This is a genomic window from Kutzneria sp. 744 (assembly GCF_000568255.1).
Classification (GTDB): Bacteria; Actinomycetota; Actinomycetes; order Mycobacteriales; family Pseudonocardiaceae; genus Kutzneria.
This window is the reverse complement of record NZ_KK037166.1, coordinates 1,819,617-1,934,959: the sequence shown is the minus strand read 5'-3', so window position 1 is coordinate 1,934,959 and position 115,343 is coordinate 1,819,617. Positions and strand designations below refer to the sequence as shown.

Annotated in this window: 106 protein-coding genes and 5 pseudogenes (1 of these 111 only partly in view); 56 read left to right on the top strand and 55 right to left on the bottom strand. The window is 69.9% G+C overall.

Translation table 11 applies throughout. The annotated features are described in order from the left end of the window. Positions 1-558 carry the 3' portion of a class I SAM-dependent methyltransferase gene (locus KUTG_RS08510; protein WP_043716182.1) on the top strand. It extends 243 nt beyond the left edge of the window, so only the last 558 of its 801 coding nucleotides appear in the window; its start codon lies beyond the left edge, outside the window; its stop codon occupies positions 556-558. Between the two features lie 11 nt (positions 559-569). Here KUTG_RS08510 and KUTG_RS08505 read toward each other — a convergent pair whose 3' ends face one another. Beyond that, positions 570-2,078 carry a sensor domain-containing diguanylate cyclase gene (locus KUTG_RS08505; RefSeq protein ID WP_052394219.1) on the bottom strand — a complete coding sequence of 503 codons (1,509 nt, stop codon included), beginning with the start codon at positions 2,076-2,078 and terminating at the stop codon, positions 570-572. A 2-nt stretch (positions 2,079-2,080) separates the two neighbouring features. Beyond that, entirely contained in the window at positions 2,081-3,283 is a 1,203-nt protein-coding gene (locus KUTG_RS08500) for an FIST signal transduction protein (RefSeq protein ID WP_043716180.1), read from the bottom strand. A 194-nt stretch (positions 3,284-3,477) separates the two neighbouring features. Here KUTG_RS08500 and KUTG_RS08495 point away from each other — a divergent pair, with 194 nt between their 5' ends. Both KUTG_RS08495 and htpG read left to right on the top strand, forming a co-directional pair. Next, positions 3,478-6,093, top strand: coding sequence for a GH92 family glycosyl hydrolase (locus KUTG_RS08495; RefSeq protein WP_084579055.1), 2,616 nt, complete (start codon positions 3,478-3,480; stop codon positions 6,091-6,093). Between the two features lie 79 nt (positions 6,094-6,172). Beyond that, on the top strand, positions 6,173-8,056 hold the full coding sequence (gene htpG / locus KUTG_RS08490; RefSeq protein WP_043716178.1) for a molecular chaperone HtpG: 1,884 nt from the start codon (positions 6,173-6,175) through the stop codon (positions 8,054-8,056). Positions 8,057-8,221: 165 nt separating this feature from the next. On the opposite strand, the gene KUTG_RS08485 is transcribed toward htpG, so the two are convergent. The 12 genes from KUTG_RS08485 to KUTG_RS08430 form a co-directional block, all read right to left on the bottom strand. Then, entirely contained in the window at positions 8,222-8,932 is a 711-nt protein-coding gene (locus KUTG_RS08485) for an NAD-dependent epimerase/dehydratase family protein (RefSeq protein WP_052394218.1), read from the bottom strand. Between the two features lie 4 nt (positions 8,933-8,936). Further along, on the bottom strand, positions 8,937-10,112 hold the full coding sequence (locus tag KUTG_RS08480; RefSeq protein WP_043716176.1) for a cytochrome P450: 1,176 nt from the start codon (positions 10,110-10,112) through the stop codon (positions 8,937-8,939). After that, positions 10,109-10,711 (bottom strand): TetR/AcrR family transcriptional regulator, encoded by a 603-nt coding sequence (locus KUTG_RS08475; protein WP_043716174.1) that lies wholly within the window; start codon positions 10,709-10,711, stop codon positions 10,109-10,111. The genes KUTG_RS08480 and KUTG_RS08475 overlap by 4 nt, the downstream gene beginning before the upstream one ends. A gap of 44 nt (positions 10,712-10,755) precedes the next feature. Continuing rightward, positions 10,756-11,268: a hypothetical protein gene (locus KUTG_RS08470; protein WP_043716172.1), complete on the bottom strand. Its 513-nt coding sequence runs from the start codon at positions 11,266-11,268 to the stop codon at positions 10,756-10,758. Positions 11,269-11,338: 70 nt separating this feature from the next. Then, complete coding sequence (locus KUTG_RS08465) at positions 11,339-12,754, bottom strand: NF041680 family putative transposase (RefSeq protein ID WP_043715290.1); 1,416 nt, start codon at positions 12,752-12,754, stop codon at positions 11,339-11,341. 111 nt (positions 12,755-12,865) lie between these two features. Continuing rightward, positions 12,866-13,867 (bottom strand): YdcF family protein, encoded by a 1,002-nt coding sequence (locus KUTG_RS08460; RefSeq protein WP_052394217.1) that lies wholly within the window; start codon positions 13,865-13,867, stop codon positions 12,866-12,868. Between the two features lie 36 nt (positions 13,868-13,903). Next, complete coding sequence (locus tag KUTG_RS08455; RefSeq protein WP_043716169.1) at positions 13,904-15,766, bottom strand: cellulase family glycosylhydrolase; 1,863 nt, start codon at positions 15,764-15,766, stop codon at positions 13,904-13,906. Between the two features lie 177 nt (positions 15,767-15,943). After that, positions 15,944-17,233, bottom strand: coding sequence for a MarR family transcriptional regulator (locus tag KUTG_RS08450; RefSeq protein ID WP_043716167.1), 1,290 nt, complete (start codon positions 17,231-17,233; stop codon positions 15,944-15,946). 302 nt (positions 17,234-17,535) lie between these two features. Continuing rightward, positions 17,536-19,107 (bottom strand): dipeptide ABC transporter ATP-binding protein, encoded by a 1,572-nt coding sequence (locus KUTG_RS08445; RefSeq protein WP_043716165.1) that lies wholly within the window; start codon positions 19,105-19,107, stop codon positions 17,536-17,538. A gap of 110 nt (positions 19,108-19,217) precedes the next feature. Next, on the bottom strand, positions 19,218-20,066 hold the full coding sequence (locus tag KUTG_RS08440) for an ABC transporter permease (protein ID WP_043716163.1): 849 nt from the start codon (positions 20,064-20,066) through the stop codon (positions 19,218-19,220). After that, positions 20,063-21,022 (bottom strand): ABC transporter permease, encoded by a 960-nt coding sequence (locus KUTG_RS08435; RefSeq protein ID WP_043716162.1) that lies wholly within the window; start codon positions 21,020-21,022, stop codon positions 20,063-20,065. The genes KUTG_RS08440 and KUTG_RS08435 overlap by 4 nt, the downstream gene beginning before the upstream one ends. 4 nt (positions 21,023-21,026) lie before the next feature. Then, positions 21,027-22,760: a peptide ABC transporter substrate-binding protein gene (locus tag KUTG_RS08430; protein WP_043716160.1), complete on the bottom strand. Its 1,734-nt coding sequence runs from the start codon at positions 22,758-22,760 to the stop codon at positions 21,027-21,029. A 959-nt stretch (positions 22,761-23,719) separates the two neighbouring features. On the opposite strand from KUTG_RS08430, the gene KUTG_RS63320 reads away from it, so the two are divergent. The 3 genes from KUTG_RS63320 to KUTG_RS08415 are packed head-to-tail and all read left to right on the top strand — an operon-like array spanning position 23,720 to position 26,308. Beyond that, the gene (locus KUTG_RS63320; protein WP_052394216.1) at positions 23,720-24,055 is read left to right on the top strand and encodes an ROK family protein; all 336 of its coding nucleotides are present in this window, start codon (positions 23,720-23,722) and stop codon (positions 24,053-24,055) included. Continuing rightward, positions 24,055-25,488, top strand: coding sequence for a M81 family metallopeptidase (locus tag KUTG_RS08420; protein WP_043716159.1), 1,434 nt, complete (start codon positions 24,055-24,057; stop codon positions 25,486-25,488). Before KUTG_RS63320 ends, KUTG_RS08420 begins: the two co-directional genes overlap by 1 nt. Before the next feature lie 40 nt (positions 25,489-25,528). Continuing rightward, on the top strand, positions 25,529-26,308 hold the full coding sequence (locus tag KUTG_RS08415; protein WP_043716156.1) for a DUF1684 domain-containing protein: 780 nt from the start codon (positions 25,529-25,531) through the stop codon (positions 26,306-26,308). Here the strand turns inward: KUTG_RS08415 and KUTG_RS08410 are convergent. The 3 genes from KUTG_RS08410 to KUTG_RS53115 form a co-directional block, all read right to left on the bottom strand. Further along, positions 26,293-26,721 (bottom strand): cupin domain-containing protein, encoded by a 429-nt coding sequence (locus KUTG_RS08410; protein ID WP_043716153.1) that lies wholly within the window; start codon positions 26,719-26,721, stop codon positions 26,293-26,295. The two genes, KUTG_RS08415 and KUTG_RS08410, sit on opposite strands and share 16 nt — an antisense overlap. A 20-nt stretch (positions 26,722-26,741) precedes the next feature. Then, a complete protein-coding gene (locus KUTG_RS08405) occupies positions 26,742-27,011 on the bottom strand; it encodes a hypothetical protein (protein WP_157494407.1) in 270 nt (89 codons plus the stop codon). 82 nt (positions 27,012-27,093) lie between these two features. Then, a complete protein-coding gene (locus tag KUTG_RS53115; protein ID WP_052394215.1) occupies positions 27,094-27,774 on the bottom strand; it encodes a TetR/AcrR family transcriptional regulator in 681 nt (226 codons plus the stop codon). 88 nt (positions 27,775-27,862) lie between these two features. On the opposite strand from KUTG_RS53115, the gene KUTG_RS08395 reads away from it, so the two are divergent. From KUTG_RS08395 to KUTG_RS08385, 3 genes and pseudogenes are all read left to right on the top strand, one after another. After that, a complete protein-coding gene (locus KUTG_RS08395) occupies positions 27,863-29,539 on the top strand; it encodes an MFS transporter (RefSeq protein ID WP_043716150.1) in 1,677 nt (558 codons plus the stop codon). A 12-nt stretch (positions 29,540-29,551) separates the two neighbouring features. After that, positions 29,552-30,418: an AAA family ATPase gene (locus KUTG_RS08390; RefSeq protein WP_043716148.1), complete on the top strand. Its 867-nt coding sequence runs from the start codon at positions 29,552-29,554 to the stop codon at positions 30,416-30,418. Further along, positions 30,415-31,767 (top strand): annotated as a pseudogene (locus tag KUTG_RS08385) (VWA domain-containing protein). The gene KUTG_RS08390 and the pseudogene KUTG_RS08385 overlap by 4 nt, the downstream one beginning before the upstream one ends. A 113-nt stretch (positions 31,768-31,880) precedes the next feature. Here the strand turns inward: KUTG_RS08385 and KUTG_RS08380 are convergent. Beyond that, positions 31,881-32,888 (bottom strand): PHP domain-containing protein, encoded by a 1,008-nt coding sequence (locus KUTG_RS08380; RefSeq protein WP_043716146.1) that lies wholly within the window; start codon positions 32,886-32,888, stop codon positions 31,881-31,883. A 20-nt stretch (positions 32,889-32,908) separates the two neighbouring features. Beyond that, complete coding sequence (locus tag KUTG_RS08375; RefSeq protein ID WP_043716145.1) at positions 32,909-33,301, bottom strand: PPOX class F420-dependent oxidoreductase; 393 nt, start codon at positions 33,299-33,301, stop codon at positions 32,909-32,911. 82 nt (positions 33,302-33,383) lie between these two features. Between KUTG_RS08375 and KUTG_RS60920 the strand changes: the two genes are divergently transcribed. The 8 genes from KUTG_RS60920 to KUTG_RS08340 all read left to right on the top strand — a co-directional run bounded on the left by KUTG_RS60920 (position 33,384) and on the right by KUTG_RS08340 (position 40,726). Beyond that, positions 33,384-33,986 (top strand): antibiotic biosynthesis monooxygenase, encoded by a 603-nt coding sequence (locus KUTG_RS60920; RefSeq protein WP_052394214.1) that lies wholly within the window; start codon positions 33,384-33,386, stop codon positions 33,984-33,986. A 605-nt stretch (positions 33,987-34,591) separates the two neighbouring features. Further along, the gene (locus KUTG_RS58165; protein ID WP_157494406.1) at positions 34,592-34,756 is read left to right on the top strand and encodes an alpha/beta hydrolase; all 165 of its coding nucleotides are present in this window, start codon (positions 34,592-34,594) and stop codon (positions 34,754-34,756) included. 1 nt (position 34,757) lies between these two features. Then, positions 34,758-35,354, top strand: a complete 597-nt coding sequence (locus KUTG_RS08365; protein WP_043716141.1) for a hypothetical protein — start codon at positions 34,758-34,760, stop codon at positions 35,352-35,354. 9 nt (positions 35,355-35,363) lie between these two features. Next, positions 35,364-36,641: an FAD-binding oxidoreductase gene (locus KUTG_RS08360; protein WP_052394213.1), complete on the top strand. Its 1,278-nt coding sequence runs from the start codon at positions 35,364-35,366 to the stop codon at positions 36,639-36,641. 10 nt (positions 36,642-36,651) lie between these two features. Beyond that, positions 36,652-38,046 carry an SMI1/KNR4 family protein gene (locus tag KUTG_RS08355; protein ID WP_043716138.1) on the top strand — a complete coding sequence of 465 codons (1,395 nt, stop codon included), beginning with the start codon at positions 36,652-36,654 and terminating at the stop codon, positions 38,044-38,046. A 416-nt stretch (positions 38,047-38,462) separates the two neighbouring features. Then, complete coding sequence (locus KUTG_RS08350; protein WP_043716135.1) at positions 38,463-39,188, top strand: tetratricopeptide repeat protein; 726 nt, start codon at positions 38,463-38,465, stop codon at positions 39,186-39,188. A gap of 9 nt (positions 39,189-39,197) precedes the next feature. Next, positions 39,198-39,611: an acyl-CoA thioesterase gene (locus KUTG_RS08345; protein WP_084579046.1), complete on the top strand. Its 414-nt coding sequence runs from the start codon at positions 39,198-39,200 to the stop codon at positions 39,609-39,611. Next, positions 39,608-40,726 carry a zinc-binding dehydrogenase gene (locus KUTG_RS08340; RefSeq protein ID WP_043716130.1) on the top strand — a complete coding sequence of 373 codons (1,119 nt, stop codon included), beginning with the start codon at positions 39,608-39,610 and terminating at the stop codon, positions 40,724-40,726. The genes KUTG_RS08345 and KUTG_RS08340 overlap by 4 nt, the downstream gene beginning before the upstream one ends. On the opposite strand, the gene KUTG_RS08335 is transcribed toward KUTG_RS08340, so the two are convergent. Beyond that, complete coding sequence (locus KUTG_RS08335; protein ID WP_043716128.1) at positions 40,704-41,249, bottom strand: TetR/AcrR family transcriptional regulator; 546 nt, start codon at positions 41,247-41,249, stop codon at positions 40,704-40,706. The two genes, KUTG_RS08340 and KUTG_RS08335, sit on opposite strands and share 23 nt — an antisense overlap. 84 nt (positions 41,250-41,333) lie before the next feature. Here KUTG_RS08335 and KUTG_RS08330 point away from each other — a divergent pair, with 84 nt between their 5' ends. Then, entirely contained in the window at positions 41,334-42,554 is a 1,221-nt protein-coding gene (locus KUTG_RS08330; RefSeq protein WP_232240712.1) for an MFS transporter, read from the top strand. On the opposite strand, the gene KUTG_RS08325 is transcribed toward KUTG_RS08330, so the two are convergent. The 4 genes from KUTG_RS08325 to KUTG_RS08310 form a co-directional block, all read right to left on the bottom strand. Beyond that, on the bottom strand, positions 42,490-42,861 hold the full coding sequence (locus KUTG_RS08325) for an MmcQ/YjbR family DNA-binding protein (RefSeq protein ID WP_043716126.1): 372 nt from the start codon (positions 42,859-42,861) through the stop codon (positions 42,490-42,492). The genes KUTG_RS08330 and KUTG_RS08325 overlap by 65 nt on opposite strands. A gap of 74 nt (positions 42,862-42,935) precedes the next feature. Continuing rightward, positions 42,936-43,430 (bottom strand): GNAT family N-acetyltransferase, encoded by a 495-nt coding sequence (locus KUTG_RS08320; RefSeq protein ID WP_052394212.1) that lies wholly within the window; start codon positions 43,428-43,430, stop codon positions 42,936-42,938. Between the two features lie 9 nt (positions 43,431-43,439). Beyond that, positions 43,440-43,667: a hypothetical protein gene (locus KUTG_RS08315; protein WP_198047067.1), complete on the bottom strand. Its 228-nt coding sequence runs from the start codon at positions 43,665-43,667 to the stop codon at positions 43,440-43,442. Positions 43,668-43,723: 56 nt separating this feature from the next. Further along, the gene (locus KUTG_RS08310; RefSeq protein WP_052394210.1) at positions 43,724-44,764 is read right to left on the bottom strand and encodes a C40 family peptidase; all 1,041 of its coding nucleotides are present in this window, start codon (positions 44,762-44,764) and stop codon (positions 43,724-43,726) included. Between the two features lie 128 nt (positions 44,765-44,892). On the opposite strand from KUTG_RS08310, the gene KUTG_RS08305 reads away from it, so the two are divergent. The 3 genes from KUTG_RS08305 to KUTG_RS08295 all read left to right on the top strand — a co-directional run bounded on the left by KUTG_RS08305 (position 44,893) and on the right by KUTG_RS08295 (position 49,920). Beyond that, complete coding sequence (locus tag KUTG_RS08305) at positions 44,893-45,660, top strand: serine hydrolase (RefSeq protein ID WP_043716122.1); 768 nt, start codon at positions 44,893-44,895, stop codon at positions 45,658-45,660. 72 nt (positions 45,661-45,732) lie between these two features. After that, positions 45,733-48,879 carry a glucodextranase DOMON-like domain-containing protein gene (locus tag KUTG_RS08300; protein WP_043716120.1) on the top strand — a complete coding sequence of 1,049 codons (3,147 nt, stop codon included), beginning with the start codon at positions 45,733-45,735 and terminating at the stop codon, positions 48,877-48,879. Positions 48,880-48,933: 54 nt separating this feature from the next. After that, positions 48,934-49,920 (top strand): S66 peptidase family protein, encoded by a 987-nt coding sequence (locus KUTG_RS08295; protein ID WP_198047066.1) that lies wholly within the window; start codon positions 48,934-48,936, stop codon positions 49,918-49,920. 96 nt (positions 49,921-50,016) lie between these two features. Here the strand turns inward: KUTG_RS08295 and KUTG_RS08290 are convergent, their stop codons facing one another. The 3 genes from KUTG_RS08290 to KUTG_RS08280 form a co-directional block, all read right to left on the bottom strand. Next, positions 50,017-50,319, bottom strand: coding sequence for a hypothetical protein (locus tag KUTG_RS08290; protein ID WP_052394209.1), 303 nt, complete (start codon positions 50,317-50,319; stop codon positions 50,017-50,019). 274 nt (positions 50,320-50,593) lie between these two features. After that, the gene (locus tag KUTG_RS53105; RefSeq protein WP_157494403.1) at positions 50,594-51,115 is read right to left on the bottom strand and encodes a PP2C family serine/threonine-protein phosphatase; all 522 of its coding nucleotides are present in this window, start codon (positions 51,113-51,115) and stop codon (positions 50,594-50,596) included. A 185-nt stretch (positions 51,116-51,300) separates the two neighbouring features. Then, a complete protein-coding gene (locus KUTG_RS08280; protein WP_043716118.1) occupies positions 51,301-52,038 on the bottom strand; it encodes a cobalt-precorrin-6A reductase in 738 nt (245 codons plus the stop codon). 22 nt (positions 52,039-52,060) lie between these two features. Here KUTG_RS08280 and KUTG_RS08275 point away from each other — a divergent pair, with 22 nt between their 5' ends. Further along, positions 52,061-52,837 carry a helical backbone metal receptor gene (locus KUTG_RS08275; protein ID WP_043716116.1) on the top strand — a complete coding sequence of 259 codons (777 nt, stop codon included), beginning with the start codon at positions 52,061-52,063 and terminating at the stop codon, positions 52,835-52,837. On the opposite strand, the gene KUTG_RS08270 is transcribed toward KUTG_RS08275, so the two are convergent. Next, entirely contained in the window at positions 52,820-53,416 is a 597-nt protein-coding gene (locus KUTG_RS08270) for a GNAT family N-acetyltransferase (RefSeq protein WP_084579044.1), read from the bottom strand. The two genes, KUTG_RS08275 and KUTG_RS08270, sit on opposite strands and share 18 nt — an antisense overlap. A gap of 8 nt (positions 53,417-53,424) precedes the next feature. Next, complete coding sequence (locus tag KUTG_RS08265) at positions 53,425-54,516, bottom strand: cobalt-precorrin-5B (C(1))-methyltransferase (protein WP_232240711.1); 1,092 nt, start codon at positions 54,514-54,516, stop codon at positions 53,425-53,427. A gap of 181 nt (positions 54,517-54,697) precedes the next feature. Here KUTG_RS08265 and KUTG_RS08260 point away from each other — a divergent pair, with 181 nt between their 5' ends. Continuing rightward, positions 54,698-55,435, top strand: a complete 738-nt coding sequence (locus KUTG_RS08260; protein WP_043716109.1) for a BAR domain-containing protein — start codon at positions 54,698-54,700, stop codon at positions 55,433-55,435. 76 nt (positions 55,436-55,511) lie between these two features. On the opposite strand, the gene KUTG_RS08255 is transcribed toward KUTG_RS08260, so the two are convergent. Then, positions 55,512-56,351, bottom strand: coding sequence for a helix-turn-helix domain-containing protein (locus KUTG_RS08255; protein ID WP_043716108.1), 840 nt, complete (start codon positions 56,349-56,351; stop codon positions 55,512-55,514). 156 nt (positions 56,352-56,507) lie between these two features. Here KUTG_RS08255 and KUTG_RS08250 point away from each other — a divergent pair. Further along, a pseudogene (locus KUTG_RS08250) lies at positions 56,508-57,028 on the top strand (hypothetical protein). Here KUTG_RS08250 and KUTG_RS08245 read toward each other — a convergent pair. The 5 genes from KUTG_RS08245 to KUTG_RS08225 all read right to left on the bottom strand — a co-directional run bounded on the left by KUTG_RS08245 (position 57,018) and on the right by KUTG_RS08225 (position 62,860). After that, entirely contained in the window at positions 57,018-58,046 is a 1,029-nt protein-coding gene (locus tag KUTG_RS08245; protein WP_043716106.1) for a zinc-dependent alcohol dehydrogenase family protein, read from the bottom strand. The pseudogene KUTG_RS08250 and the gene KUTG_RS08245 overlap by 11 nt on opposite strands. Positions 58,047-58,061: 15 nt before the next feature. Further along, positions 58,062-59,219: a GH12 family glycosyl hydrolase domain-containing protein gene (locus KUTG_RS63315; protein ID WP_084579042.1), complete on the bottom strand. Its 1,158-nt coding sequence runs from the start codon at positions 59,217-59,219 to the stop codon at positions 58,062-58,064. Positions 59,220-59,339: 120 nt separating this feature from the next. Then, a complete protein-coding gene (locus tag KUTG_RS08235) occupies positions 59,340-60,182 on the bottom strand; it encodes a hypothetical protein (RefSeq protein ID WP_043716103.1) in 843 nt (280 codons plus the stop codon). Beyond that, positions 60,125-61,234, bottom strand: a complete 1,110-nt coding sequence (locus tag KUTG_RS08230; protein WP_157494402.1) for a caspase family protein — start codon at positions 61,232-61,234, stop codon at positions 60,125-60,127. Before KUTG_RS08230 ends, KUTG_RS08235 begins: the two co-directional genes overlap by 58 nt. A 513-nt stretch (positions 61,235-61,747) precedes the next feature. Next, positions 61,748-62,860: a glycoside hydrolase family 88 protein gene (locus KUTG_RS08225; protein WP_198047065.1), complete on the bottom strand. Its 1,113-nt coding sequence runs from the start codon at positions 62,858-62,860 to the stop codon at positions 61,748-61,750. 139 nt (positions 62,861-62,999) lie between these two features. Here KUTG_RS08225 and KUTG_RS08220 point away from each other — a divergent pair, with 139 nt between their 5' ends. From KUTG_RS08220 to KUTG_RS08200, 6 genes and pseudogenes are all read left to right on the top strand, one after another. Beyond that, on the top strand, positions 63,000-63,569 hold the full coding sequence (locus KUTG_RS08220; RefSeq protein WP_063753495.1) for a (2Fe-2S)-binding protein: 570 nt from the start codon (positions 63,000-63,002) through the stop codon (positions 63,567-63,569). Continuing rightward, positions 63,569-64,523 (top strand): annotated as a pseudogene (locus tag KUTG_RS08215) (xanthine dehydrogenase family protein subunit M). The gene KUTG_RS08220 and the pseudogene KUTG_RS08215 overlap by 1 nt, the downstream one beginning before the upstream one ends. Next, positions 64,520-65,568, top strand: a pseudogene (locus KUTG_RS66045) (xanthine dehydrogenase family protein molybdopterin-binding subunit); the annotation flags it as partial. The pseudogenes KUTG_RS08215 and KUTG_RS66045, both read left to right, overlap by 4 nt. Continuing rightward, complete coding sequence (locus tag KUTG_RS66040; protein WP_369794626.1) at positions 65,569-66,675, top strand: xanthine dehydrogenase family protein molybdopterin-binding subunit; 1,107 nt, start codon at positions 65,569-65,571, stop codon at positions 66,673-66,675. It begins immediately after the preceding pseudogene. 69 nt (positions 66,676-66,744) lie between these two features. Further along, complete coding sequence (locus KUTG_RS08205; protein WP_043728688.1) at positions 66,745-67,377, top strand: nitroreductase family protein; 633 nt, start codon at positions 66,745-66,747, stop codon at positions 67,375-67,377. A 55-nt stretch (positions 67,378-67,432) separates the two neighbouring features. Further along, entirely contained in the window at positions 67,433-68,362 is a 930-nt protein-coding gene (locus KUTG_RS08200; RefSeq protein ID WP_043716098.1) for a DMT family transporter, read from the top strand. A 266-nt stretch (positions 68,363-68,628) separates the two neighbouring features. Here KUTG_RS08200 and KUTG_RS08195 read toward each other — a convergent pair whose 3' ends face one another. Beyond that, on the bottom strand, positions 68,629-70,068 hold the full coding sequence (locus tag KUTG_RS08195) for a flavin-containing monooxygenase (RefSeq protein ID WP_043716095.1): 1,440 nt from the start codon (positions 70,066-70,068) through the stop codon (positions 68,629-68,631). Positions 70,069-70,178: 110 nt separating this feature from the next. Between KUTG_RS08195 and KUTG_RS08190 the strand changes: the two genes are divergently transcribed. The 7 genes and pseudogenes from KUTG_RS08190 (at position 70,179) to KUTG_RS08160 (ending at position 75,756) form a co-directional block, all read left to right on the top strand. Beyond that, complete coding sequence (locus tag KUTG_RS08190) at positions 70,179-71,288, top strand: acyl-CoA dehydrogenase family protein (RefSeq protein WP_043716092.1); 1,110 nt, start codon at positions 70,179-70,181, stop codon at positions 71,286-71,288. Next, entirely contained in the window at positions 71,285-72,250 is a 966-nt protein-coding gene (locus KUTG_RS08185; RefSeq protein ID WP_043728687.1) for an LLM class F420-dependent oxidoreductase, read from the top strand. Before KUTG_RS08190 ends, KUTG_RS08185 begins: the two co-directional genes overlap by 4 nt. A gap of 58 nt (positions 72,251-72,308) precedes the next feature. Continuing rightward, positions 72,309-72,767, top strand: coding sequence for a winged helix-turn-helix transcriptional regulator (locus tag KUTG_RS08180; protein ID WP_043728686.1), 459 nt, complete (start codon positions 72,309-72,311; stop codon positions 72,765-72,767). A gap of 124 nt (positions 72,768-72,891) precedes the next feature. Beyond that, positions 72,892-73,215: a hypothetical protein gene (locus KUTG_RS08175; RefSeq protein WP_043716089.1), complete on the top strand. Its 324-nt coding sequence runs from the start codon at positions 72,892-72,894 to the stop codon at positions 73,213-73,215. A 37-nt stretch (positions 73,216-73,252) separates the two neighbouring features. Next, entirely contained in the window at positions 73,253-74,122 is an 870-nt protein-coding gene (locus KUTG_RS08170) for an MFS transporter (RefSeq protein ID WP_084581030.1), read from the top strand. Between the two features lie 157 nt (positions 74,123-74,279). Beyond that, positions 74,280-75,059 (top strand): annotated as a pseudogene (locus tag KUTG_RS08165) (MFS transporter); the annotation flags it as partial. A gap of 4 nt (positions 75,060-75,063) precedes the next feature. Next, positions 75,064-75,756, top strand: coding sequence for a YoaK family protein (locus KUTG_RS08160; RefSeq protein WP_043716086.1), 693 nt, complete (start codon positions 75,064-75,066; stop codon positions 75,754-75,756). Here KUTG_RS08160 and KUTG_RS08155 read toward each other — a convergent pair. Next, the gene (locus KUTG_RS08155; RefSeq protein WP_043716083.1) at positions 75,746-76,498 is read right to left on the bottom strand and encodes a VOC family protein; all 753 of its coding nucleotides are present in this window, start codon (positions 76,496-76,498) and stop codon (positions 75,746-75,748) included. The two genes, KUTG_RS08160 and KUTG_RS08155, sit on opposite strands and share 11 nt — an antisense overlap. Before the next feature lie 112 nt (positions 76,499-76,610). On the opposite strand from KUTG_RS08155, the gene KUTG_RS08150 reads away from it, so the two are divergent. From KUTG_RS08150 to KUTG_RS08135, 4 genes are all read left to right on the top strand, one after another. Further along, complete coding sequence (locus KUTG_RS08150) at positions 76,611-77,468, top strand: 1-aminocyclopropane-1-carboxylate deaminase/D-cysteine desulfhydrase (protein WP_043716080.1); 858 nt, start codon at positions 76,611-76,613, stop codon at positions 77,466-77,468. 32 nt (positions 77,469-77,500) lie between these two features. Further along, positions 77,501-77,770 carry an SAM-dependent methyltransferase gene (locus KUTG_RS08145; RefSeq protein WP_052394203.1) on the top strand — a complete coding sequence of 90 codons (270 nt, stop codon included), beginning with the start codon at positions 77,501-77,503 and terminating at the stop codon, positions 77,768-77,770. Positions 77,771-78,041: 271 nt separating this feature from the next. Further along, complete coding sequence (locus KUTG_RS08140; protein WP_157494401.1) at positions 78,042-78,317, top strand: hypothetical protein; 276 nt, start codon at positions 78,042-78,044, stop codon at positions 78,315-78,317. Positions 78,318-78,374: 57 nt separating this feature from the next. Beyond that, a complete protein-coding gene (locus tag KUTG_RS08135) occupies positions 78,375-78,620 on the top strand; it encodes a hypothetical protein (protein ID WP_198047064.1) in 246 nt (81 codons plus the stop codon). Positions 78,621-78,722: 102 nt separating this feature from the next. Here KUTG_RS08135 and KUTG_RS08130 read toward each other — a convergent pair whose 3' ends face one another. Further along, positions 78,723-79,661, bottom strand: coding sequence for a DNA polymerase domain-containing protein (locus tag KUTG_RS08130; protein WP_043716078.1), 939 nt, complete (start codon positions 79,659-79,661; stop codon positions 78,723-78,725). On the opposite strand from KUTG_RS08130, the gene trpM reads away from it, so the two are divergent. From trpM to trpA, 3 genes are read left to right on the top strand one after another with little or no spacing between them, the layout of a single operon-like run. Beyond that, the gene (gene trpM / locus KUTG_RS66035; RefSeq protein ID WP_157494400.1) at positions 79,556-79,879 is read left to right on the top strand and encodes a tryptophan biosynthesis modulator TrpM; all 324 of its coding nucleotides are present in this window, start codon (positions 79,556-79,558) and stop codon (positions 79,877-79,879) included. The genes KUTG_RS08130 and trpM overlap by 106 nt on opposite strands. A gap of 45 nt (positions 79,880-79,924) precedes the next feature. Further along, on the top strand, positions 79,925-81,130 hold the full coding sequence (trpB, locus tag KUTG_RS08125) for a tryptophan synthase subunit beta (protein WP_043716076.1): 1,206 nt from the start codon (positions 79,925-79,927) through the stop codon (positions 81,128-81,130). A gap of 5 nt (positions 81,131-81,135) precedes the next feature. Then, positions 81,136-81,912 (top strand): tryptophan synthase subunit alpha, encoded by a 777-nt coding sequence (gene trpA / locus KUTG_RS08120; RefSeq protein ID WP_052396549.1) that lies wholly within the window; start codon positions 81,136-81,138, stop codon positions 81,910-81,912. Here trpA and KUTG_RS08115 read toward each other — a convergent pair. Both KUTG_RS08115 and KUTG_RS08110 read right to left on the bottom strand, forming a co-directional pair. Beyond that, complete coding sequence (locus KUTG_RS08115; protein ID WP_043716072.1) at positions 81,895-82,491, bottom strand: cupredoxin domain-containing protein; 597 nt, start codon at positions 82,489-82,491, stop codon at positions 81,895-81,897. The genes trpA and KUTG_RS08115 overlap by 18 nt on opposite strands. Beyond that, a complete protein-coding gene (locus KUTG_RS08110; RefSeq protein WP_043716070.1) occupies positions 82,488-82,871 on the bottom strand; it encodes a hypothetical protein in 384 nt (127 codons plus the stop codon). The genes KUTG_RS08115 and KUTG_RS08110 overlap by 4 nt, the downstream gene beginning before the upstream one ends. A 232-nt stretch (positions 82,872-83,103) precedes the next feature. Here KUTG_RS08110 and KUTG_RS08105 point away from each other — a divergent pair, with 232 nt between their 5' ends. Further along, positions 83,104-84,309 carry an IS110 family RNA-guided transposase gene (locus tag KUTG_RS08105; protein ID WP_043716067.1) on the top strand — a complete coding sequence of 402 codons (1,206 nt, stop codon included), beginning with the start codon at positions 83,104-83,106 and terminating at the stop codon, positions 84,307-84,309. A 104-nt stretch (positions 84,310-84,413) separates the two neighbouring features. Here KUTG_RS08105 and KUTG_RS08100 read toward each other — a convergent pair whose 3' ends face one another. The 8 genes from KUTG_RS08100 to KUTG_RS60910 all read right to left on the bottom strand — a co-directional run bounded on the left by KUTG_RS08100 (position 84,414) and on the right by KUTG_RS60910 (position 90,621). Further along, positions 84,414-84,740: a hypothetical protein gene (locus KUTG_RS08100; protein ID WP_043716066.1), complete on the bottom strand. Its 327-nt coding sequence runs from the start codon at positions 84,738-84,740 to the stop codon at positions 84,414-84,416. Between the two features lie 316 nt (positions 84,741-85,056). Then, entirely contained in the window at positions 85,057-85,485 is a 429-nt protein-coding gene (locus KUTG_RS08095; RefSeq protein ID WP_052394201.1) for a cupredoxin domain-containing protein, read from the bottom strand. A gap of 26 nt (positions 85,486-85,511) precedes the next feature. After that, positions 85,512-86,462 (bottom strand): CopD family protein, encoded by a 951-nt coding sequence (locus KUTG_RS08090; protein ID WP_232240710.1) that lies wholly within the window; start codon positions 86,460-86,462, stop codon positions 85,512-85,514. Continuing rightward, positions 86,414-86,941, bottom strand: coding sequence for a hypothetical protein (locus KUTG_RS08085; protein WP_084579038.1), 528 nt, complete (start codon positions 86,939-86,941; stop codon positions 86,414-86,416). Before KUTG_RS08085 ends, KUTG_RS08090 begins: the two co-directional genes overlap by 49 nt. 115 nt (positions 86,942-87,056) lie before the next feature. Next, positions 87,057-87,308 (bottom strand): PLD nuclease N-terminal domain-containing protein, encoded by a 252-nt coding sequence (locus tag KUTG_RS08080; protein ID WP_052394200.1) that lies wholly within the window; start codon positions 87,306-87,308, stop codon positions 87,057-87,059. A 5-nt stretch (positions 87,309-87,313) separates the two neighbouring features. Next, on the bottom strand, positions 87,314-89,656 hold the full coding sequence (locus KUTG_RS08075) for a glycoside hydrolase family 65 protein (protein WP_043716062.1): 2,343 nt from the start codon (positions 89,654-89,656) through the stop codon (positions 87,314-87,316). Beyond that, the gene (locus tag KUTG_RS08070) at positions 89,653-90,348 is read right to left on the bottom strand and encodes a beta-phosphoglucomutase family hydrolase (RefSeq protein ID WP_043716059.1); all 696 of its coding nucleotides are present in this window, start codon (positions 90,346-90,348) and stop codon (positions 89,653-89,655) included. The genes KUTG_RS08075 and KUTG_RS08070 overlap by 4 nt, the downstream gene beginning before the upstream one ends. A 12-nt stretch (positions 90,349-90,360) precedes the next feature. Further along, on the bottom strand, positions 90,361-90,621 hold the full coding sequence (locus KUTG_RS60910; protein ID WP_043728679.1) for a DUF3040 domain-containing protein: 261 nt from the start codon (positions 90,619-90,621) through the stop codon (positions 90,361-90,363). Positions 90,622-90,760: 139 nt separating this feature from the next. Here KUTG_RS60910 and KUTG_RS08060 point away from each other — a divergent pair, with 139 nt between their 5' ends. Continuing rightward, positions 90,761-91,327, top strand: coding sequence for an SRPBCC family protein (locus tag KUTG_RS08060; protein ID WP_084579034.1), 567 nt, complete (start codon positions 90,761-90,763; stop codon positions 91,325-91,327). After that, a complete protein-coding gene (locus tag KUTG_RS58150; protein ID WP_157494399.1) occupies positions 91,324-91,485 on the top strand; it encodes a hypothetical protein in 162 nt (53 codons plus the stop codon). The genes KUTG_RS08060 and KUTG_RS58150 overlap by 4 nt, the downstream gene beginning before the upstream one ends. A gap of 84 nt (positions 91,486-91,569) precedes the next feature. On the opposite strand, the gene KUTG_RS08055 is transcribed toward KUTG_RS58150, so the two are convergent. The 4 genes from KUTG_RS08055 to KUTG_RS53095 form a co-directional block, all read right to left on the bottom strand. Then, on the bottom strand, positions 91,570-92,769 hold the full coding sequence (locus tag KUTG_RS08055) for a sensor histidine kinase (protein WP_043716057.1): 1,200 nt from the start codon (positions 92,767-92,769) through the stop codon (positions 91,570-91,572). 30 nt (positions 92,770-92,799) lie between these two features. Further along, positions 92,800-93,600 (bottom strand): helix-turn-helix domain-containing protein, encoded by an 801-nt coding sequence (locus tag KUTG_RS08050; RefSeq protein ID WP_052394198.1) that lies wholly within the window; start codon positions 93,598-93,600, stop codon positions 92,800-92,802. Between the two features lie 17 nt (positions 93,601-93,617). Continuing rightward, the gene (locus KUTG_RS53100) at positions 93,618-94,718 is read right to left on the bottom strand and encodes a hypothetical protein (RefSeq protein WP_052394197.1); all 1,101 of its coding nucleotides are present in this window, start codon (positions 94,716-94,718) and stop codon (positions 93,618-93,620) included. 96 nt (positions 94,719-94,814) lie between these two features. Beyond that, on the bottom strand, positions 94,815-95,555 hold the full coding sequence (locus KUTG_RS53095) for an ATP-binding protein (RefSeq protein WP_052394196.1): 741 nt from the start codon (positions 95,553-95,555) through the stop codon (positions 94,815-94,817). A gap of 97 nt (positions 95,556-95,652) precedes the next feature. On the opposite strand from KUTG_RS53095, the gene KUTG_RS08035 reads away from it, so the two are divergent. From KUTG_RS08035 to KUTG_RS08020, 4 genes are read left to right on the top strand one after another with little or no spacing between them, the layout of a single operon-like run. Further along, positions 95,653-96,669, top strand: coding sequence for a glycosyltransferase (locus tag KUTG_RS08035; protein ID WP_198047063.1), 1,017 nt, complete (start codon positions 95,653-95,655; stop codon positions 96,667-96,669). Between the two features lie 31 nt (positions 96,670-96,700). Next, positions 96,701-97,606 carry an NAD(P)-dependent oxidoreductase gene (locus tag KUTG_RS08030; protein WP_304413683.1) on the top strand — a complete coding sequence of 302 codons (906 nt, stop codon included), beginning with the start codon at positions 96,701-96,703 and terminating at the stop codon, positions 97,604-97,606. Beyond that, complete coding sequence (locus KUTG_RS08025; RefSeq protein WP_157494398.1) at positions 97,603-98,106, top strand: mycothiol transferase; 504 nt, start codon at positions 97,603-97,605, stop codon at positions 98,104-98,106. The genes KUTG_RS08030 and KUTG_RS08025 overlap by 4 nt, the downstream gene beginning before the upstream one ends. 37 nt (positions 98,107-98,143) lie before the next feature. Next, positions 98,144-98,959 carry a DUF1206 domain-containing protein gene (locus tag KUTG_RS08020; protein WP_043716051.1) on the top strand — a complete coding sequence of 272 codons (816 nt, stop codon included), beginning with the start codon at positions 98,144-98,146 and terminating at the stop codon, positions 98,957-98,959. A 3-nt stretch (positions 98,960-98,962) separates the two neighbouring features. Here KUTG_RS08020 and KUTG_RS08015 read toward each other — a convergent pair whose 3' ends face one another. Together KUTG_RS08015 and KUTG_RS08010 are read right to left on the bottom strand one after the other, a co-directional pair. After that, the gene (locus KUTG_RS08015) at positions 98,963-99,184 is read right to left on the bottom strand and encodes a hypothetical protein (protein ID WP_043716049.1); all 222 of its coding nucleotides are present in this window, start codon (positions 99,182-99,184) and stop codon (positions 98,963-98,965) included. A gap of 133 nt (positions 99,185-99,317) precedes the next feature. Next, positions 99,318-100,181, bottom strand: a complete 864-nt coding sequence (locus tag KUTG_RS08010) for a non-homologous end joining protein Ku (protein ID WP_043728669.1) — start codon at positions 100,179-100,181, stop codon at positions 99,318-99,320. Positions 100,182-100,279: 98 nt separating this feature from the next. On the opposite strand from KUTG_RS08010, the gene KUTG_RS08005 reads away from it, so the two are divergent. Then, positions 100,280-101,671, top strand: coding sequence for an NADP-dependent succinic semialdehyde dehydrogenase (locus KUTG_RS08005; RefSeq protein WP_232240709.1), 1,392 nt, complete (start codon positions 100,280-100,282; stop codon positions 101,669-101,671). Here KUTG_RS08005 and KUTG_RS08000 read toward each other — a convergent pair. Then, entirely contained in the window at positions 101,668-103,593 is a 1,926-nt protein-coding gene (locus KUTG_RS08000; protein ID WP_043716045.1) for a glycoside hydrolase family 99 protein, read from the bottom strand. The two genes, KUTG_RS08005 and KUTG_RS08000, sit on opposite strands and share 4 nt — an antisense overlap. 317 nt (positions 103,594-103,910) lie before the next feature. Between KUTG_RS08000 and KUTG_RS63310 the strand changes: the two genes are divergently transcribed. The 4 genes from KUTG_RS63310 to KUTG_RS07985 all read left to right on the top strand — a co-directional run. Next, complete coding sequence (locus KUTG_RS63310; RefSeq protein WP_232240708.1) at positions 103,911-105,752, top strand: hypothetical protein; 1,842 nt, start codon at positions 103,911-103,913, stop codon at positions 105,750-105,752. An 83-nt stretch (positions 105,753-105,835) separates the two neighbouring features. Next, the gene (locus tag KUTG_RS07995; RefSeq protein ID WP_255361015.1) at positions 105,836-109,309 is read left to right on the top strand and encodes a LamG domain-containing protein; all 3,474 of its coding nucleotides are present in this window, start codon (positions 105,836-105,838) and stop codon (positions 109,307-109,309) included. Between the two features lie 218 nt (positions 109,310-109,527). Beyond that, positions 109,528-110,742 (top strand): LamG-like jellyroll fold domain-containing protein, encoded by a 1,215-nt coding sequence (locus tag KUTG_RS53090; protein WP_052394193.1) that lies wholly within the window; start codon positions 109,528-109,530, stop codon positions 110,740-110,742. Positions 110,743-110,759: 17 nt separating this feature from the next. Further along, positions 110,760-115,343, top strand: a 4,584-nt coding sequence (locus tag KUTG_RS07985) for a SpvB/TcaC N-terminal domain-containing protein (protein ID WP_232240707.1), incomplete at its 3' end; no start/stop codon positions are given.

The window sequence follows — 115,343 nt, the reverse complement described above, 5'->3', positions numbered from 1 at the left end:
CTGCTGGTCCCACAGGCCGCCTGGCAGCAGACCGACGCCATGCACCTGCCGTTCGATGACGCCCGGTACGACCTCGTCGCCTGCCAGTTCGGGGTGATGTTCCTTCCGGACAAGCCGGCGGCCTTCGCCGAGGCCCGGCGGGTCCTCACCCCGGACGGCACGGCGCTCGTCAACACGTGGGACACCCTCGACTCCCACGATTTCCAGAGGGCTCTGGTCGCGGCTCTGGTCGAGGTCTTCCCGGATGACCCGCCCACCTTCATGGGGACCGTCCCGCACGGCTACGCCGATGTCGACCGGGTCGTGTCGGACCTGGAGGCCGGGGGGATGCGGTGTGTGGCCGTCGACTCGGTGACGCTCGAGGGGCACGCGGAGTCGGTCGCCGGACTGGCAGCCGGCTACTGCACGGGTACGCCGCTGCGCGCCGAGATCCAGGCCAGGGGAGACCTCGCCGACACGACGGCGGCGGTCGCCGACCGGATGGTCTCGATGCTCGGCGAGGGACCGGTGGTGGGACGGATGGCCGCCCACGTCGTCGAGGCAACTCCGGCCGCCTAGGCGCTCACACGCTAGTGCTGGGTCTCGCCGTCGGTGAAGGCCAGCAGCATCTCGTCGGCGAACACGTCGTAGCGCCCGCGGCCGTTGCGTTTGGCCCGGTACATGGCGATGTCCGCGCGACGCACCAGCGCCGCCGGGTCGGTCATGCCGTGGGTGCTCAGCGCGATGCCGATGGAGGCGTTGACCTGCAACTGCCGGCCGGCGATGCGCATCGGCTCGTGCAGGCCGCGCAGGATGCGGTCGGCCACCTTGGCCGCGTCGACCGGCGTGGAGACGTTCTGCAGCATCACGGCGAACTCGTCGCCGCCGAACCGGGCGGCGACGTCGCTGTCCCGCAGCTGGGCCACGATCCGGTCGGCGGTGATGGTCAGCAGCGTGTCGCCGGCGGCGTGGCCGAGGGTGTCGTTGATGGCCTTGAACCGGTCCAGGTCGATGAACAGCAGCGCCACCCGGGTGCCGCCGTGCCCGGTGAGCTCCAGCTGGTGCGAGAGTCGGTCCAGGAACAGGCTGCGGCTGGCCAGCCCGGTCACGGAGTCGTGGAAGGCCTGGTGCATCCGGTCCACGGTGTTGGCGTCGGTCAGCGCGAGGCTGACGTGCTCGGCGAAGGACTGGAGCATCTGCACCTCGGGCGGCGCGTAGACCCGGCCCTCCCGCTCGGCCATCACCACCAGGCCGCCGGTGATCGTGCCGGAGTCGTGCACGGGGGCGGCCATGGAGGCGATGCCGTCGGCGGAGTCGTCCTCGCACACCACGACGCCGCCGGACATGATCGCGGCGCCGACGGTGCCGGCCTCGGACAGCGGCATGGTCGGCGTCTCCAGGTCGGTGTCGATCGCCAGCCCGGCCCCGGCCACCAGGGAGATCTGCTGCGGATCGGAGTCGTCGCGCAGCCACAGCCCCACGGCCCCGTCGCCCAGCAGTTGCCGCGCCGCCGCGGCGATCATGTCCAGCACCTGGGGCAGCGGCCGCCGCCGCGAGATCGCCCGCTGCACGTCGAACAGGTGCTCCAGCAGCCGTTGCCGCTGTTGCAGGGACGCCAGCAGCTCGGCGTTCTCGGCCGCCTGCCGGTCGCTGCGTTCCCGCATCTCGTGCTCGGCCTGCAACGTGCGGAGCATGGTCAACGCCAGCTCCAGCAGCCGGGCCATGCCCCGCACGATGTTGCGCTCCTCCACGGAGAAGCCTTGGTCGCTCCACCGGGCCAGCACCAGGTGCCCGGGCCGCCCGCCGCCCCAGTCGGCGGAGATGGCGTCGCAGCGGCCCACCCCGGGCACGTCAACGTTGTCGAGCTCGCGGTTGGCCACCGACACCAGGTCGTCCTCGGGCACCCGGCCGGCCGGGAAGCCGACGACGGCGACCACCTCGTCGTCGATGACCACGGCCGCGACCTCGGCGTCCAACGCCCGCGCGGCCCGCTCGACGGCCGCGTAGGCCGCCGACTCCTCGTCCGAGCACTCCGACACCACGGCCAGCAGCTCCAACAGCTGCTGACCGTCGTGGTAAGCGCCCCCGATGCTCGTCATCGCTAGCCGAGGGCCAGCACGGTGAGGGTCTGGTTGTGGAAGCCGTGGATGCCCCGGGCCCGGGCGATCTCGCCGTACGCGTAGAAGCCGGCGAACGGGGCCTGCTCGGCCCACTTGGCCAGCCGGGCGTTGTCCCGCCGCAGCGCGTCGTCGTCCAGGATGGCCCGGATCGCCGCGCAGCTGATGGTCAACAGCCCCACCGGCTCCCGGCCGCCGAGGCCGGCCAGCGCCTCCTGGCAGGCCGCGTCGGTGGCGGCCAGGATGGACTGCTCGTCGCCGGTCATGGCCCACACCAGGCCGCCGTGGTCGAAGTTGCCGCCGCCGCCCAGCGAGCGGCCCTCCAGGTCGATCTGGGTGCTGACGTTGCGGGCGTCGACGCCGTTGCGGCGCTGCAGGCCCAGCGGCCGCGGCAGCGCGAACCGCATCAGCGCCTCCTTGTCGCGGTAGGCCTCCGGCGGCGCGCCCAGCCGCTCCAGGTACACGTCCAGGGCCGGCCGGTCGTCCACGGTCTGGATCCGCCCGTCCTGGCTGCCGGTGACGATCATCGGCTCGCCGACCGTGCGGAAGCCGTGTCGCACGCCGACCGACAGCGGCGCCTCCGAGTGGATCGTGGCCGCCACCACCGCGTTGGTCAGCACCCGGTCCCCGCACAGCAGGTACGCCTGCTTCATACGCCAGCCGTCGGCGCCGGACCCGCCGAACAGCGGCACGCTGGCCCCGAGCACGCTGTAGCAGCCGCGCACGATCTGCTCCTGCTCGCGGACCAGCCCGTCGGTCAGCAGCACCAGCACCCGGTGCGGCAGGCCCGGAATCTCGGTCACGCTCTGACCCAGCTCCACACCGGCCTCGCGCTGCCGGCCGCGCACGTCCTCGGCCGCGGCCGTGGTGACGGCGAAGCCGGGGCCGCCGATCGCGGCCACCACGACGGTGCCGTCGTTGGCGCCGCCGTTGCAGATCTCTCCGCGAGTGGTGCAGCCGATCACCGGCACGTCCCGGCCGACCACGTCCCGGACGCCGGCACGCACCAGCGCCGGGTCGTACGTGATCGCCGAGAAGACGATGAGCAGCTTGGGATCCGTCCCGGCCGAATCGGATCGTGACAGGGCTGATCGTGCGGCCTGAGCCGCTGCGGTCCTCGGTTCGGTGGTGCTGGACTGGCCGACACCCATCCAACGCCTGCCGTCGGGACGCGCGTCCATGTTCATGACGCCTCCACTCGACGGCGGTCGGTCAGACAACTTAGTCGCATCCGCGGTCCGGTGAGCAGACAGCCATGTAGATCTTCACTCAAACGGCGCATCTGGCGGACAACGGCAGGACCACTTGATTGACACCGCCGGCACGCATTGGTCTAGTGCATGACGTAACCAGATGGCTACCGTGGGGGGGGTGGGCCGGCATGAGGTTCCGTTCGGCACTGATGGTTTCGACGCTGGTGGCGGGCTTGGCCACGGTCACCGTGGGTCCGGTCGCGACCGCCGCGCCATCCGATCCGACGACGCTGGTGAACCCGTTCGTGGGCACCGAGAACTCCGGCAACACCTTTCCCGGCGCCAGCGCGCCGTTCGGCATGGTGCAGGTGAGTCCGGACACCGGCGGCCAGGGCGGCTACGACTACGACCAGAACGCGATCTACGGGTTCAGCCAAACCCATTTGTCGGGCGTGGGCTGCGGTGTGATGGGCGAGCTGCCCGTGATGCCGACCACCGGTGTCGTGAATTCCGTCGAACCGTCCGGGTATGCCTCCGCCTATTCGCACAGCGACGAACAGGCCACGCCCGGTTACTACCGCGTCGGTTTGTCCACCTATGGCGTGAATGCCGAGTTGACCGCCACGCCGCGGACCGGCTGGCAGCGCTACACCTTCCCGGCCACCGCGGCGGCCAACGTCCTGTTCAACACCGGCCAGGCCAATCAGTCGGTGCTCGACTCGGAGGTCCACGTCGTGGACAACCACACGGTCGAGGGACGCGTGCACGACGGCGGCTTCTGCGCCGGGCACGACCAGCACACGGTCTACTTCACCGCCAGCTTCGACCGTCCCTTCGCCTCCTACGGGGCCTGGCGGGGCACGACGCCCACGCCCGGGGCCAAGGACGCCGCCGGAACGGGCGGCAACGGCGCGTGGGTCACCTTCGACGCCACGGCCCAGCACAGCGTCACGCTGAAGGTCGGCATCTCGTACACCGGCATGGCCGGCGCGCGGGCCAATCTCCAGCAGGAGACCGGCGGTTCGTACGACTTCGACGCCACTCGGCAGAAGCTGCACGACGCCTGGGTCACGGAGCTGAACACCGTCGCCGTCGGCGGCGGTACCCAGGACCGGCAGACGGCGTTCTACACCTCGCTCTACCACTCCCAGCTGCACCCGAACCTGGCCGGCGACGTGGACGGCAGCTACGCCGGCTTCGACGCCAAGGTGCACAAGGCGGCGGACTACACGCCCTACCAGAACTTCTCGCTGTGGGACACCTACCGCCCGCAGAACCAGCTGCTGGAGCTGCTCCACCCCGACGTCGCCCGCGACGTGGCGCTGTCGCTGGTCGCCGCCGGCCGTGACGGCGGCTGGCTGCCGCGGTGGGCGCTGGCCAACAGCGAAACCAACATCATGACCGGCGACCCGATGACGCCGTTCCTGGTCGAGGCGTGGACCAAGGGGCTGCTCAAGGGGCACGAGCAGGAGGCGTACGGGCTGCTGAAGGCCAACGCCACCAGCCTGCCGCCGGCCTCGTCGCAGTACAACGGCCGCACCGGCCAGCCGTTCTACGCCGACCGGGGCTACATCCCGTCCGGGCTCAAGCGCGGTGCCGACTGCGCCGACAAGGGCGGCGACAACGACTGCGACCACCCGGCCTCGGCCACCCAGGAGTACGCCCTGGCTGACGCCGCGCTGGCGCTGATGGCCGATGGCTTGGGGCACAAGGCCGACGCCCGCATGTTCGCCGACCACGGCCAGTGGTACCGGAACCTGTGGGACAGCTCCACCGGCCAGTTCCGGCCCCGCACCACCGACGGCACCTGGCTCACGCCGTACGACCCGGTGGCCGCCGATCACCAGTTCCACGAGGGCGGCGCCTACCAGTACCAGTGGCTCGCGCCGCAAGACCCGTCCGGGCTGGTGCAGTTGATGGGTGGGCGCAAGACGGCCGAGCAGCGGCTGGACGCCTTCTTCGCCTATCCGCACCTGCTGACCGATCCCGGCAAAGCGGTGCACGATGACTGGATCTCCAGCCCGTACGACTACTACAGCAAGCCGACCTACAACCCGAACAACGAGCCCGACCTGCTGGCCCCGTACATGTACCTGTGGGCCGGCACGCCGTCCAAGACGGCCACGGTCGTGCGGGCGGCGATGACCCTGTTCACCACCGGCCCCAACGGCATGACCGGCAACGACGACCTCGGCACCATGTCGGCCTGGTACGTGTTCTCCTCGCTGGGCCTGTACCCGACGGTGTCCGGCGGCGACTTCCTGGCCCTGTCCAGCCCGCAGTTCCCGACCATGACCGTCCACATGGGACAGCGCAGCCTCACCGTCACCGCGCCCGGGGTCACGGATGTGAACCGCTACGTGCAGAACGTGTCTCTCAACGGGCGTTCGGTGAGCAGGAGCTGGCTCGGCTGGGAAGACCTCACCCGTGGCGGCACGCTTCGCGTGAACGTCGGCTCGACCCCGTCGACGTGGGCGACCCGGCCCCAGGACGAGCCGCCGTCGATCAACCACGCCGCCCCGGACTCCCGTCGGCACGTGGACGCCTCGATCCGGGGCCTGAACGTCGACGTCCTCGGCCAGGCCCCGGGCGCGCTGCCGGTGGCCATCAGTGCCTCCGGCGGCTGGACCACCCGCCCCGGTGGCCTGCTGCTCAAGTCCGATCACCTGCCCGTGCAGCAGACCGTCGCCCTGACCCCGCCGCCCGGCACGAAACCCGGCAGCTACCAGGTCACGGTGACCGTTGCCGCCGCCGGTGCCAACACTGTGACCCGGACCTCGACGGTTCAGGTAACTGCGCCCTAGCGCCCCGGTATCCTGCATAGTCCGGTGGCCCGCGGTGCTCGACGTCGGGGCCGCCGGAGCGAACAGCGAAAGGATTCCGGTGAACACGCCAGTCGAGACGCTCGAGTTCCAGGCCGAGGCGCGCCAACTGCTCCAGCTCATGGTGCACTCGATCTACTCGAACAAGGACACCTTCCTGCGTGAGCTGATCTCCAACGCCTCCGACGCGTTGGACAAGCTGCGCCTGGAGACCTACCGCGACAAGGATCTCGTCGCCGACACCTCCGACCTGCGCATCGAGCTGGTCACCGACCGGGTCGAGCGCACGCTCACCATCCGCGACAACGGCATCGGCATGTCCCGCGACGAGGTCGTCGGGCTGATCGGCACGATCGCCAAGTCCGGCACGGCCGAGTTCCTGCGCAAACTGAAGGAGTCCAAGGACAACGCCGCCAGCCAGGACCTGATCGGCCAGTTCGGCGTCGGCTTCTACTCCTCGTTCATGGTGGCCGACCACGTCACGCTCGTGACCCGCAAGGCCGGCGAGGACACCGGCACGCGCTGGGAATCGGCCGGCGAGGGCACGTACACCATCGAGACGGTGGACGACGCCCCGCAGGGCACCTCGGTGACCCTCAAGCTCAAGCCCGAGGACGCCGAGGACCACCTCTACGACTACACCGCCGAGTGGAAGCTGCGGGAGATCATCACCCGCTACTCGGACTTCATCACCTGGCCGGTGCGGCTGGAGGTGGAGCGCACCGTCGAGGACAAGACCACGACCGAGTTCGAGACCGTGAACTCGGGCAAGGCGCTGTGGGCGCGGTCCAAGGACGAGGTGCCGGCCGAGGAGTACACCGAGTTCTACAAGCACATCAGCCGGGACTGGAACGACCCGCTGGAGACCGTCCACGTCCGGGCCGAGGGCACCTTCGAGTACCAGGCGCTGCTGTTCCTGCCGGCCAAGGCCCCGTACGACCTGTTCATGCGTGAGCGCAAGCGCGGCGTGCAGCTGTACGTCAAGCGGGTGTTCATCATGGACGACTGCGAGGCGCTCATGCCCGAGTACCTGCGCTTCGTCAAGGGTGTGGTGGACGCGCAGGACCTGTCGCTCAACGTGTCCCGCGAGATCCTCCAGCAGGACCGGCAGATCCAGCTCATGCGCCGCCGTCTGGTCAAGCGCGTGCTGTCCACCGTGAAGACGATGATGACCGACGCCCCCGAGAAGTACTCGACCTTCTGGACCGAGTTCGGGCCCGCCGTCAAGGAGGGCCTGCTCTCCGACACCGAGAACCGCGAGACCATTCTCGACATCGCTTCGTTCCCCTCCACCCATGACGCGTCGACTCCGACCACGCTGGCCGACTACGTCGAGCGGATGCCGGACGACCAGGAGCACATCTACTACATGACCGGCGCCTCCCGGTCCATTGTGGAGAGTTCCCCGCACCTGGAGGCGTTCCGGGCCAAGGGACTCGAGGTGCTCATCCTCACCGACGGCATCGACGAGATGTGGGTCGACGCCGGCGAGGAGTACCGGGGCAAGAAGTTCCAGTCCGTGGCCAAGGGCGAGGTCGACCTCGACAAGGACAAGCCCGAGGACTCCGGCGAGTTCGAGCCCCTGCTGACCTGGCTGACGGAGAACCTGACCGACAGCGTCAAACAGGTCCGCCTGTCCTCCCGGCTCACCACCTCGCCCGCCTGCCTGGTCGGCGAGGCCGGCGACCTGACGCCGACGCTGGAGAAGATGTACCGGGCCATGGGGCAGCCCGTGCCGCCGGTCAAGCGCGTGCTGGAGCTCAACCCCGAGCACGCCCTGGTCACCGGCATGCGGACGGCCTTCACCGCCGGCGGGCACGAGACCGAGCTGGGGGAGACCGCCGAGCTGCTGTACGGCATGGCCCTGCTGGCCGAGGGCGGCGAGCTGCCCGACCCGGCCCAGTTCACCAAGGTGCTGGCCGACCGCCTGGCCCGCAGCCTCTGAGGCTAGCAGCCACCCCGGCGACACCCCGCCTTTTTTGCCACATGCGCTTCCTACATGGCACCAGACGCCACATAGGAAGCGCATGTGGCGTTTCAGGGGGGAGATATGCCACATGGGAAGCGCATGTGGGGCCAGGGCGCAAATGGGAAGCGCATGTGGCAAAAATCAGCCCAGGAGCTCCCGGGTGCCGGTAATATCGAGGCGGCCGCCGAGCTGGTCGCTGATGGCGTTCACCACCGCGTACTGCACGCCGCGAACGTCGATGGCCCGAACTATGATCCGGTACAGGTCGGTCTCCAGCAGGTGCAGGAAGTCGTTGTACGGCTCGGGTTCCGGCGTCGTGCCCTCGGTGTGGAAGGCCCCGATGCGTAGGGCGATGACCGACATCCCGCGCTGCTCGGCGTAGTAGCGGCCCAGCGCCTCGCCGAAGGCCTTGGTGACGCCGTACAGGTTGCCGGGATTCACCGGGTCGGCGGCGGAAACCTGTTTGCCCGCGGGATATCCGGACACGGCGTGCACGGAGGACGCGAACACGACCCGCCGCACGCCGGCCTCCGAGGCCGCCGCGAACAGGTTGTGGGTGCCGACGATGTTGGCCGGCAGCAACGAATCCCAGTCGGCGAGGAGGCTGGGGTTGGCGCCGAGGTGGACGACGGTGTCCACATCCTCGCAAGCCCGGGCCAGAGCAGCGGGATCACCGAGGTCCGCCAGGACGAAGTCCTCGATGTCCACCGGCCGGACATCGGTGGCCCGCAGCACGTAGCGGCCGGCCACGTGCCGCAGGAATCCGGACCCGATCCGCCCGGCCGCCCCGGTGACCAGCACCCGCCCGACGGCGGCGTCCCCGGGCAGCGGCGCGCTCAGCGTGAAGACCATGCGGTCAGGCTAACCGCACCGGCAGTTCCCTCATGCCACGCAGGATGATGTTGTCGTTGTACGTCGGCTCGCCGGCCAGCTCCAGCTCGTCCAGCCGGGCCAGCGCCTCGAAGATCAACCGGCCCTCCAACCGGGCCAACGGCGCGCCGAGGCAGAAGTGCGGCCCGTGCCCGAACGCCAGGTGCCGCGACGGCTCGCGCGAGATGTCCAGGCGGTCGGGGTCCTCGCACACCTCGGGATCCCGGTTGGCCGACCCGAACAGCAGGATCGCGGCGCTGCCCCTCGGCGCGTCGAACGAGCCGACCTTGGTGTCCTGCAAGGCGGTCCGCGCGGTGAACTGCACCGGCGGGTCGTAGCGCAGGAACTCCTCGACGGCCCGATCGGCCAGCGCCGGCTCGGCCCGCAGCCGGGCCAGCTCAGCCGGATTGCGCAACAGCGCCAGGGTGCCGTTGCCGATCAGGTTGACGGTCGTCTCGTGCCCGGCGATCAGCAGCAGGATGCACGTGGTGAGCAGCTCGGCCTCGGACAGCACGTCGCCGGCGTCCCGCACCTGCACCAGCCCGGACAGCAGGTCCTCGCCCGGGTTGTCGCGGCGCTTGTCGGCCAGCTGGAGCATGTACTGCCGGAACTCCTCGCGCGCCTTGAACTGCCGCTCCCGCACGCCCTCCGGGATGAGGAAGTCGGGGTCGAGGCCGCGGGCCATGTCGTGCGACCAGGCGACGATCAGGTCCCGCTCCTCGACCGGCACGTCGAACAGTTCGCTGATCACCGCGACCGGCAGCGGGCGGGCGATGGCGTCCATGAAGTTGACGGTCCCGCCGCGCGCCGCGGAGATCAGCTCGGAGGTGGTCTGCTCGATCATCGGGGCCAGGCGCTCCACCACCTTGCGGGTGAAGGCCTTCGACACCAGCCCGCGCAGCCGCGTGTGGTCTGGCGGGTTCATGCCGAGGAAGCTGCGCTGCGGCGGGGGAGTGCTGTTGAGCGGCCCGACCTGGTCGGCCTCGGCGTGCCCGAACTTGTTGTCCCGCAACACGTTCGAGCAGTCCTGCTGCCGGGTCACCATCAGTGGCTGCCCGTCGCCGCCGGAGATCGGTGCGGTCTCCCGCCACTGCCGGTAGGTCGGGTACGGGTCCTGTCTCAGCACCGGGTCGATCAGCGCGAGCATGGACGGTGCGGTCATGACGGCGGCTCCTCATCTGCTTCCGCGCCGGTGAAAAGCCAGCGCAGGGCCCGGCCGAACAGCTCGTCGGGCACGCTGGCCGGGTCCAGCCGGCGCATCCGCACCAGCCCCTGGAACAGCGCGATGACGATGGTCGAGAGCTCGCCGGCCCGGCCGGGGTCCGGCGTCGACCGGGCGATCAGCTCGGTGAGCAGGTCGCGCGGCTCCCGCATCCGCTCGGCGTAGGCGTCCATGAGCTCGGGATTGCGCACGGCGTACAGCCAGAACTCGGCCTGGAGTGGCGCGAAGTCGGCGTCCTTGTCGGCCACCTCGATGACCAGCTGGCTGAACGCGCGCTGGGCTTCGGCCGGCGCGGCGTCGGCCACGATCTCGGCGGCCCTGGTCACCCGGTCGTTGGCCCTCTCCTTGAGCAGCTCGACGAACAGCTGCTCCTTGCCGCCGAAGTTGGAGTACACGGCCCCGATCGAGTAGCCGGCCGCCTCGGCGATCTCGTCCACCGACGCGCCGGCCAGGCCCTTCTGCGCGAACACCCGGGCGGCCGCGTCCAGCAGCCGTTCCCGGGTCAGCGCCTTGGCCTCGGCCCTGCTCAGCCTGCTCACATAGCCGACGCTACTCGGATAGTGAACGCTATGTCAATAAATCCTCAGCCGGCCAGGGCCTTCTTGCACACCGCGCCGACCTGCTTGGCGAAGGCGTCCGGATCGGCGGGCTTCTTGACGCTCATGATCAGCATGCAGGCCCGCTTGTCGTTCTGAGAGGCGAAGACCGCGCCGTCCGCGGTGCGTGTCGCAGGGAAGCCGAGGCCGTCGACCGGGACCATGTCCTTGTAGTCCTTCTTGAAGTCGTCCACCGTCTGCCCCACGAAGTCGCCGGTGTAGACGGTGAGGGCCAGGCGCGTGCCCAGGACCGTGGCGGGATCGGGGACGTAGTCGCATGTGCTGTCGGTGTCGAGGATGTGCTCCAGCTTGCCGGGCCCGGTGGGCACGCCCAGCATCGCCTCGGCGTCGGACCGGGTCAGGTACTGGCACACGTCGATCGGGCCGCCGCTCGCGAGGGAGGCGTCGGTGGGCAGCGGCATGGCCGAGCCGGAGCTGCTGCCGCAGCCGGTGGCGGCGACGGCGATCAGGAGCAGGGGAAGCAGGCGTGCTGTGCGCATGGCGCAGATGCTGCGCCATGCCCCAAGGGGCGACGGCTCCGGATCTGCGCGGCTGCCCTTAGCTTGAGATTTAACCCTCAATGTCTGTTTTTTTGGGCTTGCCGGGGTCGTGTACCGGGGCTTGGCGGGAGTTTCGTGACCCTGTCGGACGTCCAGGACCGGGCCGGGAGAATTTCGGTGCGCTGGCAGGCAAAGCGGCCGTCGGGCGAACCGCGCGAAAACCTCGCCGGACCCGGGTCGGGGACAACCGGGCAGGTGTTGCCGACTTTCGCTCCCAGGGACGCCGTCGATCTTCCACGAGGTGACGGGCCAGCCGAAGCTGGGTGTAGACCGCGATCATCAGCCAGGTCCATCGATCCGCGGCTCCGGGCGTACGGACGCGAGGCGTGGTCCAGCCCAGAGTTTGTTTGAGGAAACGGAAAGTGTGCTCCAGGTCGAAGCGCCGCAGGAACATCTGCCACAGCCGATCCACCTGCCCTGCGGTTGCCGCGGTCGTGGAGTGCCACAGCCACAACGGTTTCGGGGTGCCGGTGCCGGGTAGCCGGTCGACCTGGAGCCGGATCACCGTGCCTTCCATGATCGGCAGGTGGCCGGCGTGGTCGGCCCAGGCGCCCGTGCGGGTCAGCTTGGGGTGCAACCGATCCCAGGAGCGAGCGTGGGCGGCGCCGTAGCGGGTGGTGTCGGTCGTCGTGGTGCGCACGGGGGCCGGCCAGGTCGCCGGATCAGCGAACACGAACCGGGCTCCGTGCCGGGTGCTGCGGCCTCGGGCGCCGGGCTGCCGTGGCGGCGCGGGGAAGGCAAGCACCCGGTCGGACCGTAGTCGCACCAGCACCTGGACCGGGAGGTCGGCCAGCAGGAATGCCAGGCGGGGACCGTCATAGCCGCTGTCGCCGGTGATCCAGATCTCTGGATCGCCGGCGTGCCAGTGTCCGGCGGTGACCAGCGCGTCCACCACGGCGCGGAGTTGGGTGGCGGCCAGGTCGGTGTGGTCATCGTCGGGACGCACGCGCGTCACGTCGAGCATCGCCGTCCACGAGGTGCGGCCGGGTTCCAGGGCGGCGACGAAGGAGTAGGGCCAGCCGGGGATGATCTGGGCTTGGCCGCGACCGCGTGCGTAGGTGTGGCAGAACAGCCGCTCCGGGCTGGTGTTCGCATCCGGGCGTAGCCAGTGGCTCACGTCGATGGCCAACACGATCCGGCCGTCGTCGCAGCGGGGGATCGACTGGCGGGCGACAACGTTGCGGAATCGGGTGATGTCGATCTTGCCCTGGCGCAGGCCGTCGTACAGGGTGCCGTGGCCCCGTCGGTGTTCGGTGGCCAGTGATAACTCGACCAGCGAGGTGACCGGTCCCTCGGCGCACAGTGCCGCGTCGGCCAACTCGAACAACGCGTCCGCCCGTGCGGTCAGACACTGGTAGAACGCCTTACGGAACCCGGACAGGTCCCCCAGCACAGCGGTGGCGCTGGTGTGGTGCACACTGATCATCGAAGCCCTTGGTGTGATCTTCCGACTGTCGCAGGAAGGAATGATCAACCAAGGGCTTCATCCATGATCAACCGGGTGCCGTCGTGGGCACGCCAACCTTAAATCTCAAGCTTAGGTGCCCTTGACCAGGCCGAGCAGCCCGACGGCCCCGAACATCAGGCACAGCACGATGTTCTTCCACCGGTTCTCCACCAGCACGGCCACGAACTCACGCAGGAAGGCGTTGGGCCAGAAGTAGCGGGCGGTGGGCGCGCCGAGCACCTGGCCGTTGACCTTGGCCCGTCGCGCGTACAACGCCGCCCGCAGCACGTGATAGTTGCTCGTGACGATGACGCAGCGGTAGTCCGGCCTGTCCTCCAGCATGATCCGCCGGCTGAAGGTGAGGTTCTCCAGCGTGGTGGTGGACTTGTCCTCCAGCAGCACGGCCCCGGCCGGCACGCCGGTGGAGATCAGGTAGTCGGCCATGGCCCGTGCCTCCGACACGGGTTCGTCCGCGCCCTGCCCGCCGGAGGTGATCATCAACGGCGAGCCGCCGCGGCCACGCACCCGCTCCCACACCTGCCGGCCGCGGTCCAGCCGCCCGGCCAGCAGCTTGGACACCTCGCCGCGGATCAGCCCGGCCCCCAGCACCACCACGAAGTCCACGTCCCGGCGCTGCCGCACCCGGCCGTAGAACACCGAGTAGGCCAGGAAACAGCAGAACACGAAGGAGACGTAGAACAACATGCCGGCGACGCTGATGGTCAGCGAGATCAGCACCGTGTTGCGGCTGCCCAGCGCGAGCAGCGACAACGCGCCGAAGCCGACGATCACCAGGCCGGCCAGCGTGGTCAGCACCGACGAGGCCCGCAGGCCCTCGCGCCGGATCATGGTGAAGCCGTTGACGAACAGGAACACGGTCAGCGCCACCACGGTCAGCGGCACCCCGACGGCCAGTATCAGCAACGGGATGACGGCCAGCGAGCCGAGCGAGCCCAGCGCGGCGAAACCGAGGAAGAACAGCGCGAACACCAGGTACACACCGTTGCGCAGCCGCCTGCGGTCGATGAGGAAGCTGACCAGGAACACCGCGGCCCAGCCGAGGCCGAACGCCAGCCACACCAGCGTGTTCATGGGGCCAGACTGTAGCCGGTCGACCACGCCCGACCGTCAGCGCGTCCCCTTGTCGACGGCCGTTCGGCCCAGCAGCGACACCTCGACGGCGGCGTCGTGCTGGCTGACGAGGACCTGGAACCGGCGGCCGTCCTCGTGCACGAGCACGTCGGCGAACACCAGCGGATCGTCCACAGTGGCCTCGCGCCGCACGCCGGCCGCCGCGGCCAGCGCCTGGTACAGCCGGTAGGTGGCCTCGGGATTGACATCGGGCTGGGTGGAGGCCATGTACTCCACCGGATACGTGCACAGCACCGCCCAGCCGTCGCCGACCCGGTTGCGCAGCAGGCACGGCCGGCCGTAGTCGTCGACGGCCAGCACCTCGGCGGTGATGGGCGTGACGGGCAGGAACGCGCGGGCGTGCTCGTTGCCGCCGGTGTGGAAGCGCAGGACCTGATCCGCCCGCAGGTAGCCCAGATCCTCCACGAACCGCATCGACACGATGTCCTCGAGGATGGGCGCCACCAGCCCGTACCGGAGTTCCTGCCGCACACCGAAGAACTCGTCCAGCCCCGGGAACCACGGCCCGCGGTTGCCGCCGTGCGTGCCCGAGCAGTACGACAGGTACACGGTCGCCCCGCCGCGCGCGAGGTCCCCGAGCCGTCGGAACGTCGGCGCCATCAGCTGACGGGTCGAGGGCAGCAGGTACAGCAGCGCGTCGTCGGCGATGCCGTCCTCCTCCCGCGTGAACCCGGGCGACAGATCGGCCTCGCGGGCGGCGACATAGGCCTGCCGCAAGGATTCGAACACCAGCCGCCGGTCGTCCTCGACCGCCGTGACGGGATAGCCACGCTCCAAATAGGACGACACCACCAGTGCCACCTCGGTGTCGGCCCGGCGCACGTGCTCGAAGTCCACTTCGGACAGTGTGCGGGCGAAGCTCTCCATCTCCCTGAGGGCGGCCTTGGGCCGGCCCTCGCCGTCGGTCAGGCCGAAGTGCATCTCGAACGGGTGGTGCCGGTACGGGTCCTGGTCGGCCAGGGCGTCGAAGTCGGTGTTGTTCCAGGCCAGCCAGCCGGTCGCGCCGGCCAGCATGGTGGTGTGCAGGACCTGCCGGTAGTACTGGGCGGTGTTCTCCTCGGACGCCCAGTCCCCGGACAGCCCGAACTCCTCCAGCACAACGGGTCGGCCGGCCACCGCGGCCAGCTCGCACAGAAAGGCGGCGTTCAGGTTCTGTCGCACGGAATCGGAGTCGGTGGGATAGACGTGCGGGCCGGTGAAGTCCGTGAAGGCGGCCAGTTCCCGCACCGAGAAGCCGTTCTCCACGCCGGTGATCTCGATGCCCCAGGCGCCGTCGCCGATCGACACCGGCTGGGTCGCGCCGCCGGCCCGCACCGCGTGCACCATCAGCCGGGCCCACGCCGTGACCTGCTCGCGTGGCGCGGGCGGCTCGCCGCGGCGGCGGCCGTAGATCGGCATCTCGTTGCTGACCAGCCACGCCACGACGGCCGGATGGTCGTGGAAGCGGCGGGTGATCCGCTCGATGAACCAGGCCTGCCGGCTCACCATCTCCACGTCCGCGTACAGGTCGCGACCGTTGCGCCAGGCCGGATCCCAGTTCTCGCCGGACATGTGGCCGATCAGGAAGGTGGGTATGGAGGTCATTCCGAGTTCTACATGCGCATCGAGGAAGTCGGCGAATTTGTCGACCATTTCCTCGTCGATCCGGTCCGGTTCCGGATGGAAGTCCGGCCAGTAGCAGAACGAGCGGGTCACCGTCACCCGGTGCCGGGCCAGCGTGGCCAGCTCGTCGCGGACCAGCGCCGGGTCGTAGGTGCGCCACATCAGCGGACCGCCGGTGCGCGACCAGAAGTTGACGCCGAGCCAGCTGACGCCGAGTCGCGGTGACGGCCGCTTCACGACGGGCTTCTCCTTTCAGCGGGACTCCGTACGGCGCACGGGATCCGGTCGGTTGACGCCGGGGCACGGGTTCGCCACAGTCGGTGTCACGGTGGTCCCCGCGCTCGGAAGTGGTCCGTTTGTCGCCCTTATGGGGAGCATGCAACGCGGCCGTGACTCCGGTCAACAATTTCCCATTTATGTATCCAGGTTCGTTTCGATGCACAGCCGGTACAGCGTGCTCGGGCGGCCCTTGCGATGAGTCTGCGCGCTGCCCACGGGCTCGACGAGCCCGCCCGCGAGCAGCTTGCGCAGCAGCCGCCGTCCACTCGGGTCGGTGATGCCCAGTGCGTTGGCCAGTTCGCTCGGCGACAGCGTCCGGCCCTGCTGGCGGCGTTCCACCGACACCAGGCGGGACAGCGTCGCCGCGCTCAACCCGACCGCGCGGGCCAGTTCCTCCAGCCGCGGCCCGTGATCCCGCACGGTGAACTCGGACGGGCGGCCGTCCCGGCTCATCGGCCCGACCACGATCCCGGAATGCTCGATCAGGTAGCCGGACGGCCGTCCCTCCGCCTCGGCCCGCGCCGCCGCCCGCTCGGCCAGCGTGACGCACGTGCGGGCCGATCCGCCGATGCCGAAGCCGGCCGCCACCCTGATGCCCAGTTCCTCGTCGGCCCGGTCCAGCACCGGCACGGTGGCCCAGTCGTGCGTCACCTCGTCGAACAGCGCCTTGTGCGCCAGCACGAGCAGCCCCCGCCGGCCGCGGTTCTCGATCAGCGCGTCGGCGAACTCCGGCGTGTTCACCAGCAGGTTCATCAGGCCGACGCGGGCCCGGTCCACGTCCTGGTCACGACTCTGCTCGGCGACGAGGAACACGCCGGCGGCGAAGCGGAACTCGTCCGCGCGGCGGGCCCGGATGCGTTGCCGCAGGTCGTACAGCTCCGCGCGAACGGCCGAGGGGATCGTCTGGGTCTGCACCACCGGCAGCTTGCCCCGCAGCCGGTTGGCCACCTCGACCCGTGCGCTGATCACGTAACCGGAGCGCTTGACCGTGCGCAGGTGGTGGTCCACGACCTCGCTGGCCGGCTGCCCCGGCTGGTAGGGCAGCGCGGTCACGTGGGCCGACTTCAGGTTGAGCGCGGCCGTGACCTCGGCGATCGCGTCGTGGTCGAAGCTGTCGATGGACACCGGCGGCCGCAGGTGCTTGGCCTGCGCGGTGGAGAAGGCCAGGGCCAGCGACAGCGGCGCCGGCCGCAGGATGGTCACCGGGAGCTCGTCGGGCAGCAGGTGCCGGTAGCTGTCGAAGGTCGGGCGGCCCATCAGCAGGCCGTCCAGCGGCTCCCGCAGCAGCTCGGCCACCGTCTCCGGCACGTCCGCGTCGTGGGTGTACTCCGCCCAGCGCAGCGCCAGATCGGCGATGCCGTCCGCCGCCTCGGTGATGACGTTGCGATGTCTCGAATGCAGCACGACTCCGACCGTGACGGTCACTGCTGCACCTCGCTGGCGCCTGGTGTCCGCGTGCGCGGACGCGCTGCGTTGAATGATTCGCTCGCAAGCTCGCTCACTGCGGCACCTCGCTGGCGCTCGGTGTCCGCGTGCGCGGACGCGCTGTGTTGGATGATTCGCTCGCAAGCTCGCTCATGACCGGCCCCCTCCCCGCAGTGGACTGCCCGGCCAGCATGCGTCAGCGCGGTGCGGAGAGTCTCTCGGGCATCACGCAGAAGTACCTTTGGGCACCGACATTTCTGCCCGTTCGGGCCCCGGCGCGGAAATGGTCCCTATCGTCGCATTCAGGCGCGGGCCGGCCGTCGGCGTTCCCGCTGCGCGGCCGGATCGGGTACGGGCGAGGCCAGCAGGAGGGCCTGGGTGTAGGGATGCTCAGGGTGGTGCAGGACGGTGGCGCAAGGGCCTTGCTCCACCAGTTGGCCGCCCCGCAGCACCGCCACCCGGTCGCAGACGCGGTCCACCACCGCGAGGTCGTGGCTGATGAACAGGCAGCCGAAGCCGAACCCGACATGGAGCCGCTCCAGCACGTCCAGCACCGCCGCCTGCACCGACACGTCCAGGGCGCTGGTCGGCTCGTCGGCGATCAACAGATCCGGCCCCAGCACCACGGCCCGGGCCAGGCTGACCCGCTGCCGCTGGCCGCCGGACAACTCGTGGCCGCGGCGGTCCAGCAGGCTCTGCGGCAGCTCGACGGCGTCCATCAGCTCCCGGACCTTGCGCTGCCGCTCGGCCCGGCCCGTGCGGGTGTGGATCACCAGCGGCTCGGCGATGGTCTGCGCGACGGTCTTCGTCGGGTCCAAAGAGGACGCCGGGTCCTGGAACACGACGCCGAGCCGGCGGCGGGCCTTGCTGTCCAGCCTGCCGCCGAACACGTCCACGGCGCCGGATTTCGGCGTGACGAGGCCGAGGGCGCACTGGGCGAGGGTGGTCTTGCCGGAGCCGGATTCGCCGACCAGGCCGACGATCTCGCCCTTGTCCACAGTCAGCGACACGTCGTCCACTACCCGGCGGCCGTGGTACTCCACAACGATGTCGCGAAGCTGGAGCACGGCGTTCTCAGCTGCGTGCCGGTCTTCGTGCTGGGTGTCGCCGAGTTTCGGCACGGCGGCGAGGAGTTGCCTCGTGTAGTCGGCCTTGGGGCTGGCGAACAACGTCTCGGTGTCGGCCTCCTCGACGACCTTTCCGTTGCGCAGCACGATGACCCGGTCGGCGATGTCCGCGACCACGCCGAGGTTGTGGGTGATCAGCAGCGTGCCGGTGCCCTCGGTGTCGCGGATGTCCCGGATCAGGTCCAGGATCTGTTGCTGCACGGTGACATCGAGGGCCGTCGTCGGTTCGTCGGCCAGGATGAGGCCGGGCCCGGCGGCGATGGCGATGGCGATCAGCACCCGCTGCCGCAGGCCGCCGGAGAGCTGGTGGGGATACTGCTTGAGCCGCTTGGCCGCGTCCGGCACGCCGACCCGTTCCAGCAACTCGACGCAGCGGTCGTCGTAGTGCTTGTGCCTGCGGGGCTGGGAATCGTGGTTGCGGATGGACTCGGCCACCTGGAAACCAATGGTGAGCACCGGGTTCAGCGCGGTCATCGGCTCCTGGAACACCATGCCGGCGCCGCGCCCGCGCAACTGCCGGAGCTCCTCCGGCGTTGCACTGCCAATGTCCTGGCCGGCCAGGGTGATCGTGCCCTCGACACGGGCGGACCGGGGGAGCAGGCCGAGCGCCGCCAGCGCGACCGTGCTCTTGCCGGAGCCCGACTCGCCGACCAGGGCGACGATCTCGCCCCTGGACACGGTGACCGACAGGCCGTCCACGGCGACGGTGGAACCGTAGCCGACCCGCAGGTCGTCGATCTCCAGCACCCTTGCCGCGGCGTTCGCGTCGGATGACTCGCTCGCTGCGGGCGCCTCGCTGGGGCTCGGCGTCCGCTCTCGCGGACGCTCTGCGCTGGATGATTCGCTCGCTAGCTCGCTCATGACCGTCCCCTCGCCGCGAACGCGTCGCGGAGCCCGTCGCCGACGAAGTTGATCGCGCACACGATGAGCACGATCGCGATGCCGGGCGGCAGGATCAGCCACCACGCGCCGTCATAGGTGTACGTGATGCCCTTGCTCAGCATCGCGCCCCAGTCGGTGGCCGGTGGCGGCACGCCGAGCCCGAGGAAGCTCACGTAGGCCACCAGCAGGATCGCCTCGGCGATCTGGAACGTGCCGGCCACCACCAGCGTGCCGACCGCGTTGGGCAGCAGGTGGGTGAACACCACCCGGAACCGGCCGGCGCCCATCACCGTGATGGCCTTGATGAAGTCCCGCTCCCGCAGCGTCGCCGCCTCGGCCCGCATCAGCCGGGCCGGCACTAGCCAGGACACGCAGCCGATCACCAGTGACAGCACACCGATCGACGGCGTGATCAGCGTGGCCGCCACCAGCAGCAGGAACAGCGCGGGAATCGCCACGCCGGTGTCGACGATCCGCATCAGCACCGCGTCCAGCCAGCCGCCCACGTAGCCGGCGAGGGCGCCCCAGATCGCGCCGATCGCCGTGGCCAGCAGGCCGGCGAGCACGCCGATGGCCAGCGAGGTCCGGCCGGCGATCATGAGCCGGCCCAGCACGTCGTAGCCGAGATCGTCGGTGCCGAGCGGATGCCCCTGCTGGCCCGGGGAAAGCCGGGCCGCGCCGAGATCGGTGTGCACCTGGTCGGTGTGGTAGAGCAGCGGCCCCAGCAGGCAGAAAGCCAGCACGAGGACCAGGATCGTCGTGCCGACGACGGCGAGGCCGTTCCCGCGCAGGCGGAATCGGGTCGGCACGGCGATGGTGGTCATGACTTCGCTCCCGGCACCCGGACCCGTGGGTCGATCAGCAGTTGCAGCACGTCGGCCAGCAGCGACCCGAGCACGGTGGTCACGGCGATCACCAGCACCACGCCGAGCAGCACGGGGAAGTCGGCGTTGCGGGCGGCGGTCCAGAACAGCAGGCCGACGCCGGGATAGTTGAACATCGACTCCACCACCAGCGAGCCGCCGAACACCACCGGGATCGAGTAGCCGATCAGCGACACCACCGAGGTCAGCGAGTTCGGCCACACGTGCCGCCACAGGATGGTGCGCTCCGGCGTGCCCTTGGCCCGCGCCGTGCGGACGTAGTCCTCGGCCAGGTTGTCCACTGTGGACGAGCGCATGTACCGGCTGTAGGCCACGGCCGTGGCCGCCCCGCCGGCGATCACCGGCAGCACCAGCGATCCCGGCTGGGACAGCAGGTCGGCCAGGGTGTCGCCCTGCGCGGCCTGTGCCGGGAAGATCGGCCAGACCTGGGCGAACAGGATGATCAGCAGCAGCGACAGGAAGAACACCGGCGTCGCGTACAGCACGAACGCCAGTCCGGTGCTGACCACGTCGAACGCCCGGCCGCGCCGGGTCGCCTGCCAGACTCCCAGCGGCAGCGCCACGATGATGCCCAGGATGGTCGAGGTCGCCGTCAGCACAAGGGTTTTCGGCAGACGTTCGGCCAGCAGCGTGCTGACGTCGGTGTTGAGGGTGTACGACGCGCCGAGATCGCCGTGCAGCAGTCGGATCAGATAGTCCCAGTACTGCACGGGAATCGACTGGTCGAAGCCCTGTGACTTGTTGAACGCGTCGATCTGCTCCGCGGTCGCCTTCACGCCCAGCACGCCGCGCGCGGGGCCGCCGGGCAGCAGGTGCAGGATCACGAACGTCACCACCGTGACCAGGAAGACCACGAGCAGGGCCAGCAACAGCCGGCGGGCCAGGAAACGGGTCATGGCGTCACCTCCGGTACCAGCGCTGGGGTTGCAGGCCCGCCAACGGATCCTGCGTGATGCCGCCGATCGAGGTGTCGATGGCCGACACCTGGTAGGGCGGGTTGGGCATCCAGATCACCGGCAGCTGCTCGGCCAGCCGGGCGCTGTAGTCCATCATGGACTGCGGAGAGGTGGACAGCGTGGACGCGCCGATCAGGTCGTCGGTCGGCTTGTCCCGGTAGTTGCCGAAGTTCACGCTCGCGTCGGTCGCGAACAGCTGCTCGCCGCTGGGATAGGCCGGGAAGTACCAGCTGCCCTGCGTGCCGAAGTACGACAGCTGCCAGGAGCAGGCCGGGCTGCTCGGCTCGCAGGTGGTTCCGTTGGCCAGCACGGTGTTCAGCGGCTGGGCGTTGATCCGCAGCTCGATGCCGACCCTGGACAGCTCCGACTTCAGCTCCTGCATGGTGCCGTCGGTCTCGTCGGAGCCCGACTCGGTCAGCAGCGTCATGGACAGCCGGGCGCCCTTGTCGACGCCCTGGCCACACTTCTCCGGCTCCTGACAGGCCTGGATGCCGTCGGCGCCGATCTGCCAGCCGTGATCGGCCAGCAGCTTTCGGGCCGCGTCGAGGTCGAACGGATACGGGGTGTTCTTCTGTGTGTCGGACAGGAAGGTCGGGTCGTTGTCCTGGGGCACCGGGCCGTAGCCGGGAGTGGCCGTGCCGCGCCAGATCACCTGCGAGATGGCCTTCTGGTCGACCGCGTGCTGGATGGCCTGCCGGACGTAGAGCTGCTTGAAGACTGCGCCCAGGGCCGGATTGTTGAAGTTGTACGGGATGTAGGTGATGGACCAGCCGTTCCACGGCTCGATCCGGTACCCCAGCGACTCCAGCTTGGACTTCTGGCCCAGGTTCGTGGTCGGCACGTAGCCGTAGTCCACGCCGCCGGCCAGCAGCACGTTGTACTCGGCGGCCGAGCTGGTGAACGTCAGGAACGTGATCTTGTCCAGGCGCGCGGCGTCTTCCCCGGTGTAGCGCGGGTTCCTGGCCAGCGTGACCTGGCCGGTGGGGGAGAACGACTCCAGCGCGAACGGGCCGTCCACGACCTTCCACAGTGGATTGCTGTTGTAGCCGCCGAGGTTCTTGGCCTGCGCCACCAGGTAGTCGAAGGTCTTGCGCGGATCCGGGTCATGGGCCCAGGCGTGCCGGGGCAGCGGGGTGATCAGCGCCAGCTGGTTGGCCGTGAACCAGCCCGGGTTGTACGTCTTGTCCAGCGTCAGCGTGAAGGTGTGGTCGTCGACGACGCGGAAGTCGGTGACGTCGTCGGGCATCAGGCCCTTGGAGTAGGCGCCCCAGTCGTCCTTGGCCGCGCGCACCAGGTCGAACCAGAACTGGACGTCCTGGCTGGTCAGCGGCGTGCCGTCGGACCAGGCCAGCGGCTTGAGCGTGATGGTGACCGACTTGCCGTCCGGGGCGTACACGGGCGGCTCGGCGGCACTGGCCTTGTCGTCGCGGGCGACCGCGCCCGACGAGCCGTCGTAGGCGTACAGCGGCAGGAACAGCGCCGACTGGATGACGCCGTTGTAGCTGGCCGTGTAGCCCGGGATGGCCAGCGGCAGGATCCAGTTCGGGGTGGCCGAGGGCGGCAGCGCGAAGCTCACGGAGTTCGGGCCGCCCACGCCGTGCCGCACCTGGCCGCCGGCGCAGGCCGTGAGCACCAGACAGCAGATTATGGCGGCCACCCGGCCGAGCCTTCGTCGCATCCCGCCTCACTTTCAACAAAGCTGTTGTAAGTCCTCTTGCTGGGATTTTTCGGCTGACTATACTCACGGCGGCGGCTGGGTGAACTACTGGCGAGGCGGTGTTCTCGACACTTGAACCAGAAATGTGTCAACGATGCACGGGCTTGAGGCCGGGGCCGCCCGCGTGGTGGAGCTGGTCGCCGCCGGCCGCGCCACCTCCCGCAATGAGCTCGCCGTCGCACTCTCGCTGCCACCGTCCACAGTGAACCTTCGCGTGCACGCCCTGTTGAGTGTCGGAGTTCTGGTGGAGCAGGGCGAAGGGCGCTCGCAGGGTGGGCGTCGGCCGCGGCTGCTGACCGTGAACGCGGACTTCGGGCACGTCTGGACCATCGACATCGGGTCCCGACACGTGCGGCTGGGGCCGATGGACATGACCGGCTCGTTGATCAGCACCCACGAGCTGTCGATCAGCATCGACACCGATCCTTCTTTGCTGCTGGATGAAATCTTCGTCGCCGTGAACTCACTGGAGGCGACCGAGCGGCCGGCGGGGCGGTGGCTCGGGGTCGGCGTGGGGCTGCCCGGGCCGGTGGATGTCGCGGCCGGCACCGTGACGCTGCCGTCGCGAATGCCCGGCTGGCGCGGGTTTCCGGCCCGTGAGGCGTTGCAGCGGTTGTTCCCGGTTGCGGGGGGTGATCGACAACGGACGCCAACCTCCCTGGCCCTGGGGGCAGGCTCGGGCGTGGGGGCTCCGGGGGGAAGCCGTTGGTGGTGGTCCAAAGGCCGGGCACCCGGCATCGGCTCGGGGGCTGGGTCGTTCGACGGGGGCGGCCTGCCCCGCCGGCCGGGGACGGGGGGCCGCCGGGGGCCATCAGCCACGTGCGCATCCCCAACCCGGGCGGCGGATCGGCCGTGCACGTGCGGGATCACGGCTGCCTGGAGACCGTGGCCAGCGGCGCGGCGTTGGTGGGCAGCTCGGCGTGGCCAGCACCGCCGATGTCCTTGCCGCGTCCGAGGATGCCAACGCCACCGTGATCACCGCGATCCGCCGGGCCGGCGGACTGTTGGGGGAGGTGCTGGCCACCGTGGTCAACTTCGCCAACCCCGACGCTGTGCTTCTGGGCGGGGCTTTGGCCGGTGCCGAGGCCTTCGTAGCCGCCGCGCGTGGGGCCCTGTACGAGCGTTGTCTGCCGCTGGCCACGCGTCGGCTGCGGATCGACACCGTGCTTGGCGGCGTCGACGCCGGTCTGCTCGGGGCCGGCTCGCTGGCCCTGGAATCGGTTCTGGACGAGGCACTACGAGGGGAGTCGCGCTGATGACGCGCATCGGGATCGCCGGGATTGCCATCGAGTCCAGCACTTTCTCGCCCCATCGGACCACTGTGGACGATTTCCGCGTCACCCGCGGCGCCGATCTGTTGGCACGGTACTCATTCCTGGATCCTTCGGTTGAGTGGGTGCCGCTGCTGCACGCCGTGTCTCTACCCGGGGGTGCGGTCACCGAGGAGACTTACGCCGCCCTGTCAGAGGAGATCTACGCCCGGCTGCGCTCGTGCGGACCTCTGGACGGCCTGTTCTTCGACATCCACGGGGCGATGAGCGTGGTCGGCCGGGTGGACGTGGAGGCCGACCTCATCGAGGGCATCCGCGCCGTCATCGGGCCCGATGTGCTCGTGTCGGCGTCAATGGACTTGCACGGCAACGTTTCCCACCGCCTGGCCCGTGCGCTGGACCTGATCACGTGCTACCGCAAGGCCCCGCACACCGACGCCTGGGACACCCGTGAGCGGGCCGTGCGCAACCTCGTCGATCGGCTGCGAGACGGGGGGAAGCCGTTGAAGGCGTGGGTGCAGGTGCCTGTGCTGTTGCCCGGTGAGAAGACCAGCACCCGCATCGAGCCCGCCCGCAGCGTCTACGCGTTGGTGGACGAAGTCGAGGCCCTGCCCGGGGTTCTCGACGCCGCCATCTGGGTCGGCTACGCCTGGGCCGACGAACCGCGGTGCCAGGCCGCCATTGTCGTCACCGGCGACGACCTCTCGGTGATCACCGCGCAGGCCTCCCGTCTCGCCCAGGCCTACTGGGACGCCCGGCACGACTTCGCTTTCGTTGCCCCCACGGGAAGTCTGGCCGAGTGCGTCACGCAAGCGCTTGCCAGCCCCGCACGGCCGTTCTTCATCAGCGACTCCGGCGACAACCCCACCGCCGGCGGCGCCGGCGACACTTCGTGGAGCCTGCGGGAACTCCTCGGCATGCCCTCGGTCCTCGCCCAGAACACGATCTACGCCCAGATCGTCGATCCCGCCGCCACGGCCGCCGCCGTCCGGGCCGGCATCGGCCAGCAGGTGACGGTCTCCGTCGGCGGGCACATCGACTCCGGTCCGTGCGGTCCGGTGCCGCTGACCGCCGTCGTCGAGGCCATCGACGCCAACGACCCCGTCGCCGGGGTCGCCGTGGTGCTGGGGGTGCAGGGCCTGAAGGTGATCGTCACCGAGCGCCGCAAGCCGTACCACCTCGAATCCGACTTCCTGGACCTCGGGCTGTCGCCGCGCACCGCCGACCTGGTCATCGTCAAGATCGGCTACCTGGAGCCCGAGCTCTACGACATGGCCGCCGACTGGCTGTTGGCCCTCACCCCCGGTGGCGTCGACCAGGACCTCCTCCGGCTCGGGCACGTGGGCATCCAGCGGCCCATGTTCCCCTTCGACCCCGACATGCCGCCGCCGTCCTTCACGCCCGTGTCCACTTGGTGAGACGGGAAATGCCTCCGGCCTCGTCGGCGTTGTTCGGTACATGACTTTCGCGGGCGAGTGGCAGGCGTGGCACACCGAACGTGAGCAGGGATTGGCCGACCCGTACGGCTGGCTGGCCTTGGTCTCCCTGGACTGGCTGGAGGACGGCCCCCGGTCGTATCCCGGTTTGCCCGGGTTGTGGTGGCAGGACTCCGAGGCCGCCTACTTCGACCCCCAGGGCGCTTCCGCGACCTATGAAGGTGGTGCCGTCACGGAGGTTCTGAGGTTGGAGCTGGTCAACAGCGGCTCCGGCGCCCGGGTCACCGCCGGCGACCTGGAGATCGAGGTCGCCCGTCGCTCCGGTTACCTCATCCGCGTCCACGACCCCAAGGCGTCAGTGTTGCGCGAGTTCCGTGGCGTGCCGGCCTACGAGCCGTCCGAGTCCTTCGTCTTCTCCGGCGTCTTCGAGCCCTTCGACGCGCCCCGCCCCACCACCGTCGGCGCCGTCGTCGAGGGCCTCAGCCACGTCTACACCGCCCCCGGCCTCGTCCGCTTCTCCCGTGACGGCGTCGAGCACACCCTCACCGCCTTCAACGGCAAGTCCGGCGGCTTCAGCATCTTGTTCACCGATGCCACCAGCGGCGTCACCACCTACGCCGCCAACCGCTCCCTGGCTGTCGCCGCCCCCGCTTCCGGCGGCGCCGTGACCCTCGACTTCAACCGCGCCGTCAACCTCCCGTGCGCCTTCACCGACTTCGCCACCTGCCCCCTCCCGCCCGAGGGCAACCGCTTGCCCTTCCCCGTCGAGGCCGGCGAGAAGACCCCTTACGAGCGCTCCTGACCCTTGTCGGGCCACAGGCTGGGCAGGTTGACCACGATGCCCTCCTGGCTGCTCCGGGCGATGATCACCACCGCCGGCTCGTCGCCCGGGTTCTCTTCCCGGTGCGGCACATACGGCGGCACGAACACGTAGTCGCCCGGCCCCGTCTCCAGCCTTGTTTCCTCGTCCCCGTCCGCGAAGACGAACACCGGGTGCCCTTCCTTCACGTAGATGGCCGTCTCCGCCTCGCCGTGATGGTGATCGCCCGAGTTCGTCGCCGGGGCCACGTGCGTCTCGCCCATCCACACCTTGCTGGAGCCCACCGTCTTCCCGGAGATCGCCTCCAGCCGCGTCATGCCGTTCGTCTGGCCGGTGTCCCCGGTCAGGCTCGCGCCCTTGATGTGCCGCAGCGGCTGATGCCAGTGATCCGTCACGCTGCCAGTATCACCGCTTGTCACGCCGGGGCCATCACCGCGTTGGCCGCGTTGACGCCGCTGAACACGATCGCCGCCAGCACCAGGATGCCCAGCGGCGCCAGCACACACTGCCTCGCCGTCCGGCCCATCCTGGCCACGCCGATCGCCCCCACGATGACGCCCAGCACCGCCGCGCCGATCCCGTACGGCGTGTTCTCCGGATTGCCCGTGCCCGTGGCGAGGTAGATGCCCTCGCCGATCAGCACCGCCGTCGGCACCGCCAGCCCCACCCCAACCCAAACCCTCATACCCCCCATCATCCCCAACCCCGCGAGTCACGCTCACAGACACACCGAAATACGGTTTCAGACAGGTGTTCATGAGGATGCGTCAGGTAGGCCAGCGCTGGCCGGCCAGGACGGCCAAGTGCAGGGCCACCAAGGTGTTCTCCAGGTCAGGAAGCTCGGCGGCCCGGTTGTGACGGACGCGCACGCTGACGAGCTCCGTGGTGGCGCCGGCCAGGGCGAGGTAGGCGTCGTAGGGCACGGTTGGCCACTCGGGGTGGTGGCCGAGGGCATGCCGGTGCCAGGTGCGGTTCAGCTCGGCGAAGCGGTGCTGGGCGGCGTCCATGCGGTTCACGGCCCCGGCGCCGGCGGCGGGCATGTCGATGTAGAAGACGCGGGCGAAGGCGGGCTCGTCGGCCAGGAAGCGGAGGAACGCCCGGCACGAGGCGCGCAGGATGGCCTCGGGGGCGGAATCCGGGGGCAGGGCGCGGGTGGCGCCCACGACGGCGTCCACGAGCAGGTTGCCGCCGTAGGCGGTGGCGGCGAGGAAGCAGTCCTCCTTGTCACGGAAGTGGGCGTAGAAGGCGGCGCGGGAGACGCGGGCGCCGCGGACGATGTCGGCGACGGTGATGCTGTGGAAGCCGGCAGCGGCCACGGCGGCGACGGTGGCGGTCAGCAGGCGCTGGCGCTGAGCGGCCCGGACCTCGTCGGCGGGCAGGCTGGAGCGGCCCCGGGGCAGACCCGGGGCGTCGTCGTGCCGTCTGGCCAGGGAGCCCTCTTGTCCCACCGTCCGCCAACCCCTAAAGTACGGCCGCGTACCTGTGACCTGTGACACAGGTTATCGCTGCGGACAACGTAGTCCGAAGGAGGCGTCGATGAGCGTCCTGTGGCAGCGTCGGCTGGATCACTACCCCGAAACCGGGCGGCGCCTCTGGTACCTGGGAATCGTGGTCGTGGCGACGGTCGTCCTCTACTACGAGCTGTACGTGCCGGGCGCGGTCGCGACGGAGATCATCGCCCACTATCACATGACTTTCCCTTACTACGTCTACATCTCCGTGGTGGGCAACGCGATCGGGGCCTTCTCCTCGCTGCTGGCCGGCCTGGCCGACCGGTGGGGGCGGGCCAACCTCGTGGCGTACGGCCTGGGCGTCACCGGCCTGCTGACGCTGTTCGGCATACCGAACGCCCCCGACCAGTTGACCTTCGGCGTGCTGTTCGCCCTGGTCAGCTTCGTCGAAGGGATCATCCTCGTCGCCACGCCGGCCCTGGTGCGCGACTTCTCGCCGCAGCTGGGCCGGGCCTCGGCGATGGGCTTCTGGACGCTCGGACCGGTGGTCGGCAGCCTCGTGCTGTCCGAGGTCTCCAGCAACACGATCGGCGTGCTGCCCGACTGGCGCTCCCAGTTCGTCATCTGCGGCATCGTCGGCCTGGTCGTCTTCGTGATCGCCCTGTTCGGGCTGCGCGAGCTGTCGCCCAACCTGCGCGACCAGCTCATGGTCAGCATGCGCGACCGTGCGCTGATCGAGGCGCGGGCGGCGGGCATCGACGTGGCCAAGGCGATCGAACGCCCGTGGCGGCAGATGATGACCTTGCGGGTGGTCGGCTCGGCCTTCGCCATCGCGGTGTTCCTGATCATCTACTACACCGCCGTCGGCTTCTTCACCATCTACTTCACCACCATCTACGGCTTCAGCCTGGCCCAGGCCAACGGCATCGGGAACTGGTTCTGGGGCATCGACGCGCTGTCGCTGATCGTGGTGGGCGTGATCTCCGACCGGCTGGGCGTGCGCAAGCCGTTCATGCTCGTCGGCGGCCTCGGCGCCATCGTGATGACGATCGTGTTCCTGACCCGCGCCACCGCGCCGGACACCGGCTACTACACCTTCGTCTGGATCATCAGCGTGCTGGCGGTGTTCATGGCCATCGCCTACGCGCCGTGGATGGCGAGCTTCACCGAGACCGTCGAACGCATCAACCCGGCACTGACCGCGACCGGCCTGGCCGTGTGGGGCTGGATCATCCGGGCCGTGGTGGCGCTGTCGATCTTCGCCCTGCCGTTCGTCGTCACGTCCATGACGCCGCTCGTGCAGTACGGAACCGAGGTCTCCACGCTGGCCGCCAAGTACGACACGCAGCTCAAGACCATCGCCGTCGTCGACCCGACGACGCTCGGCGCATTGGGCCGCAACCCGGCCGATCCCGAGGCCGGGACCAAGGCCGTCGCCGAGATCATGCAGGGCCAGAACGTCGACCAGGCCACCGCGGTGGAGCGGCTCAAGGCGGCCGCGGCCGTGCCGAAGGCGGACATGGCGTTCCTCCAGGAGCACGCCGCCGAGGTGCAGGCGGCCGCCGCGGCCACGCCCGGGCAGTGGCAGAACTGGTGGTGGGTGTGCGTCGGCGGCGAGGCGGTGTTCCTGCCGTTGATCTTCGTCATGGTCGGGCGCTGGCGGCCCAGGCAGGCCCGCGCCGACCTCGCCGAGCATCAGGCCCGTGTCGACGAGGAGCTGGAGCAGCTAAGTTCATCTACCGGAGGGACTACCACGAGCTGAGAAGAGGCACGCGTGACCGGGTTCTTCACGTCCGTCGACGAGGTGGCCGGGCGGCTGGCCGAGGCCGGCTACCTGGCGTCCGACGCGGTCGCGACGACCGTGTACCTCGCCGACCGGCTCGGCAAGCCGCTGCTGGTGGAGGGCCCGGCCGGCGTCGGCAAGACCGAGCTGGCCAAGGCGGTCGCCCAGGTCACCGGGTCGCGGCTGGTGCGGCTGCAGTGCTACGAGGGCGTCGACGAGTCGCGGGCGCTGTACGAGTGGAACCACGCCAAGCAGCTGCTGCGGATCACCGCCGGGCGCGACGAGACGTGGGACCAGACCCGCAACGACATCTTCAGCGAGGAGTTCCTGCTCGCGCGGCCCTTGCTCACCGCCATCCGCGGCGACGAGCCGACCGTGCTGCTGATCGACGAGACCGACAAGGCCGACGTCGAGGTGGAGGGGCTGCTGCTGGAGGTGCTCGGCGACTTCCAGGTCACCGTGCCCGAACTCGGCACCATCACCGCCACCCAGCGGCCGTTCGCCGTGCTGACGTCCAACGCCACCCGTGAGCTGTCCGAGGCCCTGCGACGGCGATGCCTGTTCCTGCACATCGATTTCCCCGACGAGGACCTGGAAAAGCGCATCGTGCTGGCCCGCGTGCCCGGCATCGACGACATCCTCGCCACGTCGCTCGTACGCGTGATCAACGCCTTGCGGGCCATGGAACTGCGCAAGTCGCCGTCGGTCGCCGAGACCATCGACTGGGCGCGGACCCTGCTCGAACTCGGCGCCGAGACCCTCGACGAGCAGGTCGTGCGGGACAGCCTCGGCGTGATCCTCAAGCACCAGGAGGACATCGTCAAAGCGGGGCAGCGGCTCGAACTGGACAAGCTGTGACGGTCTCGGACCGTCTCACCGAATTCGTGCAGGCCTTGCGGGCCAAGGGAATTCAGGCCGGGCCGGGGGAGACTGTCGACGCCGCCGCCGCGCTGGAGGTGCTCGGCTTCGACGACCGCGAGCGCACCCGGGAGGGCCTCGCGGCCTGCCTGATCCGCCGGGACGGCCAGCGTGCCGTCTTCGACTCCACCTTCGACCTGTTCTTCCCTTTGGGCGTGGGCATTCCCGAGCAGGCCCGGCGCGAGCACCTCACCCTCGACGAGCTCAACGACCGGCTCGTCGCCGCCTTCGCCTCCGACGACGAGTCCGAGCTGTCGCAGCTGGCTGGGCTCGCCGTCGACGCCTTCGGCGAGTACGGGCAGAGCGGCTCCGGCTCCAGCGGTTGGTCCGCGCACCAGACCTTGGACCGGGTGCAGCCCCAGACCTTGCTCGTCCGGGTGTTGGCCGCCATGCAGGCTCAGGCCGGCTTCACCGAGCGCCTCGACCGTGACGAGATCCGCCGTCGCATCGAGCGGTTCCGTGAACTCGTGCGGGGCGAGGCCCTTCGCCGCGTCGCCGAGCTTCGCGGCCGTGAACGCCTTTCCCGCAGCGCCGTTCCGCCCACGCCCGACCAGGTCGACTTCCTCCAGGCCGGCCGCGCCCAGGTCGCCGAGATGCGCCGCATGGTCCAGCCCTTGGCCCGCAAGCTGGCCACCCGCCTCGCGGCCCGTCGCCGCCGTGGCGCCCGGGGGCCAGATCGACTCTCCGCCGCACCCTTCGTCGTTCCCTGTCCACCGGCGGTGTGCCCATGACTCCCGGTGTTCCGCAAGCACCGCCCCGGCCGTCCCGAGATCGTGCTGCTGTGCGACATGTCCGGCTCCGTCGCCTCTTTCGCCAACTTCACCATGCTCTTGGTGCAGGCCCTGCGCGACCAGTTCTCCAAGGTCCGCGTCTTCGCCTTCGTCGACGGCATCGACGAGGTCACCCACCTCGTCACCGCCGGCGTCGCCGACCCCGCCGCCCTGGGCTCCCGCATCCTCACCGAGGCCTCCGTCATCCGCTGGGACGGCCACTCCGACTACGGCCGCTCCCTCGACGAGTTCGCCGACCGCTACCCCGACGTCATCGGCCCGCGGACCTCCGTCCTCATCCTCGGCGACGCCCGCAACAACCACGGCGACCCCCGCCTCGCCGTCCTCGCCCACATCCTCCGCCCCGCCCGCCGCTCCTTCTGGCTCAACCCCGAACGCCGCGCCCTCTGGTCCACCGGCGACTCCGCCGCCCACGACTACGCCTCCGTGGTGGAGATGCACGAATGCCGCAACGCCCGCCAGCTGGGCGTTTTGGTGTCCCGGCTCATCCCGGTCTGAACCACGCCAGCTGCTCACGTCTCCTGCTGAAAGTGCCCCCGTCATGCAGGGAAGGACGCCTTACCCGCGTTGAACGCGGGTAAGGCGTCCTTCCCTGCATCGGGGGATCCTGTTCAGCGGCGGCCGGCCCAGTCCAGCAGCTCATCCGCGGACCAGGTGTTGATGACCCGGTCCGCCTCGACGCCGCATTCCTCGGCGCGGGCGCAGCCGAGGGCCTGCCAGGTGAGCTGGCCGGGGGCGTGGGCGTCGGTGTCGATGGCGAAGTGACAGCCGGCGTCGACGGCCGACCTGAGCAACCGCTTGGGGGGATCGAGGCGCTCGGGGCGGGAGTTGATCTCGACGGCGACGGAATGCGCCTGGCAGGCGGCGAAGACGGCGGGGGCGTCGAACTCGGACTCGGGGCGGCCGCGGCCGGTGACGAGGCGGCCGGTGCAGTGGCCGAGGACGGTGACGTGGGGGTTGGCGACGGCGGCGAGCAGGCGAGGGGTCATCTCGTCGGCGGGCATGCGGAGCTTGGAGTGGACGCTGGCGACGACGACGTCGAGGCGGGACAGGAGCTCCTCGGACTGGTCGAGGGAGCCGTCCAACAAAATGTCGACCTCGATGCCGGTGAGGATGCGGAAAGGGGCCAGCTCCGAGTTCAGGGCGGCGACGAGGTCGAGCTGGGCGGAGAGGCGGGCGGCGGAGAGGCCGTTGGCGACGGTGAGGCGAGGGGAGTGGTCGGTGAGGGCGATCCAGTCGTGCCCGAGGTCCCGGGCGGCCTGAGCCATGGCGGAAGGGGGACTGCCGCCGTCGGACCAGTCGGAATGGGTGTGGCAGTCGCCCCGGAGCAGGGCCCGGAGGGCGGCGCCGCCGGAGAGGTCGGGGCCGTGGGCGGTGGAAGCCTTCTCCAAGTAGGCGATGGGCTCGCCGCGGACGGCATCCGAGACGACGGAAGCGGTGGCCTTGCCGATGCCGGACAACCGGGTCAGAGAGCCCATTCGCACCATCTGGGCCAACTGCTCCGCGGGCACCTCGGCGATGACGGCGGCGGCGCGGCGGAAGGCACGGACCCGGTAGCTGGGCTCGCCGGCGCGTTCGAGCTCGAACGCGACCTGCTCCAACGCCCGCACGGGATCCACGACGTCCTGCCTACCAGACCTCAGCCCATGCCGCTGACGTCCTCGGCGGCGATGGTGACGATGAGCCGCACCTGGTCCCGCCCGCCGTACCAGGCGTAGGGCTGCCCGGTGTAGCGCTTGGCCAGCAGGTCGATGTGGTCGGCGCCGCCGTCGGGGGTGATGCCGACGACGTGGCCCCGCACCCGGAAGTAGCGGAAGGGGTTGTCCGGATCGGCGATGTTGAGGGCGACCCGGGGGTCCCGCCTCATGTTGCGCACCTTCTGGAAGCCCTCGACGGTGTTGACGAGCACGTGCTCGCCGTCGGTGTCCACCCAGGTCTGGGTGAGCTGGGGCGATCCGTCCGGGTTGGACGTGGCCACGAAGCAGGGGCTGGGCTTGCGCAGCAGGTCGAGCAGCGCGTCGGGCAGTGCCATACCGGTGATCCTAGCCACCCGGGGATGGTCAACAAGGGTGATAGTCACTAATATTGACCATATGTCACGAGGAGGGACCCCGATGTCGGTCATCGAACTGACCACCTTCACCGTCGAACCGGGCAAGACGGCGGCGATGCTGGCGGCACGCCCGGGCATGGTGGAGGCGTTCCGCCGCGACCGGCGGGGCTTCGTCGCCGCGAAGCTCATCCGGGTCGCCGAGGACACCTGGCTGGACCTGGTGGAGTGGACGGACGACACGGCCTGGGACGAGTCGAAGGCCAAGGGCGGCAACGAGCCGGAGATCGCGGCCTTCTTCGCCACCATCGACACGCTGGTGAGCTCCGACCGAGGCGTCCGCTACGACGACGCCGAGGACGGCCGCCGCGCCGCCAGGACCGTCGCCTACGGCCCGCACCCGTCCCAGGTCGGCGAGCTGTACCTGCCGGAAGGCGACGGCCCGTTCCCGGTCATAACCCTGATCCACGGCGGCTTCTGGACGGCCATGTTCGACCGCCGGCAGCTCACACCGCTGGCCGACGACCTGCGACAAGCCGGCTTCGCGGTGTGGAACATCGAATACCGGCGACTGGGCGAGGAAGGCGGCGGCTGGCCCGGCACGTTCGAGGACGTCGAGGCGGCGATCGACCGACTCGAAGGCCTCGACGACCACCTCGACCTCTGATACAGCGATAACGATACACCGCCTTAATTCGGGTCCCGTCCACCGTTTCTTGCAGAAGAATGAACTGTAGATCCGGCTTTGGTATTTATCTGACCCGTTCCGAGAGGCAATCGTATAGAAACAGGGGACAAGCCTGCCCTCAATGGGTCGTCGGACACAGGGTTTCAGTCGGCCAGATAATAAACGCCGCTTGCGCCGTCTACGCCGTTTTGGCTAATCGTCAAATCTGGTCTTTCCGAAACTGCTGCTAGGAAGAATTCGTCCCAACGGACTTTTTCGCTCTATTATATTACAAAGCAAGCCTTCAGGACGGTTTGATTCTTCCGTCGGGGCTGATTATGCGGATATGTTACACTTATTAGTAAGATCGATATCCAATCGGGCAAATTATTCAAACCTCCACTGCCGCCGACGAAATTTGGTCTGATAGTCGACTTTTATATACCAAAAACTAATCGAGTGTGACTGTTATGGTCATTGCTATGCGTGCGACCTGCTCAAGTACTCCGACCAGATTCACTACTTTACGGATAATTAATATGAATTGCCATTACGGACAGCTACTGTTAAAGTAGCCCCCTCCCCACCTAGAACCTCGTCCTACCATGGTGCCGCTGCTGACCATCCACGGCGAGGCCGACGACGTGGTGGCGGCGAAATACGCCGGCGACCCCGTCGAGTTCGAGGGCGCCAACCACTTCGACGTCATCAACCCCGCCCACCGCAGCTGGCGCGTCGTGCGCGACTGGCTCATCGACCGATTGGCCTGACATGGACCATGAGAAGGTGCTGGACGAGGCCTGGCGCACGCCGGGCGTCACCGCGATCGACCTGCCGCCGGTGGACGTCAACCAGGTGCTGGCCGAGCGCTACGAGCTGGACCGGGACGTGACGTTCACCCGGGAGACGCTGTGGGACATGGAGGCGCGCAAGGCAGCCGCCCCCGATGTCTACATCCCGACGGTGGTCAGGGCCGGCAGCGCCACCAAGTGGCCCAGCGTCCGCCACTGCGGCCTGGAGGACTTCACCCGGGTCTCGGACCAGCGGCTGTGGGCCGATCCGGACCGCTTCGGCACGATCATCGAGCACGTCCGCCTCGACCACGACAACCAGCGGGCGTTCTTCGTCGGCGGCACGGCGTTCGAGGGCCGCACGGCGACCACCGAGCAGCCGCTTTTCCACGTGGAGCACTCGGTGGCCGGCCCGCAGGACCGGCCGCTGAACCTGTGGCGGATCATGCTGCTCACCGAGCGCGTCGACCAGCGCCTGCTGGACGTGTTCACCGCGATGGGTGAGGACCCGTACCTGCGGGTGTTCATCGAGGTGTACCTGCAAAAGGACTTGGGCGTGTCGTTTCGCCGCAAGTAGTTTGACCGGGTGGACACCTTGGCCCGCGCGCTGACAGGACGGCTGGTCACGCCGTCGGACGCCGAGTACGCGCGGGCCAAGCTCGCCTTCCTCGCCCTGTACGACGACCGCCGGCCGGCGGCGATCGCGTGGTGCGAGACCGAAGCCGACGTCCAGCGGTGCGTGGAATTCGCCGCCACGCAAGGGATTCCGGTCGCGGCCCGCAGCGGCGGCCACAGCTACGCCGGCTATTCCACGCCGGACGGCGGCCTGATCATCGACGTGTCGCACCTGGACACGGTCGAGGTGCGGGCCGACGGCGCGGCGATCGTCGGCGCCGGCGCGCGAATGGCCGGCGTCTACGCGGGAATCGGCCGTGCCGGCCGGATGCTGTCGGCCGGCACCTGCCCGACGGTCGGCATCGCGGGTCTGACCCTCGGCGGCGGCATCGGCGTCCTCGGCCGCAAGTGCGGCCTGGCCAGCGACCAGCTCATCGCCGCCCGGATCGTCACCGCCGACGGCACAGCCCGCACGGTGTCGGAAACGCAGGAGCCAGACCTGTTCTGGGCGCTGCGCGGCGGTGGCGGCGGCAACTTCGGTGTCGTCACGTCGTTCACCTTCCGCACGACGCCGGCCGAGCCGCTGACGGTGTGGTCCCTGGACTACACCCCGGACCGTCGGCCGCAGATTCTGGACGCCTGGCAGGAATGGCAGAAGCAGGTGCCGGACGAGATGTGGTCGCAGTGCCGCGTCGGCCGGGGTTACTCCCAGACGGCGGGCTGCCTGGTCGGCACGGACACCGGCCTGATCGACGACCTTGCCCGTCGCATCGGCGGCAATCCCGTGCGCTACCAACGGGAACTCGACTTCCCGGCGACGATGGACCACTATGCCGACCCGGTCGGGGAGCGGGAGTCGTTCGTGTCGATGTCCCGCATGCTCACCGGCCCGATGGACGCGCAGGCCATGGTCGATCTCGTCACGACGGGCCCGGAGTTGTTCTGCCTCATCGACAGCTTCGGCGGCGCGATCGCCCATGGCGACGGGGCTTTCCCACACCGCGACGCCATCGGCAGCATCCAGGTGACCAACAAGGTCCGCACCACCGCCGCCGACGCCCGCGGCGAGCTCGCGCCCGTGCGGCAGCAACTCGGCGAGTGGTTCGGCGCGCACGGTTTCGTCAACTACATCGACCCGGACATGCCGAACTGGCGTCAGGCCTACTACGGTGCCAACGCCCCGCGCCTCGCGGAGACCGCGCGGACCTATGATCCGAATCGGGTCTTCGCCTTCCCCCAAGGCATCTAGCATCCAGGGCGTGGAACTGAACGAGGCCATGCTCGCGCTGGCCAGGGCCATTCACGCCGGCGGACCGGACGGCTGGCGCACGGCCACCATCGCGATGCGCTGTACCGCGTCCGGCTACTCCGGCCGGTCCGGATACGACGACAGCGGCTTCCTCGGCAGCGGCCCCGCGCTGCGGGTCCTGCAAAGGGACCTGGCCACCGCGGTGTTGGCCGGCCGACCCGACGCGGTCTGCGAGTTCGTTGTGCGCTCGACCGGGGAGATCCGCCTGGCCTACACCTACGACCTCGGCGACGAGGGTGCGACCGTGGTGCGGGGCAAGAAGTTCCGCCTGCCCGGCCATCCGCTCAAGGGCAGCATCCCGCTGCCCGAACACGCCCGGATCACCGACGCCCCAACGGATCCGGCGGCACTGGCCCGCGTACCGGCCGGCGGCGAAGGCCGTAGCGAGGACGACATCCTTGCCACGGAACGGGAACTGGGCTTCCGCCTGCCCGAGGATCTCCGTGCCCTGCACCGCAACGGCCGGACCGCGCTCGGCGAGTTCCGCCTGGCCACGCTGGAGGAGCTGGTCAAGTGGCGCACCAGCAGAAAGCTCCGGTTCGGTGGCTGGGACGACGACAAGCCGCTGGAACTGGGCCCCGTGCTGGACGCCTGGCCGCATGGCCACGTGAAACGCCTGTGCCGCAACGACTGGTGGCTCCCGTTCGCAGTGGACGATGACTGGCGCTACCTCGCCGTCGACCTCGATCCGGCCGAACGGGGCCGCCCCGGCCAGGTCCTCTGGTTCGACGAACACGGCGAGATGGCCGGCCTGGTCGCCGACTCGGTGGCGAGCCTGCTGCCGCCATGGGCGTGGCCTGACGAGGCATCACGGCCCGCGGAGCTCGTCCTCCACGGCGAGCCGACGCCGGATCCTCACGTCCAGCGGGTGAACGTGAACCACCGGGACGAGTTCGACCTGGGGTCCCTCGCCGTGCTGCCGAACCTGCGGGACTTGCGCGTCAACGGGGCGGGCGTGGTCCGTGCCGCGAGCCTGCCGGGCCTGGAGGCGCTCAAGGTCGACGCCCGCGAGTTCGACCTGGCGCCGCTGGCCGGCGCGGCCTTGTGGAGCCTCCGGTTGTCCGGCCTGCGACGCCCGGTCGACGCCCGGGTCGTCGCCACCATGACGTCGCTGGTCCGGCTGGACCTGTCCGGCGTCGAGGTGACGAACGTCGAGGCGCTCGACGGGCTGAAGAACCTCAAGGTCGTCACGCTCAACGGCGACCAGTGGAGCCGCGTCGACCTGCCGAAACTCGCCGTCGCCGCGCTGGGCCACGGCGACCTGGCCCAGCGGGTGGCCTGGCTGAACCAGCGCCTGCCGCGTCCCCGAAACCGAGAGGTCCACCAGGTCGAGGCCCTAATCTGAGCGGGTGAGCACCGAGCTGACCCTGCTGTCGCGGGTGGGCTGCCGGGGGCGGGAGGTCACCGGGCCGCGGCTGCGTGGCCTGCTGGCGCTGCTGGCCGGCAGCCTTCGGGCCGGGTGCAGCGTGCCGGCGCTGGTCGACGGCCTGTGGCCGGACGCGCGGCCGGAGAACCCGACCAAGGCGGTGCAGGTCCTGGTCTCCCGGATCCGCTCGCAGTTCGGGGCCGACCTGATCGTTAATACCGCCACCGGATTCCGCCTCGCCCTGGCCGCCGACGAGGTCGACGCCACCGCGGTGCTCCTGCACGCCCGTGACGCCCGAAACGCCAACGCCCACAGCGCATTGGAGGCGGCGGAGAAGGGCCTGGCCTGCTGGGACGGCGAGCCGGACGCCGAGCGACGAGCCGCTGCTGGCCGCCGTGGCCAACCTCTTCTTGACGTACCTGCACGAGGTCGAGTGCGACATCGAGAACGCGCTGGCGGCGGCGCACCGGGCGCTGGTGTTGTTCGACCGGGGGCCGCCGAGCTGGATACGGATCTCGGTGCACGCCCGCTACGCCGAGCTGTGCCTGCAAGCCGGCCGACCCGAGGATGCGTTGGCGCAGGTGCACGTGGTGCTGGCGCTGCTCGGTGACCAGCCCGGCTGGCCGACCGAGGCCAGCGTCCGCTGGGGCGCGGTGGTCGCGTGCCTGCAACTCGGCGACACCGACCAGGCCGAGCGGTGGTTCAGCGAGGTCGCGCCGTCCTACGGCGACGCGGACGTGCTGTCGCCGGGACTCGGCCTGCGCGCGATGATCCAGCTCATCCGCGGGGACGTCGACGGCGGGCTCGCGCTGTGGCGGGAATCCGTGGCCCGCCTGCAGGACGAGGAGCTGATACGGCAGAACCTGCCTGGCTTCGAGGTGTGGACGCCGGAGAACGAGGCGGTCGCCGCCACCGACGCCGAGCGGACCCCGGACTGGGCCGCCCGCCTGGTCGCCATCGCCGAGAAATGGCGCTACAGCAAGACGTTCGTGGGCGTTGACCGGATACGGCAGTTCGCCATGGACCCCGACCGGGCCGCGTACGAGCGGGCCGTGGCCGACTATGCCGGCCTCGACCGGGTCGAGCTGCGCCGGATCGCCCTGGAGCTGCTTTCCGGTTAGATGGGGTGCATGACCGAGTACGGCTACTGGCAGGACGTGCCGACCAGGTGGAAGGACAACGACCACTACGGGCACGTGAACAACGCGGTGCACTACTCGGTGATGGACACCGTGATCAACACCTGGCTCATCGAGCGCGCCGGCCTCGACCTGGACGGCGACGGCCCGATCGGCCTGTGCGTCGAGTCGCACTGCGTGTACAAGGCCTCGGTGTCGTTTCCCGAGGTCATCGCGGTCGGGCTGCGCGTCGGCCACCTCGGCACGAGCAGCGTCCGCTACGAGACGGGCCTGTTCCGCGGCGACCGGCGCACGCTGATCGCCGAGGGGACCTTCACACACGTGTTCGTGGACCGGGAGACCCGCCGTCCGGTGCCGATCGCCGGGCCGATGCGGGACGAGCTGGAGAAGCTGGTGAGCGCATGAAGGTGAACGCGGCGGTGCTGGTGGCCTCCGGCGTCGAGCGGCCGTACGCGGACTCGCGGCCGTTGCAGGTGACCGAGTTGGAGCTGGATCCGCCGGGGCGCGGGGAGATCCTGGTGCGGATCGGGGCGGCCGGGCTGTGCCACTCCGACCTGTCGGTGATCAACGGCTCCCGGCCGAGGCCGCTGCCGATGGTGCTGGGGCACGAGGCGGCGGGCGAGGTCGTCGAGGTAGGGCCGGACGCGGAGTTTGCGGTGGGGGACCACGTGGTGCTGGCCTTCGTGCCGGCCTGCGGCTCGTGCCGGATGTGCCTGGCCGGACGGCCCGCGCTGTGCGAGCCGGGGGCGGTCGCGAACCGCGCCGGCACGCTGCTGTCGGGGGAGAAGCGTTGGCGCGGCGGGGAGAACCACCACCTCGGGGTGTCGGCGTTCGCGGAGTACGCCGTGGTGTCGAGCAAGTCCGCGGTCAAGGTGGATCCGTCGCTGCCGTTCGAGCTGGCGGCGCTGTTCGGCTGCGCCGTGCTGACCGGTGCCGGGGCGGCGTTCCACAGCGCGGAGGTCAAGCCGGGGGAGACGGTCGCGGTGTTCGGCCTCGGCGGCGTCGGCATGGCGGCGTTGCTGGCCGCTCGGGCGGCCGGGGCGGCCCGGATCGTGGCAGTCGACATCGTTGCGACGAAACGCGACTTGGCGGCGCGGTTGGGAGCAAATCACGTTCTCGTAGGAGGCCCGGACGTCGTCGAGGAACTCCGGGAGCTGACCGGCGGCGGCGCGGACAAGGTCATCGACACCACAGGCAGCGAGCACGTGCTGGCACAGGCCTATCACGCGACGAGGATCGGCGGCACGACCGTGACCGTCGGCCTGCCGCACCCGGATCGCCAGCTGGTGCTGCCGGCGCTGAGCCTGGTGGCCGAGGAGCGCACACTGCGCGGCAGCTACCTGGGCTCCAGCGTGCCCCGCCGGGACATCCCGCGGTTCGTGCGGCTGTATCAGGCCGGCCTGCTGCCGGTGCCCGAGCTGGTGTCCGGACGGCTGCGCCTCGACCAGGTCAACGAGGGCTTCGACCAGCTGGCCGGCGGCGAGGCCGTGCGGCAGGTCATCGTTCCGACAGCGTCCTGACCGCCTCGACCGTCGCCTCGATCAGCTTGTCCTGCGGGAAGTCGGCGCCCAGCACCATGCGGCGCAGCTGCGGCATGGCCCTGCCCCAGTTGACCAGGCCCAACGTGAAGAAGTAGATCATCGAGGCGTTCGGCACGTGATCGTCGATCGAGGCCACTCGCTTCTGGTACTCGGCGGTGCGGATGTCCTCGGCCGGCACCTCGCGGCCGCCCATCTCCAGCGCCTCCCACATCAGCAGGCGCAGCGCCTCGGGGTTGGCCGCGTGGTAGTCGAACAGCTTGCGGGCGTAGGCGGCAAGGTCGGGCTCGACCGGCACGGCGTCGGCACAGCGGGACAGCATGCGCTCCAACACGGCCGCGAACAGCGCCTTCTTGTCGCCGAAGTAGTCGTAGATGGCCCGCTTGTTGGCCTCCGCGGCCTCGGCGATGCGGTCTACCCGGGCGCCGGCGACGCCGTGCGCGGCGAACTCCGTGGTCGCGGCGGCCAGAATCCGCTCCTTGGTCGCCTTCGAGTCGTACCCCACGTGTCCAGGGTAACGAACCGGTTCGTTCCACCGCCGCCGTCGGTTACGATCGAACCAGTTGGTTCGATTTATCGAGGGGGCGCTGTGCTGAGTCGCCGGGTGATTCCGCTGCTCACGCTGGCCTGCGCGGTCTGCGTGGCCACGATCTACTTCCCACAGGCCATCAGCCCGCTGATCGCCGCCGACCTGCGCGTGACGCCCAGCGCCGCCGCCCAGACCGCCACCGGCGCCCAGCTCGGCTACGCCCTCGGCGTGTTCCTGCTGGTCCCGCTGGGAGACCGGCTGCGGGCGCGGCCGCTGATCGTGGTGCTGATGGTCCTCACCGCCGCCGCCATGCTGGCCGCCGGCCTCGCCACCTCGCTGCCGGTGCTGTTGATCGCCGGCACGCTGGCCGGGGTGTTCACGGTCGTGCCGCAGGTGATCATCCCCATGGTCGCCGGGCTCGTGCCCGACAACCGCCGCGGCGCCGTCGTCGGCACGCTGCTCGGCGGCGTCCTGGCCGGCATTCTGCTGGCCCGGACCTTCGGCGGCACCCTCGGCTCGTGGCTGGGCTGGCGCGCCCCGTATCTTGTTGCCGCGGCGGTGATCCTGGTGCTGGCGGCCGTGCTGGCGGTGACCGTTCCGCGCACCGAGCCGTCCGCGCAGCACAACTACCCGTCGCTGCTGGCCGAGGCGTTGCGGCTGCTGCGCCGCGAGCCCGAGCTGCGGCGGTCCGCGCTGTACCAGGTGCTGCTGTTCGGCGGCTTCAGTGCCGCGTGGACGTGCCTGGCCCTGCTGATCAGCGGTCCCCGCTACGGGCTCGGCGCCCAGACCGTCGGCCTGATCGGCCTCGCCGGCGCGGTCAGCGTTTTCGTCACGCCCATCGCCGGCCGGTGGATCGACCGGCGCGGCCCCGAACCCGTCAGCACGATCGCCATCGTCGGCGTGGTGGCGTCGGCCGGGGTGCTGGCCTTCGGTCTGCTGGGCGGCATTGCCGGGCTCGTGCTGCTGATCGCCGGCCTGGTGCTGCTGGACACCGCCGTGCAGGCCAACCAGGTGGCCAACCAGTCGCGGATCTTCGCCCTGCTGCCCGAGGCCCGCAGCCGGCTCAACACCGCGTACATGACCTGCACGTTCCTCGGCGGCACCCTCGGCTCGTGGCTGGGCGTGCAGGCCTACGACCTGTTCGGCTGGGGCGCGGTGGCCGCTCTCATCGCCTTGGCCGCTCTCGCCGCGCTGGGCCGACACCTGGCCCGCCGGTCTACTGCTGCGCCAGGAACTCCCGAGCCAGCTTCTTCGGCGCCTTCAGCAGCCACGCCTCGGTGATCACCTCGTCCAGCTCCGGCACGCCGATCCGGTCCAGCCGCAGCAGCACCGCCGGGTAGCCGTCGAAGTGCGGGATGGTGAAGAACACCGCCGGGTCGTCGGCGATCAGGGCCTGCTTGACGCCCTCGTCGGCCACCCGGACCCCGAGGATCGGACCCCGCTCGTCGAGCCCGTCCGACTGGCGCAGCGGCCGGTCCCAGACGAAGCCCTTGCCCTTGACGTGCCACTGCGGCGTGCCCCAGGACAGCTTCTCACCCGTCTCCGGCAACGCCAGCGCGATCCTCCGCACATCCTCCCACGTAGCCATCCACCCTCCCCGTTTTTTCGCCACATGCGCTTCCCATGTGGCACCAGCGTGCAAGTGGGAAGCGCATGTGGCAATCAGCGATATCGCTCGTAGAGGCTGGTGGGGTGGCCGGCGTCCTCGGGGTCGGTGACGTGGAGGAAGCCGGCCTTCTCGTAGTAGCGGCGCAGCCCGGGGTTGTCCTTCGACGCCGCCAGCCGCACGTACCGCCAGCCCTTCGCGGACGCCGCCGCCTGCACCCAGTCCAGGATCCGGTAGCCCAGCCCGCGGCCCGCCGCCTCCCGGGCCACCGCCAGCCGTGAGATGTAGTACGCCGGCACGGAGTCGTCGCCCCACAGCTCGGGGTCGCTGTCCGACACCACCACCGTCGCCACCGCCGGGCTGCCCACCAGCAGCGCCTCGCCGGCCGCGATCTGCTCGCGCACCGAGTCCGCCGGGAACCGCTCCGGCCACTGCTCGATGCCCCGCTCGTGCAACCACGAGGCAGCGCCGGACAGCAGGTCGAGGACCGCGTTCTCGTCGCCCGGTAACGCCGTGCGGATCGGAGCGTGGTTGAACAGCAGGATCGCCACGTGTTGAGGCTACTTGGCCGTCCAGAACTGGCGTGGGGCGTAGCCCTCGCGGCGCAACCAGTGCTCCGTGTAGACGATGCGTTCCGCGCCGACCACGACCAGCGGCCCCGACAGCGGCTCGTCCAGCGACCGCTCCACGTGATCGGACTGCCACCGGACCGCCGACCAGTAGTGCTGGAACTCGGGATGCTCGTCCGGCAGCACCCGCGCCCGGTCGACCCGCCATGATCGGTACATCCACGGCCGGTGCGTGCGACGCGCGGAACGCACACACCGGCCGAGCTCTGGCCGGGTCAGCCGACGATGCGCCGAGAGGTGTAGTAGTCGCTGCCGCCGCCGCTGATCGGCACGACCTTGACGACCTGGCCCACGTCCGGGGCGTGCACGATGTTGCCGTTGCCGATGTACATGGCCACGTGGTGCACGTTGCTGGCGGTGCCGAAGAACAGCAGGTCGCCGGGGATCATGTCGGCCTTGGCCACCGGACGCCCCTGGAGCACCTGCTCGGTGGTGACGCGGGGCAGGGTCACGCCGGCCTGCCGGTACGCGTACTGCACCAGCGAGGAGCAGTCCAGCGCCGAGCCCGGGGTGTTGCCGCCGTAGACGTAGGGCGTGCCGACCTGGCCCAGCGCTGCCTTGACCGCGACACCGGCGGCGCCGGCGGGCACGTTGCTGGTGTCGAAGGGGAGGCCCTTGTCGGACTTCAGCGCGGTCTTCTGCGTGCCGGTCAGCCGGTTGTACGCCTCCTGCGCGGCCTGCTGGGCCTTGCCGGCGGCGTCCTTCTGGGCCTGGAGGCCGTCGGCGACCTGCTTGGCCTTTGCTGCGGCGTCGTTGGCCTTCTGCTGGGCCTGCGTCGCCTGCTTGCTGGCGGCGCTGGCCTTGTCCAGCGACCGGCTGAGGCCGTCCATGGCGTCGCCGTTGAACTTGCTGACCTCCTGGAGCATCCAGGCGCGGTCGAGGAAGTCGCTGGGCGACTGGCCGGTGAGCAGGGCCGACATGCTGCTGAGGTCGGCGCCCTCGGTGGTGGCCGACACCCAGCGGTCCACGTCGCCGCGGTAGCGGTCCTCCTCGGTCTGCGCCTGCTTCTCGGCCTGCTGGTCGGTGGCCAGCTCCGTGGTCGCCTTCTGCACGTCGGCCTGGCGGGCCTGGTAGGCCAGCTGCGCGGCGGTGTACTGCTCGCCGAGGGATTCCTGCTTCTGGCTCGCGTCGTGCAGCTGGGCCAGGGCGTCGTTGGCGTTGGTGGGGGGATCCGCCTGTGCCGAGGCCGGAGTGAGGCTGATGACCGCCAAGGTCACGCCGAGCGCGCCGAGCACGTGCTTGTACGGGTTCTTCACTTCGCTCCTTCGCAGGGGTGTCAGGAGTCGATACGCGTCTCGGTCGGCCTACGGTTCACATGCCGCCGAAATACAGCTGTGACCTCCGTGAATGCAACCAAGTGCCGTGATCACACACCTTAGTGAGTATGAGGCTGGGGAGTCGGGGGGCGCTGCCGCTGTGGTTGTCGGTGGTGGCGGCGCTGGTATGTGTGTTCGTGCTGATCCGCGGATTGATCGGCGACGTGGCGACCGCGGCGCAGCAGGCCGCGCCGCAGGCCACGCTGGGTCTGGAGGTCTACGACCGGACCGCGGGCCAGGCGCTGGTGGCATCCGGCGCGGATCGGCCTTTCGCGGCGGAATCGGTCATCAAGCTGTTGATCGCCATTGACGCGCTGAAGCGGCACAGCGGCTCGACCGCGAAGGTCACGCAAATGTTGGCCCGCAGCGACGATTCCATCGCGAACGCGCTGTGGTCGGCCGGTGGGGGCACGAAGATCGTGACCAGCCTGGCCGCGCAGCTGCACCTTCAGCACACCACGCCGCCGCAGGATCCGGCCCGGTGGGGCGACACGCTGACCACCGCCGACGACGTGGTCCGGATCTACCAGTACCTGGAGTCGGCGGACCAGCAGACGATCATCAACGCGCTCTACCGCGCCCCGGCCATCGCCGCCGACGGCTTCGACCAGTCCTTCGGCATCCCGTCGCTGGGGGCGGGCCAGTGGTGGGTGAAGCAGGGCTGGGGATGCTGCCGACCCGACCGGGTCCTGCACACCACCGGACTCGTCGGCCCCGGCCAACGATATGTGGTAGTCGTCCTCAGCAGCGCCCCGAGCAGCACGAATGCCGCCGACGAGGCCAAGGCGATCACCGCCGCGACGCAGGCCCTTGCTCCTCTTCTCAAGGCACGATAACTTCAGTGCCCATTGAAGCCAGTCCTCGCTAGGGTCGTTTCGAGGTCCGACCCAACGGCGAGAGGGCTAGAGATGCTGCGGGGACTGGCGCCGGTGATCCTGGCGTCGATGGTGGTGACAGCAGTGCCGGTCGCGGCTGCTCCGGTGACACCGGGCGCGCCGGGCGTGACGGCGTACTTCGACACCGGGCGCAAGGACTGCCTCGGCACGGCCCGGAACTCCAGATCCAAGGTCTGGTACACGGTCGCGGACGGCGTGCTGTCGGACGTGTACGAGCCGACGATCGACAACACCGATGTGGGCACCCTGCAGTACGTGGTGACTGACGGCCGCTCGTTCACCGACCTCCAGACCCGGGACACCACCTACACCGTGCGCGCCGACCGCACCGGCATGGTCTGCACGGTCACGTCGACCAGTGCCAAGCATCGATATCGGCTCACCACCATGTACATCACCGACCCGGCCCGTGACTCGGTGGTCATGCACACCACGATCGACGGCCCGCCGAACCTGCGCGTGTACGCCCGCCTCGACGGGCACGTGAACGGCAACAGCGGGGACAGCGCCTCGGTCGTCGACGGCGTGCCGGTGCTCTACGACACCGACACCGTCAGCCAGGCCGCCAATCGTGACTACGCCGTGCCGACCTTCATGGCCCTGGCCGGCACCTCGACGCGATCGGCGACGGTCGGCTACGCCGGCACCCCCAGCGACGGCCTGACCCAGCTTGACAGCAATCGCACCCTCACCCGGTATTCCACGGCCTCGAACGGGCATGTCACCGCGACCGAGGACGTGACCGCTCGGGACTTCACGCTGGCCCTGGGCTTCGGTCGGAATCGCGATCAGGCCGTCGACACCGCCCGGGCGTCGGCGCGCTCGTGGTTCGACCGGATGCGCGATGACTACACCGACGGCTGGTGGGACTACGACTCCGAGCTGGCTCGGGGCACCCTGCCGCTGGACGCCAACGTGCTGAAGTCCAGTGAGGACAAGACGTTCCCGGGCGCGGTCGTCGCCTCGCTGGCCAGCCCGTGGGGCCAGGCGGTGAAGGCCGACAAGCCGGTGTACTTCGGTTCCTACCGCGAGGTGTTCGCCCGCGACGCCTACGAGGCGTTCACCGGGTTCCTGGCCGCCGGCGACAGATCCACCGCCCGCGCCATCGCCACGTTCCTGTTGACCAAGCAGCAGCTGCCGACCGGCGAGCTGCCCCGCAACTCGCTGGTCAACGGCAAGATCGCCCCCGACACCGGTGGCGACCAGCTCGACGAGACCGCGTACCCGATCCTGATGGCCCAGCTCACCGGCCTCGACGACGACTCCCTGTGGACACAGCACATCAAGCCCGCCGCCGACTACCTGCTGGCCCACGGGCCGTCGTTCGGCGTCGAGCGCTGGGAGGAGCAGTCCGGGTACTCGCCGTCCACCATCGCTGCCGAGATCGCCGGCCTCGCCGCCGCCGGTGCGCTGGCCGATCGGCACGGCGACCACGCTGACGCGCGGATCTACCGGGCCGCCGCCGACGACTTCCAGCGCAACGTGAAGTCGTGGACCGTCACCACCACGGGGCCGTACGGTCCCTCGTACTTCGTGCGGCTGACCAAGAACGGCGACCCGAACTCGGCCGTCAGCTACAGCCTCGGCAACGGCGGTCCGACCGCCGACCAGCGGGCGATCGTCGACGGCGGCTTCCAGGAACTCGTCCGCCTCGGCGAGCTCTCCCCGCAGGACAAGGACTTCACCGCCTCGCTGGCCGTGCTGGACAAGCAGATCTCGGTGCGCACCGCCACCGGTGTCGGCTACTACCGTTACGGCACTTCGGCTTCCGCCGGCAGTGCCGACGGCTACGGCGACTGCTACCAGCCCAGTCAGAGCACCTGCACCGGCCAGGGGCAGCCGTGGCCGACCACCGACACCGGCACCGGGCACCTGTGGCCCGTGCTGTCCGGCGAGCGGGCCGAGTCCGCCCTGTCCCTCGGCGACGGCCATGCGGCGAAGTCTTTGCTGGACAGCATGTTCGGCTCCGCCTCCGGCGTAGGGCTGGTGCCCGAGCAGGCGTGGGAGAGCCCCGACCTGCCCGCTTCGCCCTACGGCACCGATCCCACCGTCGCCTCCATCGGCTTCGCCAACGGCCACGCCGCCGGCTCGGCTTCGCCCCTCACGTGGGCCCAGGCGCAGCGCCTTCGCCTGGCCGCTGACCTCCGCGCCGGCCACGTCCTCGACCGTCCGTCCGTCACCACCGACCGCTACGTCGCCCATGCCGCCCCCGGCAAGGCCGACGTCACCGTCGCGGCCACCGCCAGCGGTGCCACCGCCGCCGTCACCGGCAAGACCTTGCCCCGCGCCGATGTCAGCGTGCAGGCCCTGGCCACCGACACCGCCGGCAAGGCCGCCACCGTCACCACCACGGCCGGGGCCGACGGCACCTACTCCGTCACCGTGCCACTGGGCTTCGGCTCCAACTCCATCACCGTCGGCGTCTCCGCCCCGGGCAACCGGACCGGCTACGCCCACACCACCGCCACCGGCGATCTCGTCGGCGGCGCCACCGTTCTCGACACCGTCGATCCCGCCGGCGACGACAACGGTCCCGGCACCTTCCAGTACCCCACCGCCCCCGACTTCGCCGCCGGCTCCTTCGACATCACCCGGTTCCAGGCGATCACCTTGGGGGACACCGTCTACCTGCGCGCCACCCTGCGGAACCTGGTCCCCACCTTCGGCAACACCATGGGCGCCCAGCTCCTCGACATCTTCGTCGGCGCCCCCGGCAGGCCCACCTCCACCGCGGCGCCGTTCCCGTCCCGGAACTACCAGGTTTCCCCGTGGTCCCAACGCATCGAGCTCCAGGGCTTCGCTTCCCCCGCCTGGCTCGACGCCGCCGGGCACCAGGTCGGCACCCCCACGGCCGCCGTGGCCTCCACCGACACCAGGACCATCACCGTCGCCTTACCCAAGGCGGCGTTCGGCGAGCCCGGTCCCGGTTGGACCTTCTCCGTGGTCCTCACCGGACAGGACGGCTTCAACGCCGACCAGGCTCGCTCCTTCGCCGCCACACCCCAGGGCTACCAGTTCGGCCTGTGCGCCCCCGGCGGCGCAGATCCGATCTGCGCCATCGACCCCGCGACGGCGCCCAAGGCCATCGACACCGTGCCCGCGTCGCAGTTGGACCCCACGAAGGGACCGGTGATCGTCAACGCCGTGACCGTGCCGTAGCGCCGGCCCGGAAAATGTGTGGCGGGCCGTCGTCCGGGTCGCGATGCTGCGCCGGTGACCTTGCCTCCGCTGCTTCGCCCCCGTGCCCTGGTCCCTGGAGATCTTGTCGTCATCGCCTCGCTGTCCGGGCCGCTCCATGCCGTCTACGAGCCCGACCTGGAGCAGGCCGTGGTGGTGTTGGAGCGAATGGGATTCCGCGTGCGTCGGGCCCCGCTGCTCGAAGCCGGGCGGAGCCGGTGGTGGAGCGCCGCTCGGCCGTCGGAGATCGCCGAGGAGCTCAACGCTCTGCTGCGTGATCCCGAGGTGCGGGCGATCATCGCGCACGACGGCGGCCAGACGGCCCTCGGTTACCTCGACCTGATCGACGTCGAGGCGATCAGGGCCGACCCCAAGCCGATCCTCGGCTACAGCGACATCTCGTTGCTGCATCTGGTGCTCTACGGGCGCACGGGCCTGGTCGGCTTCCATGCCGACCTGGCCACGCCCGGCCTCGGCGGTCACTGGCAGCGGGTTCCCGCCGCGCGCCAGTCCGAGCTGGCGCAGCTCTACTCCAGGCTCCTGACCAGTACGAAGCCCTTGGGAGCCCTGCCAGCGAGCCCGTCGTGGGAGTGCTGGCGCCCCGGCCGGGCCGAGGGCCGCCTGATCGGCGCGGTGATCAACCGCATCGTGCTGGCTCAGGCCACGCCGTACGCGCTGCGGCTGGAGCAGTTCGACGGCGCCGTGCTGTTCTGGGAGGAGATGGGAGGTCTGGCTTCGTACGTGTGGAGCTACCTGCACGTGCTCCGGCACAGCGGCATCCTCGACCGCATCGCCGGCATGGTCGTCGGCGTCCCGCACGCCATCGACGGGCTCGATTCGCCCGACGGATCACCGTCTCTGGCCGAGATCGTTCTGGACGTGCTGGGCGACCGGGACATCCCGGTCCTGGGCAACGTCGAGATCGGCCACGCCGGCCCGAACCTGCCGATGCCCGTCGGCATCCATGTCGCCCTCGACGCGGGGGAGCGGACGCTGTCGCTGCTCGAACCGGCGGTGCGATAGGCCTTGCGTTTCAAGGAGTCCGGGATGACCGGCGCGCCGACGGGGGCCTGACCTTGCCGATGCCCGCGGCGCGATGAGCCTGGTGTGGCAACGCGTTTACTGGTGCACCAGCGGGGGAGTGGCCATGTGGGGGATCGGTGGGGGCTCGCGGCGGACGGCGGTCCAGTCGATGACGGCGGCGCTGGCGTTGTCGCGGCCGCCGAGGGCGGCGGAGGCCTCGATGAGGGCCTGGGCGGGGCGGGCGGCGCTGGTGAGCTCGCGGTGCATGGCGTTGGCCGGCACGACCTTGTGCACGCCGTCGGTGACCAGGAGCAGGCCGGAGCCGCTGGTGCGGACCTGGGTCCAGCCGATCTGGTCGGTGGTGGTCGTGCGCACGGTGTTGGTGACGATGTGCTCCATGCGGGGCGTGGTGGGGCGCAGCTGGGAGCGCAGGTAGGCGGCGACGGTCTGGTCGGACGTCAGCGGGTGCAGGGTCTTGTCGTCCCAGAGGTAGGCCCGCAGTCGCCGACCCAGGCGATGCGGTATATTCTACAAATAAGTAAGAATTTATCTTTGTGTGTTTCAATAATGATTGAAGTCCTCATCGAGTTGGGCTTTGTAGCGGAAGATAATTCGGGCTAAATTCATTTCCTCCTTAGATAGAAGCGCAGCATGTCACCAAATCACGACCGTTTCAATATTGACCGAAAAAGTCGTTACGGTCGGCAAACGCCGAACTTGAGTAGCCAGGATATCGCGCGTAAAACCGGAGAACGCTGTGCCCCCGAGGACTTTGCGATCTCCGCTCAAGATTGAGTTCTCCACACCAAGAATCCAGGAAGCGAGACAGTGTCGTTATATGGTGGGACAGGTAGGCCCGGCAGTCGCCGACCCAGGCGATGCGGTAGCCGCTGCTGACCCGGTCGGTGAAGGGCATGGCGACGACCAGCACACAGTCGTCCTCGTCGAGCAGGAGGGCCTGCTGGGCGGCGATCATGGCCTGGATGGCGCCCTGGGCGACGGGCGTGGCGACGGCGGCGGCAGCGGCCTTGCGCGCGGCCTCGGCCGAGCCCGCGGTGTCGCCGATGCCGTCGGCGACGGCGAAGACGAGCTCGCCCGTGGCCGGGTCGCGCCGCGTGGCCACGGCGTCCGCGTTGGTGGCACGCAGGTTGCGCTCGCTGGCGGTGTCCCAGCGGATGTCGAGATCGTGGTGCACGGCGATCTCCTCCCCGAACTCGGCGGTAGAAGGCAGCCCACCGCACACGACCAGGTTCGCGGACTCGCCTGTGAGGACGCTGAGACGGTCGTAGTCAATTGCTGAGGGAATTCGGGGTCTCGCCCTGCCTACTGCGTTCGCCGCGCGAGCCCGAAGCGTAGGGCATGGGTCCCCACCGCGCAGGCTTATGAAACCGTAGCGTGTCCGTAGATCACCCAGATGGCGGCTTGATCCACTGTGGACACAATCATAACCGCAGGTGAGGGCGGTCGCCGGACGATCACCACCGGAATGTTCCGGCGTCGCGCGGCCACCAGTTTCGCGTCGTCGCCGCCGCTGTCCTTGGTGACGAGCACGTCGATGTCATGATCGTCCAGCAGCTCCAGCTCGGATTCGACCGCGAAAGGGCCACGGCCCAGAACTGCCTCGATGGGCACGTTCGGTTGCTCGATCGACCTGGCCAGCAGCCACACGTCACTGAGACGGGTGAACGGCTCCAGCTCTTGACGCCCCACAGTGAGCAAGGCGCGCGTTCCGACCGTGGGCAGCAGCTCCGCTGCCTCGGCGACGGAGCCGACCCACCGCCAGTCATCCTCCTCGGCCTGACGCCAGCCGGGCCGGCGCAGCACCAGGAACGGCAGCCCCAGTGCGCTGGTCGCCGCCGCGGCCGAGGCCGTGACCCGGGCCGCGAACGGATGGGTGGCATCGACCACCGCGTCCACCCGCTCCTCGCGCAGCCACGCCGTCAGCCCCTCGACGCCGTCGAAGCCGCCGATCCGCACCTCGCCCGGCGGCAGGTGAGGCCGGCTCACGCGCCCGGCCAGCGAGGTGACGACCCGGAGTCGGTCGCCTGCCTCGGCCAGCGCCTCGGCCAGCCGCCGGGCCTCGGCGGTGCCGCCCAGCACGAGCACAGTCCTGACCATCGCCGGACGATAGCCTGGCTGGGTGGCGCGTACGGAACGTGACGATCTCGGCCGGGAGGTGCGGCTGCCCGACGAGGTGCGGCGGGTGGTGTCGCTGGTGCCGTCGCTGACGGAGGCGGTGGCGGCCGTCGACCGTGACCTGCTGGTGGCGGCCACTGAGTGGTGCACCCATCCTGTGGACCTGGGGGTCGAGCGGGTGCGGGGGACGAAGAACCCGGACACGCGGCGGATCGCGGAGCTGGGGCCGGACCTCGTCGTCGTCAACAAGGAGGAGAACCGGGAGATCGACGTCCGGCGGCTGGAAGAGGCCGGCGTGCCGGTGTGGGTGACCGTCGTGGAGGACGTGCCGGGCGCGCTGAGCTCGCTGGACCGGCTGATCACCGTGGCGCTCGGACGTCCGACGCCGGAGTGGCTGGCGGAGGCGCACCGAAGGCTCGACGGGCCGGTGCCGGAGCCCGAGAGGTCGGCGCTGGTGTGCGTGTGGCGGGATCCGTGGATGGTGGTCGGCAGCCGGACCTTCGCCACGGACCTGCTGGCCCGGATCGGTGTCGCCAACGTCTACGCCGACCACGCCGACCGCTACCCGAAGCAGGAGCTCGACCAGCTGCGCGCGGCCGACCTGATCGTGCTCCCGGACGAGCCCTACGTCTTCACCGCCGCCGACGGCCCCGAGTGCTTCGAGGCGGATCGGGTCCGTCTGGTCAGCGGACGCCTGCTGACCTGGTACGGACCCTCCCTGGCCACGGCGGCCGAGACCCTGCGCGAGCAGTTGGGGCTGGGCTCAGACGGCCCGGCGTGACTCCACGGACTCGGGACAGCCCCGGTGCTCGGCCCACTCGTGGGCCAGGATCGACATGACGTGGGAGTCGAAGCGCTGGCCCTCCCACAGCAACGCGTCGCGCAGCACGCCCTCGGGCCGGAAGCCGACCTTCTCGTACACCCGGCGGGCCCGGGAGTTGAACGAGTAGACCTCCAGGCTGATCCGGTGCAGGCCGACCCGCTCGAACGCGTAGCCAAGCACCAGCCGGGTGGCCTCGGTGCCCAGCCCGCGGTTCTGCCCCGGCGCCCCCAGCGCGATGCGGAACGAGCAGGAGTTGTTGTTGGGGTCGAGCTCGTTGAGCACGACCTCGCCGACGTAGCGGCCGGTGGCGCGGTCGACGGCGGCCAGGTCGAGGCGGTCGTCGTGCTCGGCGCGGCTGCCGTACCACTGCCGCATCGGCTCGACGTCGTCGGGCGAGAGGGTGCCGTGCGATCCGGTCAGCCGCAGCACGTCGCCGTCGGCCAGCACCTCCAGCATGTCGACCGCGTCGTCGGCGATGACCGGGCGCAGCACCACGGTTTCGCCGGAGAGCACGGGTTTCTCACGGAAATCAGGCATAGGACGGATCATGCCGGATGCCGGGAGCGGCCGACTACGGTCCCGGCCCGATCGATCACCACGATGTCCACGGCGATGCCGGCGCCGCGCAGGATGCCGTCGGCGGTGGCCAGGCAGCGGTCGGCGATGAGGTCGCCCAGCGGCAGGCCTTCCCGCTGGCACAGCTGCAAAGCGCCGAGGGCGGTGTTGGCCGTGCGGACGGCCTCGACCAGTTCCGGCGAGCCGTCGCCGTCGACGACCAGGGCCGCCAGCAGCTCGTGGTTGACCTGCGAACGACCCGAGTGCAGGTCCAGGTGCCCGTCGGCGAACTTGGCCAGCTTGCCGACGCCGCCGGCGATGGTCAGCCGCGGCACCGGGTGCCGGCGCAGGTGCTTGAGCATCGCGCCGACGAAGTCGCCCATGTCGAGCAGGGCGTCCTCGGGCAGCGGGTACATCTGGGTGACCACCCGTTCGGAGGTGCTGCCGGTGCAGCCCGCGACGTGCTGGTGCCCGGCGGCGCGGGCGACGTCGATGCCGCGACGGATGCTGTCGATCCACGCCGAGCAGGAGTACGGCACGACGACGCCGGTGGTGCCGAGAATGGACAGGCCGCCGAGGATTCCCAGTCGCGGGTTCCAGGTCTGCCGGGCGATCTCCTCGCCGTTGTCGACGGAGATCTCCACCACGACGTCGCCCGAACCGCCGTGCGCCGCGGCCACCTCCGCCACCACGCCCTGCATCAGCTGCCGCGGCACGGGATTGATCGCCGGCTCGCCGACGGCCAGCGGCAGGCCCGGCTTCGTCACCGTGCCGACGCCCGGCCCGGCCCGGAACACCACGCCCGAGCCGGCCTCGCCATGCCGGACGGTCGAGCGGATCAGGGCCCCGTGCGTGACGTCCGGGTCGTCGCCCGCGTCCTTGACGATGCCGGCCGTGGCGGCGCCGTCGGTCAGGGACTCCACCGCCAGCGCGAACGCCGGCCGCTGGCCCTTGGGCAGGGTGATCTCCACCGGATCCGGGAACGCGCCGGTCAGCAGCGCTGTGTAGGCCGCCTTGGTTGCCGCCGTCGCGCACGCGCCTGTGGTCCAGCCCCGGCGCAGCCCCGTCCCATCCCTGCTCACGCCGATCAGCATCGCATCGGCCAGCTTCCCCCGAACGGGCGGCCAAGTCGCGCCCCACGTCGCCGGGATGTCCGGCAAGATCGGGTCGAGGTGAGGAGGATCCGTGGCCGAGCTTGCGAGGGCACCATTGAGCACTGGGACTTGGGTCGCAGACCCGCCGAGCGCTAGCGAGGCGGGCCTGGTGACCGAGACGATCGATCAGACTGCGGCGATCGACCAGCTCCAGCAGCAGATCACGGAACTCAGGGAGCAGTTCGCCGCGCTGGTGAAGCGCGGCGGCCGGGTGCGGCCCGGGCTCGACGACGTGACCGAGGACCTGGCCGACGCGGTCAGGACCCTGGCCGAGGGGCACGAGGCCGAGCGCCGGCAGCTGACCTCCGACCAGGCCAACCTCGTGCGCAAGCGGATCGCCGAGGTGCAGACCCAGCTGGCCAAGCCGGCCAGCCGGCGCCAGGGCGGCGACGGCTACATCAACCTCACGCCCAAGCAGGTCCAGGCCAAGTGGGCCACCGTGGAGGCCGCCCAGCGCATGGTCGAGGCCGACCTGGCGAAGCTGGAGGCGGCCGCCCTCGGCGGCGGCCCCGACAAGGACCGGATCACCGCGGCCAAGGCCCGGGTCAGCGTCGTCGCCCGCCAGCGCCTCAACGACGCCATGGCCGCCGGCGACCCGCTGCCCGTCTGGCTCACCAGCGCCGTCGGCAGCCTGCCCCGGCCCGACCCCGAGCCCTGGGTCAAGGCCGCCCACAGCGTGCTGGTCTACCGCCTGGAGCACGGCGTCGGCGACCCGATCCTGCCCTTGGGCAGCAAGCCCAGCGGCGACGACGCCTACGGCTCGCGGCGGGCGGGGGAGTGGAAGAAGGTCGCCGAGGAGCTGAACAAGCTGCACGGCCTGGCCGGCAAGAGCGAGTTCAAGCTGTAGCACCGGTCCGATGCAGGCAAGGACGCCTTACCCGCGTTGAGCGAGGGTAAGGCGTCCTTCCCTGCATCAGGCCGGCTCAGGCGGTGGTGAGCCGGGAGGCGAGCCGGCGGATGGCGTCGTGGGACGGCGTGCCGGGGTCGGCGGTCCAGGTGAACAGCTGCTGGTCGGGATCGGCGGTGCAGACGAGCGCCGCCCAGTCGAGGGTGAGATCGCCGACGACCGGGTGCCGCACCTCGTTGACGCCGGCGCCGCGGACCGCGACCTGGTGCGCGGTCCACCAGCGCCGGAAGTCCTCGTCCAAAGCCGAGAGTTCCTCGACGAGGGCCGTCAGCTCGGGGTCGGAGGGATCCCGCGCGGCCTCCCGCCGCAGCTGCGCGACGCCGTTTCGGGCCGCGTGCTCCCAGTGCGGATACAACGCCCGCACGCCCTGGTCGCAGAAGACCAGCCGCACGAAGTTCCGGTCCTTCTCCGGCAGACGCCCGAAGTCGGTGAACAGCGCCGCCGCCATGGGGTTCCAGGCCAGGATGTCCGTGCGTCGCCCCAACACCACCGCCGGGGTCGTGGCGAGGTCGCCGAGCAGTCGTCGCAACTGCGGGTGGGCCTGCGGGCGCGACGGCCGCCCCGTCTGCTGTTCCCGGCCGGACAGCTCGAACACGTAGGCGCGTTCGTCGTCGCTGAGTCGGAGGACCCGCGCGATGGCGGCCAGCACTTCCTCGGACGCGCGGCGCCGTCCCTGTTCGAGTCGCGTGTAGAAGTCCGTGCTGATCGAGGCGAGGGCGGCGACCTCTTCCCGGCGCAGTCCCCGGACCCGCCGCCGGGGGCCGACGCCGGGCAGCCCGACCGTGTCGGGGCTCAGCTCGGCCCGCCGCGCCTGGAGGAAATCGCCCAGTTCGCTGCGATGCGCGTCGCCGGTCACACCGGAAATCTAACAGCGTCAAAGCCGAGGGTGGGCCAGGACTGTCCCAGGACAACACCGGCCCTTTCGCCTGGTGCGCGGGCCGGTGCCACCGTCGGGACACGAGAAGTCGAACTCACAAGGAGAACCCATGAGTGCCGGGCATCGGCGTCGACCGTGGGCATCGCGCCCCAACTGCCGCGGTTGTACTTCGTCCGCTTCGGTTTCGCGATCGTCTGGGCCGTCTGCTGGTCGCGACAGCTTCGACCATCACCCCGTTGGCCATCGCGCTGCTGGTGCTCTACCCGGTGTTCGACGTGGCCGCGGCGGTGGTCGACGCGCGCTCGTCCAATGGCGTCAAACCCGGCCTGTACGTGAACATCGCGATCAGCCTGCTCGCGGCCATCGGCCTGGCCGTCGCCGCGTCGTCCGGCAATCCCGGCGTGCTGCGGGTCTGGGGCGCCTGGGCGATTCTGTCCGGCCTCGTGCAACTCGTCGTCGGCCTCAGCCGCCGCGCGCTGGGCGGCCAGTGGCCGATGATCATCAGTGGCGCCATCTCGACCGTCGCCGGCATCTCGTTCATCCTGCAAGCCGGCCAGCAAGGAGCCGGACTGTCCACACTGGCCGGTTACGCCACGCTGGGCGGCATCTTCTTCCTCGTCTCCGCCCTGCGCCTGGGCCGCGCGGCTAAGGCTTGATCATGGTCATGCCGGCGGCGGTGGAGCGGTCCATCGCCGCCAGGGCCGAGGCGGCCTCGGCGAGGTCGATGGTGCGGGCGATGAGCAGGTCGGGGCGCAAAGCCCCCGATGCCACCAGGTCCATCATCGGGCCGTAGGCGTGGGCGGCCATGCCGTGGCTGCCGAGGATCTCCAGCTCCCAGCCGATGACCCGGTCCATGGGCAGCGGCGTCGGTCCGGACGGCAGGAGTCCGACCTGGACGTGCCGGCCACGGCGGCGCAGCGACAGGACGGAGTTCGACGCCGTCACGGGATGCCCGAGGGCGTCCAGGGACAGGTGAGCGCCGCCGTCCGTGGCCTCCCGAACAGCGGAAACGACGTCTGGATGCGCTTCCAGAGCGACGGCGGCGCCGAACTGCTTGGCCAGGTCCAAGGCGGCGGGGTTGACGTCCACGGCGACAACCTGCGCGCCGAGGGCGGCGGCGATCATGACGGCGGAGAGGCCGACGCCACCGCAGCCGTGGACGACGACCCACTCGCCGGGGCGGGCGCGGCCCTGGGCGACGACGGAGCGGAAAGCGGTGGCGAAACGGCAGCCCAGGGCGGCGGCGGTGGAGTAGGCCATCTCCGGCGGCAAGGCGACGAGGTTGACGTCGGCGTGGTCGATTGCGACGTGCTCGGCGAAGGAACCCCAGTGGGTGAAGCCGGGTTGGGTCTGCGCGGAGCACACCTGCTGATCACCGGCGACACACGAGGCGCACCGCCCGCAGGCGCAGATGAACGGCACGGTGACGCGGTCGCCGACACGCCAACGAGTGACGTCGCCGCCGACCGCGTGCACCTCCCCGGCCAGCTCATGCCCCGGCACGTGGGGCAGTTCGGTGATGTCGGAGTCGTGCCCCTGCCAGCCGTGCCAGTCGCTGCGGCACAACCCGGTCGCCCGGACCCCGATCACCACCCCGTCACGCGTGGGCGTGGGATCGGCGACCTCGCGGACCTCGGGCTGACCGCCGAACGACTCGTAGACGACTGCTCGCACCCGACCACCGTAACTTCAGCTGCCGAAGACCTGGAATTCCCAGAGAGAAACGCCATACGGGGTGGCCCGGGTCTGTCCGAGCAGGCGGACGTAGCGGCCGCTGCCCGACACGGCCAGGGTGTTCACGCCGCCGGTCCCCGCGCTGGTGGCGTAAAGATCCGTGGACGTGGCGAAGCTCGGGTCGTTCGACACCTGGACACGGAACTGCCTGGCGTAGGCCGCTTCCCAGTTCAGCACGACCCGGTTGATCTGCTTCACGGCGCCGAGGTCGACCTGGATCCACTGCCCGTCGGCGAAGGAACTGCTCCACCGCGTGGAACCGTTGCCGTCCACGGCATTCGCGGGCTGGTAGGAGGCGTTCTCCACCGACGACGCCGTCACGGGACGGCCCTGGGACAGCGGGCCGGCGCCGGCGGTGGCGTTGAAGGAGAAGCTGGTGGTGGCCAGGCCCTGGCCGCCTTTCCAGATCTCGAAACCGGCCTCGGCGTCGAGCAGGTAGTGGTTGGCGTTGGTCACGCCGCGCGCCACCGAGTCGTCGATCAGCGCCTTGACGTTGAGGCCATTAAGCGACGTCGCACCGCCTTGCAGCACGTAGGAGACGATGTTCCAGGAGGTCTGCCGCCCGGTCCACACGTCCCAGTTCAGGCCGCCGATGCTGGCCGTCGCGACCTTCTGGCCGAACGGCCCGACGCCGCCGCGGCTGTTCATCCAGATCATGATCTCGCTGCCGTCGGGCTGCCCGCCGGTGGTGGCCGTGGAGTTGGTCCAGAGGTCATAGGCCACGTCATAGGCGCCGCTGGCCGGCTGTGTGGTGCTCCACGACGACGTCGAGCTCGCGATCTTGTTGACCTGGATCGGCAGGCCGCTGCCGGACGTGCAGGCGCCCCAGTGGCAGCCCTTGTAGATCGACGGATACGTGGCCGGCGCGCCGCCGGAGAGGGTGAAGTTGGCCGTGCTCACCGACCATGCGGTGCCGCTGCTGTAGGTGATGCACTGCTGGTCGGACGAGTTCCATTCGTTGGCCTGGATGGTGTATTCGCCGCCGGCCGCGCTGATCGAGCCTTGCGGGTCGCAGGTCGTGGTGGCCGCATGGGCCGTGGGCATGGGCAGCAGCATGGCGGTCGCGCCGACCAGTGCCGCCACGGCCAGCCGTCGCAACTGTGCTCCGGACATGGGCAAGCCTTTCGAAGCAGGGTGGGTGGCGGCCCGGGGCAGGGGTCCTGGAAGCGCTTCCAGAACGCGACCGTAACGTGGCTCACACCGGGCTGTAAAGGCTGAAACCCTTGTAAACGCTTACGACCGGCGCAGCAGGACCACGGTCGAGCCGGCCAGCGCGGCGGTGATCACGGCGTGCAGCAGCGCGAACCAGGCGACGATCCCGTGACCGCCCCAGACGTCGTCGCCGACGTAGCGGAAAGCGGCCCCGAGCAGCAGAGACCCGAGCATGAAGAACACCTCGGGCACCGCCCACGCGAGCACGGCGGCGGTCACGAACAGCCGCTGCGCCGCCGACAGATGCCGCGACAGCACGGCCAGCACGCACATCCCCGCCCACGGCACCACGGCCAGCAGCCCGGCCACCAGCCCGATCACGCCGCCGACGGTGAACGTGCCGCTGATCTCGCCGTCGTCGAACGGCACCGCCGCCACCAGCAGGACCAGCTCCGCCGAGGCCGCGCCGACCGTCACCCATGCCAGCGGCCGCCGCGTCGGCGACACCAGCGCCGGCCGGCGCGGCACCTGCTCGAACGGCCATAGCCGGATGGCCAGCACCACCACGAGCGCCGCCGCCAGCGCCAGCTGCAGCCACGACCACACGCTGCCGATGGAGTGCACGCTGCCCAGGCCGTCGACCAGCAGGAACACGGCGTTGGCGGCCACGATGCCGTGGGCGATGACCCGCCGCGGGCCGTCCCGGTCCAGCAAGCGGATGCCGACGAACAGCGGCGCCCAGCGCAGCACCTCGTAGGCGAAGCCGAGGAACGTGGACTTCTCCAGCATGTCCTCGGCCGCCCCGAGCACCACCACCAGCAGCGCGACGGCGACCCCCAGCAGCACCTTCCAGTCCCGGAACCACGTCAGGTCCGGCGCCGGGATCGTCGCCCGCGCCCACAACCGCCCCGCCGGCCGGCACACCAACCGGCACCACGACCGGACCGAGCCGGCTGGTCACCGTGAAGTCGCCGCGCAACTCGCCGTAGCCTTCGGGATAGGCGGCGGGATCGACCTTCAAAAAACACGGCCGCGCCCGAGCTCGACACTCGCAGCCAGCGGGTTTCCGTGGTCATGTGGAAGATCCGCGCCAGTGGGGCCCCGGTCAGCGCCACCACCTGCTCGGTCTGCTCGCCGAGCTCGACCACTGTCGGCACAGGCCGCAGTTGCGCCACCGCCAACGAGTCCAGCGCCGCGGCTCGCACGGTCATGCTGTCGTCGCTGGACATCGCCTGCAGCAGCGCCAATGCCCCGGCCGCCAACTCGACATCGTCGCCGACCAGCAGCGTCCGCAACTGGCCGACCGCCGCCATGCGAACCGCGGGGTCAAGATCCTTCGCCTGCGCGGCCAGGGTTTCCGGCACGTCCGTGGCCGCGATCCGCCGCGCCATCGGCGTGCGGGCGACAATCAGCGAAGCCCCGTGGCCGCCGCCGGACTGGTGCGGCGTCTGGTGCGCGGTGGCCGTCACAACCCTTGCGTAGACGTACTTGTACAGCTCGTCCAGATCGACCGCGCCGTCGCCGTTGAGGTCCGCGTCGCCGGTCCGCAGGCCCTCCACCACGGCCTCGGTGAACAGCGACGGCCGCAGCCGCCCCGACTCGGACAGGTCCTCGCCCTCGAAGGCGTACTGGGTCGCGCTCGACGCCGTGATCACCACGCGGCTGCGTCCCGGCCGCAACGGGAACGACTGCTCCACGTCGACGTCGTCGGTGGCGCGGAACACGCTGTCCTTGCCGAACGCCCCGCCGAAGCAGCAGTCCAGCAGCAGCGCCACGTGCGAGGCCCGGCACTCGGCCAACTCGTCGTCGATGAACCGGGCCGCCACCGCGGTCGACGACAGGCGGTTGGGCACCGTGTCCGTGCCGGCCAGGAACAGGGCTCCGGTGGCGTTCTTCAGCCCGTGGCACGAGAAGTGCAGCAGCAGCACGTCGTCACGGCCGGCGTTGGCCAGGAAGTCGGCCACCCGGAGCTTGATCTGGTGCGACTTGTTGCGTGCAGCGTAGTGGGGGAGGTGATTTTCAGGAGTAGTATTCTAATGTAAACAGCTCGATTAGATATGTGATCTCATCGGTCTAAGGGGAATACACACCTAACATTCACAGGCAGCACCGTGGGAGTAAAGAACGTCACGTCATAAACCGTACTTTGGGTTACCTCCGCTGTCTGGGCCAATCCCACGGCCGCATATGACCGAGCACCCCTGGAAGGTATTCGAAATGACATATATTTCGGGCTCAGGTGAGACACACCAAAGAAACAAGATACATATCACGCGCGTTACGTTCGTTGTCCTGCACCTCGGGCGGCCGAACAATCTAGATGAGATCTTAGATTTAAAAATTCTATGGATACCAAATACGAGCGTGTTAATAGCACGTGGCTAAATTCAGACGGGTCGTACCTAGATTCGGAGACTTAAGGAAGGGGCCGAGCCCCGCGCGGAACGCGCGGCACGGGCACGGTCATACCGCGCAGACTAGCGGCAAGATCAGCAGCCGGGGGTCAGCTTCGCCACCTGCTGCCCCGCCATCAGGTAGGCCCCGACCGCGTAGGCGCCGCTGTCGGTGGCCTTGACCGGCTGCGCGCCGTGGGGGCCGGTCGCGTCGCCCTGCACGTAGCCGAACAGGCCGCTGGGCTGCAACGCCTTGGTGGTCAGCGCATTCCAGCCCTTGGTCACGGCCGGCGTGAACTTCTTGGCGTCCAGAATGCCGTTGTTCACGCCCCAGCCGAGCGCGTAGGTGAACAGCGCCGTGCCGCTGCTCTCCGGGCCCGGGTGGTCGAACGGGTTGAGCAGATCGACGTTCCAGAAGCCGTCGTTTCGCTGAACCAGCCGAAGGGTGTTGGCCATCTTCTGGAACACCCGCACGTACTCCGCGCGGTTCGGGTCGTCCTTGGGCAGCCACTGGAGCACGGTGGCCAGCGCGGCCAGGGCCTCGCCGTTGCCGCGCGACCAGAACTGGAAGGTGCCGACCTGGCTCGCGTCGTGGTACCAGAGGCCGGTGAGCTCGTTGAACAGGCCGAAGCCGCCGGCCCGCTTCTCCGTGTAGTGGAAGAGGTCCTGCGCGGCCTTGATGTTCTCCGGCTTGTTGTCCGTGACGCCCAGGCGCACGAACTGCGGCCACGCCTGGTTCAGCGCGTCGACCGTGTTCCAGTACTTGACGTGCCCGGCCTGCACGGAGGCCACCTCGTCGGCCACCCGCTGGCGCAGGGCGGCCAGGATGGGCGGGTCCGGGTGGAAGTAGGTGTAGAGGTCGAGATAGGCCTCCCCGGCGGCCTCGTTCGCGGGGGTGAACTCGTTGGCCGGATCGGTGTCCAGCTGGTAGCTCAACGCCTGCGCCCACGGCAGGGTCTTGTGGTTGGACTGGCCGCTGGTGAGCACCATGGCCAGGTTCCCGACATGGAAGACGGCGTTCTTCCAGCTGGCCGAGGCCAGGTCGGTCCCGTGCGCGAGCCAGTAGTCGGCGGCGGTGTACATCGGCGCGACGACCGGGCATGCTGCGGGCACCGTGTCGGCTGACGCGACAGGAGCTGCGGCTGCCTGTCCGACCAACACGGTCGTGCTCAAGGTCAGACTGGCGACCAACGTCGCAGCGACCCTCATGTCGTCCTCCTCGATCACGGGGACGCGGCGGTGGGGTCATCTCACTACGCACGTCGGTGACTGTCAATCGCGCGTGCTGCTAGCCTCACCGAGAGTTACGTCGACTCCGCCGCGTCGACCACCTACCTGGGGAGGTCGCATGGCGGAAAGTGTGTCCAGGCGTGGTTTTCTGGGCAGCGCGGCGGCTGCGTCCGTCGTCGGCACGGTCGCGGTGGCACCCGGCCGGGCCTGGGCGGATTCAGTCCCGCCCGACCGGATTCGGTTGAGCGTCAACGGCAAGGCGTACGAGATCGACGCCGATCCGACGGTCACGCTGCTGGATGCGTTGCGTGAGCGGCTCGGGCTGACCGGCACCAAGAAGGGCTGCGACCGCGGCCAGTGCGGGGCCTGCACGGTGCATGTGGACGGCCGCCGCGTGGTGTCCTGCCTGACGCTGGCGATCGCCTGTGCGGGCAAGAAGGTCGTGACGATCGAGGGCATCGCGGACGGCGATTCGTTGCATCCCGTGCAACAGGCCTTCGTCGACTGTGACGGGTTCCAGTGCGGTTTCTGCACCTCGGGGCAGATCATGTCCGCGGTCGAGGTGGTCGCGCAGGGCGCGGCCCGCAGCGACGAGGAGATCCGGGAGGCCATGTCCGGCAACATCTGCCGGTGCGGCGCCTACCCCAACATCGTCGACGCCATCAAGCAGTGTCGGGGTGACCACTGATGAAGACCTACGACTTCGTCTCGGCCGGTTCCATTCGGCAAGCGCTTTCCCGGGAGGACGCCTCCTACCTGGCCGGCGGCACCACGCTGGTGGACCTGATGAAGCTGGAGGTGATGACGCCGGCCCACGTCGTCGACATCAACTCCCTGCCGCTGCGGGGGATCCACTGCGCGCCGCAGGGCCTGCGGATCGGGGCGTTGGAGCGGATGGCCGACGTGGCCGTGCACCACGAGGTGGCGCAGCGCTGGTCCATGGTGTCGACGGCGCTTGCGCTGAGTGCCTCGCCGCAGCTGCGCAACATGGCCAGCATCGGCGGCAACCTGTTGCAGCGCACCCGCTGCGACTACTTCCGTGACGTGCGCATGCCGTGCAACAAGCGCAAACCGGGCAGCGGCTGCCCGGCGGTCAATGGGGACAACCGGATGCACGCCATTCTCGGGGGAAGCTCCGCCTGCGTGGCCACCCACGCCAGCGACCTGGCGGTGGCGCTGGTCGCGCTGGACGCCTCGATCCGGCTTCAGGATCGGCACGGCGAGCGAGTGATCAAGCTGGCCGACTTCTACCGGCTTCCCGGGGACACTCCGTCGGTGGAGAACCAGCTGCGGCCGGGGGAGCTGATCACCGAGGTGATCGTGCCGGCCTGCGACTGGCCGCAGGCCTACGTGAAGGTCCGGGACCGGACGTCCTACGAGTTCCCTGGCCTCGGCGGCTGTGGCGGTAGACGTGCACTGGGGCGTGGTGCGGGACGCCCGCATCGCGGTCGGCGGCGTGGGCACCCGGCCGTGGCGGTTGCAGGCCGTGGAGAAGGCTCTGCGGGGCAGGCCGGCGACCGAGGCGAGTTACCTGGAGGCGGCCCGCATGGCGGTGGTTGAGGCGAAACCGTTGGCCGGGAACGGCTTCAAAGTGCCGCTGGTGCAGCGCACCATCGCTCGGGCCCTGGCCGGTGCGCGATGACCATCTCACTGTCCCGTGTGGAGTCTCATCTCAAGGTCACCGGCGGCGCGGTGTACGCGGCCGACAACGCCGCCACCGCTTACGGCTACCTGCTGACCAGCACCATCGCCTTCGGCACGGTGACCACAATGGACACCGCCGCCGCTCAGGCCGCGCCGGGTGTTTTCGCGGTCTATACGCCGTTCAATCCGTTGAAGCTCTACGGGTACGGCGACGGCTCCACCGACGAGACCGCTCCGGTGTTGCAGGACAACAACGTCCGCTACAACGGGCAGGTGATCGGCATGGTCGTGGCCGACACCTTCGAACACGCCCGGGACGCGGCCTCGCTCGTGTCGACGACCTACGATGCCAAGCCGGGCACCGTGAACTTCGCCGCCGGCGTCCCGACCGCGACCCCGCTGGGCGCGCCGGTCGAGGTCCTGGCCCCGGGCGTGCCGTCCATCGACGACGCGCTGGCGGCCAGCGACGTGACGGTGTCGGCCGTGTACACAACCCCGCACCAGCACCACAATCCGATGGAGCCGCACGCGGCAGTCGCGGTGTGGACCGACGACCGGCTCACGCTCTACACAGCCACCCAGGGCGTGATGAACGTGGTGAGCCACATCGCCCGGGCGCTCGGTGTCGATCAGTCCAAAGTGCACGTCGTGAATCCCTATGTCGGTGGGGCCTTCGGCGGCAAGATCGGCAACTGGGCCCATGTGCCGCTGGCCGCCGCGGCCGTGCGGGCGCTGAGCCGGCCGGTCAAGGTAGCCCTGACCCGCGAGCAGACCTTTGCCGTGTCGGGACATCGGCCGCCGTCGCACCAGACCGTGACGCTGGGGGCAGCCAAGGACGGCACGCTCGTGGTGGTCAAACACGACGGCATCTCCGGCAAGTCGCAGTCCGGGCCGTCGTCGGAGAACGTGGCCAACCACTCGCTGACCGCCTACGCCGCGCAGAATCTGCATGTGTCGCGGGCGATCGTGTCGCTGGACGTGTCGGCCATGACCCCGATGCGGCGCCCGGTGAGTCGCACGGCGCGTTCGCGCTGGAGAGCGCCATGGACGAGCTGGCGTTCAAGCTGAACATGGATCCCTTGGCGCTACGGCGGAAGAACTACGCGGCCACGGTCCCCAACACCGGGAATCCCTGGTCCAGCAAGCACCTGGACGAGTGCTACGACGTCGGCGCAAACGCTTTCGGTTGGGACAAGCGCAACCCCGTGCCCGGTGCGGTGCTTGACGGCGACTGGTCCGTCGGTCTGGGCATGGCGACCGCCACCTATCCGGCCTCGCGTTCGAAGTCGTCCATGAAGGTCCGCCTCCAGGCCGACGGCAATGCTGTCGTCTCCGGCACCGGGGCGGATCTCGGCACCGGGCAGTTCACCGTCTTCGCCATCCTCGGCTCGCAGGCGCTGGGCATCCCCGTGAGCTCGGTTCGGGCCGAGCTGGGTGATTCCTCGCTGCCGCCCGCAACTCCGGCCGGCGGCTCCACCTCGACCTCCAGCAACGGCCCGTCCCTGCTGGCTGCCGCCGACGCCGCGAAAGCAGCCTTGGTCACCGAGGCCGCGCAGAATCCGCAATCTCCCTTCTATGGCAAGACCCCGGTCTACGAGGGCGGCATGGTTCGCGCCGACGGCGTGGCGATGACCTTCGGCAGCCTGCTCACCGTCATGGACCTGCCGGCCGTCGAGGGCACCTCGGCCCTGCCCGGCGGCACCACCAAGGGCTACGGCTACCTGTCGTTCGGGGCGCACTTCTGCGAGGTCCGGGTCAACCGGTGGACTGGCGAACTACGGGTGGCGCGGTGGCTGACCGTGATCGACGGCGGCACCATCGTCAACGAGAAGACCGCCCGCAGCCAGATCCTCGGGGCCGTCGTCATGGGCATCGGCGGGGCCCTGCTGGAGGACAGCCGGGTCGAGCCCGACACCGGCCGCTACGCCGGCGCCAACATGGCCGCCTACCTGGTGCCGGTCAACGCCGACATCCCGCCCGTCGACGTCCGCTTCCTCGACCACCCCGACACCGTCTTCAGCCCGCTCGGCGCCCGCGGCATCGGCGAGCTCGGCATCGTCGGCGTCGCCGGGGCCGTCGCCAACGCCGTGCACAATGCCACCGGCCGCCGAGTGCGGGACCTGCCCATCACCCTCGACAAGCTGTTGTGAAGGTCAACTACACCTCTCGTGAAGCCCAGATGCCTGGACAGCGCCTGTAATCCTTGAGGCATGAACGAGATGTCGGCAGAGGCCGTCCTCACCACGACCAGGGCCGTGCGCAAGCGCCTGGACCTTTCCCGGCCCGTGGACCTGGCCGTGGTGAAGGAGTGCCTCACCATCGCCCTGCAGGCGCCCAGCGGCTCCAACCGCCAGGAGTGGCAGTGGCTCGTCGTCACCGACGCCGCGCAGCGGGCCGCCATCGGCGACGTCTACCGCCGCGCCTGCACCGCCTACCTCGAATCCTCCCGCGCCGCCGGCAAGCTGTTCGCCGACGACCCCTCGCGTTCGGCCGTGCAGCAGCGGGTGCACTCCTCCGTCGCCGCCCTGGCCGACACCATGGGGCAGGTTCCCGTGCTGCTCATCCCGTGCATCCAGACCGGCCGCGACCTCCCCGAAGGCAACCAGGCCGGCGTGTGGGCCTCGCTGCTGCCGGCCGCCTGGAGCTTCATGCTCGCCGCCCGCACCCGTGGCCTTGGCACCGCGTGGACCACCCTGCACCTCACCTACGAGTCCGAGGTCGCCGACATCCTCGGCCTGCCGGCCGGCGTCCACCAGGCGGCGCTGATCCCCACCGCCTACTACACCGGCGCCGACTTCAAGCCCGCCCCGCGCCAGCCCCTCGACGAGGTCCTGCACATCGACCGGTGGTGAACGCGAGGGCCGAATCCCGCCAGCGGGTGGTGTCGCCGGGTGTGAAGCTGGGGCCATGCGACCCACCCGTTCGGTGCTCGGCCAGTTCGTCCTGCTCGCGTTGACCTGGGGTTCGAGCTTCCTGTTCATCAAGATCGGCTTGGAAGGGCTGTCGCCGACGCAGGTCGTCCTTGGTCGCATGGTGACGGCCGCCGCGGCGCTGCTGATCATCGCGGCGGTCACCGGGCAGCGGTTTCCGCGCAGCCTCGTGGCGTGGGGACACCTGGCGGTGGTGGCGATGCTGCTGTGCCTCGTGCCGTTCCTGCTGTTCGCATGGGCCGAACAGGAGGTTTCCTCGGGTCTGGCCAGCATCTACAACGCCACCACCCCGGTGATGACCATGCTGGTCGCGCTGGCGGCACTGCCCGGTGAGCGCCCGAGCCCGGGCAAGCTCGCCGGACTGGCGCTGGGTTTCGCCGGCGTCGTGCTGGTGCTCGCGCCGTGGCAGGGCGCGACCGGCGGGTCGGTGACCGCGCAGATCGCGTGCCTGGCGGCGACGTTCAGCTACGGACTGGCCTTTGTGTACCTGCGGCGGTTCATCTCGCCCCTCGGCCTGTCGGCCCTGACGGTGGCGACGACCCAGGTCGGCATCGGCGCGGTGGTCATGGTGGTGGCGGCGCCGTTCGTGGCGGTCACCCCGGTCCACCTGTCATGGCGGGTCGTGCTCAGCATCGCCGCGCTGGGCGTGCTGGGGACGGGGTTGGCGTACGTGTGGAACACCAACGTCGTCGCCGGCTGGGGTGCTACTAACGCGTCGACCGTCACCTACCTGACCCCCGTTGTCGGAGTGGGACTCGGGATCGTGCTCCTCGGCGAGACCGTGACCTGGAACGAGCCGGTCGGCGCGCTGATCGTGGTCCTCGGCATCGCCGTCAGCCAGGGGCGGCTGCGTCACACATCTCGACCGGCGGTGGCGGACTCCAACACGGTGTCCGTGCCGCGGTAGGCGCACATGCCGTCGAGGAACTTGCGGCGCAGCGCGGGAACCTTGCCGGTGACGCTGAAGAAGCCACGGGCGGCGGCGGTGAGCTCGTGGCGGCGGTGTCGTCGGCGAAGAAGGCGGTGACGGTGCCGTCAGGGTCGAACAGCTCCGGCGGCAGGGCCGCCAATGATGATCACGTGCACGGTACGGCACCTCGGACCTGCTGGTCATCGACTTCCTGCGGACCAGCACCGCGCTCCAACGGCGGCACGTGGAGCGCTTGCGGGCGGTCAGGACCGCGTGAAGCGCATGACGCCGTCGGCGACCGGGCTGTAGCTCAGGTCGAAGTGGTCGACGAGGTAGCTCTGCCGGGACCGCCACGGCCGCCGTGTGCCCTGTTTCGGCAGGAACGCGGCGGCCCGGGCGACGTAGCCGGAGGTCAGGTTGAGGATGGGGCGGCCGCTGCCGGCGGCTTGCGGTGACGGCGTGCAGGTCGTGAAGCGCTTGCGGTCCATGTGGTTGAGCAGCCGGCAGACGTAGCGTGAGGTCAGGTCGGCCCGTAGCGTCCAGGAGGCGTTGGCGTAGCCGACGCACCAGGCCAGGTTGGGCACGCCGCTGAGCATCATTCCCTTGTAGACGGTGGTCTGGCCGGGGTCGATCGCCCGGCCGTCGACGGAGAGCGTGATGCCGCCGAGGGCGATCATGCGAAGGCCGGTGGCGGTGATGATGATGTCGGCCGGCAGCTCGCGGCCGGATTTGAGGCGTAGGCCGTCGGACGTGAAGGTCTCGATGTGGTCGGTGACGATGCTGGCCTGCTTGCCGGCCAACGCCTTGAACAGGTCGCCGTCCGGCACCAGGCACAGCCGCTGGTCCCATGGCTTGTAGCGGGGCATGAAGTGCGGGTTGAGCGGCACCACGCCGCCGAGCGCGGCGGCCGCGCCGAGCTGGAGCTTCATGGCGGCCCTGGTCGGGAAGCGGCGCAGGAACTGGTAGAAGATGGTGCCCAGCACCAGGTTCTTGGCCCGGACGGCCCGGTGCGCGAGCGGGGCCGGCAGCCTCGCGCGGATCTTGTCGGCCAGCGGGTCCCGCTGCGGCCGGGAGACCATGTAGCTGGGGGAGCGCTGCACCATGGTGACGTGCGCGGCCTTGTCGGCCATCGCCGGCACGAGCGTGACGGCGGTGGCGCCGCTGCCGATGACCACGATGTTCTTGTCGGTGTAGTCCAGATCCTCGGGCCAGAACTGGGGATGCACCACCCGGCCGGTGAAGCTGTCCTGGCCGGGGAAGTCGACCACATGCCCGCGGTCGTAGCTGTAGTAGCCGCTGCACAGGTACAGGAACGAGCAGGTGACGGTGACGGGCTGGCCGTCGTGCACGGCCTCGACGGTCCAGCGGGCGTCCACAGTGGACCAGTGCGCCAAGATCACCTTGTGCCCGAACTGGATCTCGCGGTCAATGCCGTACATGGCGGCGGTGTCGCGGACGTAGCCGAGGATCGACGGGCCGTCGGCGATGGACTGCGGGTTGGGCCACGGCCGGAACGGATAGCCGAGGGTGAACATGTCGGAGTCGGAGCGGATGCCGGGATAGCGGAACTGGTCCCAGGTGCCGCCGATAGCCTCCCGCGCCTCCAGGATGGCGTACGTCCGGCGCGGCGTCCGGGTACGCAGCCGGTAGGCAGCGTTGACGCCGGACAGCCCGGCGCCGACGATCAGGACGTCCACGTGCATGTGCGGCCCCCTTGCGCCGACAACCCTGCTTACGCACGGTACCTGTTGACATGCGGAGCTGGCGGTAAGAATATTGAACCGGTAACGGAACTGAACCGGTTGGAGGGCGCATGCTGTCGAGCGCACGGAAGGTCGCCGCGGTGGCCCACGAGCTGGCCGAGGAGACCGAGCGGGCGCGGCAGTTGGCGTCCGGTCTCGTCGACGAACTGAAGGCCCACGACCTGCTGCGCATCGGCCTGACCGCCGACCTCGGCGGCGCGGAGCCGACCGCCGCGGAGATCCTGGAGGCGGCCGAGACCATCGCCACCGGCGACGCCTCCGCCGGCTGGTGCGTGTCCATCGCCGCCACCAGCAGCCTGCTCGGCGCGTACCTGCCGGCCAAGGGCGCGCAGGAGGTGTTCGGCGACCCGACCTCCGCGGCGGCCGGCGTGTGGGCGCCGCGGGCCAAGGGCTCCGCCGTCGTCGGTGGCGTGCGGATCAGCGGGCGCTGGTCGTTCTGCAGCGGCGTCCGGCACTCCGACTGGATCTTCCTCGGCTTCGTCCAGGACGGCGCGGTGCGCACCGCCGCCTTCTCCACCGCCGAGCTGGACATCCTGGACACCTGGAAGACCTCCGGCCTGCGCGGCACCGGCAGCACCGACGTCGTCGCCCGCGAGGTCTTCGTGCCCGACTACCGGCTGTTCTCCGTGCTCGACGGGCCGCCGGCCGGGTCGCGGACCTTGCAGCGGTTCCCGCTGTTCGGCTTCTTCGCCGCCTCCATCGCCGCTGCGGCGCTGGGCAACGCCCGTGGCGCGATGACCGAGTTCGTCGAGTTGGCGACGGTGCGGAAGCCGACCGGATCCAGCCGCAGCACCGCCGAGCGGCCGGCGACGCAGAGCGCCTTCGCCGCCGCCGAGGCGTCCCTGCGGGCCGCGCGAGGCCTGTACTACCAGGCGATCGACGACGCCTGGCAGGCCGCGGCCGCGTCGGAGGAGCCCGTTTCGGTCGAGCTGCGTACGTCGTTGCGGCTGGCCTGCACCCATGCCGTGCGCACGTCGGCGGAGGTCGTCAGCGCCGTGTACGACCTGGGCGGCGGCTCCGCGATCTACGAGGATTCCCCGTTGCAGCGCCGTTTCCGGGACGCGCACACCGCCACCGCGCACTTCCAGGTCAACCCGGCCACCTTCGAGCTGAGCGGTCGGCTGCTGCTGGGCCTGCCGACCGAGACGGGGCAGTGGTGAGCGACATCGGCGTGGTCGCGCCGTACTGGCTGGACCGGCCGGACAACGAGGTGGTCGGCATCGCGCTGGAGGCTGAGCGCAACGGGTTCGGCACGATGTGGCTGGGTGAGATGGCCACCTATGACGCCTTTTCCCTTGCCACGGCAGTGGGTCTGCGCACCGAGCGGATCGGCCTGCGCATCGGCCCGCTGCCGATCTCCGTGCGCACGCCGGTGTCGGTGGCCATGGGGGTGTCGTCGGTCTCCGACCTCGCCCGGTCCGTCGCCGGCATCGGGCTCGGCGGTTCCAGCCCGTTCATCGTCAGCGGCTGGCACGACCGGGAGTGGGCCCATGCCGCCGGCCGCATGCGTGAGGCCGTCGGCGTTCTACGGTCCATTCTGGACGGTGGCCGGGCTGATTTTTCTGGAGACCACATCCGTAGCAAGGGATTCCGCCTGCGCAAGCCCTTGCCCGGGTTGCCCATCACGGTCGCCGCCTTTGGTCCGGCGATGACCCGTGTGGCCGCCGAGGTGGCCGATGAGGTGGTGCTCAACCTCGTGTCGCCCGAGCATGTCGCCTCCGTGCGAAAGACCGTGGACGCCCATGCCGCGCTTGTCGGGCGCACCCCGCCTCGCCTGGCCGTGTGGATCCCCGCCGCCCTTGAGCCCGGCGCTTCGACCTTGCAGCAGGCCGCCGCCCAGACCGCGGTGTACCTCAGCCCGCCCGGCTACGGCGAGATGTTCGCCGCCCTCGGTTACTCTTCGCTCGTGGAGCGCGCCCGGGCCGGTGAGCCGCGAAAGTCCCTCGCCGCCGACATCCCGGCCTCGCTCATCGCCGCCGTCGGTGCTGTCGGGTCGCGGTCGGAGGTCCTGTCCCGCATCGCCGAGTTCCACGCCGCCGGGGCCGACCACGTCGGCATCGTCCCGCCGACAGCGGAGGACCCCTGCGGTGCGCGGCTGCTGTCCGAACTGGGCCGCCGATGACCACCGGCGGAGCAGCGCCGTCGCCGGCCGCGCGACCGTTGCCGAAAGCGGTCCGCCGATGACCGCCGAGCAGGAGTTCCGGCACCGCTTCACCGCCGAATCCGTCGGACGGGCCCTCGAACTCGTCGGCGAGCGGTGGACCCTGCTCATCCTGCGCGAGGCCTTCTTCGGCGTGCGGCGCTACGGCCAGCTCGCCCGCAACCTCGGCATCCCGCGGCCCACCCTGTCCACCCGGCTCAAGCGGCTCGTCGAGGCCGGGTTGTTGGAGAAGGTCGCCTACGAGGAGGACAAGCACGAGTACCGTCTCACCGACGCCGGCAAGGGCCTGTTCCCGGCCGTGGTGGCGCTGATGAACTGGGGCGACGCCTACCTGCCCGGCCCCGACGGCCCGCCCATCGTGTTGCGTCACAACGACTGCGGCCACCACGCCGACCCGTTCCTGGCCTGCCGCCACTGCGGCGGCGAGATCACCACCACCTCGGTCACCCCCGAACCCGGCCCCGGCTACCGCCCCTGACCCCGCCCCGACCGAGGCTTCAGACTCCGTCGGCGAGGTCTACAAGGACTAGGTCAAGGACCTGCGCCTGGCCTGCGCGAGGCGGCGCATCGCGGAACTGGACCGGCAGCAGACCGTCGACCACATGCCGACCATTGCCGAGCACTGGCGGGCGGAAGGGACGCGGTTCTGGTGGCGCGTCGACCCGCCGGCCGGGCTGGCCGTGCAGTCCGACGAAGGTCGGTCGGCCGTGGTCCGGTTCGACGCGATGGATCTCGACGCGATCGATTTCGTGCAGTCGGCCGGGGAGCTCGACGAGCGCAAGGCCGGGCTGAGCGACCACTCGTCGACCATCGACTACCTCAACGAGCTCATCCGGAACCCGGACCCGCAACTGACCTGGCCGGGATCACCCGAAGGCGGCCACCTGCGGCGCGCGATACGACCGTTCGGGCTTCGCGGCCAGTAGGTTGGACGCCCCGACCGCCGTTCGAAATGAGCCGACCTTGGCATCGAGCAGCAGCACCACGTCCCCATGGGCGCCGCTGGCCGCCGGCACGTTCCGGGCGCTGTGGCTGGCGCAGTTCGCTTCGAACGTGGGCACGTGGGTGCAGTCGGTGGGGGCGCAGTGGCTGGTGCTCGATCACGGCCCGACGGTGGTGGCCCTCGTGCAGACGGCCAGCACCCTGCCGGCGTTCATGTTCGCGCTGCCGGCGGGTGTGCTGGCCGACCTGGCGGACCGCAAGCGCCTGCTGGTGTGGGCGCAGCTGTTCATGACGGTGGTGGCGGCGCTCCTGGCGGTGGCGACGTTCACCGGCGGCATGACGCCGGGCCTGCTGCTGACGCTGACCTTCCTGCTGGGCTGCGGCAGCGCGCTGGTGGGCCCGGCGTGGCAGGCGATCCAGCCGGAGCTGGTGCCTCGGGAGCAGCTCAAGCAGGCCTCCGCGCTGGGCGCGGTGAACATGAACATCGCCCGGGCGGTCGGCCCGGCGCTGGGCGGCCTGCTGGTGTCGGTGGCCGGCATCGGCTGGACGTTCGCGCTCAACGCGGTGTCGTTCGTGGTGATCCTGGTGGCGTTGCAGCTGTGGCGGCGGCCGCCGCAGGCCCGCCCGAACGAGACGGAACGCGAGCACACGGTCGCGGCGGTGCGCGCGGGCGTCCGCTACCTGCGCAACGCCCCGGGCATCCGGTACCTGGGCCGCTACTGGTCATTCCTTTGCGGCGGAACTACCTTCGTAGACGCTCCACCAATTACAAATCACTATCATGTGCAAGTTACCATCGTCAGTGCACGTAGAAATCGAAGGCTCACATCACGAGATAATTTGAGCGCACGGACGAATTCTTGCCGTTACAGAACCAAGCAATTAGAGTAGCCACCCGGGATAGTAGGTCCATAGGGATCGGAAGGGGCGCCTTAAAAAGCACCCGGACACCTCCTCTATGGCGGTTCGTAAGTGAACTTCTTTTGGCAGCTTCGACTACACCCGACAATTCTCACCATAGAATTGTTGTTGGCAGTCAGTCGGCCTCGGCGCGGTCGCCGGGGCGCTGGGCCTGCCGGTCGCGGCCCGGCACGTCAGCGGCACGGCGATGCTGATGATCTCCGGGGCGGTGTTCGCCGCCGTGACGGCGGTGCTGCCGCTGTGCCCGAACGCCATCATCGCGGCGTTCCCGCTGATCCTGGCCGGGGCGGCCTGGATCGGCGTGCTGTCGACGTTGAACGCGGCCATGCAGCTGACCCTGGCCGGCTGGGTCCGGGCCCGCGGCCTGGCCTTCTACCTGATCGTGTTCATGGGCGGGCAGGCGTTCGGCTCGGCGATATGGGGCATCGTGGCCGGCTACGCGGGCCTGATGATCACCCTGTTCATCGCCGCCGGCCTGCTGGTGCTCGGCGCGGCCACCGGCTGGTGGTGGCCGCTGTACGACGGCGGCAACCTGGACCGCTCGGTGGCCACCGGCTGGGCCGACCCGTCGCTGGTTTTAGAACTCCGGCCGACCGACGGGCCGGTGCTCGTGCAGATCGAGTACCGGGTGCCCGAGGACAACGTGGACGAGTTCACCCGCGCGATGACCGTGGTGGAACGCTCCCGCCGGCGCACCGGCGCGACCAGTTGGGGCCTGCACCGGGATCTCGCCGACGCGGTGCTGTTCCTGGAGACGTTCCAGGTGCCGTCCTGGGCGGAGCACCTCGCGCAGCACCACTCCCGCTACACGGGCGCCGACCACGACGTGCTCGACCGCGCGCGGCGGTTGACCGAGGGCGAACCGACCGTGCGACACGCGCTCGCCGCGCCGTCGCCGCCGGGCTGAGCGCATGCGCGTCTGGCACGAACTGACCCGCGGCGACCGGCACGGCCCGCTACCGGCGCTGTTGCTGGCGCTGACGGTCGCGACCGGGCTCGTGGATGCCGTGAGCGTGCTCGCCCTCGACCGCGTCTTCGTCGCGAACATGACTGGCAACGTCGTGTTCGTGGCCTTCGCGCTGGCCGGGGTGGCGGGCTTCTCGCTGCTCGCGTCCGTGGTCGCATTGCTCGGCTTCCTGGCCGGGGCGTTCTTCGGCGGCCGCGTGGGCCGCGCGCACGCGCATCGTGGCCACCTGCTGCGTGACGTCGCCCTTATTGAGTTGGGGCTGGTGGCAGCGGCGTTGCTCCTCTCCGTGTTCACGGACGCGCTGGTCGGGCAGGCGGCGTTGCTGGCGATCGCGATGGGGCTACAGAACTCCACCGCGCGACGGCTGGCCGTGCCCGACCTGACCACGACCGTGCTGACCTCGACCATGTCCGGCCTCGCCGCCGAGATTCGTCGTCAGGGACGGGTGGCGGCGGCGCGGCGGGCACTCGCCGTGGCCACGATGTTCCTAGGCGCGCTGATCGGGGCCGTGCTGGTGCAGCACAGCAGTCCGGCGTGGGCGCTGGCCGCCGCGGCGGTCCTGATCGGACTCGTCGCGGTGGTCAGCGCCCTGCGTAGCCGGGGCGACGCGCCCTGGCACGCCGTCGTCACATCTTGATGACCGAGAACGCCGCGCCGTGCGGGTCGTTGAGGACCGAGAAGCGGCCCTGCGGGATGTCCGTCGGCGGCACCGCGACCGAGCCGCCCAGCTCGACGCAGCGCGCGGCGGCGGCGTCGGTGTCCGCGACGGCGAAGTAGACCATCCAGTGCGCCGGCAGCTCGGCCGGCCACATGTCGCCCTCCATCGGCATCATGCCGCCGATCATGCCGCCGTTGTGCGTCCACACCGTGTAGTGCACGTCGCCCGGCTGGTCCTCGTGGCCCCAGCCGAAAACGGCCTCGTAGAAGGACTTCGCGCCGGCCGGGTCGCGGGTCATCAGCTCGTTCCAGCTCAGCGCGCCCGGCACGTTGAACGTCGTCGCGCCGGGCATGGTGCCCGGCTGCCAGACCGAGAACGCCGCGCCGCCGGAGTCCAGGAACACGGCCATCCGGCCGTTCTCCCCGACGTCGCCGGGCGCCATCAGCACCTTGCCGCCGTTGGCCTCGACCTTGGCCGCGATGTCGTCGGCGCTGTCGGTGATGACGTAGGTGTTCCACAGCGGCGGCTGGCCCTCGCTGAACAGCGGGCCCGCGCCCGCGACGGGGTCGTCGCCGAGGTTGAAGATGGTGTAACCGCCGAACTCCTCGCCGCCGGTGTGCGCGGTCCAGCCGAACAGCTCCGTGTAGAAGGCTCTGGTCGCGTCCAGGTCGGGCGAGCCGAGGTCGATCCAGCCGGGCACGCCCGGCGCCACAGCGCTCATGATGGTGCTCCTCGTTTCGGCGGGACGGGGGACGTCCCGACACGTGAGCATCGTCGCAGCGGGGTCTGACATTTCGGGGTCCGGGGAATTCGGTCCACCGTAGAGTGTCGAGGTGCAGGTTCCCTCCCCGCTGACCGAGCTGCATGACGAGCGGCTGCGGGACAGGGACGTCCGGCTCTACCTCAAGCGGGACGACCTCATCAGCCCGGACGTCCCCGGCAACAAGTGGCGCAAGCTCAAGTACAACCTGGTCGCCGCGCGGGAGCGGGGGCACCACACGCTGTTGACGTTCGGCGGCGCCTATTCGAACCACATCCGTGCCACCGCGGCGGCCGGCGCGCTGTTCGGGTTCGACACCATCGGCGTCATTCGCGGCGAGGAGCACCGCCCGCTCAACGATTCCCTGGCTTTGGCCGTGAACCGGGGAATGCGACTGACCTATATGGACCGAACCACCTATCGGCGCAAGACCTCGCCGGAGGTGCTGGCTTGTCTGGCCGCCGAGTTCGGCGACTTCTACCTGGTGCCCGAAGGTGGGACGAACATGTTGGCGCTCAAGGGATGCATGGAGCTGCCGGCCGAGATCGACCTCGACTTCGACGTCCTGTGCTGCGCCTGCGGAACCGGTGGCACCCTCGCCGGCCTCGCCGCCGGACTGCGGCCCGGACAGCACGCCCTCGGCTTCTCCGCCTTGAAGGGCGGCGAATTCCTGGCCGACGACGTCCGTCGGTTGCAGACCGAGGCGTTCGGGGCCGAGACCGGCAACTGGTCCATCGATTTCGCCTCGCATTTCGGCGGCTACGCGAAACGTACCCCCGAGCTGGACCAATTCGCGTCCGACTTCCGCCGCCGGCACGACGTCGACCTGGACCGGGTCTACGTGGCCAAGATGCTGCACGGCGTGTTCGCCCGGGTGCGGGACGGTCGGTTCCCCGCAGGCTCCGTCGTCGTCGCCGTCGTCACCGGCTGAAATCCGGTTGCGCCCGTCGCCACGCTGGTCGGGTGACCTTGACCCCGCTGCATGACGACCTCCTGTTCAACGGGCCGCTGTCGTCCTACCGTGCCGATCTGCTGCTTCGCTCCCTCGGGCCGCTCGACGGGCAGCACGTCGTCGACCTCGGCTGCGGCTGGGCCGAGCTGCTGCTGCGCGCCGTCGCCGCCGGCGCCACCGGGCACGGCGTCGACCAGGACGCCGAGGCCATCGCCCACGGCCGCAAGGTGGCCGTCGACCGCGGCCTCGCCGACCGGGTCACCGTGGCATGCTCGATCTGAATCTTAACTGAAATCCGTGTAGGCACAAGTGATATCCCCGCATGACGGGTATCCATGCCCTCCCTCAGTAGGTCTCTGCGCTGCGGCCCTTGGTAAGTTACCGCCATAAGTTATTACCCGCACCACACCGCTTCCCTCAACTTTGCTGAACTTTCGTCACGTGCCTAGTAACCCATCGAACCCAATGCGATACGAGTACGGGACACGAATGAAGCGACCCTATGGAACCGCCGGGTATCTGAGCCAAGCACAGTCAGCTTAGGGGCTCGCCGTGATGCCCATCGAGCGCGAGCAGTACGGCTCCGTCGCCGACCTCGTCGACCTCGCGCTGGCCCACGGCTACCAGCTCCAGTGGCTCTCCCAGGCCAGCCAGGACGACTGGGACGAGTTCGAGTCCGCCCACGCCCTCGGCTACCTGCGCCACCTCCAGGCCCACCCCGACGACACCGAGGTCCGCGCCCGCGCCGACCGCCAGCGCACCTGGCGCCTCCACGGCTGGCGCGGCGTGTTGGGCATGGTGTATCTGACCCTGGTCCTGCCGCTGTGACCTTGCCCCGCAAGGGGATCCCGGCCCATCGTCGTCGGCGTGTCGCCTATCGGTGGCGTGTCCGACACAAGCCCACCTACTCCCAGGGACCTGGGGTCGCCACTCACCTTCGCCGTCGAGCACGCCGGTGGCGGTTGCGTGTTGGTCGTGTCGCTGCCCGTGTCCCATCCGAGCAACTGGCTGGGTTTGCCGACCATGGCGGTGACGCCGTCGCTGGTCGCCGACCACGTGCGGCAGGCGTTGGCCCGTGGCTGGAAGCCGCAGGAATCCGGGCCGGCGTTCGAGGTCAAGGTGTCTGCCTGAGAGCGGTTTTCGGTGTGACGCTGGGCGGGACTCGCGGGGGGTGCCCGAAACCGCAGTTCGGGGTGCCGGAGAGCGTGACTCGCGGGGTGTTCCGAACTGGGGTTATTGGCGGCGGGCGCGGGCGCGGCGTTTGCCCTCGTGCATGGCCTGGACGCGGGCTACGGGGATGGTGTGGCCCTCGGCGACCAGGTCGGTGGGGAGGGGCTGGGGTGGGGGCATGGCGGTGGACCAGGGGTCGGTGGAGGCCAGGAGGGCGGGGGCGGTGCGGATGGTGAAGTCGGAGGGGGAGGCGTCGTCGAGGGAGTCCCACGACAGGGGGAAGGAGACGGGAACGCCGGGGCGGAGGCGGGGGCTGTAGGCGGCGGCGACGGTGGCGCCGCCGGCGCGGGTGGAGTCGAGGAAGACCTTGCCGTGGCGGTCCTCGACGATGAAGGCGGTGGTGGCCAGGGCGGGGTCGAGGCGCTCGGCGCGGGCGGCGATGGCGCGGGTGGCGGCGGCGACGTCCTCGACGGAGGAGCCCGGAGCGACCGGCACGAAGATGTGGACGCCCTTCGAGCCGCTGGTTTTGACGGCGCCGCTGAGACCGCAGTCGGCAAGGGCCTGGCGGATGAGGTGCGCGGCCTGCACGACGAGGCGGAACGGCTCGCCGACGGGCGGGTCGAGGTCGAGCACCATGTGGGTGGGATGGGCCCACTGGTCCAGCAGGAACAGGGTGGGGTGGTACTCGACGGCCCGCTGGTTGGCGAACCACAGCAGGGTCCGGCGGTCGTTGCACAGCGCGTACGAGATCTCACGCTTGGAGGCCTCGGCCCAGATGGGCTGCCGAGCGACCCACGGGGGCGTGTACTTCGGCAGGTTCTTCTGCATGAACGACGGCTGGTCGCGCAGGGCGCGGATCACCGAGAGGGGCCGGTCGGCCAGCGCGCGCACCAGCTGTGGGTGCACGGCGTCGAGGTAGTCGACCAGGTCCCCCTTGGTCGCCTCGGCCCCGTCGAACAGGGGCTGGTCGAGATTGGTCAGCGCGACGCCGTCCCGTTCCATGGCACCACGATCCCCGTGCGGACGGGCGACGGCAACCCGTAGCCGGTTGTGTCGCCGACGGTCACGGTATTACCCTCCGCCTCGTGACGAACGACGTGCGCTTCGGCGGGGCCCCGCGTGGCTCCCGTTCGCCCGCGCGTCGGATCAAGGGCCGCCGGGTGCGGTACCACATCGGCAGCGAACCGGGTCAGGTCCGCGGGATGCGATGGCACGGCTGAGTTTCCTCAGCCCACCCTGTGCCATTCCCGTAAGGACAACCTCATATGAACGCGTCATTTTTTCATCCCGCCGACGGCGACGGGACGGGCGTCTTCGGCCGCTTCGGCGGCCAGTACGTGCCCGAGGCCCTGGTCGCCGCGATCGACGAGCTGACCGTCGCCTACGACAAGGCCCGCGCCGACGAGGACTTCGCGGCGGAGCTGACCGCGCTGCTGGCCGACTACGCCGGCCGGCCCACCCCGCTGACCGAGGTGCCGCGCTTCGCCGAGGCGATCGGCGCGCGGGTGTTCCTCAAGCGCGAGGACCTCAACCACACCGGCTCGCACAAGCTCAACAACGCGCTGGGCCAGGCGTTGTTGGCCAGGCGCATGGGAAAGCCCCGGATCATCGCCGAGACCGGGGCCGGCCAGCACGGCGTCGCGACGGCGACAGCCTGCGCGCTGCTGGGCCTGGACTGCACCGTCTACATGGGAACGGTCGACATCGAGCGGCAGGCCCTGAACGTGGCGCGGATGCGCATTCTCGGCACGGAGGTGGTGCCCGTGTCGACCGGCGCGGGCACCCTCAAGGACGCCATCAACGAAGCGTTCCGCGACTGGGTGTCCACTGTGGACTCCACGCACTACCTGTTCGGCACGGCCGCGGGCCCGCACCCGTTCCCGACGATCGTGCGTGACTTCCAACGGGTGGTCGGAGTCGAGGCGCGGGAGCAGATCCTGCGCCGCACCGGGCAGTTGCCGGACGCGGTGCTGGCCTGCGTCGGCGGCGGTTCCAACGCCATCGGCGTGTTCCACCCGTTCCTCGACGACGCCGCCACGCGGCTGATCGGCTGCGAGGCCGCGGGTGACGGCGTCGAGACCGGGCGACACTCGGCGACGTTGGCCGGGGGCCGGGTGGGTGTCCTGCACGGATCTCGCTCGTACGTGTTGCAGGACAACGACGGTCAGACCCTGGAGACCCATTCCATCTCGGCCGGCCTGGACTACGCCGGCGTCGGGCCGGAGCACGCCCACCTGCGGGACAGCGGCCGGGCCGAGTACGTGCCGGTCACCGACGACGAGGCCATGGCCGCGCTGCGCCTGCTGGCCCGCACCGAGGGCATCATCCCGGCCATCGAGTCCAGCCACGCCCTGGCCGGCGCGGTCAAGCTGGGCGCCGAGCTGGGCGAAGTGGTGCTGATCAACCTGTCCGGGCGCGGCGACAAGGACATGGACACCGCCGCGAGCTACTTCGACCTGGTGGGGGAGTGACGACGATGTTCTCCGGCGACAAGAAGACGGTCGTAGGCTATCTGCCGGCCGGCTTCCCGACCGTCGACGACAGCGTCGAGGCACTGGTCGCGATGGCCGAAAGCGGTTGCGGCGCACTGGAGATCGGCCTGCCGTACACCGATCCGGTGATGGACGGGCCGGCCATCCAGTCGGCCAGCACGGTGGCGCTGGCCAACGGCGTCAAGACCGATGACGTGCTGCGCGTGGTGGAACGGGTGGCCGCGCGGACCGAGGTGCCGATCCTGGTCATGACGTACTGGAATCCCGTTGAGCAGTACGGGATCGAGCGTTTCGCGGACCGCCTGTGCGAGGCCGGAGGCGCGGGCTGCGTGCTGCCGGACCTGCCGGTGCAGCACTCCCTGCCGTGGCGCGAGGAGGCGGCGAAGCGGTACCTGGCCAGCGTTTTCATCGTGGCGCCGAGCTCCACCGACCGGCGTGTGGCTGAGATTGCCGCTGCCAGCACGGGATTCGTCTACGCGGCGTCCACAATGGGCGTCACGGGGATGCGCACCCAGGTCACCGGCGGGGACCTGGTGGCGCGCATCCGGACCGCCACGGATCTGCCGGTGTTCGTGGGACTCGGCGTGTCGAACGGCCGGCAGGCGGCCGAGGTGGCGGGCTTCGCCGACGGTGTGATCGTCGGCTCGGCGATCGTCCGGCGGTTGCTCGACGCGCCGGACGTCGACACCGGCATCGCCGAGATCCGCGTGCTGTGCGGTGAACTCGCCGACGGGGTCGGCGCCCTAGTCGGCAGCCCGTGACGCGATCAGCAGCAGGCAGAGCGTTGCCACCGCGGCGACCAGCCCGGCTACGAGCAACATCGGGTTCAGGGTGGGCTGATCGATCGGTGTCATCGCCTGCATCGCCTGCGGTGCCTGGGAAGTAGTCGTGGTTGTCGGCGGCGCGGTCGTCGTGGTCGGATGCATGACCTCGACGGGCGCGCCGCCGCCGGTCGCCCGCCGCACGGTCGTGGTGGGCGCGGGCCGTTGCGGGGTCGCCGTCGGGGCTGCGGCCAGCACGACGATCTGTGCCCTCATGTCGGGATGGATGGAGCAGATGTACGAGTATGTGCCGGGCTGGCTGAAGGTGTAGGTCCAGGACTGGCCGGTGGCCAGTGTCGGCGAGTGCAGCGGCACCGGGGCGCTGGTCGTGGTGACGTCGTGCGGCGCCTGGTCCTGGTTGGTCCAGGTGATCGTGTCCCCCACGTGCACGGTCAGCGCGGCCGGCGCGAAGGCGTACTGCGCCATCGCGACGGCGTGGACCGCGGCCATGGCCGGTGTCGGCGCCAGCAGCGTGAGAAACGGCAGGACCAGCAACGAGAAGAGCAGTCGGCGGGTCATCGGGTGAACTCCATCGCGGCCTCGATCCGGACCCGGCGCCGGCCGGGCGCGACCGCCGTGCCCGTGGCCGCGAACACCAGGCTGTTGTCGTCCCGGTGCACGATGCGAGCCGTCAGCCGGAGGGTGAGCCGCCGCTCGCGGAGATCGAGCCGGCCGGTGAGGCTCAGTCGGCGACGACCCGCCACGGTGACGGTCGCGGTGAGCAGGTCGGGCAGGCACAGCGTCGTCTCGTCGCCGATGACCAGCTCGCCGCCGGCCGTCTGGATCCGGCGGTGCAGCAAGGGAAATGTGGTGCGTTCGAGGACGCAGCCGCCGAGGCGGAACGCGCCGGGCGGCGGCAGGGCACGGTCGCCGACCGGCAGGACTGCGGTTTCGGGCATGGACGGGTCCTTATCTTCTGGGTTGGGTCTGTTCTGGTCAGTCGTAAGATCGGGAAGGCCCAGGGGGCCTGGGTGTGGCTGCATGGTCTGCGCCGTTGGTGTGGCTGGAAAGGATTGGCCGCCCAGGGCCCCGCGACGACCCGACCGCTGATGGGGATGAGCGAACCGATCGCTGCATGAGGACGTGACGGCGAGGTCGTCTGCTGGGCGCAGCACACGAACGACGACGGAGGTGGCTGTGCCGGAGCTGTGGGCCGGTGTGGACGCGGGCAAAGCCCATCACCACTGCGTGGTGATCAACGCTGCGGGGGACAAAGTCCTCTCGCGGCGAGTGCCCAACAACGAAATCGAACTGCTGGAACTGATCGCCGACGTCCACGCGTTGTCGGCGGACGTGTTGTGGGCGATCGACCTCAACGCCGGCGGCGGAGCACTGCTGATCGCCTTGCTGGTCAACCACGACCAGCAGCTGCTCTACATCCCCGGCCGAACAATCCACCACGCCTCGGGCAGCTACCGAGGCTCGGGCAGAAGCGACGCCAAGGACGCGTTCATCATCGCCGACCAGGCCCGCATGCGCCGCGACCTGCACTCGATGACCGCCGGCGATGAGATCGCCGTCGACTTGCGCATCCTGACCGCCCGCCGCTACGACCTGGCCGCCGACCGAACGAGGGCGATCAACCGGCTGCGCGCCCAGATCCTGGAGTGCTTCCCCGCTCTGGAACGGGCCTTCGACTACAGCCGCTCCAAGGCCGCGCTGGTCCTGCTGACCGGCTACCAGACCCCGGCCGCGTTGCGGGAGGCCGGACCCGAGCGGCTGGCTGCGTGGTTGCGGGAACGCCGGGTCCGCAACAGCGACACGGTCGCCGCGACGGCGATCACCGCTGCCCGGGCCCAGTTCACCACCGTCCCCGGACAGGCCGCCGCCGCGGCCATGACGGCGCGGCTGGCCAAGGGGGTGGTGGACCTCGATGCGGAGATCGCGGAGACCGACGCCCTCATCGAGGGCCGGGTTCGCCAGCACCGCCACGCCACCGCGCTCCTGAGCATGCCCGGCATCGGTTCCCTGCTCGGGGCTGAGGTCCTCGGTCTGACCGGCGGCGACCTCGCCATGTTCGGCAGTGCCGACCGGCTGGCCGGTGTCGCCGGCCTGGCTCCGGTTCCGCGTGACTCCGGCCGGGTCCAGGGCACCCTGCGACGTCCGCGTCGCTACAATCGTCGCCTGTTGCGCGCGTTCTACCTGTCCGCGCAGGTCGCGATCACTCGGTGCTCTCAGTCGAAAGCGTTCTATGAACGCAGAAGACGTGAAGGAAAACACCACAAGCAGGCTGTGCTGGCGTTGGCACGCCGGCGCCTCAACGTCGTGTGGGCGCTTGTCCGTGATGATCGTGTTTTTCAGGCCGGCACGCCCCAACCAGCGGCCACAGCGGCGTGAGGGCGTCACGACCGATCGCCGCCGCCGGTTGACAACGTCATTGGGAATCCTTTCAGCGCGGGGGAAGGGCCGCAGCGGGCCACGCTGACCGCTGCGGACCGCGATCAGCAGGTCAGCTGGTTGAACACCGGCTCAAGCATGTTCTCCACCAGCACGGTGTGGGTCTTGACGTACTGGTCCACGTTCAGCAGGTCGGTGACCTGCTGGCCGAGCGACTCGTCAAGGTGGGCCGCCTTGAGGTGGGCCAGCAGCGGCGAGAGCACGTCCTTGACCGTCTGGTCGGCGTCACCGTTGAGGATGGGGGTGAGCATGTTCTCGATCAGCACGGTGTGGGTCTTGATGTACTGATCGGTGTTGAGCGCGTCGGTGACCTGCTGGCCGAGAGACTCCTCCAGGTGCGCCGCCTTGAGGTGCGCGATGAACGGCGCCACGGAAAAAGGATGTAAGGTCATAGCCACATTACCTAGGTGTAGCCCCACTACCTCTAACTCGACGCATGGTGTATATCAACATGGACCGTGATTATGGTTGGGGAGTTTTATGGAACCGGTGTTACTGTACTCTGCGAGTAGGCAGCTCTGTGCTCGTCTGCAAAGGGTTCTCTTAACACCATATATGATGCAGCCGGCTCCTAGCTGAACAATAATTAGTTAGTGAGATTATGATATATTGTATATAAAGAACCACAGTTCTTCCGATGAGGGATATCTTAGTAACCACTTTGCACTAATCGGCACATCATTCGGTTCACCGTACTATGGATCCGGCTTTGGCGAACGTGTAGCTGAAGGTCTGACCCTGTTGCAGCGTCGGTGATGCGAACGTCACCGGGCCGGCGGAGACCGTCACCGTGTGCGGAGCCGTGTCCTCGTTGGTCCACGTCACCGTGTCCCCGACCGACACGGTGATACTGGCCGGGCTGAACGCGTAGTTCTTGATGTCCACGGCGATCGCCGAGGACTCCGCGGCCGGCGAGTACTGTGCGACGGCGGCCTTCTGCGCGTCCACGACCGAGGCGGGCAGGGCGGCCGTCTGCGCGGCCGGCTGCGGGATCGCCGTGCGCTGGTCGTCGGCGCGCAGCGAGGTCAGCGCGAAGACCGATCCGGCGACGGCGAGCAGTGCGAGCGCGGGCAGCAGCAGACCGCGCCGGCGTGCCGACAGGGGTGGTTGGTCCACTTCGGTTTTCCTCTCGGGTGGGGACATCAACGGCCGGGACTGGCCGTGACGAGGAAGCTCGCGGCGAGCAGCACGAACACCACGAGCACTGTCTCCGCGGTGACGGAGTAGACGAACGGCCGGACCGTGCGGGCGTCGCCACGCAGCACGACGGCGAAGTCCAGCCGCCGGCCGACCCAGCTCTTGCTCGCCTGCGCCGCGGCCAGCACGACGGCGAGCACGCCGATCTTGACCAGCAGGATCCGGCCGTAGTCGGTGTGCAGCAACGCATCGACCGACCCGAGCGTCTGCCAGGCGAGCACCAGGGCCGGCCACCACGACCGTGCCGACGCTGACCATCGCGAGTCGTGAGTAGCGGCGGGCACCACCCGGGGCCAACTCCTCGGGCCCTGCGCCCGGGGCAGCACGCCGAACAGCAGCACCGCGAGGCCGCCGATCCACAGCGCCATGCCGAGCAGGTGCACCAGGTCGGCGATCTCCACCAGCGCGGTGCCGGCGTCGGAGGTGTGCCCGGTCAGGCCGACCGCACGCAGCAGGCCCAGCCCGACGGCCAGCGCCCCGGTCCGCCACGCGACCGATCGCGCGGCAAGCTCCTTGCGTTGCAATAGGTCCGCCAGCACGACGCCGGCCAGCAGCCAGAGCAGCGCGATGGCCAGCCACACCCGGCCGAAGTCCGTGGCCAGCACCTGCGTGACGAGCGGCAGCCCGATCGGGCCGGCGCCGGCCCAGACGCCTTCGAGCACGAGGGTGGCGACGGCGCCGGTGGCGCCGAGCAGCCAGCCGGTGGTGATCACGCGCCTGGTGGCGCGCACCGCGCTGCCCGCCGGCCAGAGTAGGGCGACGAAACTGCTGCCGCCGAGGAAAAGCGCGATGCCGAGGTAATCGACGAGCCTGGCCAGCACGTACCAGGATCGGGCCGCGTCGACGCTCATCGAGTGGTGGGCGTCGGCGTGGTGGTCGTGGTCGCCGCCGGGCACGAACCCAGCAGGGTGTCCACCAGCGGCGGCAGGCCGACGCCGGACACCAGCGGGCCCAACAACGGAAGTCCTTGCACGCCGGTGGTGAGCCCGTCGGCGACCTGCGGCAGCAGGCCGAGTGTGCAGGTCGGCCCGGTCGTCGTCGGGATGCCTGTCGTTGTCGTCGGCGTCGCCGTGGTGGGCGTCGTGGTGGGCGCCGTCTGGACCGGAATCGCCGCCGTTGTCGTTGCTACGTAAGGGTTATCGCCCTGCTGTGCGCCGATGCCGGGGTAGCCGGCCGACTGACCGCCGCCGCCGGTCTGGTCGCCGCCCGGTTCCGTGGTCGGCGGCGCGGGAGTGCCGGCCGTGGCCGGCGGCGCCGCCGCGCCGGTGGTCTGGTGGATGCCGAGTCCGGAGGCGAAGCCCAGGACCACGACCACCGAGCCGACCAGGCTCGCCGCCACCACATGCTCGCGCCGTAAGGAGATTCCTGCCGCCACGTGTCTGCTCCCCGCTGCTGCCCTGATGCCGGTGGACGAACGGGGACTGCTCCGTTCGTCCGTCGTTGCGCGTCACAGTGGAGCAGAGCGTGCATGGCGGGTAGTGACCGATCAGTCACTGATCGGTAAATCGAACCTCACAGTCGCGAAGATCCGGTTGTGAGGGTCGGCGGCCCCAGCCGAAGTAGGCGAGCGGCCCGACGAAGTTGACGCCGATGGCCAGCGTCCACGCCCACTTCGGGCCGCGCACCCGGGCCGCCGGGCGGATCGCGAGATCCACCCAGGCGGCCACCGCGATGAGCACCTGCACGATGCCGATCGCCGCCAGCTGGCGGCGGCGGTGCGGACTCAGGTCGTCCCAACCCATGATGGTCAGCTCTCCTCGACGTCACGCCGCCGAGGGGCGCGACCGGGCGGTTGCTGGCTGGGGCGAACCCGCGGCGGCGCGGGAATGGGGAGCTCCTGCGGCTCGGCGAGGTGCACGGTCCGTCCATGGTGGACGATCGTCAGGTCGTCGGGACCGTCCACTTCGTACCGGGCCGACGCGGGGGTGATGGTCACGCGGAGACGGGAATCTCGCTGCCGCACGGAAAAACGAAGACGCGACAACCCCGGCGGCAGCCGTGGGCTGAAGTGCAGCATGCCGCCGTCCTGACGCAGGCCGCCGAGACCGTTGACCAGGGCGACCCAGGCCCCGGCCAGCGACGCGATGTGCAGGCCGTCGGCCGTGTTGTGCTCAAGGTCGGCGATGTCCATCAACGCGGCCTCGGCGAGGTAGTCGTGGGCCAGCTGGAGCTGGCCGACCTCGGCGGCCACGACCGCCTGCACGCAGGCCGACAGGGACGAGTCCCGCACGGTGATGCGCTCGTAGTAGTCGAAGTCCCGCGCCTTCTGCTCGGGCGTGAACTCCTCCGGGCACTGCATGATGGCCAGCACCAGGTCGGCCTGCTTGACCACCTGCTTGCGGTAGATCTCGAAGTACGGGTGGTTGAGCAGCAGCGGGTACTTGGAGCGGGCGAAGTCCCATTCCTGGTGCCGGGTGAAGCCGTCGGACTGCGGATGCACGCCGAGGGCCTCGTCGTACGGCACGAGCACCGCCTTGGCGGCGTCGTGCCAGGCGGCGGACTCCTCCTCGCCGACGCCGAGCTGGCGGGCCCGGTCGGGGAAGCGGTGCACGTACTCGTAGGCGGCCAACAGATTCCGCTTGGCCATGAGGTTCGTGTACACGTTGTTGTCGGCGATGGCGCTGTACTCGTCGGGGCCGGTGACGCCGTCGATGCAGAACCGGCCCTCGCTGTTGTGGTGCCCCAGCGACCGCCACAGCCGGGCGGTCTGCACCAGCAGCTCGATGCCGGCGGTGGCGGCGAACTCCTCGTCGCCGGTGGCGCTCACGTACCGGGTGACGGCGGCGGCGACGGCGGCGTTGAGGTGGAACGCGGCGGTGCCGGCCGGCCAGTAGCCGGAGCACTCGGCGCCGGTGATGGTCCGCCACGGGAAGGCGGCGCCCTCGAAACCCAGCTGCTGCGCGCGGTCCAGGGCCAGCGGCAGGGTGTCGTGCCGCCACCACAGGGCGTGCGAGACCGCCTCCGGGTAGGTGTAGGTGAGCACCGGCAGCACCAGCATCTTGGTGTCCCAGAACGCGTGCCCGTCGTAGCCGGGGCCGGTCAGCCCCTTGGCGGCGATGGCCCGCCGCTCGCCCCGCGCCGCCGCCTGCAACACGTGGAACAGGGCGAACCGGACGGCCTGCTGCACCTCGGCGTCGCCGTCCACCTCGACGTCGGCGTCACGCCAGAAGTTGTCCAGGAACTCCTTCTGCTCCGCGACGAACGCGTCCCAGCCGGTCACCTTGGCCGCCGCCAGCGCGGCTTCGACCTGGTCCCGCAGGGCCGGCACGGACCGGGTGCTCGACCAGCCGTAGGCCACGAACTTGGCGAAGCCGAGCTTGTGGCCGGGGGCAAGGCGGTTGCCCACGGAGAACCGGCCGAGGTCCGGCTCGATCTCCGTGCGGCACGGCAGCTCGTCGTCGCCGAACACGGTGTGGTCCATGGCCGCGGCCACGCCCAGCCCGCTGTGCTCGACACGGTGCACCAGAACCGCCTTGGTGCCGTGCGCCGTGTGCATGACCGGGTTCAGCGGCCGGGCCAGCACCGCCGAGGACCGCGGGTCGTCGGACTGCGCCGGCAGCTCCTCGTTGGCGATCAGCTCGGACTGGATGACCACCCGCACCGGCTGGTCGACGGCCTCCACCTCGTAGCCGATCGCCGCCACGGCCCGCTGCGTGAACGACACCAACCGGGTGGAACGGACCTTCACCGCCTTGCCGGCCGGCGACACCCAGTGGATCTCGCGGGTCAGGCAGCCGGTGCGGAAGTCGAGGGTGCGCTCGTGGCTGAGCAGGGTGCCGTAGCGCAGGTCGAGCGGCTCGTCGTCGACCAGCAGCCGGATCACCTTGCCGTTGGTGACGTTGATGACCGTCTGGCTGTCCTCGGGATTGCCGTAGCCGCGCTCGGCGTACGGCAGCGGGCGCACCTCGTGCACGCCGTTGAGGTAGCTGCCGGGCAGCGCGAACGGCTCGCCCTCGTCCAGGTTGCCGCGCCAGCCGATGTGGCCGTTGGACAGGGCGAACAGCGACTCGCTCTGGGCCAGCAGGTCCAGGTTGAGGGTGGACTCGCGCAGCTGCCACGGCTCGACGAGGAAGTCGGGGTTGGGGATCACAGCAGATCCGCCAGGTCCTTGACGACGTGGTCGGCCCCGTGCCGGCGCAGCGCCTCGGCCTGGCCGACCCGGTCGACACCGACCACGAAGCCGAACTTGCCGGCGTGGCCCGCCTCGACGCCGGCCAGCGCGTCCTCGAACACCACGGCCTCGCCCGGCTCCACGCCGAGCTCCTTGGCGGCGGCGAGGAAGGTGTCCGGGGCCGGCTTGCCCTTGAGCCGTCGCACCGCGGCCACGATGCCGTCCACCTCGACCTGGAAGTAGCCGTCCAGGCCGGCGGCGACCAGCACCTCGTGCGTGTTGGCGCTGGAGGAGACGACCGCTCGCGGCAGGCCGGCGGCCACCGCCGCCTCCAGGTACTGGCGGGAGCCCTCGTAGGCCTCCACGCCGTCCCGGCGGATGAGCTCCTGCACCAGGTCGTTCTTGTGGTCGCCGATGCGGCGGACCGTCTCCTCGTCGAAGTGGATGTCACGGGACTGCAGGAAGGACCGCACGCCGTCGGCCCGGGGCTTGCCGTCCACGTACTCGTCGTAGTCCTGGACGGGGTCGAAGGGCACGTAGGGGTCGCCCCGGGAGGCGAGGAACCCGTCGAACGCCTGCTGCCAGGCCTTCGCGTGCACCACCGCGGTCTTCGTCAGCACGCCGTCCATGTCGAACAGCAACGCCTTGGTGGTATCCGGGACACCGAGCACGCGCTCACTCCCTCAACTGCGCCTCCGGGCGCGGTGCCGGTACAGCAGCACGGAACTCACGGCCGCCATCACGAAACCCCAGATGGCGAGCGTGCCGCTCAGGCACACGCAACCCAGCACGAACAGGGCAAGCCCGAGCGTACCCGTCGCGAGCACCAGCCACCGGTGACGCGCCACCCAGTCGAGGCTCAGCCGGCTGGCCAGTCTGGGGTCGTCGTTCGCAAGGCGCCGCTCGATCTCCTCGAGCTGGCGCCGCTCGTTCTGACTCAACATCAACCGCTCCACTTCGCCCGCCGGCCCGCCCGCACGGACCGCCCGGTTCCTGGGTACCGCGTTCTCCACTGGGGAAAACGCGTGGGATTGAGGTGCGGCCGCCCGGGTACCCGAATTGCGTAGAGAGGAGCAACGAGCGATGACCAGCATCGAGAAGACGATCGATGTGCGGGTGCCCGTGCGCACCGCCTACAACCAGTGGACCCAGTTCGAGTCGTTTCCCTACTTCATGGAGGGCGTCGAACGCGTCATCCAGCTCGACGACCGGACCACGCACTGGGAGACCACCGTGGCCGGCGCGCACCGCGAGTTCGACGCGGAGATCACCGAGCAGCACCCGGACGAGCGGGTCGCCTGGCACTCCACCGACGGCCCGTCGCACGGCGGCGTCGTCACGTTCCACCGGCTGGACGAGCACTCGACGCGGGTGAGCCTGCAGATGGAGTTCGAGCCGGAGACCATCACCGAGAAGGCCGGCGCCGCGCTCGGCATCCTCGGCGTCCGGGTCAGCGGCGACCTGGAGCGGTTCAAGCAGTACATCGAGGAGCAGGGGCACGAGACGGGGGCGTGGCGCGGCAACATCGACGCCCCGCCGCAGACCCCGATGCCCCATCCGCCGCCGCCGGAGCACGACCCCGCCGTGGCCGACGACCGGCCCGTCCATCCCGGCCTGCCCGGCCCGGTGACCCCCTGGATGCGGCCATGACCGTCCCGCCGATCGACCCCGAGCCCCAGCCGGACGAGAACCGCCCCATCGGCGACCCCTCGCCCGGCCACGGCTCGGGCCCGGCCGCCCCGGACGACCCCGACGCCCCGGAGGAGCTGGAGGAGCCCGTCACCCTGGACCCCGACGACTACCGCTGACTTCTGTCAGGAAGGGCCCCTTACTGACGTTGAACGTCAGTAAGGGGCCCTTCCTGACGTTCAACGTCAGGATTGTTCCCACGATCATGGGGCGGGGAGCAGGATGCGGGCGAGGGTGGGGCCGCCGGTGGGGCTGGTGATGTCGAGGCGGCCGTCGAAGGGGGCGAGGCGGCGGCGGAGGCCGGTGAGGCCGCCGCCCTCGACGACACCGCCGCGGCCGTTGTCGGAGACCTCGGCGACGAGGGTGTTGCCGGTGCGGTGCAGGGAGATCCGCGCGTGGGTGGCGTGAGCGTGCTTGGCGACGTTGGTGAGCAGCTCGGCGATGGCGAAGTACAGGGCGGATTCTATTGGCGTGTCGAGACGTTCGGGCAGCGAGGCCTCGACGACCGTGTCGAGTGGACTGTCGAGGGCCAGCGCGCGGACGGCGTCCACGAGGCCGCGTTCGGTCAGCAGCGGCGGGCTGATTCCCCTGACCAGGTCACGAAGTTCGGTCAGCGACGCCGCCGCGCCGGCCCGGGCCTCGCGCAGCAGCTCGACCACCTGCTCGGGATCGGTCCGCAGCAACCGCTCGGCCGTGGCCAGGGACATGCCGAGGGCGACGAGCCGGGCCTGGGCGCCGTCGTGCAGATCCCGTTCGATGCGACGGATCTCGGAGGCCTGGGCGACGGTGGTGTCGGCCCGCTGGGCGGTCAGCTCCTCGACCCGGTCGGCGAGCGCCATCGACACCGGCGGGCGCAGGAGGCGGACGATCATCGGCTCGGCGATCCGCCAGACATAGGGGGAGGCGGCGATGGCCACGACGAAGACGACGTTGACCAGCACGGCGAGGGCGATTCCGGACAGCGGCACGGCCGCGACCAGGCCGACGGTGAACGGGGCGAGCAGGACGAACCGCAGGTCACGCCAGCCGGCCGGGTCCCGGAACCGGGTCCGCCACCACAGCTCCTGCCGGGCGTCGCGAGCGGTGCGTGAATAGGAGTACCCGTTCCACCAGTAGCCGGTGGACAGCTCCGTCACCGCCCCGGGCGGCCGGTAGCCGTCCGGGATGTCCACGTTGCCCCACCGACGCGCCAACGAGCGGAACATCCGGCATACCGGGCGGGCCAGCAGAACCGTGCCGATGGCCGCCCACACGAACGGAGCGATCCACGACCACGCGGTGCCGCCCCACCACAGCCACAACCCCACGGCCGCGGCCCAGACCGCCGGCACCGGCATGCTGACCGCCAGCAGGACACACGCCTGCGCGAACCCGAGACCGGTGGCCACCACCCACTTCCGCATGGCGTTCACTGTGCCGCAACCGGCGACGCTTCAGACCCGTTCTCGGGCAACCAGCCGCTGCAAGGCGTCGGCGCTGGCCGTGCCGGCCTCGGCGTGGAACACCACCAGCGTCAGCGCGGTGCTGGCGATGGGCAGCTTCTCGCTGTGCAGCTCCAGACGACCGGCGATCGGGTGCGTGAAGTGGATCGTGTGCCCGGCGCGGGCCTTCACGTCGTGCAACGCCCACAGCTCACGGAACCGCGCGCTGCGGGCCGACAGGTCGTCGACCAGCTCCACCAGGTCCGGGTTGTCCAGGTCGGCGCCGAAGGAGGCGCGCAGGATGGCCACGCCCTCGGCGACGGTCTCGTCCCACTCCGGCCGGAACTCCCGCTCGGCCGGGTCCAGGAACACCGTCCGCAGCAGGTTCACGCCCACCGCGTAACACGACCCCAGCGCGTTGGCCGCCCGGTTCGCGGCGACGACGTTGGACAGCCGGTCCTGCACGTAGGCGGGCGTCGCCGGCCAGCTGTCGATCAGCTGGAGGATGCTCGCCGGCACCCGCTCGCTCGCCCGCGGGACCACCGGCCGCGCCAGTTCGTGCAGGTAGGCGGTGGCGGCCGGGTCCAGCCGCAGCACGGCGGCCAGGGCATCCAGGACCTGCCCGGACGGATGCTGGTCCCGCCCCTGCTCCAGCCGCATGTAGTAGTCGCTGCTGATGCCGGCCAGCAGGGCCAGCTCCTCGCGCCGCAGCCCCTGCACCCGCCGCCGGCCGCCGCCCGCGGGCAGGCCGACATCGGCGGGCCGGACCTGCTCGCGCCGGGCCCGCAGGTAGTCGCCGAGACGATTGGTCACATTCTCGACTATAAGGTCTAGAACCCCGCCGCCCGGTAGGCGGAGAAGTCCAACGGCGGGGCGACGTCGACCTGGTCGCACTGCGGGGCGTTGTCCCGGGTCTTGGGCCACTGCGTGAGATAGAGGATGCGGCGGCCGCTGTCCTTGCTGCCCTTGAGGAAACCGTCCGCGGCCACCGTGTCGTTGTAGAAGGACTCGCCGATGATCACCGGCTGGTCGACGTAGCCCTGCCGGCGCAGCTGCTGGTCGTCGCCGACGAGCTGGTTGTACTCGTCGCCGTAGATGTGCAGGTCGAAAACCGGCGGAGGGTTGTCGCCGTAGACCTTGGCGACGTTGGGGATCTGGCCGGGATCGTTGCTGTTGACCGAGAAGCCCACGGTGTCGGTGCGGCCGTACTTGGCGGTGTAGTCCTGCCACAGCTGCTGGTCGTAGCGGACCACGACGCTCTGCCCGGTCGACGGCGTCAGCTCGTTGCCCAGATCGATCCGGTACGGGATCTTGGCCGCCACCACCAGGTCGTGCACCTTCTGGACGAGCTGCCAGTTCTCGTCGTACAGGTCCTGCTGCCAGCCGCGCCAGCCGCTGGGGTTGTTGGGGTTCTGGGAGTTGAACGCCACCGTCACCTCGGCGAAGCCGGCCGTCCTCACGCCGGCCAGCAGGTCGGTGAAGTTCTTCAGGTCGGCCGGGGACAGGGTGCCGCCGGTGGAGTCCATGACCGCGCCGCCGCCGTCGCCGTGATGGTGGAAGACGCCGATGGTCAGCCGGTCCTGGCCGGCGGCGCGCATCTGGCCGAGCTGGAGGCGGATCATGTCCGGCGCCCGGGAGAAGCCGCTGATCACGTTGTAGGGCTCGCGATAGCAGCCGTTGAGGTAGTAGAAGTCGTAGTTGGAGCCGCCGGCGACGGGCGGGGGAGTGTCCGGCGTCGGGGCAGAGGCCGTTGGCGCGGTGGGAGTGGGCGCGGTGGGTGTCGGCGACACGGAAGTCGCGGCGGCGGCGAGCGGCGCGGGGTCCGCGGGCAGCGGGGCGGGCGCGGGCTGGTCGGCCCCGGCCCGCACGACCGGGATCGCGACGGTGGCGACCAGCAGCACGGACAGGGACAGGATGCGGCCGATTCGCATGGGCGACCTCCTCCGCGGGGATCACCAGCCTCGCACCACCGTCCCAATTGGACCGATGAAGACCGGGCCAATCCACCCTTACGGGTGATTGTCGGCTCAAGCACCGTCGCTGAGCACGGCCCAGACGACCTTGCCGCCGGCCCAGGTCGGCGCGTATCCCCAGGCCCGGGCGATGACGTCCACTATGTACATGCCGCGGCCGCCGGTCGGGGCGGTGCCGACCGTGTGGCGGCGCGGCGGCGCGGGGGCGTCGTCGCGGACGGAGATCGTGAGGATTCCGCGACTCAGGTCCAGCCGCAGCAGGGCCTGCGAGCGCGCATGGTGGACGGCGTTCTCCACGAGTTCGGACGCGACGAGACAGGCGTCCTCGCACAGTCCGTCGACGTTCCACCCCTCGCAGGTGTCGTTGACGAAACGCCGGGCCCGGGCCGCGCTGGCGATCTCGGCCGGCAGTTCCATCACCGCGTGTTGGCGCTCCGGCATGGTCCCCAACGCCCGCACCGCCTCCGCGACCGTGGAAAATGTCGGCACCGCTTCGTCCAACGCCGTGCGGCGCAACAGGTCCCGCACCGTGCCGTCGGAAACGGCCAGTGCCACAAGCACCCCCGGCCACTCGGCGGCCCGGCGGGCCAGCGTGCCGAAGGCCCCCAACGCGATCGGGGCCCCCACCGTCGTGCCGTCGAGCTCGACGACCACCCCGGACGGCTCGTCGGCCAGGCACTTGAGCAGCGCCGAGCGCAGGTGCCCGACGGTGCGGAGACCGATCTCGCCGGCGAGGCGGACGATCGCGGCACGCCCATGATGCGCCACGTCGACCGTGAGGTGAGAACCTGTCATGACGGGCGGAGGTTACCCCCGCGGCCAGTGCCTTACACCTGAGCGCGAAGGACCGGTGCGAGGTTTTGGCCGAGGGCGCACCGGAAAGCCTGCACAGGTGAGAGTGGCTATGGTCGGCGAGCAGTCCCCGCCGGTCACCGCGCTGACCTCGGCGCTGACCGCGCTGGGGAACGAGGTGACCGGGTACGGGCACGACGAGGTGGACGGCGGCCTCGTCGACCGGCTGCGGGAGGGCTTCCGGGCCGAGCCACCGGACGTCGTGCACGCCCATTCCTGGCTGTCGGGCATGGCCGCGGCGCTGGCGATCGGGGACCGGCCGATCGCCAAGGTGCTGACCGTGCCGACGACCGTGAGCTTCGACGCCGAGGTGCAGCGGCTGGAACGCCTGGTGTGCCGGCGGGTCGACCGCGTGCTGGCCGCCGGCGGCGCCCAGGTTCGGCGGTTGGCGGCGTTGGGGGTGCCGCGCAATCAGATCACCGTCGTGCCGCACGGCGTCGATCACGACCGGTTCACGCCGTACGGGCCGAGTGCGCGCAAGGGAAAGCGCTTTCGGCTGCTCGCCGCCGGGGATCTGGCGGTGTATCACCGGTTCGACCTGATCGTGAGCGTGCTGCCGGCCATCGCGGACACCGAGTTCGTCGTCGCCGGCGGTCCGTTGCGCGACAATCCCGAGGCGGACCGGCTGATCCGGTGCGCACGGCACTACGGCGTCGAGGACCGGGTGCATCTGCTGGGGCCGGTCGACGACATGCCGGCCCTGTACCGCTCCGCCGACATCGTCGTGTGCACGCCGGCCCGCAGCACGTTCGGCACCATCGCCCTGGAGGCCATGGCCAGCGGCGTGCCGGTGATCGCCTCGGCGGTCGGCGGCCTCGTCGACACCGTCGTGCACGAGGTGACCGGATTGCTCGTTCCGCCGCTCCGCCCGGCCGATCTGCTGCGTGCCGTTCGCCACATGTTGGCGGAATCGGCGCTGCGCGAGGCTTTCGGCGCGGCCGGCCGGGATCGCGCGTGTGCCCGCTATTCCTGGGAACGGGTGGCCGCGGACACCGCGCGGGCCTACGCTCGCGCCGCGTACGGCGTCGCGCCGGCCTTCGGTGACGCCTTGAGGTGATCTTGCCGGCAATGCTGACGCTGCGGTACAGCTGTACCGCTCGCGTGGGAGAGGAGTCGGGGTCGTGACCAAGGCAGTGACACTGCTCGGGACCGGATTGATGGGGGCGGGCATGGCCCGCAGCCTGCTTCGGGCCGGCTTGGCGGTGACGGTGTGGAACCGCAGCGTCGAGAAGGCCCGGCCGCTGGCCGCCGACGGCGCGACCGTCGCCGAGGACCCGGCGGCCGCGGTGTCCGGCGCCGACGTCGTGGTGACCATGCTCTTCGACGCCGAATCCGTCGAGGAGGTCATGACCGAGGCCGTCGCCGCGATGAAGCCGGGGGCGGTGTGGGCGCAGTGCGCCACCGTCGGCCTCGACGGTGTGGAAGCGCTTGCCTCGTTGGCAGCAAAGCACAATGTGCCTTTCGTCGACGCCCCGGTGCTGGGCACCAGGCAGCCGGCCGAGGAGGGCAAGCTGATCGTGCTGGCCGGCGGCGACCCGTCGCTGGCCGACGCCGTGGCGCCCGTCTTCGACGCGATCGGCGTCCGCACGCTGTGGGTCGGGTCGCGGATCGGCGACGGCCACCGGCTCAAGCTGGCCGCCAACTCGTGGGTGCTGGCCCTGACCGCCGGCACCGCGCAGGCGCTCGCGCTGACCCGCAACCTGGGGTTGGACCCGCAGCTGTTCCTGGACCTGATCGCCGGCGGCGGCCTGGACAACGGCTACGCGCAGCTCAAGGGCCGGGGGATGATCGCGGGCGAGTTCCCGGCCTCGTTCAGCCTCGACGGCGCGGTCAAGGACGCCGGGCTGATCGCCGCCGCGCTGCGCGACGCCGGGGCCGACGACCGGCTGATGACCGCCATCCACTCGCAGTACCAGAGCGCCGCGGCCGCCGGGCACGGCGACAGCGACATGTCCGCCGTATTCGTCGCCCACGGCCAGGAGGACACCCAGTGAACATCGCCGAGCTGCTCACCGACGGCTTCGGCCGGGTGCACGGCGTCGTGCACGAGGCGTTGGACGGGCTCACCGCCGACCAGCTGGCGTGGCGGGTCACGCCCGAGGCCAACTCCATCGCGTGGCTGGTGTGGCACCTCACGCGCGTGCAGGACGATCACGTCTCCGAGGTCGCCGGCGTGCCGCAGGCCTGGGCCGCCGACGGCTGGGCCGAGCGGTTCGGCCTGCCGTTCGACGAGGACGCCACCGGCTACGCCCAGGACTCCGGCGACGTCGGCGCCGTGATCGTCGACGGCGACCTGCTGGCCGGCTACTTCGACGCCGTGTACGCGCGGACCATCGCGTACGTCGCCAAGCTGACCGATTCCGACCTGGACCGGGTCGTCGACCACAACTGGAACCCGCCGGTGACGCTCGGTGTCCGGCTGGTCAGCGTGCTCGACGACGACATCCAGCACGCCGGCCAGGCGGCCTTCATTCGCGGGATCCTGCCCGACTGACGTTTTGTCCAGGTCGCGGCCAGGGAACCCCCGCGGCATGGGAAGAGCGACGCAAGAGGCGAGACAGGCGGAGACCAGCAAGCCGGTGCAGATCATGGGCCGGCTCGGCATGAGCGGGTACGGCGTGGTGCACCTGGTGGTCGCCTGGCTCGCGGTGCAGGTGGCCTTCGGTGGCGGCGGGGAGGCCGACCAGAAGGGCGCGGTGTCGGCCATCGCCGCCCAGCCGTTCGGCGAGGTGCTGTTATGGATCCTGGCGCTCGCCCTGGTCGGCTTCGGTGTGTGGCAGCTGCTCGCCGCGGTGTCCGGCTACCAGTGGATGTCGGACGAGAAGCGGCGATTACGGCGCCGACTGGGTGTGGCCGGCCGCGGAGTCGTGGTGCTGGGGCTCGCCGCGTACGCGATCAAGCTGACCGTGTCCGGGGGCGGTTCGTCCGGCAACTCCAGTGAGCAGGACGCCACCGCCAAGCTGTTGGGGCTGCCGGCCGGGGTCGCGTTGGTGGTCGCCGTGGCCGTGGTGATCGTCATCGCCGCCGGGGCGATCGGCTACCGCGGGGCGTCGCGCAAGTTCCTGGAGGATCTGGAGCTGAGCAAGCTGCCCCCGAAGACCGCGCACATCGTCGAGCTGCTGGGCATCGTCGGCTACGTCGCCAAGGGCGTGGCCTACGGCGTGATCGGCGTGCTGACGGCCGTCGCCGCGATCACCGCCGACCCGAGCAAGACCGGCGGCCTGGACAAGGCCCTGCACACGATGGCCGGCCAGCCGTTCGGCGTGGTGCTGCTGGTCGCCGTGGCTCTCGGCTTCGCCGCGTTCGGCGCCTACTGCTTCGGCGACGCCCGCTGCCGGCGAATGTGAGGATCAGGCCACGTTGTCGTGCTGGTGGCGCTCTTCGATCTCCACGTCCAGCACCGAGACGCAGTCACAGCCGCCGTCCACCGCGCTGCAGTCCACGATCGCCAGGTGCCGCGTGTCGTCGTGGTTCTCGCACAGCAGTTCCGTGCACTCGACGAACTCCGTGGTATGCACGATCAGCGTGCCGTGGCAGTGGTCCAGACCCCGAGTGCAGCTGACGCACTCCATTGTTGTGCCCTCCGCGTGATTGACTCCCACGGGGTTCCTTGCTACCACCGCGAGGCCGCAGAGTCTCGCACAACGGCCCGGCGTGTCGTTCCAGGGGTGCGCGGGCCGCGGGTGGGCGGCGGGGTGTATGGGGTCAGGCGCTGCGGGTGGGGCGGCGTTTCGCCGACGGCTTCTTCTCGGCGGTGTCCTTGCGAACGGTGGCTCGTTTCGCGGCGGGCTTGGTGCGGCCGGCGGCCTTGACGCTGGCCTGGAGGGCGCTGATGAGGTCGACGACCTCGGCCGTCTGCTCGACGCCGGGCGGGGTGGTGACCTCCTCGCCTTCGACCTTGGCCTCGATGAGGTTCTCCAGGGCCTGGCGGTAGCTGTCCTGGTAGCGGTCGGGCTCGAACACCGGCTCGGCCAGCGAGTCGATGAGCTGCCCGGCCATGGTGAGCTCCTGCTCCCGCACCTGGGGCGCATCCTCCTGCAGGAAGGAGAAGTCGGGCGTGCGCACCTCGTCCGGCCACAGCATGGTCGACATCGTCAGCACGTCGTTGTGCACGCGGAGCACGGCGAGCACTTCGCGTTGGCGCAGGGCGACCTTGGCGATGGCGACGTGGCCCGACTTGTGCAGGGCGTCGCGCAGCAGCACGTACGGCTTGACCGCCGACTTCTGCGGCTCCAGGTAGTAGGCCTTGTCGAAGAAGAGGGGGTCGATGGCCGCCAGCGGCACGAATTCGAGCACGTCGATGGTCTTCTGGCTGGGCAGCGGCAGGCTGGACAGCTCGGCGTCGGTGAGCACCACCATGCGCCCGTCGTCGAGCTCGTAGCCCTTGGCGATCTCCGCGTAGGGCACTTCCGCGTCTTCGACCGAGCACCACCGCTTGTACTGGATGCGGCCGCCGTCCGCCTCGTGCACCTGTCGCAGCTGCACGCCCTTGTTCTCGGTGGCCGCGTACAGGTTGATCGGGATGGCGACCAGTCCGAAGGCCACCGTTCCCTTCCACATCGCGCGCATGGTGCTCACCCCTCCGGCCGCTGACCAGGGCTGACGACCTCCACCATGGTGAGCGAGATCGGTCCCGAGCGCCAGGCGTGATGGTTTGGGCGTCGGCCGTGGGGGCACCCGTCGGCATGGCCATCGCGACGGTGAACCCGAGCACGGGACAGACGGAACGCTCCTTCGAGGCGCACACCGAAGCCGAGGTCGAGCGCCGGATCACGAACGCCCGTGCGGGCTTCGAGGAGCTCTCCGGCACCACCTTCGCCCAGCGTTCGGCCTGGATGCGAACGGCCGCGGATCTGCTCGACAGCGAGGCCGGGGACATCGCCCGCATCATGACCACCGAGATGGGCAAGACGCTCGTCGCGGCCAAGGCCGAGGCGGCCAAATGCGCCACGGCGATGCGTTTCTACGCCGAACACGCGGAGGAGTTCCTGGCCGACGTGCCGGCCGACGCCGAGGCGGTCAAGGCGTCCAGCGCTTACGTGACCTACCAGCCGCTGGGCGTGGTGTTGGCCGTGATGCCGTGGAACTTCCCGCTGTGGCAGGTCGTGCGGTTCGCCGCCCCCGCTTTGATGGCCGGCAACGCCGGGCTGCTCAAGCATGCCTCGAACGTCCCGCAGACCGCGCTCTACCTGGGCGAGCTGTTTACCCGGGCCGGTTTCCCCTCGGGCGCCTTCCAGACCGTGTTGGTCGGGTCGGACAGGGTGGCCGGCATCATCGCCGACGACCGCGTGCAGGCTGCCACCCTCACCGGAAGCGAGGCCGCCGGTCGTTCGTTGGCCGCCGAGGCCGGGAAGCACCTGAAGAAAACCGTGCTTGAGCTGGGCGGTTCCGATCCGTACGTGGTGATGCCCAGCGCCGACCTGGCCCGTGCCGCCGAGGTCGCCGTGACCGCCCGCTGCCAGAACAACGGCCAGAGCTGCATCGCCGCCAAGCGCTTCATCGTGCACTCCGACGCCTACGACGAGTTCACCGAGCACTTCGTCAAGGCCATGTCCCAGCTCACCGTCGGCGACCCCATGCGGGAGTCCACCGACGTCGGGCCGCTGGCCACCGAGCAGGGCCGTTCCGACGTCGCCGAGCTGGTCGACGACGCCGTGGCCAAGGGCGCCGAGGTCCTCCTCGGCGGCTCGGTCCCCGACCAGCCCGGTTGGTGGTACCCGCCGACGGTGATCGCCGGGGTCACCGAGCAGATGCGGATGTTCCAGGAAGAGGTGTTCGGCCCGGTCGCCGCACTGTACCGAGTGGACAGTGCCGACGAAGCGGTCGCGCTGGCCAATGCGACCAGTTTCGGCCTCGGCGCGAACGCCTGGACGTCCGACGCCGGCGAGCGCGACCGCTTCGTCCGCGGTCTGCAGGCGGGCCTGGTGTTCATCAACGGCATGGTGGCCTCGTACCCGCACCTGCCCTTCGGCGGCATCAAGAACTCCGGCTACGGCCGCGAGCTCTCCGCCGTGGGCATCAAGGAGTTCTGCAACGCCAAGGCGGTCTGGATCGGCTAGGCGTAGACCTGGAACTCCGAGACCTGCCCGGCCGGCCAACCGGTGTTGGCGGTGAAGGTCAGCCGGACGTAGCGCCGGCTCCCGGCCGGCACCGGGACGGTGACGGTGTTGCCGGTGTTGGGATCGAAGGTGTAGCCGGCCGAGCCGGCCAGCGTGGTGAACGTGCTGCCGTCGGAGGAGCCCGAAACGCTCAAGGTCTGCGTCCGGGCACCCCAGGCGGCTGATGGCGGCAACGCCAACACGACCCGGCTGACCGGGGTGGACCCGCCGAGATCGACCTGAAGCCATTGCGGGAACGCGTTGTTGGCGCTCTCCCAGTATGACCCGGAGTCGCCGTCCACGGCGTTGCCCGAGCCGTACACCTGGGTGTGGCTGGACTCGGCGGTCGGACGGTTCAGCGCCAGGTTGGCGTTGCCGCCGGGATCCGTGGTCACGCTGGCGGCCGCCGAGACAGGGGAAGAATTTCCGGCGGCATCCTGCGCGGTCACGGTGAAGCTGTAGGCCGTCGACGGCGTCAAACCGTTGGCGGCGAAGGAAGTCGACGCCGTGGCGCCGACCTGGGTTCCGTTGGCGAAGACCCGGTAGCCGGTGACGCCGACGTTGTCGGTGGCGGCGGTCCAGGCCAGGGTGGCGGAAGTGGCGCTGTGGGCGGTGACGTGGAGTCCACTGGGGACGGACGGGGCCTGGGTGTCGCCACCGCCGCCGAGCACCGGCGGCGTCGGACGGGTTGGCGTCAGAGCGATCTGGCCCTTGAGCATGCGGCCGCCGTCGGTGGTGAGGCGGAGGTAGTAGTCGGAGGAGCACGGCGTGCCGTCCTCGTCCAGGGCCAGCATGCCGGAGTTGGTGGGCAGCATGGCGGAGTTCTCGGCGGACTTGGCGATCTGGTTGCCCTCGCCGTACTCGTCGAACATGGAGATATAGATGCCTTGCGCCCCAACGCGAACCATGTTGTAGAACTGCCGCCACATGAAGTCGCCGTGGGCCCGCTGGCGGGCATGGACCTCGCCGGGCAGGACGCAGGGCTGGTAGTCGATGCCATGGGCGTTGCAGTCGGCCTGGTCGCCGACGTTGATGGCGTTGTAGATGTTGTCGGACTCGTCGGCGTTCTTGATGGCGCCGACCATCCACGGCGAGATCATGTCGAAGGCGTGGTAGGTGTCGAGGAATCCGGTCCGCGTGCCGGCGCCGCCGACCCGCCATTCGCGGGGAACGCCGCCGATCACGTAGCAGCCCTGGCCCTTGAACCAGTTGATCACGTCGAGGCAGGTGCCGGCGTCCCAGGGATGGTTGCCGTCGCTGAAGCCGAAACCCCAGATACACACGACGGGCTTGCCGTTCTGCCGTGCGTACATAGGAGAAGCGGTGTGGGCGGACATCTTGGCGGTCCAGTCGGCCTTGATCTCGGGCTGCATGGTGGCCCAGCCCGAGACGTCGTACATGATGTAGAACTTCACGCCGTACTTCTCGGCCGACGACCGGACGCGGGCGGCGACGGCGTCGCGGGTGGCACCCTCGCCGCCGTTGGGGTTGAAGCGCTGCAGGGCGGCGGCGTCGCAGCCGTACTGGCGCATCCACGAGAAATGGGTGTCCACGGCCTGCTGGTCGTAGGAGGAGAACAACGTCGCCGGCTGGCCGTTGCCGAGTGCGGCATAGGCGGTCGGATATCCACGGCCGTACTCACGCATGTCGGGCCAGATGTTGATCCAGTTGTTGCTGGGGGAGGGCGGCTGCTCCCAGACGTTGCTCCAGTGCCACCAGGCGTTGATGGGCGCGCCGTCGCCCGCGCAGGCGAACCAGCCCTGGTAGCCGACGGCGACCTTGCCGACGACGTCTCCGGGGGGACTGGTCGCCAGTGCGCCGAACGTGGGGAATAAGCTGAGCGCCGCGGTGGTGCCTAAGAACGTCCTGCGGGAGATTTCCACGGGTTGTTCCTCTCGTCCGTCATTGCACGAGATGGGCAGGGACCTCAAACGGTAGGCAACCCGACAACATAGAGCAAGATACGCATTGATTTTCGCAAATTTGCAACGATCATGCGCAAGAAGTTACGACCCCGCGCGGGAATTTGTCCGGGTCACGGGGGCGACCTGCGGATTCAATGTTTTCGCAATAGCCCCGGCCGGTCCGCCTGACACGATCCACGCGCTGTCATTGGGATCTGTTTACCCGACAGGGGGGCTGGGCTTTGACGCGCAGATCTACGCCGATACACCACGGACTGAGATGGACGGTCGCGACCGTGGCCTTCACGGTCGCGGCGGCGGTGGCGGTGGGAATCCCCACGCTGTCGTCACTGTCCACATCGGTCGAGGCCGTCACGCCGATCACGGAGACGCCCGACGCGGGCATCGCCTTCGCGGCGGCCAAGCGGCAGAACCAGAACATCGTGGTGACCTCGCTGGGCACGCCGACCCGCAAGGTCTCGGCCAAGCCGGACGGCTCGCTGGTGGCCGAGGTGTCCGCGGAGCCGATGCAGGTGAAACGGGGCGACACCTGGGCCCCGATCGACACCAGGCTCGCGGCCAAGGGCAACCAGCTGGCGCCCAGGTCCGCCAGCGCCGACGTCGTGTTCTCCGGGGGCGGGGACACGGCGCTGGTGCGCTTCGGGGCGCCCGGCCAGTCGTTCACGTTGACCTGGCCCGGAAAGCTGCCCAAGCCCGCGGTGGACGGTGACAAGGCCACCTATCCCGAGGTGCTGCCGGGTATCGACCTGGTCCTCAACGCGGAGTCCACCGGCTTCAGCCAGCACCTCGTGGTCAAGAACCCGGCCGCCGCCGCGAAGATCGGCGATGTCCGCCTGGGCCTGACCACCGACGGCCTGACGGTCAAAACAGGCGACAACGGCGTGGTGCGGGCGGTGAACGCCAAGGGCGACACCGTCTTCCAGACACCGCCGTCGACGATGTGGGACGCCTCCGGCGAACGGCAGGCGACCGTCGGCGTGAAGATGGACCAGACCTCGCTGACGCTGGCCCCGGACCGGTCCTTCCTGACCGACGCCAAGGCCAAGTACCCGATCGTCATCGACCCCGACTGGCACACCTTCGACCGCAGCGACTGGGCCAAGGTCTTCCAGGCCACGGGCAACAGCACCCACTGGTACGGCGCGAACGACGTGGACAGCTGGGGCAAGCTGGGCTCGTGCAGCGGCTGGGCCGGCTGCTCCGGCGTGGGCGTGGCCCGCACCTACTGGCAGTTCGACACCAGCTTCCTCAACGGCAAGCGGATCATCAGCACTCAGCTCGACGCGACCGTCGTGTACGGGCCGAGCTGCAACACCCGCAACTACGAGCTGTACATCGCCGACCGGACCTTCGACTCCGGCCTGACGTGGAACAACCAGCCGCACGGCACCTACGTCGACACCAGCCCCGCCGACAGCGCCTACACGGGCTGCGCCGGCAACAAGGGCCTCGGCTTCGACGTGGGCCAGTTCATCAACCCCAGCGGCTGGTCGGCGTACACGATCAAGGCGCAGGACGAGGGCGACCGGTACGCGTGGCGCAAGCTGGACGCCCCGGCCACCCGCATCATCGTCAACTACAACACGCGGCCCAACCCGCCGTCGGCGATGGCCACGCAGCCGCCGCTGAATGTGTGCAAGTGGTGCGACGGCGAGGCGTACGTCGGCGACGACACGATTCGCCTGCAGGGCACGCTGACCGACCCGGACAACGACCAGCTCACCCCGATCTGGGACATCTACGGCGGTCCGAGCGTCGAGGAGCACTTCGGGACGACGCTGGCCTCCGGCAGCGTCTTCACCCAGGACGTCGACCTGCGCAACCGCGACGGCCAGAACGTCAGCTGGACGCTGTGGGGCAAGGACGGCCCCGACGGCGGCGACTGGAAGAACGGCCCGGGACCGTTCATCGTGGACAGGGTCGGCGTCGACAAGGCGCCCGGTTCACCGGCGGCCTGTACCAGGAGGACAACCAGTGGCACGGCGGCAAGGACGTGCCCGGCACGTTCACCTTCGACGCCAGCGGTGTCGCCGACATCGACCACTACCTGTACGGCTGGAGCGACCCGCCCGCCACGCAGGTTGACGCCGATGCCCTGGGTGGCAAGGCGACCGTGAGCATCGCGCCGCCGAGCGACGGCCCGCAGGACCTGTACGTGCAGAGCGTGGACCGGGCCGGGCACCGCAGCCCGACCAAGAAGATGCACATCTACGTGCGTGCCGGCAACGGCCCGGTGGCGCAGTGGTCCTTCGAGGGCAATGCCAACGACAGCGCGTATCTCGGCAGCCGCAACGGAACCTTGACCGGCGGCGCGACCTACACGCCGGGCGCGGTCGGCTCCTCGTTGGCGCTGGACGGCACGGGGTACATGACCGCCGCCAACGCCGTGCGCACCGACGGCAGTTTCAGCGTGTCGGCGTGGGCGAAGGTCGCCAACGGCGCCGCCGCGCAGGCGATCGTGAGCCAGGACGGCGACAAGTTCGCCGCCTTCGACCTGTGGTACCGCCCGGAGAACGGCGGCAAATGGGTCTTCGGCATCTACAACTCGACGTCCAACGACACCGCGTCGTCGGCAAATCCGGCGCAGCTCAACGTATGGACGCAGCTGACCGCGGTGTACGACGCGCCGACCAAGCAGATGCGGCTCTACGTCAACGGTGTGCTGTCCGCGACGGTGGCGCGTAGCGTCGTGACGCCCTATGTCGCCGGCCCGCTGCGGGTGGGTCGCACGCTGTGGGACTCCGACCCGAACCGCGACTACGTCGTCGGGGCCGTCGACGAGGTCGCGCTCTACGACCGGAGCCTGACCGACAGCGAGGTCAGCGCCGCGGTGAGCCGGGCCAACGTGCAGGTCGGCTACTGGAAGCTGGACGACCCCAGCGGCAAGACCGCGGCCAACACCGTGCCCGGCGGTGACTCCGGTGTGCTGCAAGGCAATGCGCACTTCGTCGCCAACGGCGCGGTGAACGGGGCCGTGCAGCTGGACCAGTCGACCGACTACGTGTCCACCGGCGCCCCGGCGTTCCGCACCGACCAGAGCTACACCGTGTCGGCCTGGGCCCGGCTGGACACCGAGCCGGCTTCGACCGCGATCAGCACGGTCGCCGCGCAGAACGGCGCCACCAACAGCGCGTTCCTGTTGGGCTACCGCAACAACTCCGCGGGCGACTGGTGGGAGTTCTACACCACGGGCGCCGACGCCGTGACCCATCCCGGCGACGCGGCGGTGCACAGCGCGCCGGGCACCGCGAAGGTCGGCGAGTGGGCGCAGATCACCGCCGTCGACGACGTGCCCAACAAGCAGATCCGCATCTACGTCAACGGCACGCTGGCCGGCACCGCGCCGCAGCCCTCGACGTTCAACGCGACCGGCCCGCTCCAGTTCGGCCGCAGCCTGTGGCAGAACGTGGTCGGCAATTTCTGGACCGGCGGGATCGACGACGTGCGGGCCTACAGCCGGGTGCTGTCGGACGAGGAGATCCGCGGCATCGTCAGCCAGGCCAGCGTGACCCAGGGCAACTGGAAGCTGGACGGCAACCTGAAGGACGCCTCCCCGCCGAAGAACGCCACCACGCCGCCGGCCGACGGCACGGCGGTGGGCCAGGTGGACTACACCGGCGGCCAGTCGTCCATGCCCGACCCCAACGACCTGGCGGCGCGGCTGGACGGCAAGACCTCCGCGATCAGCGCGCCGCACGTGGTCGACGTCGACCGCAGCTTCTCGGTGGCCGCGTGGGCCAAGGTGGACAGCGCCACCGCGCTGGCCACGGTGGTGTCCGAGGACGGCACGCAGGACAGCGCGTTCAAGCTCCGGGTCCGTCAGGACGGCAAGTGGGGCTTCGTGATGTTCGCCAAGGACGCCCCGGACGACGGCACGCAGCGCGACGAGGTGATCGGCGGCAATGTCCAGGTAGGACAGTGGACGCACCTGGTGGCGGTGTACGACTCCGGCACGCACCAGTTGCAGCTCTACGTCAACGGCACCCTGGCCGGTTCCATCGCGCACACGCAGACCTGGAATGCCGGCGGTGGTCTCCAGATCGGCCGGGCCAAGTGGGCCGGCGCGCCGGTGGAGTACCTCGCCGGCTCGATCGACGACGTCCAGGTGTACTCGCGGGCCTTGTTCGCCACGGAGATCCAGGCGATGGCCGGCCGCGACCTCACGCTGGTGCACGACTACCCGATGGACGAGTCCAGCGGCCGCAACGCCGGCGACGCCGTCGGCGCGCGGGGCGCGACCCTGACCGGCGGCTCCAGCTTCAGCCCGGGCCGGGTCGGCAATGCCGGCACCTTCGACGGTGTCAACGGCGCGGCCACCACCACCGGCGTCGACCTGCGGCTGGACCAGCCCTTCACGGTCTCGGCCTGGGTTCTGTTGCCCAACAAGGACTGCGACCTCAGCACCGTCGCGGCGTGCAAGGTGGACGCGGTCACGGTGGACGGCGCGCACTCCAGCAAGTTCCGGCTGGGGCACATCATCGACGCCGACAACAACCAGCTCGGCGCGTGGACGTTCGAGATGCCCGAGTCGGACGCGGACAACGCGGTGGTGACCAAGGCGGCGGTGTCGACGCAGGCGTCCGACGTGAACACCTGGACGCACCTCGTCGGCGTGTACGACCCGTCGACCAAGAAGATCTGGCTGTACGTCAACGGAACCCGCGTCGGCGACGGCACGCTGAACTCGCCGTGGCAGCCGACCGGCGGCCTGGTCATCGGGCGTGGCAAGGCGAACAGCGCCAACGCCGAGTACTGGCCGGGCAGCGTGGACGACGTGCGCCTGTACACCGGCCAGCTCGACAAGGACCGGGTCAGCGCCCTGTACCACTCCTACCCGGCGGTGACGGCCTCGGCGCTGCCCAAGGCCGACGCGGCGCTGTGGAAGTACAACGAGAACACCGGCAGCACGGCCAAGGACAGCAGCGGCCGCGGCCTCGACCTGACGACGACCAACGCCACCTGGATCGGTGGCCGCGACATGTACGCCACCAACTACAACGGCACCTCCGCGTACGCCCAGACCGCCGCCCCGGTGGTGGACACGGGCCGCAGCTTCTCGGTGGCGACGTGGGCGTACCTGCTCAAGGCCGGCACCGACAACCAGACGGTGATCGGCCAGGACGGCACCCGGCTCAGCCCGTTCCTGCTGTCGTACAACGGCGCCGCCGGCAAGTGGGCGGTGATCATGCCGACCGCCGACAAGGACAACCCGGGCAGCGCGGTCGCCATCCTCAACTCGACCGAGGCCGCGCACGCCGGCGAGTGGACGCACCTGGCCATGTCGTACGACGCCGATCTGCACCAGGTTCGGCTCTACGTCAACGGTCTGCTGTCCGGCGCGCAGGTCGGCGTCACCCTGCTGCCGGCGCCCGGTCCGATGACCGTCGCCCGCGGCAAGTGGAACGGCAACGCGGCCGCGCTGTTCGACGGCGTCGTCGACGAGACCCGGGTCTACGCCAAGGCGATCAGCGACGGTGAGGTCCGCAAGATCCACGACGACATCACCGACGCGGACTGGGGCTACTACCAGTTCAACGACCGGATGTCACGCCAAGTGTCAATCGTTCGGGATTACGCGGTCCGACGCGTCGCTCACAGCGTTCAGGTCAAAATTGGTTTCGACCACTCTCCGAGAACGATAACAAGTCCGTATTCGCGAAAGCTACTCCTCTAGCGCACAGTGACTGACCTAGTTGTTTCTGGCCAAAGCGCCGGACACCGTATTTGCAATCCCCACGCATTGACCTTCCAGAACCTCGGTCTATGGAGGCGCCCCTCGGAACGATGACAGGCACGAAGTAACACTGAAGCCTCTACCCGTCCGAATATGCTGCCCGTGGGTCGTCGGGTCACAGTACGTTTCATCGTAGATATTATTCCCAGCTAAACGCGATGTATGAGATTAAGCCTGACGACAAGGACGCCACCGTCGTCAGCCAGGACGGCGACCGCAACAGCGGCTACGCCCTGGGCTACCGGGCCGACATCAAGCGGTGGGTCTTCGGTTCGTCCACTTCGGACACCGACGGCGCGGCCAAGGCCTACGCGGCCTCGGTCACGGCGCCGGCGGTGAACCAGTGGGCCAGCCTGGCCGGCGTGTACGACTACCCGGCCCGGCAGCTGCGGCTGTACGTGGACGGGCAGCTGGTCGGCACGCGCAACAACGTGGTGCTGTGGAAGGCGACCGGCAAGATGGTCATCGGCCGGGGCAAGGCCGACGGCGCGGCCACGGCGTTCTTCCCGGGTTCGGTGGACGAGATCCGGGCCGGCGAGGGCGTGGCGACCGATGCCGTGCTGACCGACAGGGGCAGCTTCGGCGCGCCGATCGCGGGCCAGCTGGGCAGCTTCGTCAACAGCGCGGGCGACCACTACACCGGCCCGACCAACGCCAACACCATCCGCCCCGGCTACCACTTCGAGTCGGCGCTGGGCCTGCCCGCCTCGCCCGGCGCGAACACCCGGACGCTGTACGCGTGCGCCACCGGCGGCGACGGGTTCACGTCGCTGCAGGCGGACTGCGAGGGCCAGACCAAGATCGGCACCGCCGGTCTGGTGTTCACCCAGCAGCCCAACAACATTCCGACGGTGGCGCTCTACCGGTGCAACAACGGCGCCGGGGACCACTTCGAGTCGCGGGACGCCACCTGCGGCGGCAAGACCGTGGAGAGCCAGCTGGGCTACACGGTCGGCTACGCGGCCATTGCCCGCTACGCCAACCCGGGCTTCGACCACGTGACGACCATCGACGGGGCGCCGGCCGCCTTCAAGAACGAGGGCTTGCAGGGCTACGTGTCGCTGGTGGCCGGCGCCGGCCTTCAGCCGTTCATGTCGTGCCGCAACGGCTCGGACTCCTTCGCCTCCAACGACACCGCCTGCGAGGGCAAGACCGTCGTGTCGGCGCAGGGCTTCGTGCTGGCGCAGGCTCCGGCCGACCCGGCCGCCGCCAAGCAGCTGACCCGGTGCACCGTGCCGCCCGCCGACAGCATGGTGTCGCTGGCCGCCGACTGCGAGGGCGTCGCCGTGGACAAGGCGCTGGGCTATGCCCGGGTCGACGCCCCCACCGGCGGCGAGTTCCAGACCGATCCCGGCACCGATCCCACGTCATGACCACCAGAGGGGTGTTCGTGCGAAGACTGAGACGAGTCGTCGCGGGCGCGCTGCCCGCGGCGCTCGCCGCCGGTGCGCTCGCCCTGCTCACGCCGTCCGCGGCGTGGGCGGGGGAGCCCTCCGTCCCCATTCCGCCCGTCGGCTCGACGCCGGTCAGCCAGCAGCAGCACAAGACCGACCGCCCGACCGACCAGGCCACCAGCAGCGAGCTGCACGGCAACCAGCCCAGCTCCAGCGCCAAGGACGGCGGCGGCCTGGACACCGCCACGCCGCTGTCCCAGTCGGCCAGTTGGAGCGTGGCCGCGCAGACCGGCGACTTCAGCTGGTCCTACCCGATGCGGGTGCCGCCGTCGGCCGGCGGCCTCGACCCGAAGCTCTCCCTCAACTACAAGTCGTCCAGTGTGGACGGTCGGACCAGCGCGACCAACAACCAGGCCTCCTGGGTGGGCGACGGCTGGGACCTGGGCGTCGGCTTCATCGAGCGCAGCTACATCCCGTGCGCCAACGACGTCAAGCCGGTCAAGAACGTCGGGGACATGTGCTGGCGCAGCGACAACGCCACCGCGTCCTACGGCGGTGGCGGCGGCCAGCTCGTCCGCGACGACAAGACCGGCGTCTGGAAGAACAAGGAGGACGACGGGTCCCGGATCGAGCGCCTCACCGGCGCGGGCAACGGCGACAACGACGGTGAGTACTGGCGGATCACGACCGTCGACGGCACGCAGTACTTCTTCGGCGACCGCGCGGACGCCAAGTCCACCTGGACGGTGCCGGTCTTCGGCAACGACGACGGCGAGCCGTGTCACGCGGCCGCCTTCGCCGACTCGCACTGCGTGCAGGCCTGGCGGTGGAACCTCGACAAGGTCGTCGACCGCCACGGCAACGTCATCCAGTACAACTACGACGCCGAGACCAACTCCTACGGCCTGAACGTCAAGGACGCGGCCGCCGGCTACACCCGGGGCGGCACGCTCAAGGAGGCCCTGTACGGCATCCGCGACGGCCAGCAGGCCACCGGCCGGGTGCAGTTCACCACCGCCGACCGCTGCGTTCCCGGCAGCGACTGCACGGCCGACAAGAAGGACAACTGGCCGGACGTCCCCTGGGACGACAAGTGCGACACGGCCACCTGCAAGGACAAGTACTCGCCGACCTTCTGGTCGACCAAGCGGCTGGCCAAGGTCACCACCCAGATCCTCGACGGAACGTCCTACAGGGATGTCGAGAGCTGGACGCTGGACCAGCAGTTCCCGGCCAGCGGCGACGGCGAGAAGGCCGCGCTGTGGCTGAAGTCCGTCACCGACAGCGCCGGCAGCCTCACCAATCCGCCGGTGAAGTTCGAGGGGACCAAGTTCCCCAACCGGGTGGACAAAGTGGACGGTCTCGGACCGCTGCTGCGTTACCGCCTGACCGGCATCGTCTCCGAGGCCGGCGGCGTCACCACCGTCACCTACGCCGACCCGGACTGCACGGCCACGTCGCTGCCGGCCAACCCCGAGACCAACGGCCGGCGCTGCTTCCCCATGACCTGGGCGAAGAAGGACTTCTCCGAGCGCACCGACTACTTCAACAAGTACGTCGTGGCCCAGGTCGCCCAGTCCGACATGATCGCCGGCAACACCGAGCAGGTCACCGCCTACTCCTACCTCGACGGCGCCGGCTGGGCCTACGACACCTCGGAGTTCTCCAAGGAGGCCGACCGGACCTGGAACGATTTCCGGGGCTACGGAAGGGTCCGCGTCACCAGCGGCAAACCCGGCGACCTGGCCGGCCCGCAGACCATGGTCGAGACGCGGTACTACCGCGGCCTCGACGGCGACAAGCTGCCCTCCGGCGCCCGCTCGGTCACCGTCTCCGACTCGGAGGGCGACGTCCGCAAGGACGACGCCTGGTTGCAGGGCTTCAACTACGAGTCCCAGGCGCACAACGGGACCAGCGAACAGGTTCTGGCCAAGTCGATCCTCACGCCGTCGTTCCGCGGCCCCGTGGCCACCCGCGCGGGGCTCAAGGCCTACCAGGTCGACATCGGCTCCACGGTCAACTACGTGGCGCTGTCGATCGGCGGCTGGCGGACCACCCGGGTCGATCAGACCTTCGACGAGTACCACCAGCTGACCTCGACCAACGATCTCGGGGACACCGCGACGGCGGCCGACGACCGGTGCACGCGGGCCAGCTACGCGCGGGACACCGACAAGTGGTTCATGGCGTTCCCGGCCGAGACGTCGACCGTGTCGGTCGACTGCGGCAAGACACCGTCCTATCCGGACAATGCCATGGCGGGCTCCCGAACCACCTACAACGGCAAGGGCGACGCCACCAAGAACGAGATCCTGGACAGCCGTCCGGCCTCCGGATCCGTCTACGTCACCACGGGCACTGCCGACTACGACGATCTCGGCCGCGTCACCTCGGCCTCTGACGCCCTGGGCCGGACCAGCACGACGGCCTACACCCCGTCCGCCGGCGGTCCACTGACCCAGATCGTGGCGACCAACGCACTTGGCCAGGCGGTCACCACGACCGTCGATCCGGCGTTCGGCAACACGGTCAAGACCGTCGACGCCAACAACCGCAAGACGGAGATCGCCTACGACGCGTTGGGCCACAAGACCGAGGTGTGGTTGCCCAACCGGGCGCGCACCCCCGGCGTCGGCGGCAACGCGAAGTTCTCCTACACCGTCCGGGACGACGCGCCGACCGTCATCACGACCACGAAGATCGGCCCGAACGGCAACTACGTCAGCAGCAACGAGCTGTTCGACGGCCTGCTGCGGCTGCGCCAGACCCAGCGTCCGGCCACCGGCGGCGGCCGGCTGATCACCGACACCGAGTACGACTCGCAGGGCCGCCAGCACAAGCTCACGCAGCCGTACTTCAACGACGCGGCGGTCGACGACCAGCTGTGGATCGCCAGCGACACCGACATCCCGCTGCAGACCGACCACGAGTACGACGGCCTCGGCCGGGCCACGGCCGAGATCGTCAAGGGCGGCGCGTTCGAGAAGTGGCGCACCGTCACGGGATTTGACGGCGACCGGTCCACGGTCACCCCGCCGGCCGGCGGCACCGCCACCACGACGGTGCTCGACGGCCGCGGCAACACGGTCGAGATGCTGCAGTACCACGGCTCGCAGCCGACCGGCGACTTCGACACCACCAGGTACACCTACACGCCGGCCGGCCGGCTGGCCTCCATCACCGACCCGGCCGGCAACACCTGGCACAAGACCTACGACCTGCGCGGCCGGCTGGTGCGGGACGAGGACGTCGACACCGGCACCACGACCAGCACCTACGACGCCGCGAACCAGTTGGCCAGCACGACGACCGCCCGCGGTGTCACGCTGACCTACGACTACGACAAGCTCGGCCGCAAGACCGACACCAAGATCGGCGACGCGGTCCAGACGCAGTGGACCTACGACACGGCCACGTTCGGCAAGGGCGAGGTCGCGTCGACCACGCGCTACGTCAACGGAAACGCCTACACCACAACCACGAGCGGCTACGACGGCCTGTACCACCCGCTGACCGTGCAGCTGACCGTGCCGGACAGCGAAGGCGCGATCGCCGGCACCTACGCCAGCAGCACGTCGTTCAATGTGGACGGCAGCGCCAAGGGCACCGTCTACGCGGCCGCCGGCGACCTGCCGGCGGAGCCGATCTCCTTCTCCTACGACGATCTCGGCGAGCTGCTGACCACCAGCGGCGGCTTCGACGGCAACACCTACGACTACGTCACCGCCACCGAGTACACGCGGTACGGCGAGGTCGCGCGGGTCCAGCTGGGCGACACCGGCAAGCGCACCTGGCTGTCCACGTACTACGACGACAGCACCCGGCGGATCCAGCGGACGATCATCGACGCCGAAGTGCCGTCGCCGATGCAGTCCGACACCCATTTCAGCTACGACGACTACGGCAACATCACCTCGATCGCCGACACACCGCAGGGCAAGCCGGCCGATGTCCAGTGCTTCAGACAGGACTACCTCCAGCGCCTGACCGAGGCCTGGACGCCGTCGGGCAGCTGTGCCGACGCCCCGTCGACGGCGCACCTGGCCGGTCCGGCGCCGTACTGGCAGTCGTTCAGCTACGACAAGGTCGGCAACCGCCTGACGCAGACGCAGCACGCGGCGACCGGCGACACCGTCACCACCAGCACCTATCCCGCGACCGGCCACCAGGTCGGCGCCACGTCCACCACCGGCCCGGCCGGCACGACGTCGAACGAGTACAAGTACGACGCCAGCGGCAACACCATCACGCGCAAGCTGCCGGCCGGCACACAGACGCTGGACTGGGACGCCGAAGGCCACCTGGCCAAGGTGACCGAGGGCGCCAAGGTCACCGACTTCGTCTATGACGCCGACGGGACCCGCCTGGTCCGGCACGACAGCACCGGAGCCACGCTGTTCCTGGCCGGCGAAGAACTCCACGTCGACAAGGGCAGCACCGCCGGCAAGACCACGCGGTACTACCAGTACGGCCCGCGCACCATCGGCATGCGGGACGCCTCCGGACTGACCTGGCTCGCCCCGGACTCCAGGGCACCTCGCAGGTCGCGATCACAGCGACACGCTGAAGCTGACCCAGCG

Bases quoted from the DNA above. Each gene is read 5' to 3' on its own strand.
- KUTG_RS58150 (WP_157494399.1), top strand. From the start codon at position 91,324: ATGACCGTCCCGCCGATCGACCCCGAGCCCCAGCCGGACGAGAACCGC.
- KUTG_RS08015 (WP_043716049.1), bottom strand. From the start codon at position 99,184: ATGGAGTGCGTCAGCTGCACTCGGGGTCTGGACCACTGCCACGGCACG.
- KUTG_RS08205 (WP_043728688.1), top strand. From the start codon at position 66,745: ATGTCGGCAGAGGCCGTCCTCACCACGACCAGGGCCGTGCGCAAGCGC.
- KUTG_RS08495 (WP_084579055.1), top strand. From the start codon at position 3,478: ATGAGGTTCCGTTCGGCACTGATGGTTTCGACGCTGGTGGCGGGCTTG.
- KUTG_RS08315 (WP_198047067.1), bottom strand. From the start codon at position 43,667: ATGTACCGATCATGGCGGGTCGACCGGGCGCGGGTGCTGCCGGACGAG.
- KUTG_RS08325 (WP_043716126.1), bottom strand. From the start codon at position 42,861: ATGGCTACGTGGGAGGATGTGCGGAGGATCGCGCTGGCGTTGCCGGAG.
- KUTG_RS08430 (WP_043716160.1), bottom strand. From the start codon at position 22,760: ATGCGACGAAGGCTCGGCCGGGTGGCCGCCATAATCTGCTGTCTGGTG.
- KUTG_RS53100 (WP_052394197.1), bottom strand. From the start codon at position 94,718: ATGCGAATCGGCCGCATCCTGTCCCTGTCCGTGCTGCTGGTCGCCACC.
- KUTG_RS08470 (WP_043716172.1), bottom strand. From the start codon at position 11,268: ATGCGCACAGCACGCCTGCTTCCCCTGCTCCTGATCGCCGTCGCCGCC.
- KUTG_RS08435 (WP_043716162.1), bottom strand. From the start codon at position 21,022: ATGACCCGTTTCCTGGCCCGCCGGCTGTTGCTGGCCCTGCTCGTGGTC.
- KUTG_RS08175 (WP_043716089.1), top strand. From the start codon at position 72,892: ATGCCGACCATTGCCGAGCACTGGCGGGCGGAAGGGACGCGGTTCTGG.
- KUTG_RS08200 (WP_043716098.1), top strand. From the start codon at position 67,433: ATGCGACCCACCCGTTCGGTGCTCGGCCAGTTCGTCCTGCTCGCGTTG.
- KUTG_RS08010 (WP_043728669.1), bottom strand. From the start codon at position 100,181: ATGCGCGCGATGTGGAAGGGAACGGTGGCCTTCGGACTGGTCGCCATC.
- KUTG_RS58165 (WP_157494406.1), top strand. From the start codon at position 34,592: ATGGTGCCGCTGCTGACCATCCACGGCGAGGCCGACGACGTGGTGGCG.
- KUTG_RS08195 (WP_043716095.1), bottom strand. From the start codon at position 70,068: ATGCACGTGGACGTCCTGATCGTCGGCGCCGGGCTGTCCGGCGTCAAC.
- trpA (WP_052396549.1), top strand. From the start codon at position 81,136: ATGTTCTCCGGCGACAAGAAGACGGTCGTAGGCTATCTGCCGGCCGGC.
- KUTG_RS08500 (WP_043716180.1), bottom strand. From the start codon at position 3,283: ATGAACATGGACGCGCGTCCCGACGGCAGGCGTTGGATGGGTGTCGGC.
- KUTG_RS08405 (WP_157494407.1), bottom strand. From the start codon at position 27,011: ATGAGGGTTTGGGTTGGGGTGGGGCTGGCGGTGCCGACGGCGGTGCTG.
- KUTG_RS08505 (WP_052394219.1), bottom strand. From the start codon at position 2,078: ATGACGAGCATCGGGGGCGCTTACCACGACGGTCAGCAGCTGTTGGAG.
- KUTG_RS60920 (WP_052394214.1), top strand. From the start codon at position 33,384: ATGTCGGTCATCGAACTGACCACCTTCACCGTCGAACCGGGCAAGACG.
- KUTG_RS08420 (WP_043716159.1), top strand. From the start codon at position 24,055: ATGACGCGCATCGGGATCGCCGGGATTGCCATCGAGTCCAGCACTTTC.
- KUTG_RS63315 (WP_084579042.1), bottom strand. From the start codon at position 59,219: ATGTCCGGAGCACAGTTGCGACGGCTGGCCGTGGCGGCACTGGTCGGC.
- KUTG_RS08060 (WP_084579034.1), top strand. From the start codon at position 90,761: ATGACCAGCATCGAGAAGACGATCGATGTGCGGGTGCCCGTGCGCACC.
- KUTG_RS08110 (WP_043716070.1), bottom strand. From the start codon at position 82,871: ATGCCCGAAACCGCAGTCCTGCCGGTCGGCGACCGTGCCCTGCCGCCG.
- KUTG_RS08460 (WP_052394217.1), bottom strand. From the start codon at position 13,867: ATGAACACGCTGGTGTGGCTGGCGTTCGGCCTCGGCTGGGCCGCGGTG.
- KUTG_RS08130 (WP_043716078.1), bottom strand. From the start codon at position 79,661: ATGGAACGGGACGGCGTCGCGCTGACCAATCTCGACCAGCCCCTGTTC.
- KUTG_RS08440 (WP_043716163.1), bottom strand. From the start codon at position 20,066: ATGACCACCATCGCCGTGCCGACCCGATTCCGCCTGCGCGGGAACGGC.
- KUTG_RS66040 (WP_369794626.1), top strand. From the start codon at position 65,569: ATGGACGAGCTGGCGTTCAAGCTGAACATGGATCCCTTGGCGCTACGG.
- KUTG_RS08155 (WP_043716083.1), bottom strand. From the start codon at position 76,498: ATGAGCGCTGTGGCGCCGGGCGTGCCCGGCTGGATCGACCTCGGCTCG.
- KUTG_RS08115 (WP_043716072.1), bottom strand. From the start codon at position 82,491: ATGACCCGCCGACTGCTCTTCTCGTTGCTGGTCCTGCCGTTTCTCACG.
- KUTG_RS08415 (WP_043716156.1), top strand. From the start codon at position 25,529: ATGACTTTCGCGGGCGAGTGGCAGGCGTGGCACACCGAACGTGAGCAG.
- KUTG_RS08345 (WP_084579046.1), top strand. From the start codon at position 39,198: ATGACCGAGTACGGCTACTGGCAGGACGTGCCGACCAGGTGGAAGGAC.
- KUTG_RS07995 (WP_255361015.1), top strand. From the start codon at position 105,836: ATGCACATCTACGTGCGTGCCGGCAACGGCCCGGTGGCGCAGTGGTCC.
- KUTG_RS08300 (WP_043716120.1), top strand. From the start codon at position 45,733: ATGCTGCGGGGACTGGCGCCGGTGATCCTGGCGTCGATGGTGGTGACA.
- KUTG_RS08190 (WP_043716092.1), top strand. From the start codon at position 70,179: ATGCTGTCGAGCGCACGGAAGGTCGCCGCGGTGGCCCACGAGCTGGCC.
- KUTG_RS08340 (WP_043716130.1), top strand. From the start codon at position 39,608: ATGAAGGTGAACGCGGCGGTGCTGGTGGCCTCCGGCGTCGAGCGGCCG.
- KUTG_RS53095 (WP_052394196.1), bottom strand. From the start codon at position 95,555: ATGACAGGTTCTCACCTCACGGTCGACGTGGCGCATCATGGGCGTGCC.
- KUTG_RS08290 (WP_052394209.1), bottom strand. From the start codon at position 50,319: ATGGAGCACATCGTCACCAACACCGTGCGCACGACCACCACCGACCAG.
- KUTG_RS08020 (WP_043716051.1), top strand. From the start codon at position 98,144: ATGGGAAGAGCGACGCAAGAGGCGAGACAGGCGGAGACCAGCAAGCCG.
- KUTG_RS08160 (WP_043716086.1), top strand. From the start codon at position 75,064: ATGCGCGTCTGGCACGAACTGACCCGCGGCGACCGGCACGGCCCGCTA.
- KUTG_RS08395 (WP_043716150.1), top strand. From the start codon at position 27,863: ATGAGCGTCCTGTGGCAGCGTCGGCTGGATCACTACCCCGAAACCGGG.
- KUTG_RS08465 (WP_043715290.1), bottom strand. From the start codon at position 12,754: ATGATCAGTGTGCACCACACCAGCGCCACCGCTGTGCTGGGGGACCTG.
- KUTG_RS60910 (WP_043728679.1), bottom strand. From the start codon at position 90,621: ATGTTGAGTCAGAACGAGCGGCGCCAGCTCGAGGAGATCGAGCGGCGC.
- KUTG_RS08305 (WP_043716122.1), top strand. From the start codon at position 44,893: ATGAGGCTGGGGAGTCGGGGGGCGCTGCCGCTGTGGTTGTCGGTGGTG.
- trpB (WP_043716076.1), top strand. From the start codon at position 79,925: ATGAACGCGTCATTTTTTCATCCCGCCGACGGCGACGGGACGGGCGTC.
- KUTG_RS08375 (WP_043716145.1), bottom strand. From the start codon at position 33,301: ATGGCACTGCCCGACGCGCTGCTCGACCTGCTGCGCAAGCCCAGCCCC.
- KUTG_RS08280 (WP_043716118.1), bottom strand. From the start codon at position 52,038: ATGGTCAGGACTGTGCTCGTGCTGGGCGGCACCGCCGAGGCCCGGCGG.
- KUTG_RS08180 (WP_043728686.1), top strand. From the start codon at position 72,309: ATGACCGCCGAGCAGGAGTTCCGGCACCGCTTCACCGCCGAATCCGTC.
- KUTG_RS08220 (WP_063753495.1), top strand. From the start codon at position 63,000: ATGGCGGAAAGTGTGTCCAGGCGTGGTTTTCTGGGCAGCGCGGCGGCT.
- KUTG_RS08485 (WP_052394218.1), bottom strand. From the start codon at position 8,932: ATGGTCTTCACGCTGAGCGCGCCGCTGCCCGGGGACGCCGCCGTCGGG.
- KUTG_RS53090 (WP_052394193.1), top strand. From the start codon at position 109,528: ATGTATGAGATTAAGCCTGACGACAAGGACGCCACCGTCGTCAGCCAG.
- KUTG_RS08055 (WP_043716057.1), bottom strand. From the start codon at position 92,769: ATGCGGAAGTGGGTGGTGGCCACCGGTCTCGGGTTCGCGCAGGCGTGT.
- KUTG_RS08080 (WP_052394200.1), bottom strand. From the start codon at position 87,308: ATGGGTTGGGACGACCTGAGTCCGCACCGCCGCCGCCAGCTGGCGGCG.
- KUTG_RS08225 (WP_198047065.1), bottom strand. From the start codon at position 62,860: ATGAGGGTCGCTGCGACGTTGGTCGCCAGTCTGACCTTGAGCACGACC.
- KUTG_RS08365 (WP_043716141.1), top strand. From the start codon at position 34,758: ATGGACCATGAGAAGGTGCTGGACGAGGCCTGGCGCACGCCGGGCGTC.
- KUTG_RS08480 (WP_043716176.1), bottom strand. From the start codon at position 10,112: ATGACCGCACCGTCCATGCTCGCGCTGATCGACCCGGTGCTGAGACAG.
- KUTG_RS08270 (WP_084579044.1), bottom strand. From the start codon at position 53,416: ATGCCTGATTTCCGTGAGAAACCCGTGCTCTCCGGCGAAACCGTGGTG.